We start from the raw sequence: 115,343 nt of genomic DNA on the forward strand, positions 1-115,343 counted from the left end.
CGCCGCGCGGATTCTCGCCCGCGCGCCCCGCGGGGGGGGGGGGGCCCCCCCCCGGGGGGGGGGGGGGGCCCCCCCCCCCCCCCACCCCCGGCTCCGACGCGCCTACGGGGAGGGTTGGCGCATCCAGTCCGACGACACCCGGGACCTGGCACCGGGTTCGCCGGACCCGGGACCGGCCCAGTCGGAGCGGCCGGCCCAGCTCGACCCGGCGGCCGGAACCGGGTCCGGCTCCGGTGTGCCGCCCGGCCGGCCGAGGCCGAGACCGTCCACGCCGACCGGCCGGCCGGTCTGCTTGCTGGCCGGGAGGATGTCGTCCGGGGTCAGCGCGGGGGGCTCTTCGGCGGCCGGTTGCGGCCAGCGCCGCCACCGGTGGACACTGCCGACCGCGACGATCATCAGCGAGCCCACCAACAGGCTCGTTCCCGTCCGCACCGGGGTCATCAGGTCGACCTGGTAGCCGCCCAGGGTCACGGTGTGGTCGAGCAGGGTCGTCACCACGTCGGGGCTGACCAGCAGAAGCAGGTAACTGGCCGAATAGGCCGAGCCGGCGAGCAGCGCGCCCAACGGGGAGAACCGCAGCGTGGCGATGAGCCCGAGCAGGATCCCGGCGGCCACCAGCACCAGCACAGGTCGGACGAGGTCGTTGGTGGCAGGTACGCCGCCGTCGGGCGCGTCCGCGAACTCCCGCACCGCCCGGTCCTGGCCGGCGGCGAACAGGACCCACGAGATCGGTCCCACGACGGCTGCGGCGAGCACAGTTCCCAGGTGTCGCATCCGGGCAACATACTGATCTTCCTGCTCAGCCAGCATGTTCGCTAAGGGAAACTTAAGGTCATGGTGCCCGTGGAGGAGACAGAGGTACGGCGCACCGTCGAGGCGGTGTGGCGGATGGAGGCCGGGCGGGTGGTCGCCGGCATCGCCGCGATCGTCCGTGACGTCGGCCAGGCCGAGGAGTTGGCGCAGGACGCGCTTGTCGCGGCGCTGGAGTCGTGGCCGCGGGACGGCGTGCCGGCCAATCCGGGGGCCTGGCTCACCACGGTCGGCAAGCGGCGGGCCGTCGACGCGGTGCGCCGCCGGCAGACCGGCGAGCGGGTCCTGGCCCAGCTCGGCCGGGACCTGGACGAGCGGGTCACTGTCGACTTCGACGCCGCCGTCGAGGAGCGGATCGAGGACGACCTGCTCCGGTTGATCTTCGTGGCCTGCCACCCGGTGCTCACGCCGATCGCCCGGGCCGCGCTCACGCTGCGGCTCGTCGGCGGCCTCACCACGGCCGAGATCGCCCGCGCGTTCCTCACCACCGAGTCCACCGTCGGCCAGCGGATCACCCGGGCCAAGGCGGCGCTCGCCGAGGCCCGGGTGCCGTTCGAGGTGCCCGGCGCGGCCGAGCGCGCCGAGCGCCTCGGCTCGGTGCTGGAGGTCGTCTACCTGATCTTCAACGAGGGGTACGCGGCCACCGCCGGCGACGACTGGATGCGGCCCACTCTCGTCCAGGAGGCGCTGCGCCTGGTGCGCCAGCTGCAGGGGCTGATGCCCGACGAGCCCGAGGTGCACGGCCTCGCCGCGCTGCTGGAGATCCAGGCGTCCCGCGTCCACGCCCGCACCGGCCCCGCTGGCGAGCCGATCCTCCTCAACGACCAGGACCGCACCCGCTGGGACCAGCTGCTCATCCGTCGCGGGCTGGCCGCCCTCGACCGGGCCCGCACCGACCACCCCGGCCCGTACGCGGTCCAGGCCGAGATCGCGGCGTGCCACGCGCGGGCGCGTACCCCGGAGGAGACGGACTGGGCGCGGATCGCCGCCCTCTACGCGGAGCTGGCCCGGCTCGTGCCCTCACCCGTGGTGGAGCTGAACCGGGCCGTCGCCGTCGCGCAGGCCGACGGACCCGCCGCGGGCCTGGAGGTGGCCCGGGCGCTTGCCGACGAGCCCGCGCTGGCGACGTACCACCTGCTGCCCAGCGTGCTCGGTGACCTGCTCGCCAGGCTCGGCCGGCACGACGAGGCCCGGCGCGAGTTCGAACGCGCCGCGGCGCTCGCCGGCAACGCCCGGGAACGGACGCTGCTGCTGTCCCGCGCCGCCGAGTGCGGCTCGAAAAAATCTTGAGCGGGGATGTCGGATCCGGCGCGGGCCGGTCGACGCGTCAGTGAAGGCCCGAGCCGGGCCGCCCTACCTGGAAGGATCCTGAGATGCGCTACATGCTGACGCACAAGCTGGACGAGAACGAGCCCCGCGCCTTCGACCCGAGCCCGGAGTTCATCGAGAAGATGGGCGCCTTCATGGAGGAGGCGACCAAGGCCGGCGTCTTCCTCGCCGGTGAGGGCCTGGAGAAGAGCAGCAAGGAGTCCGGCCGCATCACCGCCGACAAGGGCCGGGTGACGGTCACCGACGGGCCGTTCACCGAGACCAAGGAACTGATCGCGGGGTTCGCGATCCTGGAGGTGCGGGACAAGGACGAGGCGATGGAGTGGGGCCGGCGGTTCACCAACCTCTTCATCGAGGACGGCGTCTACGTCGAGGTGGACGTCCGCCGGGTCTTCGAGTTCCCGGGGGCCTGATCAGGTCGGGGGTGCGGGCGGCGGTCGCCCGCACCCCGGTCACGGGGACACGGCGGCGGACCGCGGAGGGGTCAGCCGGCCTCGGTCACGTCGCCTTCGTGGAGCCGGTGCCCGAGTAGGGCCGAGAGCCGCTCCAGGTACTCGTCGACCTGAGTGAGGGCATATCCGCGCAGCGCGATGGGCAGGGCGACCCGCTCGCGGTCCAGTTCCGCCTTGGCCTGCTCGATGCGCGGCACCTCGCCGGAGGCCAGCGCCTCGTCGCACCGCCTGATCAACCCGTCCACCCGCACCATGTCGTACCCCCGCAGGGACGCCGTGAAGATCGGCGGCTCGAACCGCTCGCGGCCCGCCGGGTCGACCTCGGTGGGTGTGGTTCCGCCGGGGCCCTGCCGGCTGACGCCGACGAACGCGACGCCCAGTACGAGCGCGAGGCAGCCGGCGACGACGATGGGGATGGAGTCGCCGGCCGTACCGACCAGCAGCCCGAGAACACCGGATCCGATGAGCACGATGCCGAGCGTCGGCCGGCTCCTGGACTGTTCCACGCTCGTACCTCGATCCGCTGAGGGGTGTCGGAGGGCAGCATGGCACGGCCGCACAAGCACCCGGAAGAATCTTGGGCGGGGATGTCGGATCCGGGTCGGCCCGATCGACGCGTCAGTGAGAGACCACCGACGAGGAGATCGAGATGACCAGTACGACGCTGACGCGCACCGGGACCGCTGTCCCGACGACCACTCTGCTCGCCGCCGGAATGGCCGCTGGCCCGGTCTTCCTGGGCCTGTCCTTCGCCCAGGTGTTCACCCGGGACGGCTTCGATCTCAGCCGGCAACCGCTCAGCCTGCTCGCTCTCGGTGAGCACGGCTGGATCCAGATCGCCAACTTCGTACTCTCCGGCCTGCTGACCCTCGCCGGAGCCGCCGGGCTGCGGCGGGCCCTGCGGGGTCGCCCGGCCGGGGCGTGGGGTCCGGCGCTCGTCGCCGTCGCCGGCGTCGGCCTGATCGTGGCCGGCGTGTTGACGGCCGACCCGAGCATGGGCTGGCCGGCCGGTGCCCCGGAAGGCTCGCCCGACACGATGAGTTGGCACTCCGTCGGCCACGGCGTCGGGGCGATGCTGTGCTTCGGGTCGTTGACCGTCGCGTGCCTGGTCCTCGGGTCCCGCCTCGGCCGCCGCTGGACGGTGTTCTCGCTGCTGGTGGCGCTGGCGACCGTGGTGGTGATGGCCTGGCCGGACCAGGGCAGCATCAGCATCCGGCTGGCCGTCGGCTCGGCCCTCGTCTTCGGCTGGCTCACCGCCGTGTCCGCCCACATCCGCGCACAGCGGTCCTCAACGCAATCCCGGCCCGAGCCTTCGACCTGAAGCTCGACGTGCGTTTCTGGCCTCCGGCTGACGCCGCCTGACCGGTGCCCCGTCGATGGGGGCAGCTCCACAGGCGCCCGCCACCGACATTCCGCTCGCGACGAGAGGGCCCGCCGTCGGCCTACGACCCCACAGTCACCCGCTCGACGGGCGCGGCGGCGAGCGGCCGGAACGTTCGGCGGGCCAGGGTGCCCGGCCACCAGGTACGGCGACCGAGATCCAGCGCCAGCGCCGGGACGAGCAGGCTGCGCACGAGGAACGTGTCGAGCAGCACCCCGACACTGATGATCACCGCAGTCTGCACCGACGGCACCAGCGGCAGCACGCTGAGCGCGCCGAACGTGGCGGCCAGCACCACGCCCGCGCTGGTGATCACCCCGCCGGTGACGGTCAGCGCGTGCAGCACGCCGGGCCGGTGCCCGATCCGCGCCGCCTCCTCGCGCGCCCGGGTGACGAGAAAGATCGTGTAGTCCACGCCGAGGGCGACCAGGAACAGGAACGTCTGCAGCGGGATCCCGACGAACAGCTTCGGGTGACCCGTCGCCTCGAGGATCAGCCCGGCCGCGCCCATCGCGGCCAGGTACGACAGGACCACGCTGGCCAGCAGGAGCAGCGGCGCGACAAGCGCCCGCAGCAGCAGCACCAGGATGACGAAGACGACCGCCAGGACCAGCGGCACCACCGTCCGGTTGTCGCGGTCGACGGTCCGCTCCTCGTCGATCAGGTACGCGGTGTCGCCGCCGACGAGGGCCTGCGCGTCCGGCACCGCGTGCACCGCGGCGCGGAGCCGCTCGACGGCGGCCAGCGCCGCGTCGCTGTCCGGCGTGTCGGCCAGGACCGCTGGCACCCGCACCCAGCGGCCGTCCGGCGACGCTTCCGGCGCGCCGACCTCGGCCACCCCCGGCACGGTACGCGCGACGGCCGCCACCTGGTCGGCGGTGCCGGCGGCGGCCAGGATCTCGGCCGGGGCGACCGTACCGTTGGCGTAGTGCGCCTCGATCATCCGCTGGCCGGTGATCGAGCCGACCTCGGTGGTGAAGGTCTCCTCCCCGGGCAGGCCGATGCTGAGGTTGCCGATGCCGAAGCTCAGGGCGACCAGGGCCGCCGCCGTACCGATCCACACCGGGCGGGGCCGCCGCCCGACGAATCCGGCGATCCGCCGCCACACCCCGTGCTCGGCCGCCACGTCGAGGTGGACGGCGTCCGGCGAGTATCGGGGCACGAACGGCCAGAACAGCCACCGCCCGAAGATGACCAGAACGGCCGGCAGCAGCGTGGTCATGGCGAGGAACGCGGCGGCGATGCCGACCGCGCCGACCGGGCCGAGACCGCGGGTGGACGGCAGGTCCGCGGCGAGCAGGCAGAGCAGGCCCAGCGCGACGGTGGCCGCGGAGGCGGCGATCGCACCGTACGACCGGCGCAGCGCGACCGCCATCGCCGCGTGCCGGTCCCGGTGCCGGCGCAGCTCCTCCCGGTACCGGGCGACGAGCAGCAGCGCGTAGTCCACGCCGACACCGAACACCAGCACGGTCAGGATGCTCTGGCTCTGGAAGTCCACGGCCAGGCCGGCGTGCTTCGCGAGCAGGTACACCACGGCGCCGGCGAGCTGGTTGGCCAGCGCGACCGTGATCAGCGGGATCAACCACAGCACCGGGCTGCGGTACGTGATGAGCAGCAGCAGCGCGACGGTGCCCGCGGTCGCCAGCAGCAGCGCGCCGTCCATCCCCTCGAACGCCTCGAAGACGTCGTCCTCGGCGCCGGCCGGCCCGGTCAGCGCCGTCCGCAGGCCGGCCGGCGGGTTCTCCAGCCGTTCCTTGATCGCCGCGACCGCGTCGGCGCGCTGGTCGGCGTCCCCGGCGACCGGGAAGGAGAGCAACAGCGCCTGCCCGTCCTCGCTGGGCACCGGCGGGGGCACCTGACCGCCGTCCGCGTACGCCTGGAAGGCCGCGCGGTCCGCCTCGACCCTGCCGCGGTCGGCGGCGGTGAGCCCGCTGTCACGGACGTAGACGGCGATGGCGAGCGGCTTCGCCGAGTCCGGGAACGCCTCCTCCGCCCGCTGCGCGGCGCGCTTGGCCTCGGCGGTCGCGGGCAGCGCGCCGAGCGCGTCGTTGTCCTGCACCTCGGTCAGCTTGACGGCGAGCGGCCCGGCCGCCGCCATCAGGACTAGCCAGAAGACGAGCAGCGCGTACTTGCTGCGGCGGCCCGGCGCCAGCACGGTTCTCTTGGTCGTGGTCATGCCTCCGATCCTTCGAGCGGGCCGGGCCGGAGACAGGAGTGCCAGGTCCCGTCCGGCGGTGGTGGTAGCACCACCGATTCCGGCGGCGGGCGTGGCGCAGAATGAGCGCCGTGGACAGCTCCGTACGTGCCGTGGTGTGGCGCCTGGTGCGGCCCGGCGTGGTCGCCGCCGGGCAGGGCCTGGCCGTGGCGCTGCTCTGCCTGGGCACCAACCTGGTGCTGTTCGCGCTGTCGGTGGTGTCGCTGGCGCTGATCCCCGTGTTCGGGATCGGGTTCGCGCTCTTCCCGGCGGTGACCGTGCTCGTGCGTTGGGCGCTGACGTTGCAACGCCGGCTCAGCCGGTCAAGTCGGGCGCCGATCGCGTCGCCGTACCAGCCGGCGCCGGCCGGCGCCCCGCTCGGCACCTGGCGGCGGTTCCGCTGGGTGGTCGGCGACCCGGCCACCTGGCGGGACTTCGCCTGGCTGGTCCCCGGCGCGGTCACCGGCGGGGCGTGCCTGCTGGCGTTCGCGCTGCCGGCGTACGGCCTCGAAGGTGTCCTGCTGGTGCCGGTGCTGCTCCACGTCATCACCGACTGGTACGGCTACGGCGTCTTCTGGCCGATGGACAACTTTGTGCAGGCGTGGCTGTCCATCCCGCAGGGCTGGCTGATCCTCGGCGGCGGGCTGGCCGTCGCGCCGTGGCTGGTGTGGCTGCACTTCCGCTTCGCCGGCTTCTTCCTCGCCCCGACGCGGGCGCAGGAGCTGGCGCTGCGGGTACGGCACCTGGCCGCCACCCGCGCCGACACCATCGACACGCAGGCCGCCGAGCTGCGCCGGATCGAACGCGACCTGCACGACGGCGCGCAGGCCCGGCTCGTGGCGCTGCGGATGAGCATCGGCCTGGCCGAGGAACTGCTGGCCCGGGACCCGGCGGCCGCGCAGCGGCTGCTGTCCGAGGCGCAGGAGAACAGCGGCCACGCCCTGGCCGAGCTGCGCAACCTCGTACGCGGGATCTACCCGCCGGTGCTCGCCGAGCGCGGCCTGGACGGCGCGGTGCAGGCCCTCGCCCTCACCGTCACCCCGCCGGTCGAGGTCGACGTGGACCTGCCCGGCAGCCCGCCGGCGGCGGTGGAGTCGGCGGCGTACTTCGCGGTCGCCGAGTTGCTGGCCAACGTGGCGAAGCACAGTGGAGCGTCGCGGGCCCGGGTGGGCCTGTCGCACCGGGACGGCGCGCTGCGCGTGGAGGTCGGTGACGACGGGCGCGGCGGCGCCTCGTTCGACGCCGGCAGCGGCCTGGTGGGTGTGCGCCGCCGGCTGGCCGCCTTCGATGGCACGATGACCGTCACGAGTCCGCCCGGCGGACCGACCGTCGTGACCATGGAGCTGCCGTGCGAGTTGTCATCGCGGAGGATCTCGCCCTCCTCCGGGACGGGCTGACCCGCATCCTCGACGCGTACGGGTACCAGGTCGTCGAGGCGGTCGCCGACGGCCCGTCGGTGCTGCCGGCGCTGACCCGGCACCGGCCCGACGTGGCCGTCCTCGACGTACGCCTGCCCCCCACCTTCACCGACGAGGGCCTGCAGGCGGCGCTCGCCGCCCGCCGGGAGCTGCCCGGCCTGCCGATCCTCGTGCTGTCGCAGCACGTCGAGCAGCTGTACGCGCGGGAACTGCTCGCCGATCGCGGCGGGGGAGTGGGTTACCTGCTCAAGGATCGGGTGTCGAACGTCGGGCAGTTCGTCGACGCGGTACGGCGGGTCGCCGACGGCGGGATGGTGATGGACCCGGACGTGGTGTCGCAGCTGCTGGCGCGGAACGCCGGCGCCGACCGGCTGGGGGAGCTGACCGCGCGGGAGCGCGAGGTGCTGGGGCTGATGGCCGAGGGGCGGTCGAACGCGGCGATCGCCGGGCGGCTGTACGTGACCGAGAAGGCGGTCAGCAAGCACATCAACAACATCTTCAGCAAGCTGGGGATGCCGCCGTCGGACGACGACAACCGGCGGGTGCTGGCCGTGCTCGCGTACCTGAACGGGTGAGCCGGTCTCTCACCGGCGCGGCGAGGCGAGGCAGGCCAGCGCGGCGTCCAGGTGCGCGGTTGCCTGTTGGCGCACCGGCTCGTACTCCTCGTCCGGGTAGCAGCGGGTCGCGTCCTCGGTGAGCAGGATCAGGTCCAGGTAGATCTGGTAGAGGCGCAGGCGGTCCCGTTCGGCGTCGGTCAGGTCGTCCCGGCCCAGGTAGCCGGGGAGCAGGCCGGGCACTTCCGTGGGGTCGACGAAGTTCGCAAGCGAGACCAGCTCGGCGATCGGATCGCCGTAGAAGGCGCGCTCGCCGTCGATGAACCCGTCGATGGCGAAGCCGTTCCCGTCCGGCCGGACGAAGATGTTGCCATCCCACAGGTCGAAGTGGACGAGCGCCGGGCGGGTCACCTCGTCGAGCAGGTCGGCGTGGCGGTGGATGAGCCGGCCGATCGTCTCCGCGGGCGCCGGCAGCCGGCGGTCGTACGCGACGGCGTCGGCGAGGATGTCGTCGATGATGGCCAGGAAGGAGGTCCGCCAGCTCGCCGAGCGGGTACGCCCGTCCCGGCGCGGGTAGCCGAACAGCTCCCCGGTCACCGCGTTCAGCCGGGCCGCCCAGCCGCCGATCTCGTGGCGTACCGCCACCAGCTGCGCCGGGCTCATCGCCTCCTTCGCGGTGTTCAACGACTCGCCGCGCAGCCGGTCCACGATGAGGTAGCCGGCGTCGACGTCCGCGGCGCGCAGCGCGGGCAGCGGCAACCCGGCCCCGGCGGCCCGCCGGTAGAACTCGACCTCGGTACGCATCAGCTCGACCTCGTACCGCAGCAGCGGCAGCTCCGGCGGGGGCGCCACCTTCACCACCAGCTCGCGCCCGTCGGCGAGGGTCACGCCGTACGTGGCGTTGAACCAGCCGTCGGTGTACTCGACGACGTCGCGCAGTTCGATCCCCGCGCCCAGGGCCTGCCGCAGCAGGCCGTCGAGGTCGTCCCGGGACAGGTCGCGCTTGGTGATGCTCCGCACGCCGGGGAGCATCGCACCCGTGGGAAGGCTTCCACAACATCCGTACGTGCGGCGGCGGGCAGGTCGGAGCTGCGAACGGCTTCAATGTCCTGGCGAGGTTGGGCATCACGTACGAGGGTGACCACGACTCCGACGGCGTGGTCGACGTGGTGGAGCTGCGCTTCGGCTCCAGCCCGCTGCTTGTCGACTCCGACGGCGACGGGCTGACCGACAAGTTCGAGATCACCGAACTGGTCGGCTGGACCCGGCCCAACACGCCCGACAGCGACCAGGGCTCGATCGCCGACGGCGCGGAGGACGTCGACAACGACGGTTTGACCAACCTCCAGGAACAGGACCTGGGGACCTCGCCCACCAACCCGGACACCGACGGCGACGGGCTCAACGACGGGGCCGAGCTGGCCCGGGGCACGAATCCGCTGGTCGCCGACCAGCTGCGCGCCCCGCCGCTGCCCGGCGAGGCCCCACCGATCGAGACCAACCCCACCCTCACCGACGTCGACGGCGACGGGTTGGCCGACATCTTCGAGGAGGAGCACGGCAGCGACCCCGCCAACCCGGACTCCGACGGTGACGGCCTCTCCGACGGCGCCGAGGTCGACCAGTACCTGATCAACCCGATCGCCGCGGACACCGACGGCGACGGTCTGCGGGACGACTACGAGCTCGCCCACATCGTGGACCAGGGCCTCGACCCGGCCATCCCCGACGAGCGGGTCAGCAAGTGGACGTACGTCAGTGACTTCCTGCTCGGCCTCTTCGCCGGCGATTTCGCACCCCGCGACTCGATGGCGTGGCTGTCCGGATACCTCTGCTCCGGCGGCCTGAGCCTCATCCCGGTGGTCGGCTGGGTCCTCGGTGGAATCGCCGACATCCGCGACACGATCGCCGGGGTCATCCACGGCGACTGGGTCGGTGCCGGGCTGAGCATCATCGGCCTCGTCCCGTACGTCGGCGACGCGGTCGCCATTCCGGGCAAGGCCGCCAAGTTCGTGCTCCGATACCTGCACCGACTCGACCCGGTGATCCGGTTCGTCGCCAGGTACGACAAGATCCCCGACTCGGTCAAGCGCGAGACCATCCGGCTGATCCTGCTCGGCAACTACGGCAAGCTGACCGACGCCGGCCTGAGCGAAGCGGCGATCATCCGCCTCGCGAAGGGGGCGCGGACGAGCCTTCCCCGGCTCGCGGACGCGCTCTCCGATCCGCTGCACCGAGCCGGTGCGGCCGCGCCCTGGCTGCCCGGTGCCACCGCCGGGGAGAACTGGTTCGCCTCGTTCCTCAGGTCGGAAGGGAAGTTCGGGGCCCGCCCGCCGGACACGGTGACCGAGACCCCGCTGGGCAAGCGCCACCCGGACTACATCGAGGAGCGGCCGGACGGTCTTGACGTCGCCCACGAGGTCAAGACCGGAATGCCGAACTACAGCAGGGAAGACACCTTGAAGCAGTGCCGCAAGGACGGCTACCTCAGGCGGTCCGGGCTGTTCGCGGACGTCGTCTGGCACTTCCTGCCGTACGGGCCCGGTGACTCGCTTGGGGTGCAGGACTACCTGCTGCAGTGTCTGCGGGAAGAGGGCATCCCGTTCACCATCCATACCCGCCGCGTGAGAGCACCGGCCGGGGAACCGCCACGGCGGTTCCCCGGCCGGCGTCGTCAGCCGGCCAACTCGGTGCGCAGCCGGCGGGCGAGCTGCCGGTGTGCGGCGGAGAGTGCGTCCACGGCCAGGGCGAGCATCTCGTCGGCCCGCAGGGCGCTGGCCAGAGTCACCTCGAACACCTCGCGATCCTGGTGCTGCGCCTCCGTCACCTCGGGGCGCCCGGCCAGTGCCGCCAGGACGAGATCGTCGTCGACCACGTCGGGGCCCGTGTCGACCACGGCCATCAGCTCCTCGGCCAGACTCACCGCCCAGGAGACCCCGTCGTTGGTGCCCACCGTGACGCCCGCCAGGAACTCCTCGCGGCTGAGCGCCAGGTCCGGGTCGCCCGGCGAGAAGACGAGGTCGACGAACTGCCGTGGCGCCCGGTCCAGCGCCGCGGCGACTGGCGGTCGGTCCGCCAGTCGAGAGCCGTTGTACTCGTCCCAGCCTTGGTGGGAGCTGCTCGGCGACACACCCGGCACGGAGTAGCGACGGCGGCGCAACCAGGACATCAGGTCACTGTCCGACAGCGGACCCGCGAGCGCAAGCGCCGGGCTGACCGACCGCCGGCTCGGTCGACCCTTGATCCATATTGGATGAACAATTGTCGGCTAGCCGACAGGTCTTCACTACGGTCTGGGGGTCCCGCCGGCGGGACCCGCCTCGATAGTGTGCGCGGAGCCGCGAGGGCCGCTCACCCTCGGCTAAGCGATTCGACTGGGGGTGGTGGCCATCCTGCTGTACGTGCAGATCGCGGGTTCCCTTGTTGCCGGCGTAGCCGCCCTCGGTGGTGCGCTGCTGGCGTTTCGTCGGATCAGCCGGGAGCTGCCGCCCAGAGGCCTGCGCGGGCTGGCGTTGTTCTGGCGGATCGGACAGAGCCTCCTCTTGCTGCTGTCGCTCGGCCTGTTCGGCACACTGACAGTGGCGGTGGTGCGCCACGAGCAGTGGTCGTGGCCGGATTCAGTCGGTGTCGTCGAGAGCATCATGTTTGCGCTGGCGAGCCTCGTGCTTGTCGTGGTCGACCTGACGCACTGGCTTCGCCGTTCGAGCGCACGGCCTGGTGACCGGCCGAAAATGGCGCCGTCACGCACCACGCTGGTGGGGGCGGTCATGGTTGCCACCGCTGGGGCGCTGGGCTACGCGGTGGTCGACGGAGTGGGTCGGTTGACGACGGCCGAGGGTGTCGAGGGAACAGCACAGGCCGTGACCCAGCTGCTCCTGCTCGCCGCCGCGTCCGGCCTGGTCGCGTTCGCGGGGGTCGAGTTCGCCAAGCGTCTGTCGCCGCTGCGTGCCAACTTCAACGAGACGGAGGTGACGCGGGTCTTCGGACGGGACCTGCACGAGACCCGCCACGTCCTGCTGCGGCACTACGCGGAGATCCTGGCTGGCCCCTGGGATCCTCCGTCTCGTCGTTGGACCGAGTCGGTGTCACTAGTACTGTCGGCGCGATGGTCGTACGACAGCACCATCCCGCAACTGACGGCGCAGATTGCTGCCGCGCATCGTGACCTGGTGTTGACCGTACGCCAGGATCCCGGTCTGCCGACCTGGATTATGGTGCGCGTGTTACGGACGGTCACCGGCGACGACCCCGTGGTGGGACGCTTCCCGGAGGAGCGTGACGACTCCGGTGCCGAATACGACGAAGGCTCGACCGCCATCGACGAGGCTGATTTGCAGGCCGACTGGAGGGAACGAGTCCAGGACGATCGGGACCGAACTCTCGACGAGCTGGTCGAGCGGCGGATGGACCTCTTTCAGGTCGAGGCGCTCGCCCGTTGGCGTTCCCGGCTGCGGCTGCTGTCGGCTACCTTCGCCGGTGCCGTCGCCGCCCTCGCCGCCGCTGTCACCACCTCGGCGGTGTCTGCCGTCCTGATGGCGGCGCTGCTCGGCATGGTTGTCGGCGGTCCAATCTCCTGGGTGGCTCGGGATCTGACCCGGGTGGTTGAACGGCGGGCGCAGTTCTGATGACAGATGCATCGTTCGTTTTGACCACCAGGTGGCAAGCGCGCGGCGGTAGGACCCGCTTAGCCGTCCAAGAGGAGGTGCGCCCGGACCATGCCAGGCCCTGGTTGATATTTATCCATGGGCACAATGTGGACCGTGCATACGCTCTAGAGCAGTGGAGAGTCCTGCGGCGCACTCTGCACGTGCCGGCTCAGCTACAGGTGGGGTTGTTCCTGTGGCCCAGCGACTTGTGGCGAAACCGGACGATGTCCAAACTGGCGTACCCGGCGGTGACCGAACGCGCCGCCAATGTGGGGCGAATCCTGGCCAGTTACCTCGGGCCGCGCAACGATCGGGTGATCCTTATAGGGCATTCGCTCGGCGCGCTCGTGGCGGTGAACGCTGCTCGGGAATTGCTGCCGGAGCGACAGCCCCTGCAGGCGTTCGTCCTGCTCGGGGCCGCGATCGCGGTGGATGACATGACGTGGCCCGGCGAGTTCCACCGGGTGCCGTTGGCTGGACGCGAGGCGGTGGGCTTCTGCCCTGAAGATCGCGTACTGCGGTCGGTCTTCCGACCCGGCCAGCGGTTTGCCCGGCTGTTCCGACGGGCCAGCGAGGCGGTAGGCCTGCACGGTGAGCCACGGGAAGCTCGGGACTGGCTGGCTCGGAGAACCCGGGTCAGCGACCACAGCTACTGGAGATCCGAGGAGTCCGCTGCTCTGGTGTCGGAGGTGTTAACCGCCCCGCCAACAGGCCGGGCACCCGACTCATGGACCCTTCGTGACTGGCCGGTACCCGGCTGGGACGTTCCTGGATGATACGGAGTTCGGAGCCATCCATGACGACAGACGACCTCGCCCCGCTCGAAGAGTCGATCCGGTCGTGCATCCAGCAGCACGACCCCCGGCTCGACTCGGTGTTGTTCAACGGTGGGACGGTGCTAGCCCTCGCGGCCACGATCTCAGCCACTGCCGTCACCTGGTCGGGCAGTCTGAGCTGGCTACCCCGTGCCCTCACCGGTTTCGCCGCCTTCCTGATCGGTCTCGAGCGTGCTCTCAACTTCGGCGAGCGGTGGCGCTACCACCGAAGGCGGCGAGACGCGTACCAGTCGCTGCTGGACAGGTTGAACCTCGCGCGGGCCGTGAAAGGTCCAAAACGGGAGGAACTCCTGGACCGCCTCGTCGACGACCTTGACCGGTTGCGTACGAGCGAGGGAGACATCCCGTTGGGCAACGGCGGATCGCCGTAGCGTCCGCCAAAGAGCGACCTGGCCCGCCAGTGTGATCAGCGGAAGGCCGGCGAACTGCTTGAACGGTGTCGCCCCGCCGCCCTGTTCGCCGAGGAGTCCGGCCAACAGGGTGTATAAGTATTATCCAAGGAGGCCGGGTAATGCTTATATCGACGACTGCTTGGCAGGCCCTGACCGAAGTCGGTGTCGCGCTCATCCCGCGCGGCGCCGATCGCGTGGAGCTGACGTACGGCGAAGCCCGGGACACGCTGACTGTCGTCGCCTCACCAACCCCGCTGAGGCCCCGTGACATCGCTGCTCTGATCAGCCGCCATTCAGAACCTTGTCTGGTCATCGTTCCGACGGCTACGCCCGGCGTCCAGAAGGCGGTCGAGGCGGCGGGCTGGTCCTGGTTGGCCGAGGACGGGCAGCGGATCACGGGTGTGCTGCGCATCGACAGCGAGCGAATCCCGCTTCACCCTCCGGTGGAAGCGGCTAAGCGCTCCGCCAGGACCGGTCCGGTTCCGTGGGGAACCTTCACCCTGATTCGTCGGATGATCCAGCGTCCGGACATCACCCAGCGGGAACTGGCGGCCCTGGTCGGCGTCTCCCAGCCCCGCGTGTCCCAGGCCCTGCGTGCGCTTGCCGATGAAGAAGTCGTGTGGCGTACGTCGAGCGGGTGGACGGTCCGGGACATCGATGCGGCGATCCGGTGGTGGCTGGCGACCTATCCGGGGCCGGGCGGAATCAGCACGTACTGGTACGGCTTGGCACCCGCCGTCGAGCAGGCCCGGACGGTCGTCGCGGCCGCCCCTCCCAGCGTCGTGGTTTCCGGCGACGTAGCGGCCGACGTCATCGCTCCCTGGCGTGCCCCGACCCGGGCCGTCCTCTACGCCCGCACCGGAGTGGACCTGGCGGCTGCCGGCTTCGTGCCCGCTGGTGAGGAGGAGGCGACGCTCGAATTCACCGTGCCGCGAGACCCCGGTCTGTGGCGGCCCGCCGGCATGGAGGTGACCGCGACGACCGGACTTCCCCTTGCCGACCCGCTTCAGGTCATCTGGGACGTGCGGCGTTCGCCGGGCTCCGACAGCGAGGAGGCGGCGCAGAGGGTGTGGGAGGTTCTGCGCCGCCGTCACCGGGACCGGGGACACGCCGCATGACCGAGCCGATACCGACGAGTCCGGTCCCGGCCGAGCCTCGACCTGTCTTCGTCACGTCCACCAGCCGGGCCGCCGACGCCGGTTTTCTGACGCTTGCGGACCTGTCGCAGATCACCACCTCCCTCGACCTGGACTACCGGATCGTCGGTGGGCACATGGTCACCCTGCTCGTGGCGCTGCACGGCGTCTCCGCGCAGGTGCCGCTGCGCGAGACCGCTGACGCCGACTTCGCCGCGTTGCCCACCGTCATCGCCGACCCTCGCCTCCCGGCCGCTCTCATCGAGCGCGGCTACCGGTCCCGGGAGGCAGCCAACCGATTCACCCGCGACGCGGATGATCCAGACGGTCGACTGAGTCTGGTGATCGACATCCTCGCGCCGTCGTATCAGGGTGCGTTGGTGCCCAACCAGCGCCACGGTGATCTGGTGGTCGACGAGGTGCCGGGCCTTGTGTTCGCCCTGCACCGGCCCGCCGAGTTGCTGGACGTCCATGTCCGACTCACCAGCGGTGAGGGCCTGCGCCTGCGCCTCGCGCTCCCCGACGTGACGTCCGCGCTCTGCCTGAAGGCGCTCGCCTACCGCGGACGATTCGCCGCGAAGGACGCGGTCGACCTGTGGCGGCTCATCCACGCGGCGTACGCCGCCGGGCTGCGAGCCGCTGACTGGCCGGTCAGCGTCACCGGTCGCCAGGCCGCAGACGTACTCCACCGCTTCTTCGGCACGCCCGCCGCGGCCGGCCTCAAGCAGATGTCCACCAACCCGGCGGACCGTACGCGGATGCAGGCCCTGGTCCGTCAGGTGGTCCCGGTCGGGTAGTCGCTGGCTCAGTCGAGTTCGACGAAGGGGCGGTTGAGGTGCGCGGTGGCGAGCACCGCGTGCTCGCGGCGGGCGGCATCGAGCAGGCCGCGGCGGGTCAGCCGGGCCAGGTCCTGGTCCGCCTCGTACCGGTAGGCGACGTCCGGGTCGGCGAGCTGAACGGCGTGGACGAGCACGTCGCCGGTCACCACCACCTGGTCGTTGCGGCCACCCTCCACCAGCACCGACTGGTGCCCCGGGGTGTGGCCGGGCGTGGGCACCACCCGGATCCGGTCCCCGCGGCGGCCCGCCGGGGTACGCCGGCCGGCCGGCCCGGTGTCGCCGGTGAGCACCACCGCGCCGTCCACCGGGTGCAGTTGCCCCGCCGCCTCCAGCGGCCGCACCACGTACCCCAGCATCTCGCTGCCGCCGGCCTCCAGCGCGTCGAGTTCGCGCTGCTGCACCACGTACCGCGCGTTGGGGAACATCGGCACGCCCTGCGCCGTGACCGCCCAGCCGGCGTGGTCCTCGTGCAGGTGCGTCAGCACCACCGTGTCCACCTGCCGCACGTCGATCCCGTTGCGATCCAGCAACTGCGGCAGCGCGCCGGGCACCGGCGCCCACGCCGACGCCGGGCTGCCCTCCGGCCCGACACCGGTGTCCACAAGCGTGTACCGGTCGCCGGGGCGGCGGATGGCGTAGCAGCGGAATTCCAGGTGCCACGTCCGGTCCGGCCCGAACGCGGCCGGGTCGATGCGCCGCGCCACCGCCCAGTCCCGCTCCGACGCCCCGGAGAAGGCGTCGTCGTAGCTGAGGAAGAACGGGCCGGCGGCGTCGCGCAGCGCGAGGACGTCGAAACAGCCGACCGAACGGACGGCCGGGCGGCGGGCCGGGGGCTCGGCGTGCGCGACCGTGGCCTGCGCCGGCCGGGCGGCGCCCCCGGCGGCGAGAGCGCCGCCGCCCACGGCCGCCGCGCCGAGCAGCAGCGTCCGCCGGCTGACCGATCCTTGCGGGTACGACACGGAGATCTCCTTCGTCGAGGTGTACGCCGGCCTGTCTGGGCCGGCGCGGTGCAACTTCGGGGAAGATGTCGCCTCGCCGCGGCGGGAGGGGACATCTTCCCCGAAGTTGTCAGGAGATCAGCGGTGAGTGCCAGGCATTCGAAAGGCTTCTAATGTTGGGGGTGTGCTGAGGCTGCACGTCGACGCGGACCGGCTCGTCCGGTCCCGGTTCGCGCTGTCGCGACTGACCGAGGTCACCAACGCCCTGGAGGTGCTCGCCCACCCCGAGCGCGCGCCGTACGCGCGCAGCTGGGTGACCCACAGCCGGCGCACCCTCGACCCGGGCTCGGTCGACGTGCTGTTCGAGCTGGTCAACGCCGCCGACGGGTACATCCCCGACTTCCTGTCCCCGCTGCCCGGCAGGTACGAGCCGACGCTCGACGAGGAACTCGCGGCCGTGGCGGAGACCACCGCCGAGGACGTCCACCGGCAGCTGCGGCTGGCGTACCGGATCGGCCCACCCCCGCCGGGCCTGCTGGAGCGCAGCCCGGCCGGACGCGACCCCCGGCCGCCGCTGCCGGCCACGGTCGCCCAGGTTCTCACCCGGCGAGGCGAGGCGGCGCTGCTCACCCGCGTCGTCGACCAGCTCGCCCGCTTCTGGCGGCATACGCAGGCCGACCTGTGGCCGACCCTGCACCGGGTGCTGGACGAGGACATCCGGCACCGCGCCACGGTGGCCACCCGGACCGGGCTCGCCGACATCGTCCGTACCCTCGACCCCCGGTTGGCCTGGGACGGCGAGCGGCTGACGCTCGACTCGGCGGCCGAGCTGTCCCTCGACGCGGCGCAGGGGCTCATCCTCGCCCCGTCGGCGTTCCTGCCCCGCCCAGCGGTGTACCTGGGCGCGCCCGGCCTGGTCATGGTCGGCTACCCGGCGCGCGGGCGGGGCCAAGTGTGGTCTCAGCCCTCGGCGGTCGGGGAGGAGACCGGCGTGCTCGGCGCACGCCGGGCGGCGCTGCTGACCGATCTGGGTACGCCGCTGACGACCACCGAACTGGCGGTGCGGCACGGGATCAGCCCGGCCACCGTGTCGTACCACCTGGGCCGGCTGCGGCGGGCCGGGCTCGTGGTGTCCCGGCGGGACCGGCATGAGGTGCGGTACGAGCGGACGCGGTCGGCGGCCGAGTTGTTGCGGGCACTGCGCGCCACCAGGGACCCGAACCAACCGGCGTGATCGGTGTCGCCGCCGACGTCCGAAAAGGATTGGCGATCGACGGTACGCTGCACAGCGGGTAGTGATCGCCGCCCAGCAGGGTGACGAGCGACCGCCCAGGGGGCCTCATCGGTTGGGGCGAACAGACGGGGGATTCCATGTTCGAGCGGCTGGGCAGATTCGTCGTGCGCAGGGCTTGGTGGGTGATCGGCGGCTGGCTGCTCGCGGCGCTCGCCATCATCTTCACCGCGCCGTCGCTGGGCGACATCACCTCCGCCGATCAGGAGAGCTTCCTGCCCAGCTCCTACGAGTCCGTGCAGGCCACCGAGCTCGGCCAGCAGGCGTTCCCGCAGGCGGCCACCGCGACGGCGATCATCGTGGTCAAACGCGCCGACGGGCAGCCGCTCACACCGGCGGACCAGGCGAAGGTGGGCCAGCTCGCCGAGTCGCTCAAGGCCGAGAACATCCCGCACACGTCCGGCTACCTGACCGGCCCGCAGGCCGTCGCGCCGGACCGGTCCGTGCAGGTGATCAACGTCGGGCTCGACGCCCCCGCCCCGGACGACCCGGCGCTGCTCGACGCCGTACGCGACATGCGGGCCGCCATCGGCCCGGAGCTTCAGGGCAGCGGTCTGACCGCGGGCGTGGCCGGCGACGTGGCGAGCTTCGTCGACAACGAGGACACCTTCAACGAGGCCTTCTCCGTGGTCGGCATCGCCACCATCATCCTGATCATCGGGCTGATCCTGATCATCTTCCGCAGCCCGATCGCCGCGCTGCTGCCCATCGTGGTGATCAGCGTGGTCATGAGCGTCACCACCGGGCTCGTCGCCGCCGCGGGCAAGGCCTTCGACCTGAACGTCAGCCAGGACCTGCAGACGATCCTGCTGATCGTGCTGTTCGGCATCGGCACCGACTACATCCTGTTCCTGCTCTTCCGCTACCGCGAGCGGCTGCGAGCCGGTGACGACAAGCGCACCGCGATGGTCGTCTCCGTCCAGCGGGTCGGCGAGGTCATCACGTCCGCCGCCGGAGTGGTCATCGTCGCGTTCCTCGTGCTACTCCTCGCCTCGCTGGGCTTCTTCGGCTCCCTCGGCCCGGCGCTCGCGATCGGCGTAGGCGTCATGCTGATCACCTCGCTCACGCTCATCCCGGCGCTCGTCTCGCTGCTCGGCCGCTTCGTCTTCTGGCCGTCCAAGGCGTGGCAGCGTCCCCCCAAGGCCACCGTGGCGCACCGGCTCGGGACCGCCATCGGACGCCGGCCGGCCCTGGTCGCGGCGGCCTCCGGCGCCCTGCTCGTCGCGCTCGCCGCCGGCGTGCTCGGCTACAAGGCCGACTACGACTTCAGCGCCGGCTTCCCGCAGGACACCGAGTCGGCGCGAGCCGCGGCGGACCTGCAGCGCGGGTTCGCCGCCGGGGCGCTGGCCCCCACCGAGGTCTACCTGACCACCGACAACGGGACACCGCTCACCGACCAGCAGGTCAACGAGTTCGCGGCGGCCGCGGCGAACGCGCCGGGCGTCGGCCAGGCACAGCCACCGGAGCGCGGCACCGACCCGAGCGTCGCCCGGGTCAGCCTGCTGCTCAACGAGAACCCGGTCTCCAACGAGGCGATCACACTCGTCCGCGAGGACCTGCGCGACGCCCTGCACGCGGCCGCCCCACCCGGCACCCGGGCCCTGGTCGGCGGGACCACCGCGATCTTCGCCGACATCAACTCGGCGAACAACCGGGACCTGTCGGTGATCCTGCCGGTGGCGGCCGGTCTGATCGCGCTCATTCTCGCGCTGCTGCTGCGCAGCCTGGTCGCGCCGATCTACCTGGTGATCGCGGTGCTGCTGAACTTCGCCGCGACTCTTGGTGCGACGGTCTACCTCTTCCAAGGGGTGCAGGATCAGCCCGGTGTGACCTTCCAGCTGCCGATCATCCTCTACCTCTTCGTGGTGGCGATCGGGACCGACTACAACATCCTGATGATCGCCCGACTACGCGAGGAGGCGCGGGAGGGGAATGAGCCGCGGGCTGCCGCCGCCATCGGCGTCGAACATGCCGGGCCCACTGTTGCGGCAGCGGGTTTGATCCTGGCTGGGACGTTCGCGGTGCTGATGCTCGCGCCGATCTCGTTCCTGCAGCAGATGGGGTTCGCGGTGGCGATCGGGATCGTGCTGTCGGCGTTCGTCATGTCGATGTTCTTCGTGCCGGCATTGACGGCGTTGATCGGGCACAAGGCGTGGTGGCCGGGGCACGGGGACGAGCGGCGGGCGCCGCGAACCCCGCCGGAGCCGGCGAGCGTGGCCCAGTCGTAGCGGGCGGGTGAGAGCTTCCCCCGCCATGGGGCGCCGCCGGTCGGCCTCCGAACGGCTCGACAACCGCTGAGCGCATCCCCGAGGTGAAGCACTCAGGAGGGCACTGTGCCGCCGGGGCCTTGCGGCTGCTGCTGCGGGTACGGCGGGTGGGCGTAGGGCAGTCGCCACTGTTGAGGCTCAAGAGCCGCGTTCTATATCGATCTGCTGGCAAGCCAAGGCGTGTTGCTCGGCGAGCCGTACACCAGGCAGCTCGATGGCAAGCTGCGAGAGCTGCGGTTCTACCTGGATCGTGACGCGGTGCGCCTGACCTACTGGATAGCCTCCGACCGAAGGAGCATCCTTCTGACGGTGTTCCGGAAGACCCGGATGCGGGAGGACCGAGAGGTCGAGCGGGCTCGCCGGGCGTTCGAGCGTTGCGTGGCGGAACGGCATACCGTGGTCGAGTGGGCAGAGTGATGGCTGATCGGGTTGACTGGAATGACCTGCGGGAACGCCGGATGGCCGAGCCCGGTGTGGCTGAGGCATACGAGGCGGCACGCCTCGCCTTCGAGCTCGGCCAGGAGGTGCGACACCTGCGGGAGCGCAATGGCTGGAGCCAGAGTCAGCTGGCACTGGCCTCGGGCATGACGCAGTCGGCGGTTGCCCGCTTCGAAGTCGGTGGCACTGTCCCGACCTTGGCTGTTCTCGAACGGCTCGCTCGTGCGCTGGACCGGAAGCTGGACGTGAAGTTTGCCCCGTAGGCCGATGCCGCCTGATCAGGCGCACATGTCGGCAGTAACGGAGGCCAGCTTACTTCCGACTGCGGTCTATCGAGCTGGCAGCACCGGGTAGGGAGGGCAGAGCAGTTGACGGCGAAGATCAGGTCTCAGTAGAGGCGCGCTCGAAGAGGCGTTGGCGTTCGGCGGCCACGACCTCTCGGACGAGTTCGGCCTCGGACAGGTCCACCGCCTCAGGAGTGGCACCGGCCAGGTCGCTGACGCGGGCAAAGTCGTCGAAGAGCTGCTTCTTTCCGGCGAGCAGTTCGACGATCCGCTGATCGACGCTGTCTTCGGACAGCAACCGGTGGACCTGAACCGACTGCACCTGCCCCATCCGGTGTGCGCGGCCGATGGCCTGGGCCTCCGTGGTGGGCTTGAGCTGCGGCTCGCAGATGACGACGACGGACGCGGACTGGATGTTCAGCCCGACGCCGCCGGCCACGATCTGCGCGACGAGAACGGCGCCGTGCTTAGCCGATGCGAACCGGTCCACGATTTGCTGACGGTGGCTCGCGGGCACCGACCCGGTCAGCGGCCCGAACATCGGCCCCGGAAGGGACCGGGCCACCAGGTCCAGCACCTCCCTGAAGTAGGAGAAGACGATGACCCGCCGCTCGTTCTCCTCCGCTTCACGGACGATTTCGATGAGCCGATGCAGTTTCGCGGACTGCGGCCCCTGGAGCATGGCCGCCTGGCGCATCTCCATGAAGTTGCCGCGCTCGACGGCCGCCCGGTAGCGGGAGGTGTCCGCCGCGGACATCGGAAGCCATTCCTCGACCTCGATGAGCTCCGGGAGCTCGGTTAGGACGTCTTCCTGGTTCCGCCGGAGATAGGCGGGCGCGACCTGCCGCCGGAACATCCTCGGCGAGAGGTCCGTGGCGTCGACGGTGAGGTTCGGGCGCACGTAGGACGCCAGATTTCGGAACTCGTCGACCTTGTTCTCCAGCGGCGTGCCGGTGAGCAGGATCGCCCGGTCGGCGCGCCCGATGAGTTCCTCCGTCCTCATGGATCGCTGCGCGTACGGGTTCTTGATGTAGTGGGCCTCGTCGACGACGACGCACGCCAGCTCGGGGACCTTCTGCAGGGCCGGCTCCCACCAGGCGAGGGTCTCGTAGGTGGTGATGGCGACCCCGCCGTCACGTACCCAGGTCCGGGCGGCGTGGTCGCGCCCCGGGCCGTGGACCCGGTGCGGGCGCAGCTTCGACTTGCTGGTCACCTCGCGGACCCAGTTGGTCACCACCGCCGCCGGGCACACCACCAGGAAATGGGTCTCGCCGCGGCTGCGCAGGTGGGCGAGGACGGCGAGGGCTTCGACCGTCTTGCCGAGGCCCATCTCGTCCCCGATGATGACCTTGCGCTGCACGAGGGCGAAGCGGGCCGCGAAACTCTGATAGCCGCGCAGCGACGCCGTGAGGTGTTCGCCGCTGAGGGTCTGGTCGCGCACCGCCTGGATGATCTCCTCCGGGAGATCCCCGTGCGACGCGTCGTCGTCTTCGGTGACGAACCCGAGCTCGGAGAGCATCGCGAAGTAGTCGGCGGGTCGGGCCAGGAAGTCGTCCCAAGGGTCGGCGCTGACGCTCCTCGAGCCGGACGCGGAGGACATGCCGAGCAACTCGGCCCGTCGTTTGACGATCTGGATGCTCTCGCGAACTGCTGCGGCGGGGAGCGCCCGAGTCGGGATCACGAGGAGGTGACTCGTCTTGCGGTTGATGGCCTTGCCCAGCGGTGCGAGCTCGGCTGCGCGTTCGAGGTCGGCAGCCGCACCTCGCGTCTGCCGGTACGCGTCCCATTCGGCGAGGCAACGCAGGAGATGGGTGGTCTCCGGGTGGCGGTTGCTGATGTCGATGCGGACCGGCATCTCGTCGTACGTGGTCTGCCAGATCGCTTGCGCTGCCCCGACCATGCGCCGTGCTGACGTCTCCCCGACACCTGGGAGCGCCTGAAGGGACGAGCCGACCTCCAGCACGTCCTGCACGGTGCTGACGCCCGCCTCGACGAGCGGCCCCAACCGGAGCCGATCGCGGGTAGCGGTCTTCAACGCATCCACCGGCATCTCCTGCAGGATCCGTTGGACCTCGGCGCGTCTGACCTTCTCACCCGCATCGCGCACAGCCGAGCGGTACGACGCCTCGCCGGCGACGACCTTGTCGATGGCGGCCAGCGCCTCCGGCAGGCCCTCGAAGACCGACCGGTCCAGGATTTCCGGCTCGGAGCCCGTCAACCCGGAGACGAGATCGAGGCGAAGGGCGGGGTCGAGCAGCGCGTCGATCCCGAGTCGTGCCGGGTCGACCGGCGCGGTGAAGACGGCGAGCTGCTCGAGACGGCTGGGGCCGCCGGCCCCGGTGATTGCCGCGTGGTGACGACGCAGGTACTCACCGGCGGCCTCCGCCGACTGCTTCCGCGCGGACCCGAGGAAGAAGCGACGTACGTTGAGCAGCGGGCTGACGTCGGCGATGGCGGCCGGCACATCCTTCGTGAGCAGCCGCAGCAAGGCCCGATCGTCGGCCGTCGTCTCCGGGAGGTTCGCGCGCTCCCGCAGGCGCCTCACGACGTCGGTGTCGCTGGCCCAGAGTGGCACCACGCGCCAGGTCGGCTGACCAGCCCGGTCGATTCCGACACTGCGTGAGCGCAGCTCCCGCTCGCCGCTGCTGGCGGCGTCCCGGACAGCCTGGTGCCAGGTCTGCACGTCCGCGGCTTCGAGACCCCACTGTTTGAGGTCCGCCACGAGGCGGCGAATCTGCTCTCGCTCTGTCTTGTCCATGCCTCGCCCAGAAGTCGGTGGGTCAGCGGAGCGTATGGTATGGCACCCATCCGACAGGACGGGACCTCCAGGGACCCAGGCCGTCGGTGCTGGTCAGTAAGCTCTGCAGGCTGTTGATCTGGGGTAGTCGGTGAGACTTGAGGATCTGGCATCCGGTGTCCGGGTGGTCGGGGTGCTGCCCGGCGAGACGGTCTCGGTGATCGCCGCGCAGTGGCACGGACCGGACGCTCTCGAACTGACCTTCAAGACGCTCAGCGGGGCCTGCGGCAGCAGGTGCTCTTCCGGGCCGACGAGGCCAAGCTCAGTGCCTCCGATGCGGGCAGCCGGCCGTTCGACGCCGATGCCGACGGGTTCCGGCTGGTCGCCGAGGCGCAGCGGATCTCCCTGGCCGGGCTGTTCGACCCGATGCTGGCGGTAGCCACCAGCGACGTGCAGCCGTTGCCCCACCAGATCCGGGCCGTGTACGGCGAGATGCTCGACCGCACACCGCTGCGGTTCCTGCTGGCCGATGACCCCGGCGCCGGAAAGACGATCATGGCTGGCCTCTACGTCAAGGAGCTCCTGCTCCGCGACGACGTGAAGCACTGCCTGATCGTTGCGCCTGGTGGGCTGGTCGACCAGTGGCAGGACGAGCTGTTCTTCAAGTTCGGCCTGCGGTTCGACATCCTCACCACGGCCATGGTCGACGCGGCGCTCGGGTCGAGCGTGTTCGAGCAGTACCCGTTGCTCATCGCGCGCATGGACCAGCTCGCGCGCAACGAGGACCTGGCGGCGCAGCTCGACGACGCCGAGTTCGACCTGGTCGTCGTAGACGAGGCCCACCGGATGGGTGCGCACTACTTCGGCGGCAAGTTGAACAAGACCCGGCGCTTCCAGCTCGGCGAGCGTCTACGCGACCGCACCCGTCACCTGCTGCTGATGACGGCCACCCCGCACGCCGGCAAGGAGGAGGACTTCCAGCTCTTCCTCACGCTGCTGGAGCGTGACGGCTTCGAGGGCAAGTTCAAGGCCGGCGTGCACAACCCCGACACCAGTGGGCTGATGCGGCGCATGGTCAAGGAGGACCTGCTCACCTTCGAGGGCAAACCGCTGTTCCCCGAGCGCATCGCCCAGACCGTGCCCTACGAGCTGACCGCTGACGAGCAGGACCTTTACGAACGGGTCACCGAGTACGTGCGCGAGGAGATGAACCGGGCCGCCCGACTGGACGACAAGCGCCGGAACACCGTTGGCTTTGCGCTCACGGTGCTTCAGAGGCGCTTGGCCTCCAGCCCGGAGGCGATCTACCGGTCCCTGATGCGACGTGCCGAGCGACTCAAGCGCCGCCGTGACGACCTGATCCACGGCCGTGGCGTGAGTGACGAGCCCGTCCCGGTCGACCCGCGCGACCTGGACGACGACGAGCACAGCGCCGAAGAGGTCGAGCAGCTCGAGGAGGAGCTGCTGGACTCGGCCACGGCGGCCCGCACCATCGAGGAGCTCAACGTCGAGCTGGCCGACCTCGACGAGCTGATCCACGTCGCCCGCTGGGTACGTAACCTCGACACCGACCGCAAGTGGGTCGAGCTGCGCAAGATCCTCAAGGACAACCGCCTCATCCACCCCGGTGCGAAGAAGCCCCGCAAGCTGATCATCTTCACCGAGCACCGTGACACCCTGGACTACCTCGCCCGCAAGATCCGCTCGCTCTTCGGCAGGCCGGACACCGTGCAGGCCATCCACGGTGGTGTCCGGCGCGCCGACCGGCGGGCCATCACCGAGGAGTTCACCAAGAGCCCGACCTGCCAAGTGCTCCTGGCCACCGACGCCGCCGGCGAGGGTCTCAACCTCCAGGCCGCCCACCTGATGGTCAACTACGACCTCCCGTGGAACCCGAACCGCATCGAACAGCGCTTCGGCCGCGTCCACCGCATCGGCCAGACGGAGGTGTGCCGCCTCTGGAACCTGGTGGCGGCCAACACCCGGGAGGGCGAGGTGTTCACGCGGCTGCTGCAGAAGGTCGAGGAGCAGCGCAAGGCCTACGGCGGCAAGGTCTTCGACGTCCTCGGGTCGGCCTTCGACGAGACGCCGCTACGAGAGCTGCTGGTCGAGGCCATCCGGTACGGCGACCTGCCTGAGACCCGCGCGAAGATGGAGCAGGTCATCGACGCCTCGGTCGCCCACGGTCTCAAGGAACTCCTTGAGGAGCGGGCCCTCACCCACGACGCCATGTCGGACGTCGACCTGACCCAGATACAGCAGCTCATGGACGAGGCCCGCGCTCGGCGGCTGCAGCCGCACTATGTGGAGTGGGCCTTCCGCCTCGCCTTTCAGCGCCTCGGCGGGCGGCTCACCAGGCGTGAGCGCGGCCGCTACGAGATTAGCCACGTGCCCGCGGCCATCCGTGCCGTCACCAAGCACGGACCCGTGGCCACCCGCTACGAACGAGTCACGTTCGACCTCGATCGCATCGACGCCGACGACAAGCCGCGCGCCGATCTGCTCGCCCCCGGCCATCCGCTCCACGACGCCGTCGCCGAGCTCACCATCAGTCAGCTCCGGCCCGCGCTCGAGCGCGGCACTGTCCTGATCTCACCGCAGATCGAGGAGCCGACGCTGCTGGTCGGTGTGGTGGAGGAGGTCGTCGACGGGACCGGAGAGTCGATCGCACGACGGTTCGGCTACGCCTACGTCGACGCCACCGGACGGGTCACGCCCGCCGGCCCGGCGCCATACCTCGACTGCGTGCCCGCCCCGCAGACCCCCGCCGTGGCCGCAGCCAAGAAGCTTGCGTGGCTCGGTGACGCCGAGGCCAAGGCACGGACCTGGATCATCGGTCACCAGCTCAGGGATTATCTCGCCGAGGTCTCACCTCGCCGGCTCGCGGAGATCGAACGGACCCGGACGCGCGTCGACCAGCGGCTGGCGCATGAGTCGAACCGGCTCATCGGCGAGGCCATCGCAGCCCAGGAAAAGGAGCAGGCCGGCATCAAGCCGAAGGAGAGCTCCGACAGCCTCCTGCGCAAGGCACAGGACCTCCAGGTCCGCCGGGACAGCCGTCTCGCGCTGCTGGACCGGCAGGCTCAGCTGGCCACGAAGCCGCCCCGCATCATGACCGCCGCGCTCGTGCTACCGCTATCCATGGTCAGGCGCGAGATCCCGGCGGACGCCCCCATCCACGCCACGGAGGCCAAGGCCGTCGAGCAGCGCGGTATCGATCTTGTCCTCGCCGCCGAGCGTTCTCTCGGCCGGGAGCCGCAGGAGCAGACCTTCCACAACCCCGGCTACGACGTACTGTCCAGCCCCGCCGACGGCGGCCCCTCCATCCGCATCAAGGTCAAGGCACGGCTCGCGGGAGCCGAGGACTTCCACGTCACCCACAACGAGATCGTCACCGGCAAGAACGCCGCCCCCCACTACCGGCTCGCTCTGGTCACCGTCAGCAGGGCCGGCCCCGAGTACGACCAGGTGCGGTACGTCGCCGACCCGTTCCCCGGCGTCGACGTCGGTGATCTGGACGCGACCGGCCTTCGGGCCGCGTGGTCGAAGACGTGGAACGCCGGCATGGCGCCCTTCTGACTGAGGAGCTAGCTCGACTGGCGGCTGTCGGCTGCCTCGGCACGAGCGAGGTCGCTGATCACCGTCGCCACTGTGTCCCGCAGGCGTCGTAGCTCACCGGCGGTGAGCCCGAGTTCGTAGCAGTGGTGATGCCCTGCCCGGGACAGCGCCGCCCAGGCGTAGCCCGCCCGGGCGGCGACCTGCCGGCCGGCGTAGCGGTCGAGGATCAGGAACTGCGGCGACCGGGCGCGCATCGAGGCGACTTCCGGGCGGAACCGCCGCCAGTAGTCGTCCATCGCGGCCTCGAGGGCGAGCCGGAGCAGCCAGGCGCAGGCCCGCGGCCACGCACCGCGGGTGCCGCGTACGACGCTGGTGAGCAGCTTGTCGGCGGCGGCGAGGCAGTCCTGCGGGGAGGCGACGGTCGTCATCGCAGCTCCTCGGCGAGTCGGCGGCAGTCCCGGACGAGGACCTCGAGGTCGAAACTGCCCGGCCCGTGAACGCCTTCCTTGCAGGCCCGGAACGCATCGCCGGCCCAGCGGCCGTACTGGTTGAGGCGGTTGAACACCTTGCCGCCCTGGTGCAGGTCCCCGAACAGCGCCAGCGCGGTCACCTGGTTGAGCGTCAGCGCCTTCTCGATGAGCTCTTCGACGTCGCCGTGCCGCTCACCTCGCGCGATGCGCTCCCGCCGGATTCGTTCATGGCAGGCCGCTTCGAGCGCCGATCGGCAGAAACCGGACACCAGCGGATATCGCGCGTTGTCGGCCAGCTCCTCGGCCCTGAGGATCGCGGTGGCGTCGGCGAGGTACCGGTCGACCGGGTCGCTGTTCTTCCGGATCTCGACCTCCGACCCGTCCCGGCGGGTGACCGCCCAGATGGTGGACTCGATGCGCAGCCTGCGTACCGCCTCGGGCAGCCGGTTGTCGTGCGTGAAAACCACGACCTGCCGGATCTCCGCGAGCCCGGCGAGCACCTGCGCCAGGCCGTCGACCTTCGACGGGTCCATGCTCTGCACCGGGTCGTCGATGATGACGAACCGGAACGGGCTGTCGTCAGCGCAGGCGCGGGGGATGAACACCGACAGGCCGAGCGCCTGCAGCTCGCCCTGGCTCATGACGGCCATCGCCGAGGTGCCGGTGCCGTCGACCTTCGCCGGGAAGGAGATCTTCCGGCGGGTGTTGGTGCCATCGAGCCGCATCCCGCTCAGCTCGACGTTGCTCTCCTGTCGCAGCTCCTCCCAGATCTGCTGCGAGCGCTGAGCGAACGGCTCGAACCGCTGGTCGCGCAGCGCGGCCAGCGCGGTCTTCAACCAGTCCCGGGCGGCGTTGACCAGCTTGAGCTTCGCCTCGTCCTCGGCGCCGGCCCGCGCCTGACTGAGCCAGCGCTGTAGCGCGACGGCGTGCTCGCGCCAGGCGTCGTGGCGCTGCCGCAGCCACGCACCCGTCAGTTCCTGGAGCTCGGTGAACGCCTCGACGAGCGGCGGGTACGCGGTCCGCAGGCGCGCCGAAAGCTGATCGGGAGGAAGCGAGGCCGCGTCGGCACAGAGGTCGTCGACCCTGGCCCGGTAGCGCTTCACCGCCTCCGGCTGGTCGAGTGCACCGGCCATCGCGTCCAGGTCGTGGATGCTGATCCGCCGGTCCAGGTCGAGCAGCCGTACGGCCCGGGCCCGCGCCTCCCGCAGCCGCCGGTGCGCCTCCTCGACCGCGACCGTGTCGCGCCGCAACTGGGCCAGGGTCTCGTCGGCGCGAGCCCGCCAGGCGGCGTCGAGCGTCCCGGCGCCGCACACCGGGCAGTTGCCGTCGCCGTGGTCGTTGTGGAAGGCGACCGCCATCCGCAGCAACTGTGCGGCCTGCTCGGCGACGCCGGCACGGGTGGTGGCGAGGCCGGCGACCTGCGCCGTGGCGGCGGTGAGTTCGTCCGCCATCTCGGTGGCGTACCCCGTGTCGGGCAGGGCGACGGCGACCAGGCGCCGGGCCGCGACCGCCACCGGGTCGGTGGTGTCGCTGCCGGCGTCGGCGAGTAACTGGTCGAGAGCGTCGAGGTCGACAGTCCGTTTCGCCAGGAGCGTGGCCGCGGCCTGGGTCCGCTGGTCGTCGACGACACTCAGCGCGTCACACAGGGCGGCGCGGGCCGCCTTGACCGCGCTGATCTGGTCGTTCAGCGTCCGGCGGACACGCATCAGCCGCCCGTCGGCCTCGACGAGGGGGTCCATGCCGAGGATCGGCGCCAGCGCGTCGAAGAGACCGCTGGGCTTGGAGGTGATGAGCCGGCCGAGGTCGCTCGCGGTGAGGAACGGCCGGTACGCGTCGAGCGGCTTGCGCCACCCCAACTCCGCCGTGTCGGTGTAGCGCTGCCCGTCGTCGGCCAGGACACTGCCGGTGCCCTGGGCGGCGTCGGTGTGCTCGTCGCGCCAGCTTCGGCGTACCCGAATGGGTTTGCTGGCTCCCTCGGCGCGGAGCTGGACCTCGATCTCGCAGGGCGACCCGTGGTGGAGGTTGCGCCAGCCGTCCTTGAAGACGCTGTTGCGGTCGGCCCAGCGGGCGCTGTCGCCGGTGAGGGCAAGCTCCACGGCTTCGGCGAAGCTGGACTTGCCGGAGCCGTTGCGGCCGACGACGAGGGTGAGGCCGGCGTGTGGCTGCAACCGGAGGCTCTGCTGTGGACCGACGCCGCGGAAGCCGGCGACGGTGATGGACTCCAGGTAGAGCGGCTGCGGGCGGGGCCGCTGGGTCGGGTCCCGTTCCGGCAGGTCGACGGGCTCGCCGGCGAGGACGCCGCTGAGCGCCGCGTCGCCCACGTAGGCCGCGAGCACGAGGTCGATCACCTCATCGGGCACGTTGTCGTCGGCCAACCGGTCGAAAACCTGGTCGAGTAGCGACTGGTCCCAGCCCATCCGGGTCTCCCTTCCAGGCGTCACCGTAAGTAGTGTTCCGCTTATCAACAATCCTGGTTATGGGGGATTGCTGGAAAACACTGGAACTTGTAGCATGCTCGTCGTGGCGGAGTCCATAGAAGACCTCGAAGGTCGGATAGACGACCTACGGTCGGCGGTCCGACGAGCGGTGGTGGCGCGCGACGCGGCCCGCGTCAAGGCGCTGCGCGCCGAACTGCGCGCCGCCGAACGCGAGTGGGAGCAGGCCATCACCGAGCTCGCCGACGGCGCGGAGGCCGACGACCAGCCCACACGTGCCGAGGCGCCCCTGGTGTCGATGCGCGACCAGGTCCACCACGCCCTCACCCTGCTCGCCGCCCCGGCCGCCCCGAAGCTCATCGCCGAGGTGCACAACGCCTTCTTCGGCGCCGCCGGTCCCGGCCTCGTCGCCGGCAAGCTGACCCACCTGCGCCGCGACGAGGAGCGCTCGTTCCGCACCGCGCCGCACTCCCGGCCGTACTATCTCTGCTCCGCCCTGACCGCCGAGCACCTCGCGCCGGCCCGCGGCCTGCTCGCCGTCTCCACCTGGCCGCTGGAGCGCCGCATCATCGGGCCGCTCAGCCCTCGTGTCGACTTTCTGACAGCCACCATCAAGGTCGCGGAACAGGCTGGGCGCATGCCGGAGCAGACCCTCACGGTGGCCCGCCTGCTCCGCCGGTTCGCCACCAGCATCCCCGGAGCCGTCGACGGCTACGAGGCGGTCGACCCGGCGATTGTCATCAAAGCCGCCCAAGCCGAGCTGGCCGTGCACGCCGACGCCGACCGAGCCGACCGCGCCGCGGCGGCCGACCGCGCCCGCCGGCTGGACGAGGCGGAGCAGCTCTACGGCAGCCGCCTGCGCGTCATCCGGGGGCTGGCATGACCGACCTCGCCCAGCGCCTGGCCACCATCCGCGGCGGCGTCGCCCCGGCCCGCCACAACGCCCGCACCATCGCGGCCCTCACCAGCAACCCGGGCTGCGCCCGCCGGGCGGTGCTGGACTGCGCCGGCGTCGACAAGCAGCGCCTCGCCGCGTACATCGACTACCCGGCCCGGTTCGGCCAGTCCCGGTTCGCCATCACCCGGGGCAACGTGTTCGAGGCGCAGGTCAAGGCCAACGGCTGCGCCGAGCTGCTGCGGCTGCTGCGCGAGCTGCTCGACCTGGAGATCCAGGAGGTCGCCTACGACGACCTGGAGTCGGTGGCCGGCCGGGAAGGCAACGACGTCCGGTACGCACGCGCCCGGACCCTGCTCACCCGTGCCGCCGCCGAACGCGAGCGGGCCGGCACGCTCTTCGACCACCCGCTGCTGCGGCTCGACGTCGCCGGCCAGCAGGCGTATCTCGAGCCGGATCTGATCGCGTTCCAGCACGCCGGCCGGTTCCACGTCGTCGAGATCAAAAGCTTCGCCGTCATCGACGGCCAGGCCGACCCCGGCAAGGTGGCCGCCGCCGCGATCCAGTCCGCCGTGTATGTGCTGGCGATGCGCAAGCTGCTCGAAGAGGCCGGTCACGACCCGGAGATCGTCTCGCACGACGTTGTGCTGGTCTGCCCCCGCGACTTCTCCAACCAGCCGATGGCGGTCCTGGTCGACGTCCGCAAGCAGCTCGCCGTGCTGCGTCGGCAGCTGTCCCGGATGACCCGGATCGACGCGCTGCTGGCGGAACTGCCGGCCACGCTGAGCTTCGACCTGGCGGCCGACGACACGGGCGTACCCACCCGCTCCCCGCAGTCGCTGATCGACGCCCTGCAGGAGGTCGAGGCGCGGTACTCGCCGGAGTGCCTGGCCGCCTGCGAGCTGGCGTACTTCTGCCGGCACGAAGCCCGCGGCTGCACCGCCGCCCTCGGCAAGTCCGTGCGCGAGGAACTCGGCGGCATCGAACGGGTCGGGACCGCGCTGGCCATCGCCCGCGACGAGCGGGCGCCCGCCGAGGACCAGCAGGAGGCCGCGGAGCTGTTGCGCGCCGCCGCCCGGCTGCGGGCCGAGCTGCTCAGCGGGGTGGCCGGATGAGTACGCTCGCCAGCCTCGCCCGCGCCGAAGCCGTCGTCGCGGAACGCGCGCAGCGGATCACCCTGGTCCGGCACCTGCACGTCGCCGACCGACCGCTGGTCTTCATCCCGCTCACCATGGCCGGCGAGGCCAACGCCCCGCTCGCCGCGATGGTCGGCGACGACCCGGACAACCCGACGCTGCTGATCGTGCCGCAGCCGCGGAACCGGGATCAGCGCTTCGCCTTCGCCGCCGAGCTGGCCGCCGTGGTCCTGCCCTACGTCGAAAGCTTCCGCGGTGACGTGGAGGCGGTGTCGGCGAACCGGGGCAAGGAGATCCGCGTCCGGTACACGAACGCGCCGCAGCTGCTCGTACCGAACCCCGGCGGGGTCGCCTTCATTCGGCTCTTCGGCCGCTCCACCCGGTTCCGGCGCACCGACGGCGACTACCCGGTGCACCCGACGGTGCCGATGCTCGGCCGTTGGCTCACCTGGTTCGCCGACCGGGCCGAGTACCCGGGATCCTCGGCCCTGCTGGCGATGACCGAGGCGCTCAGCCTGCACTGGGCCACCGGCCAGAGCCCCATGGAGGACGCCCAGCTCGCCGCGCTCATGGCGTGGATCGCTCCGCCGGACGGGATGACCGGCGCGCAGGCGGCCGCTCTTGCGGAGGATCCGGTCGCCTCGCCGCCGGCCGGCCCGACCACCGACCCGAGCTTCGACAACGAGATCGCCGCGCCGGCGATGGCCGCGTACGACCGGGCGGTCGCCGCCGACTCGCTGGTCGACCGGCGGCGCGCCGAGCTGGAGGACATCCTCCGTGGGCAGCTCGAGCCGACCTGGCGGCTGATGTGGCAGGCCATCGCGCTGCTGCACGACCTGCCGGCCGGATCGCGGGTCGCCGGCCGCTGGGCCGAGGACCGGGACGCCTACACCAACTTCTGCTCGTACCTCGACGAGGGCGGCCTTCCGCAGCCCCGCCGGGACGGGGCGGTGGCCGCCGCGCAGCGGCTGCACCGGCTGGAACGGGCGCAAGCCTCGTACGACGTGCAGCGCGCCTACGACGACCCGATGGTGATGGCCGACTACCGGCTCACCGGGGAGGCGTTCGTCGGCGAGGTAACGGCCGCCGACCCGACGCGGGTGGATAGCAGCGGGAAGCGCCGTGTCCTGCGCCCCTGGATAACGGTGACCGCGGCCGACCCGGTGCTGGTCCCTCCCGGCACGACGCTGTACTCGCCCGACCGGCCCAGCAACCAGAAGGCCAAGGTCGTTTCGGTCGCCCGCAACGACGACGGGACCACCGAGGTGTTGCTGGAGCTGACCGGTGGGATGGGGTCGTCGCTGACTCCGCCGCCGGGCAGCGTGCCGGAGGTGGGGGAGCGGCTCTGCTACACCACGCTGACCGACTCCTTCTTCCCGGCGGGCGCCTTCCCGACGCGGGAGGAGACGCCGTGGACGCACGGCGGCCCGCCGGCACCCTTCGACGACGGCGCCCCGACCGCCGAGGACGCCCGCGAAGAGTGGTCCTGACCCAACCTGATCCACCGCAGCACAACAAAACGGCCAGACGTTCAGATCCGTGGGGGAGCTGACATGAGCAAGTTGGGCACGATCCTCGACCAGATCGACTCGGGCACCGTGCTGCTGCCCGAGTTCCAGCGCGGCTACGTGTGGAACCGGGACCAGGTCCGCGGCCTGATGGGCTCGCTCTATCTCGGCTACCCGGTGGGTGCGCTGCTGGTCTGGGAGACCGAAGCTGACCACGGATCGGTGCGCGGCAGCAGCAAGGCTCGCGCGGGGATCAAGCAGCTGCTCCTTGACGGTCAGCAGCGGATCACCTCCCTCTACGGTGTGGTGCGCGGCAAGCCGCCGGCCTTCTTCGAGGGCGACCCGGCGGCGTTCACCGGACTGCGGTTCAACGTCGAAGAGGAGACCTTCGAGTTCTACGCGCCGGCCAAGATGAAGGACGACCCGACCTGGGTCGACGTCACCGAGCTTTTCGTCGACGGCATCGAACCGCACATCGGCAAGCTCTCGGCGGACCCGGCCACTATGCCGCACTTCGCCACCTACATGGGTCGGCTGATCCGGCTGCGCAACATCCTTGAGCGCGAGTTCCACCAGGAGAAGATCACCGGCGCGGACAAGGGCGTCGAGGTCGTCGTCGACATCTTCAACCGCGTCAACTCGGGCGGCACGAAGCTCTCCAAGGGTGATCTGGCGCTGGCGAAGATCTGCGCGGACTGGCCCGAGGCCCGCTCCACGATGCGCAAGCACCTGAGCACCTGGTCGACGGCGGGGTTCCAGTTCAACCTCGACTGGCTGCTGCGCAACGTCAACGCCGTGGCGACCGGCCGCGCCCAGTTCGAGGCTCTGGAGGGTGTAAGCTCGTCGGACTTTGCCCAGGCGCTGACCTCCAGCGAGCACTACATCAGCGGATTCCTCGATGTGATCTCCGGGCGGCTCGGTCTCGACCACGACCGAGTGCTGATGGGCCGCTACGCCTTCCCGGTGATCTCCCGCTTCCTGCACCTCAACGGTGGTTCGTTCACCGACGCCACCCAGCGCGACCGGCTGCTCTTCTGGTACGTGCACGCGGCGCTGTGGGGACGCTTCGCCGGCTCGACCGAGACGATCCTGACCCAGGACTACGAGACCGTTGCCCGCAGCGGGATCGACGGCCTGATCACCAGCCTCAGTCGCTGGCGCGGTGGCAACCTCGTCATCGATGGTCAGGACTTCGAGGGATTCGGCCGCGGCTCGCGCTTCTACCCGCTGCTCTACCTGCTCACCCGCGTGCTCGGCGCCCGCGACTTCGGCTCCGGGCTCGAGCTCAGAGCCGAGATGCTCGGCTACCTCACCTCGCTGCAGGTGCACCACATCTTCCCGAAGGCGCTGCTCTACAAGCACGGCTACGGTCGCTCCGAGGTCAACGCCGTTGCGAACTTCTCTTTCCTGACCCAGCAGACCAACCTGGCGATCGGTAAGCGGGCACCGGAGGACTACTTCGCCGAGACCCAGCAAAAGCACCCGGGTGCGCTCGAGTCGCAGTGGATCCCCACCGACCCGCAGCTCTGGCGCCTCAACCGCTACCGCGAGTTCCTGGCCGCCCGCCGAGAGCTCTTGGCCGAGGCCGCCAATGGATTCCTCGCCAGTCTGCGTGACGGGACCAAGCCAGCGGCCGAACCGCTGCGGCCGGTGGTCGTGGTGGCCGAGGAGGACGATGACGTCCGCGCCCGCCAGATCAAGGCGCTGGTCGACGAGCTGACCGCGGCCGGCTGTGCCGAACCCGCGCTGGACAGCGAAATCGCCGATCCGACGACGGGACGTGTCCTCGGGGTGGCGGAGGCGTTCTGGCCGGACGGCCTCCAGCCGGGTCTCGGTAACCCGGTGGTCTTGGAACTCGACGCCAACCCCGACCTGCCGCGGATGGAGGAACTCGGCTACGAGGTGTTCACCTCGGTGGACGCGCTCCTCGGCTACGTGGCCCGGCGCAACGAACAGGCGGCCGGACTGTCGGAGGACGACGACCATGTCGGTCCGGAGGGTTCGACCGTCGAGGATTCGGTGGCGGCCGATGACCCAGCGTCGGCGACCGTGCCGGCGCAGGCCGCGAATGACGGCACCGGCGCCGACTTCGACCGGGCAATGCGGCACCTGTATGTGGCGGCGCGTGACGAGGCTAGCTACAACGCCACGCTCTTCCTCAGCATGCTCGCCGAGCACGGAAGCATCTCCACCGCCAAGAAGCTGCTCGCCAGCCCGGTGGTGTCGGACGGGTTCGTCGCGCTGTGGGAGCGCGACAGGCTCGACCTGACGGTGGAAGCCCTGGTGACCAGGCCGGAGTTCGAGTGGCTGTTTACCCCCGCCGAGGTGGAGGTCGTTCGCACCCGTTTGCGTCAGTTCGAGTACGAGGCCCGGTGAGACCGTGACCGTAACCAACCTGCTGCTGCCGAGACAGCCAGCGGCCTCGCCGTCGGCTCAAGCCGAGCACGTGGTCACGGAGGTGCTCGCCGACCTGCGTTCGGGCAAGCACCGTGGCGTTGTGGTCGACTCGCCGCCCGGCGCCGGCAAGTCGACCCTGGTGGTACGCGCCGCCATCGAACTGGCCCGCGCCGGCGAGCCGCTGATCGTCATCGCGCAGACCAACGAGCAGGTCGACGACCTGATCGACCGGCTCGCCCAGCAGGCGCCGGACCTGCACATCGGCCGCCTCTCGGCGAACGACTACAGCGCCACCGAGCGGATCAAGCGGTACGCGACCGTCCGGGTTGCCGCCAAGGTCCCCGACCTCGGTGGTCCGTCCGTCATCATCGGTACGGCCGCGAAGTGGTCGATGGTGTCGGAGGGCTCCTGGCCCTGGGCGATCGTCGACGAGGCGTACCAGATGCGGTCGGACGGGCTGCTACGCGTGGCCGGCCGGTTCGAGCGGGCACTTTTCGTCGGCGACCCCGGCCAGCTCGACCCGTTCTCCACCGTCGAGACCGAACGCTGGGTCGGCCTTACCTGGGACCCGATGCAGTCCGCGGTCGCGGCGCTGCTGCGGCACAACCCCCACCTGCCGGTGCACCGGCTGCCCGTGTCGTGGCGGCTGCCACCGTCCGCCGCGCCGGTGGTCGCCGAGGCGTTCTACCCGTTCACCGGGTTCCAGGCCGGCACGGCGCCCGGCGAACGGTCGCTGTCGTTCAGCACGGCCGGATTCGGGGGCGGTCCGGTCGACGCCGCGCTGGAGACGGCGGCGGCGAGCGGGTGGTCGCTCTACGAGCTGCCCGCTCGGCACACGTTGCGCACCGACGCCGAGGCCGCTGCCGCGTGTGCTGCCCTGGCCCGCCGGTTGCTGGAACGCGGAGCGGTCGCCCTCTCCGAGCGCGAGACGGGCGGAGCGCCTGTCACCCCCGACCGGATCGCCATCGGCGCCGCCCACCGGGACCAGGTCGCCGCCATCCGCGCCCACCTCGGCGAGGCGGAAGCCAGCGTCACGGTCGACACCGCCAACCGGCTCCAAGGCCGAGAGTACGACGTGACGATCGTGCTGCATCCGCTCTCTGGTCGGCGGGACGCGACCGCGTTCCACCTGGAGTCGGGGCGGCTCTGCGTGCTGACATCCCGGCATCGACAGGCTTGCGTCGTGGTGGCCCGGGCAGGGATCGCCGAGTTACTGGACGGCCACCCCTCCGCCGAGCCGGTGCACCTCAACGTCCCAGTCAAGTTCCCCGACGGCTGGGAAGCGAACCAGGCTGTGCTGGCCCACCTGTCCACTCACCGACTCTCTGCATAGGCGGAAAGATGAGCTTCTCAGACTCTTCTCTCGCAACCGTCCGCTCGCCTCGGCAGAGCGACAGGCCGACCGCCGACAGGAATGGGAACACCGAAACGGACCTTTCTGCTAAGTCGGTCAGTGAGGTCGTCGAGGAGCAGTCGCAACGCGTCCTGGAGACGTATCGGATCGATCCGGGCCTGATCCAGGAGCACGCCAACGGTGAGCGGCGCATTAATCAGGGCGGCTACGGCGAACGTCAGGTCTACGAGCTGGTCCAGAACGGCGCCGACGAGATGCGTGACCTCGGGAATGGCGAAATCCGGGTCATTCTCACCGATCAGTTCCTCTACTGCGCTAACACCGGCAATCCGATCACCCCTGAGGGCGCGGACACGATCCTTCGCATGAGCGTCTCTCGCAAGCGGGGCGGTCAAATCGGGCGGTTCGGCGTCGGTGTCAAGTCAGTCCTTAGTGTCAGCGATGCCCCTCAGTTCTTCAGTACGACCGGCTCCTTCGGCTTCGACCGGGAGTGGGCTGAGCGGACCATCCGCGCAATCGTGCCGAACGCGATCGATATCCCTGTTCTGAGAATGGCCCGCCCCATCGATGCCGAGCAGGCGGCGGTGCAGGATCCACTGCTTGCCGAGCTGTTGACGCGGGCGGCCACAGTGGTGCGGCTGCCTCTGTTGCCCGGCAGCGCACAGCGGTTGAGTCAGGATCTTAGGAATTTTCCCTCGGAGTTCCAGCTGTTCTCACCGCATGTCGCCTCGCTGTACCTAGAAGACCGGTCCGGCGAGCAACCGGTGATCCGGGAACTTTATGTCAGGCGCACCGCGACGGTTCACACACTCCAGGCATTGAGCCCGGAGGGTAAGCGCACGACGACTGAGTGGCATGTCTTTCGTCGTACACACTCCCCCTCGGACGCGGCGTTGGCCAGCGCTGGAGAGCTGCATGACCGCCCCGAGATTGACATCGCTTGGGCGGTACCGAGCCGAGGCTTCGGCGATCGAGGCACGTTCTGGGCGTACTTCCCCACAAACTACGCCACCACGTTGCGTGGCCTACTCAACGCGCCGTGGAAGACCAGCGAGGACCGTCAGAACCTCTTCGATCACAACGCCTTCAACGACGAACTGATCGAGCAGGCCGCTCGACTCGTCGTGGAGTCCCTACCCGAGCTCGTCGATCCGACTGACCCGGGTTCCTACCTGATGCTGCTTCCCGGTCGTGGGCGGGAAGCCCCGCAGTGGGCTGACGAGCGGCTGACCAACGCGGTATGGAGGGCTGCGGCATCGCTTCCCTCGCTGCCCGACCAGGACGGCAAGCTTCGTCGACCCGCCGAGTTGCAGATGCCGCCGGAGAACATGTCCGACGCGTGGCTCAAGCTGTGGGCGGACTACCCCGGCAGGCCGGTTGACTGGACGCACAAGTCGATCGAAAACAGGGAACGCCGTGCGAAGGCGCGCCTCATCTTTGACCGAGCGAAACGCGGAGAGGCGACCGCCCGGGAGTGGCTGGAAGCGCTCGTGTCTGACGGCAGCGCGGAGGCCTCCGCCCGTGCCATCCAAATCGCTGCTGGGATGGTAAGTGGAAACCACGAACAGGCGAGAAGCGCACGGAGCGCACTGATTGTGCTCACCGAGTTGAGCGGCATGGTGTCCGTCGACGGCGCCGACGTGTTCCAACGTAGTGGACAGGACGAGCTGGCCGATGACCTCGTCTACGTCGATCCGCGGGTTACCGATGTGATCGGGGTGCGTAGCGCGCTGGACACTTTGGGCGTACACGAGGCTAGCCCCATCGGGCGGCTCACCGCCGTCCTCGAAAAGGGTTTCGCCCACTACCGGGTCTTTGAGTGGGAGGGCTTCTGGAAGCTGTGCCGACGGATGACACCACGCGATGCGGCCGCAGCCATTGCCCAGTTATGCCCTGACTGGTGGCGCATCCTGCGCCTACGCACCTGCGATGGCACTTATCGCCGCCCGATCGACTGCCTGCTTCCAGGTCGAGTCGTGCCTGCCGACGGCAGCCGTGACCAAAGTGTCGCCGTTGACCTGCGAGTTCACTCCGCAGACCGACCGGTGCTCGAGGCGCTCGGCATGTCGGACGTGCCGGTGGCAAGCGGCGACCCGCGCCGCGAGGCGTGGTTCGAGGAGTATCGGGCCAGTGCCTTCAATCTGATGTGTGCAAAGCTCCCGGCTGGCGTCGCCCATCCTAGAATGAGCAGCTTCGTCGTCGATGGCGCCAACCCGCCAGGGCCGCTCGGCATGCTGAAGGTTCTCAGTGACGAGGCCAAGTATCTTTTCATCAAGAACCTTCCGGCTAGCCAGCTGGTACACGACTGGAGCGTGCGCACCGACCGGCACACCGGGCGAGTCGTCTCTCCCCTGGTGTGGATGGTTCGCCGGTACGGGGTGCTGCAGAGCAGTCAGGGTCTTATCCCTGCAAAACTCGCGGTCGGCCCCTCCCTGAGCGAGTACCGCGCGGCGCTGCCGGTCGCGCTGATCGACCGCGGCGTCGCCGACCTGCTCGGGCTGCCCGCCACTGTCGACCAGATCCCCGCCCGCCTCTGGCGACATCTCGTGAATGCTGTTGCCACCACCGAGGAAGACGCCGTGCCCGGCACGGTTTACGCGCTGGTGCTGAGATCGGAGGCCGACTGGCCCGGTGGTGAGACCCGCTGCCGGATCGGTGTCACCTGGGGTACGCGGCCCGACGACCAGATCTGCGTCACGTCGAGTCGGGAAGAATACGACTCACTGGTGTTGGAGAGCGTCCCCGCGCTGCTGGCGCCGACCCCGGCCGACGTCGAGGCAATGGTGGAGACGTGGGGCATGCGGCGGTATGCCACGACGATCAGCACCGAGCTGCGCAAGGTGGAGGAAACTGAACCCGTCGCGGTCGTCGCGGAGTACCCCCACCTCCGAATCCTGCGCGGTTCGAGAGCCAACGGGTGGTCCTTCGTGCAGTGCAGCGAGCTCGAGGAGGTGAAACGCACTCCCCACGGCATGCGTACTAGTCCGTTAGAGGTCGCGGCACGCGAGGCAGTGGTCTACGTGCGCCATTCGACAGACAAGCGTTGGATCCTTCAGGCCATCTCGCGGGAAATCGACCTACGCCTCTCGCTGCAGGAGGTCGAGATCGTCCTCGCCCGGAGCGAAGAGGCCAAGAACCAGGAGGTGCTCAAGCAGGTCCGCGCCACGAAGAACACCGTGGAGAAAATCCTTCTGTTGATCGGCGCCGAGCGATTGCGTCGAGGGCTTCCGGAAGGTCTGCTCGCCTGGGAGGAGGCATGCACCGGCGCTCCCGTCGGCGATCGTCGCATCGCCGAATTGGCGCTGCATGCCCATGGGGACGGCATCCTACGGCACCACCGGGAGGATCTCGGGAAGGCCCACGAAGCACTCGCGGTCGGTTTCACCGGCGACCGGAAGTCTCAGAGCATCGTCACCGACCTGGGACTACCTAACACCTTCGCGGGCGTGCGGGAGGAGCAGCCGCTGGAGACCGAGCACGTCTTCGGTCCTACGCCCCACTTCCCACTTCACGACTACCAGGAGAAGCTGGCCGGACGAATGCATCGACTGCTGATGCAGGAGAGACCGGAGCGGGCGATGCTTAGTCTGCCCACCGGTGCCGGCAAGACCCGTATCGCTGTCGAGGCGGTCATCCGGTACCTCAAAGAATACGGTTCAGAGGGTCCCGGCGGACCCATCCTGTGGATCGCCCAATCCGAGGAACTGTGCGAGCAGGCGGTACAGAGCTGGCGTTACGTCTGGGAAAAGGTCGGCGTGGGAGGAACGCGGCTGACTGTCAGCAGATTCTGGAGCACCCGCGACGCGAGCCCGGTCACAGACAACCCCCATCTCGTCATCGCTACGGACGACAAGCTCACCTACAACCTCGAAAAGCCGACGTACGCCTGGCTGCGCCAGCCGGCGCTGGTGATCGTCGACGAGGCGCACGGGTCAACCACAAAGAGCTACACCCGGTTGTTGGAGCAACTCGGGCTGACCCAGTACCGCACCACTCGGCCCCTCATCGGGCTGACCGCGACGCCGTTCCGGGGAAAGAACAGCGCGGAGACCAGCCGCCTCGTCAGCCGGTACGGCAACAGACGGCTGGACAAGGACGTGTTCGGCGACGACGCGTACCGGACGCTGCAGAACAAGGGGGTGCTCGCCCGCGTCGATCACAGCGTCCTCGAAGGAGGCCAGCTCACGCTCACCGACTCCGAGGTGTCTCGGATGTCGCAACTGCGCGGCGGCACGCTCCCACCGGAGGCGGAACGGCGGCTTGCCGATGACCAGGTCCGGAATGATGCCCTGATCAAGGCGTTGCTCGGCCTGGATCGGGACTGGCCCATCCTGGTCTTCGCGACCTCGGTCAACCACGCACGATTCCTTGCCGCTGTCCTCAACGACCAGGGCATCACCGCCGCCGCCGTCGACTCGCAGACGCCGACAGCACGCCGGCGGCGCATTGTCGAGCAGTTCGGCCGCGGACGGATTCGCGTTCTCACCAACTATGGAGTGCTCCACCAGGGCTTCGACGCGCCTGCCACACGTGCCGTCGTGGTCGCCCGACCGACGTACAGCCCCAACGTCTATCAGCAAATGATCGGCCGTGGCTTGCGCGGACCCGCCAACGGTGGAACCGATCGATGCCTGATCCTCAATGTGCGCGACAACATCGTCAACTACGGCGAGGAGCTCGCCTTTACCGAGTTCGAGAAGATGTGGACTGAGCCGTGAGTGCGCATGTCACCGTCGACGACCGGCCGACCCCGGAGCAGGTCCTTGCCGCGACCCGTCCCGCCGACTCGCGCACCCTCGTCATCGCCCCCGCAGGCACGGGGAAGACGTACACCCTGGTACGTCGCCTCGACTACCTGCTCGACGACGAGATGTCCGCCAACGAGGTACTGATGCTCTCGTTCTCGCGGGCGGCGGTGCGCGAACTCACGACGAGGACCGCAGCCTCCACCGGGCGCAGCCGGTTCGTGGCCGCCCGTACGTTCGACGCCTGGGCCCTGGATCTGCTGAACCAGACGTACGCGGACCAGGATTGGCGCCAACTGCCCTTCGAAGAGCGGATCCGCGAGGCGACCGGTGCCATCCTCGATGGGCACGCCGTTGCGTACATCGGCTCGCTCCGGCACGTGCTTCTCGATGAGGTGCAGGACCTCGTCGGGGATCGCCGGGAGTTGGTACAGGCGCTGCTAGCGTCGGTGGACTGCGGCTTCACCATGGTCGGCGACCCGGCTCAGGCAATCTACGGATTCCAGGTCCGCGGCCGGAGTGGTGAGCCGGACATCTTCTCCTGGGTGCGCGACGACAGGTATGCAGGCGATCTTGTGGAACTGACGCTGACCCGGGACTTCAGGGCGCGTACGCCACGCCCGCCTAGCCTCCTCGCGTGCGGAGAGGCGCTGCGCGCGCCGGCCGCAACGTCCGGGCTTGACATTCCGCGACGCATACGGGATGAGTTCCTCGACCTGCCAACCGCTGGACGCTTGGACGACATCGTCGGCGGCCTCACCTACCTGGATGGCAGCTGCGCGATCCTGTGCCGGGACAACGGTCAGGCCTTGGAGGTTTCGGCCGTCCTGCACCACGCGGGTGTCCAGCATCGCCTGCAGCGGCGCGCCGGTGACGACCTCAACCCGCGGTGGCTGGCCACCCTGTTCCGCAGACATGACGGCCTCACCGCCGATCATGCCGCTTTTGCGGAGCACACCGGACTGACTGAAGAGGCACTGGCCACGGCCTGGGAGGCGCTGCTACTTATAAGCCGGACCGGCACGGACCGCATTGATCTCGGCCGCCTCCGTTCGGCGCTCGCGAGCGGGCGTCTGGCCAGGCTCGCGATTGCATCGCCGTCGGATCCGGTCACGGTTTCCTCAATGCATCGGGCTAAGGGCCTCGAATACGACCGCGTCTTCGTGCTCGACGGCCGGCGCCGGGACGACGAGGACCCGATGGAGGAGGCGCGCCTGCTATACATGGCGATGACCCGATGCCGGGACGATCTGTTCCGTCTCGAACCGCTCCCCCAGTCCGGCGCCGTATACACCACGCGTCCGAAGAATTCAGGCCGCTGGGGCCGCTATAACTTCCGGAATCGAGGGTGGCGGCACGGGATGGCGGTGGAGGGCGGCGACGTCAGCACGGATTTTCCCGCCGGCACGGATGTCTTCACCGCAGCTCCGGCTGAGCTGCAGGACTATCTGGCGACGAGGGTGCAGCCGGGCGATCCCGTGACGCTTACACTGACGGCGGAAAGCGCAGGCGACGACTTGGCCGTGCCGCTTTACACCATTGAGCACGATGGTAGATCTGTCGGGGTTGTCTCACGGCGGTTCCGAGAAGCCCTCGCGCAATACATGTACGGCCGGAAGACGATCGACGCGGGCTTGAGCTGGCCGGCGTCGATCACCGACTGCTGGATCGACGACATCGAGACGGTCGCCGGCAGTGCCGCCACGGGAAGGCGTGCCGGTCTGGGAGAGCACGGAGTCTGGCTGGCACCCCGGCTGAGCGGGCTAAGCCGGTTCCGATACGCGGATGCGGAGTCTGACCATGAGTAATTTCGACGAGCACTTCCGGTTCAGAAACAAGCTGGCCGAGCAGCTGATGCTCGATGTATTCGGCCCGGCGAGCGGAGCCGACGAGGTCCTGACCGACCAACCGGTGAACACCTACCTGACAGGTGTGCTCTTTCCACAGCGCGAGTCCGAGGACGCCGCCGAGGACGCGGCGGAACCCGACGTCGACCTCGCGAGTGCCCGGCTCGACAAGGACGAGCAGCCCGACATCGGGGTGTCGATGGCCAACGTTCAGAGCCCGTCCACGATGGGTTTGACCTTCGCCGTCGACACGCGCTGCGGCAGCCTCACCATCTCTGTCAGCGCCGCGGCTTATGAACCGATCGACGCGGCAGGCAATCCGGTGGAGGCGGAGGTGGAGACCGCCCGCTCCACCGACGAGTCACCGATCAGGTGGCGACGACGCCCGGTCCATGCCGTGCCGGTCGCCATCGACGTCACACGTCCCAAGCCACACACGCAAGCCGTCGTCCCCGGGCTGGAGATCCGTGCGCTGGTCCGAGAGCCGGACCAGGAACGCGGAACCGTGACCGTCACCGTGACGCTGGTCAATGTGTACACCGTTCACGGCGCCCTTCTGCGGGACTCCTGGTGCTTCTTCCAGTGCAACCTCAGCGTCACTTGTGATTCCGGCAAGCCGGCGATCGTCGAACAGCTCGCCCAGTCCTTCGACGATGACGAGGAGACCCTGGTCTCGGCGATGCTCTATCGCCACGCACCGACGTTCGTCACGGGTCACGGGTGTGCCGCAGAATGGAGCGAACCCACGATCGGCGGAGCGCCCGACGCCCGGCGCGCGGTCGCCGAGGTCCGCTCCTCCTTCACGCCGAGCTTCGATGTGCCGCTCTCGGAATCAAACAGCGAGATTGACGTCTCGGGTCTGAGGATGATCGATCTCGCTAAAGGCGAACCCGAACAGGTGGTGCAGACGCTTCGCAGACTGACGGACGGGTACCGCCGATGGGTGAACGACCGGGAGGCGGAGGCCGCAGGCATGACGGGCTCGCCGTACGCGAAGGTCGCCATGGATCAGGTAGGTGAGTGCCGCACGGCATGCGATCGGATGACCGCCGGCATCGATCTTCTCACCCGCGATCCCGAAGCGATGCGCGCCTTCCGGCTGGCGAACAGGGCGATGGCGATCCAGCGGGCTCGTACTGTCATGATGCGCGACAAGACCTCCGACGCCGAACTGGGCGTTGGCCGCTGGTACCCGTTCCAACTCGGATTCATCCTGCTCTGCCTCGAAGGTGTCGCCAACCCCGACCACGAGGACCGGCAGGTCGCCGACCTGCTGTGGTTCCCCACCGGTGGTGGCAAGACGGAGGCGTACCTCGGGCTCATCGCCTTCACGGTGTTCCTACGTAGGATCCGTCGAAAGGAGCTCGGCGGCGGGGTGACCGTCCTGATGCGCTACACCCTGCGCCTGTTGACGCTGCAGCAATTCGAACGCGCCGCCACGCTGATCTGCGCAATGGAACGCGTCCGGCGCGACCAGCCGGATCCCTTGGGCGAGGAAATCTCGATCGGCATGTGGGTGGGCTCCAGCGCGACCCCGAACACTTTGCCCGAAGCTGAGACGGCGCTCAAGAAACTTCGCGCCGGGGAGACGCTGCGCGAGAACAATCCTGTGCAGTTGCGTCGTTGCCCCTGGTGCGGGGCAGACATCGATGTCTTCAACTATCGAGTGGACCTCGGTGCGCAGCGGCTCATAGCGGCATGCGGTCAATCTGATTGCGACTTCCGGGATGGCCTCCCGGTCCATCTCGTGGACCAATCCGTGTACCACCACCAACCCACGTTGATCATTGCCACGGTCGATAAATTCGCCCAGATGACTTGGAAGGCCGAACCGGCCGCGCTGTTCAACCGGCGCAACGCGCCAGAGGGCGTCCCCCCACCCGAACTCTTCATCCAGGACGAGCTGCACCTCATCTCCGGTCCGCTCGGCACGCTCGTCGGCCTTTACGAGGCGGCTCTCGACATAGCTTCGGACAGGCCCAAGGTGGTCGCCTCCACCGCCACGATCCGCCGCGCCCGGGAGCAGGGCAAGGCGCTGTTCGACCGGGATGTCCACCAGTTCCCTCCGTCGGGGCTCGATGCTCGTGATTCCTGGTTCGCGGTGGAAGCCAGCCCCGAACGCAAGCCCTCGCGACGGTACGTCGGCCTCTTCGCCCCTGGTACGAGCCAGGCCACCCTGCTGGTGCGGGCGTACGGCGCCTTGCTGCATCAGGCCGCCGCCGTCAGCGGCGAGGACGATGTCCGGGATGCCTACTGGACGCTCATCGGCTACTTCAACAGCTTACGGCTCCTGGCCGCGGCCGAACTCCAGGTCAACGACGACGTCGCTGGACGGCTGAAGCTGCTTTCTGGGGACGGCACCCCCCGCGAGGTGGAGACCACCGAGCTGACCAGCCGCGTCTCCGCGAGCGACATCCCTTATCGGCTCCGGCAACTCGACGTGCGCCACCCCGACCCCAACGCGCTCGACGTCGTGTTGGCGACCAACATGATCTCCGTTGGCGTGGACGTCGATCGCCTGGGGCTCATGGCGGTGACCGGTCAGCCGCAGACGACCGCCGAGTACATTCAGGCGACCAGTCGGGTCGGTCGTCGCTACCCCGGCCTGGTCGTCATGCTGTACAACGCCGCGCGATCGCGTGACCGCTCGCACTACGAGAACTTCCGCGCCTACCACTCGGCCCTGTACCGCCAGGTGGAGTCCACCAGCGTGACACCGTTCTCCGCCCGAGCCCGAGACCGGGCGCTGCACGCCGCTCTCATCGGGGCTGCTCGGTTGACGATTCCGGACGCCGGCGAAAACGAGGGCGCCGGTCGTCTTGACAACTTCGAGCCGCAGCTGCGTGATCTCGTGAGACGCATCCTGGACCGGGTGAAGCGAGTCGCACCCGACGAGCTGCAGTCGACCGAAGAACATCTCGAAGAGATTGTCGGTAGGTGGGCGGAGCTGGTCGACTGGAACGACGATCTCGTATACCAGAAGCCGAAGTGGTCAGGCGACAAGAAGCGCCGACCGGACTCCGCCGCCCTTTTGCGCACCTTCGAGGACGACGACCTGCCGTACTCGTTCCCGACCATGAATAGCCTCCGAGACGTCGATGTAGAGACCAACCTGCTAAACCGGGAGGGACGATGACCAGGTCAGGAGGAATTCGGGGTCAGCGGCCGACGCGGCGGCCCATCGCGCCCACCCCTGTGCCAACGGGCAAGGTCCGTCGGGCCCAGATGATCACCACCTACGGCGTGGGCTCGATGATCGCCATCGACGAGGCCTCCTACATCGTGGCCGGGCTGGAGGAATGGAAGGTGAACCGAGCCCAGCAGACCCACGAGCCCCGCCTCCAACGCGCCCTGGGCGTCTCCGAGCTGTACCTGCCGCCAGCGGAGAGCCCATACTACGGAGCGGCGTTGCGTCGATTCCCCAACTATTACTCGTGCCAGCGCTGCACCTTGTTGCAGCCGTATGGCCGGTTCGGCGGCAGGGATTCGACCTGCGCCTGTGGCGGGTCGTTGATCCCCTCCCGATTCGTGCTGGCCTGCGAGGATGGCCATCTCGACGACTTCCCATACTGGGCGTGGGTGCACCGCGGCACGCAGGAAGCCAGCCCTTGCAAGCAGGATCTCCGGATGGTCACGACAGGTCGGACTGCCTCCCTCCGGTCAATCGAGATCGTTTGCGACTGCGGCCGAAAGGCTTCAATGCAGGGCGCGTTCCGGCGCAGTGAGCTTCGCAAGCTGAACATCGGGTGTACCGGCGCTCGTCCCTGGCTGGGCGGCGACCATCGGGTTGCCCGCTGCACGAAGGCGCCGCGGACCATGCAGCGAGGTTCGTCGGCCGCCTGGTTCGGTCTTGTGCGGTCGTCATTGGCCATTCCGCCTTGGTCCACGAAGTTGCAGCAGCTGATCGATCCCCACTTCGCCATGTGGCGGGGCGAGGATGACGCCGTCATCGCACGCCAGGCCGAACGGGCCGGTTTGATCAGCGGCAGCATCAGCGTCGAGCACATCATTCACGCGGTGCGACGGCGGGAACAGCTCGAGGCTCGTGGACCGTCCGAGGAGGCCAACCTCGACGTGGACCTCAAGGCAGAAGAGTACGAGCAGTTGTGCGCCCCAACGAGTGACCACGGCGACGAGAGCGACGACTTCGAGTGCCGGCCCGCCGACGGTGACCCGCCCCTTTCTGAGATTGGCGAGGTCATGTTGGTGACACGGCTGCGCGAGGTACGAGTACTGCAATCCTTCACCCGCGTCGAGCCGCCGGTCGCCGCCGACCCGGCTGCCCGCCGGGCATCACTGTCAGCAAGTGAACTGGACTGGCTGCCTGCCATGGAGGTGGCGGGTGAGGGTGTATTCCTCCGGCTGTCGGACGAGCGGCTGCGCGCCTGGGAGGCTCAGCCGGAAGTGTGGGCACGCGCGAAGCAGATCATCGACAACCACGAGAAACTGTTGGCCCGGCGTGCCGCGACATCGGGGCGGCCGGCGCCTCCGTCTCGGGTGACCGCCCGCTCGATCATGATTCACACACTCGCCCACGCACTCATCAATGAATGGAGCCTCGACTCCGGCTATTCCGCCTCCGCCATGCGCGAACGCCTCTATACCGAGGAAGGCATGGCTGGTCTGCTCATCTACACGGCGACCAGCGACTCCGCGGGAAGCCTGGGTGGCATCGTCCGCCAAGGCGAGCCCGAGCGGCTCCGCCGGACGCTGACCTCGGCGCTGAAGAGGGCGACATGGTGCTCGGCAGATCCATTGTGCATGGAGTCAGGGGCTGGCGGGTCAGACGGCCTCAACCTCGCTGCATGCCACGTTTGCAGCCTCCTGCCTGAAACGAGCTGCGAATGCAACAACACACTTCTAGACCGCGGACTTCTCATCGGCTGGCCGGAGCAGCGCGGAATGGGGTTCTTCAAAGCATGAATGTTGGCTGCAGAACGTCAGTGAACGTCATCGTCTGGCGAGTGTCGACGTGCGGCTGACGGCATCGGGCGGCGGCGGAGCAACCGACGTCCGCATGCCCTTCACCACGTCGATAAGGCGGCCTGCGGCGTTTTCTGCTGGCTCGTGCTCCCAGATCCGGATCACTCTCCAGCCCGCGTCCTCGAGTTGGCGGGTGGTCTCGCGGTCCCGCGCACGATTCTTCAGAATTTTCGCCTCCCACCACGCGGAGTTGGCCTTGGGCCACGTTCCGTGCTCTGAGCAGCCGTGCCAAAAGCATCCGTCGACGAACACGGCGAGCTTGATGCGGGTGAAGGCGATGTCGATCGTCCGCCGAGGCAAGCCGGTGACCGGGAAGCCGATCCGGTACCGCAGCCCTGCTCGGTGCAGGGCGCGACGGAGCGTCAGCTCGGGCGCAGTGTCCTTCCGGCGTTGGCGTCGCATGCGACCGCTGACGCTGGCTGAACTCGGCACGGGACCTTCGGGCACAGTCCCACGGTAGTGGTGCGATCGGCGCCGTCGTCGCAGAGGTGTCGTGTGAGCTTTTCCTCCGCTAGGTTCCTGCGCAGAACACTGAAAAGGGTGGTGATCTTGAGCCTGTACACCGTATTCGCGGACTGGGCCAGGCGAAACGGCGTCGAGGCTGCCGTGCTCAGCTTTTCGGAGTCGTTGCCGGAAGCTCTTGTCGAGAAGTTTCGACGTCAGTTCGAGGCCGACAAGGCAAAGGTGCAGGCGGGTGGCCCGCCGATCATCACGGCCGGATCGGATGACTGGTACAGCGGGCCCGGAGACGCCGACCGCTATTGGCTCGCGTTGAAGGCCCGCTTCGAGGCCGAAGGCTGGCCGGCTGAACGGATTGAATCGGTGGACCATTCTTCCAGTACCGTCGTGGCTCATACCCCACGGCCGGACCGGCCCAAGTGGGACTCGAAGGGTCTCGTGGTCGGCTACGTGCAGAGCGGTAAGACCACCAACTTCACCGCCGTCGTGGCGAAATTGGCCGACGTGCAGTACCGCCTGGTCATCGTTCTGTCCGGCATCCACAACGGGCTTCGCCGTCAGACGCAGGTGCGCCTGGATCAGTACCTGAAGGATCTCAACCCGGACCGTTGGGTGACGCTGACGGAGGAGTCACGAGACTTCGTTAGACCGTCACACGATGCGTCGGCCGCCCTTAGCCCGGAGAAGACCGTCCTGGCTGTCGTCAAAAAGAATGCCGCAGTCCTCGGCAAGCTCATCAAGTGGCTCGACACGACCAACGGAAGGAAGGCTCTCGAGTCCGCGCCGGTACTGATCATCGACGACGAAGCCGATCAGGCGTCGGTGGCCACGGGACGCATCAACCCACTCATCCGTAGGCTGTTGAGCCTCATGCCGCGATGCACCTACGTCGGGTACACCGCGACGCCCTTCGCCAATGTCTTCGTGGATCCCGCCCAGGACGATCTGTATCCGAAGTCGTTCATCCTTAATTTGCCGCGTCCGGACGGCTATTTCGGGCCTGAAAAGATCTTCGGCCGAGATGTCGTTGAATGGGAAACCGCCGACGACCAGGGCCCGCCGGACGGCTACGACATGGTCCGTCTCGTGGCCGAGGAGGACGTCCCCCTGTTGCGCCCAGGCAGCAAGGAGCCTGCGGACGGCTTCACCCCCACGATGATCGATGAGCTGATGACGGCAGTTCACTGGTTCTGGCTCGCCACGGCCGCTCGCCGGGCCCGAGGCGACAACGGTCACAGCACGATGCTCATCCACACCTCCGTCAAGATCGCGGTCCACGAGAGCTATCGGGCGCCCCTCGAGGCCCTTCAACGGAAGGCCAGGGCCGGACTGGCCTCCGGTCGACCTGAGGTACATGACGATTGGCGAAACCTGTGGGAAAAGGAGTCGTCACGAGTACCGGCCGACGACTTCGACCGAAAGCAGAACTCGTTCGGTGAGGTGTTGCCGCACCTGGCCGACGTCGTCGCGTCGACACGAGTAGTTCTCGACAATTACCGGAGCCAGGATCGGCTCGACTACTCCGAACCCTCGGTGGTAGCAATCGCCGTGGGCGGTAACACCCTCTCCCGGGGGCTGACTCTGGAGGGGCTCGTCGTCAGCTTTTTCGTCCGGGGAGCGACGGCGTACGACACCCTGCTCCAGATGGGCCGGTGGTTCGGGTACCGCACAGGGTTCGAGGACCTGCCCCGAATCTGGATGACGCCGAATCTCGCAGCGGCGTTCCGGCACCTGGCGACTGTTGAACACGAGATGCGCGACGACATCGACCGCTATCAGCGCGAGAACCTGACGCCAACTCAGGTCGCGGTCAGGATCCGCACGCACCCGGCTCTGCGCATCACAGCCAAGATGGGTGCCGCCCAGCCAGCCTTTATCTCGTACGCCGGGCGTCGACTGCAGACGCGGTACTTCCGGCACCGGGACGTCGACTGGCTCGACAGCAACCTGCAGGCCGCAGAGAGCTTTGTCCAGGAGGCGGTCCGGCACGGTCGGCTCGACGAGGACGTGCCTGGCGCTCAGCTGATTCGAGACGTCCCGGTGTCGCTCGTGAAGGCTTTCCTCTCCCGTTATCAGGTGCACGAGGACTCGCCGGATCTGGACCGGGCGCTCATGGTCAAGTACATCGACCAACAGCTCACGAGCGACCCGCCAAGTCTGGCCATCTGGTCGGTCGCCGTCGTCATCGGTGAGGGGCCGGAGACGACGCTCGGCGGCCTCGACATCAAGTACTCGATCCGGTCTCGGCTGAACGACGGTCAGGGCGAGCGCGCCGACATCAAGACGCTGATGAGCAAGCAGGACCGAGCGCTCGATCTCAACCTGACGCCTGCTGAGGCGCGGGCGAAGGGCGAGAGCGAACTGGTTGATCTGCGCAACAACGACCCGGTGGGTCGCGATCGGGGCCTGATCGTTCTCTATCTGATCGAGCCGACGAGCAAGCCCGCAAACCCAAAGCAGAGTGCCGACGGGACGCGGCCGTTGCGTATCGCGCTGGACGCGGAGGAACCGGTGGTTGGTATGGGCATCACCTTCCCAGGAGATGTGCAGACGAAAAGCATTCAGGCCACCCATGTCGCCGTCGACCTCACCGACGTCGAGAGCGAGAACGTGGACGAGGCACTCGACGTAGACACCGAGGAGATGGCGTGATGGATATCGAACCGACCATGCTCGAGCGGGCGTGGGCGGTTCTGGTGCCGCCGCGGGCGAAGGAACTGGTTTCCTTCCCACTCGAGGTCGTGTGCGGTGCGGAGCCGTGCCGCGTGGCGCTCGACGGCGTGGGCGCCCGCCACCTTCTCATTCCAGCGGGCGACGAGGCCATGTCCGTCGACCCCAAGCCGGCGGTTCTCGGGATGGCGATTCGCAAGCTCAGCTTCGGGGGCCCAGCCGTGACCTACGTCGACGTTTCGTGCGCCGAGTCCGACCTCTTTTCCGAGTTCGACGAGGTCGTGACCGACGTGCTAGAGGCGGTGTCGGGAGCACAGCGGCCGGCATCGGCTGCGATCGGGGCGGTGACACGCTGGCGGAGACTCTTCCGGAGCCGTCTAGTCCGTGGTCTGTCGCGTCAGGCCAAGCTAGGGCTGTTCGCGGAGCTCACCGTGCTTTCTTCCCTTGTCGAAGCGGATCCCGGATTCCCAGTGAGAGCGTGGCGCGGGCCGCTCAACGAGCCGCACGACTTCGAGGCCGTTACCCGGTGCCTTGAGGTGAAAGGGCTGGGTGCGGCGACCGACAGCATCGTCGTCCATGGGCTGGAGCAGTTGAACACTCATGACGGCCGTCCGTTGGACCTCGTCCTACTGAGAGTGGCGGAAGACCCTGACGGGCAGAGTGTGACTGACTTGGTCGACCAGCTCCGCGGCGCCGTGGCGTCGCGGGCGGACCTTCGTACCCGCCTGTCGGCGGCGGGCTGGTCCGAACAGCCAGATCGGCCCGACCTCGACACATTCGCGATCGAGGAAGTGCTCAGGCTCGTGGTAGGTGTTGGCGTACCTCGCCTCGCCCCCTCGTCCCTTGTCGCCGGCGCTCTTCCGCACGGCGTCGGAGACCTCAGCTACCAGGTCGATCTCGCCGCGTTGCTTCCGCTGAGTTCCGGCGCATCGCTGGCGGAGATTGCCGAGGAGGCGGTTCGTTGAGCGGCCGCTGGTGGTCACAGCCGTTCGCGCCGGAAGGTTCGGCCGCTGCGGAAGGCATCGTCAAACAGTTGGGCCGCCCTGCGCTCGACCCGCTCACCGTTCTGGTGAGAGAGGCGGCGCAGAACAGCTGGGACGCCCGTCTGCCGGACGGCGTGGTGGAGTTTGGCGTCGACGTTCGCGTGCTGGGCGAAGACGTCGACGCCTGGCGCGAAGTTCTGCTGCCCGGACCAACGAGCGACTCAAGTGTTCACCTCGACAAGGTTCTGCGGCCCGAGGCCGTCGTGCTGGTCGTTTCCGACCGAAACACCGTCGGTCTGGGCGGTCCGCTCCGTGCCGGTGAGCGGGCGCGTGACGATGAGACACCGGACTTTGTGCAGTTCCTCAGGAATGTCGGGGAACCGAGCGATCATGAGTTCGGTGGTGGCACATACGGCTTCGGGAAGGGCATCTTTTACCGACTCAGTCGGATCGGTGCCATCCTGGTCGATACGAATACGGCCGCGGGCGGCCCCGCTTGTCGACGGCTGATGGGCGCGGCGCTCGGACACAGCTGGTACCTGGGCGATCGGCGGTTCACCGGTCGGCACTGGTGGGGGCGTGTGGCGGCGGACAACGTACCGGATCCGATCCTGGCCGAGCAGGCGGACTCTGTGGCGAAGTACCTGGGCCTACCGGGATTCGCAGACGGTCGCACCGGCACCGATGTGGTGGTTCTCGCCGCCGACCTTGGCTCCACCGGGTCGGAGTCGTATCCACGGGAGCGTACGCCGGCGGAGGCCGCTATCTTCATCGCCTCATCTATCCTATGGAACCTGTGGCCGAAGATGATTCCGGACGAGCGCGGGCGCTACATGCGCTTCGTCGTGGGCGTCGACGGCTCACGAGTTACTGTCCCCGAACCTGACAGCTTCGATGAGCTGGCGCCCTTCGTCGAGGCGATGCATGACGTCCGGGCGGGTAAGGGAGTCTCGTACGCCCGTACGGTCCCGCCGCGGAACGCAGGGTCCTTTGCGTTGGCGTTGGGAGCCGCCGACAGCGGAAACACCCGTCTCATGATCGGGGCGGCGAAGCCCTTCGATGGACCGTCCCATCACGTAGCTCGGATGCGTGTCGCTGAGCTCGTCGTGGATTACCTGCCTGGTCCGCTTCACCCTGACACACGGCTGTCCTACGGAGGTGTGTTCAAGGCGTCCGAGGACGCCGACGCGCTATTCGCCTCCGCCGAACCACCCACGCACGATGACTGGATTGCGAAGGGACTGAGCGGTTCAGCGCGAGGCGTTGTGCTTGGGGTCCGTACCTTTATACAGAAGCAGTTGGACGAGAAGCTTGGCTTCGGCGCCCAGGCCGGTGGCTCAGGCGGTCAGGGTCTGGGGGAACTGTCAGCTCTTCTCGCTGGAGTTGTGCCCGGGCCTGTCGCCCTCGGCCATGACATCGATGGGTCCAGCGGGCCGAGTAGCTTTTCAGGTGGTAGAGGGGCAGGGCCGATGACGGGTGGCGGCTCGAGCGGTGGTTCGTCGCCACGGCGAGGGGGAAAACCTCGCTTGACTGGCGCGCCGTCTCTGCAGATCCATCAGGGACATCCGTACCTCGTCGCTCTCGTGACGGTGCCTGCGGATTCACGCGCAAGGATCGTGGCTGCGGACGTCGAGGTCGTCGTGGAAGGTGGTGGCCGGGAAAGTGAGCCTCCGTTGGGTGCCGCAGTGCCGCAAGTAATGCAATGGCAATCCGTTGCCGGGAACGTCGTCGTGCAGGGCAGGAGCATCCGGGTACCCGCGGGTGAGGAATCGGACTGGTACGTGTACGCGACGCACGTGCCGGACGCCGTCGTGCGGTTCCGAGTGAGCCAGGTGACGTCCGATGCCGGCTGACGTACATCCCTATCTCGTACCGAAGCCCGGCACTGTCGTGTGGCAACCATGGATGTTGCTCGACGCCCAGGAGTGGTTCCCTATACCCGCCGCAGTCGACGGCTGGGATCCGGGTACGGACCTGCGTGTCGGCCGGCGAGTGCAAGTCGACCCGACAAGGTTCTTTCAGGAGACGGGACTGGAGCTCGAGGATGTCGCCTTGACCGTTTCGTGGACCAGTTCCACGACCGACATGACGGAGGCCTCGTCTCCGGTGCCGTTCGAATCGAATGGCGCGGCCGTCGCCGACACGCTCCTTGTCGGGAAGCGCTTGTCCGGGACCCTTACCCTCCGCTCTACCGTCAGCCTGATTCGCCAGCCGGCCCGGCGAGCGGTCGGGGTGGCCGCCGTTCCTGGCTCCGTACTTGCCGAACATGTTCAGCGTGTCGTGCTGGAGAACGTGTCCTCCATGTTCCCCGTGCATGAGATCGACTTCTCGCACACGCGCCTCTCGCCGACTGCCAGCTGGCATCTTGAGACCACCACGGAACTCATCGCACCGTTCTACGGGACGTTCCGTGTGCTTATCAACAAGCGTGACCGGGAGCTGTGTACGGCCGTCGCCCGTGGCACCAAGGACAGAAGGCAGCAAGCTCTGCTCGATCAACTGCAGGCGGATGTCGCCGCGCTGCTGCTGGAGCTTGCGCTGCACCTTCGTGACGAACTTGCCGAACGCGAGGAATGGCCACCGGACAGCGTCGGTGACGTCCTCTCGAGAACCGTAGCGGCTTCGCCGTTGGCGCTTGCTGCTCCACCGTCGCCCGCCGACCTGGCCGACTTCAGGACCCAGATCTCAGGCGCGATCAGGCAATTCGGGAGGGGGCGGATCTTCCAGTGAGCGAACTGTGGCCGCATCTTCCGGCCGTCGTAGGCGTAGCGATGTATGAACGAATCGATGAAGGGAAGGCTCCTTCGCCGTCTGAGACACATCCGGAGCAGACCTGGGCTCCTGTCGGTGGTCGCGTGTCTGTGAGGCGAATACGGGGCCTGATAGATGCCGTGTCAGCGCTCGCCGAAAAGCACGGCTGTCCCAAGGCAGTCGGTCCGGATGCCCGAGTCGCATTCGACCGGGACGCCGCCAGGCTGATCCGAAGCCACATGGACCTGTCCTGGGCCGAGGCGGGCAACCGGGATGTCTGGTCTTTCATCTCGCTCGTCGCCCTACCGCACGTGACCATGTGGCGCTTCGGTGGGGAGAACAGGGAACGGTGGGTGGCTACCGACCTGACCAGGCACACCTGGGCACGGCTGTGGTGGCAGGCAGTGGTCTTCGCCGGTCATGAACAGATCCTTGCCGCCCTCAGTGAGAGCGACCTCAACCAGCTCCTTGAGCGCCGCAGCATCGGCGGCGATTCACGCCTCGTACGTGAGACTGCTCGTGTGGTCACAGAGCTTTCCGGGGACGTTCCCCGGAGAAGGGTCATTCGCGACGTTACACTCCGGCTACTGCGCTATCTGGCATTCCTCGACATCCGAGCTCTCAGCGATGAACAGGTCCGAGATCTGTGCTCCGTGCTCGTGACCGAGACGATCATGCGTCTGTCGAAAGACACGCCTCATCGTTAGTGCTGGTCCAGTGTGGCGGCTATGTGCTTCGCCAGACCTGCCGCAAGCTCGACCGGCACGGCGTTGCCGATCTGCCGGGCGATCTGGATCTTGGTCCCACACCACTTGAAGTCGTCCTTGAAGCCCTGCAGCAGTGCCGCCTCGTGGTGGCTCAATGCGCGGTGTTCCTCGGGGTGCAGGTAACGACCCTTTTCAGGCTTGAAGAACTCTGTCCTGATGGTGACTGACGGTCGATCCCAGCGCAGGCGCGCGAACACGTCCATGCCGTCCGTCCGTCCCACCCAGCATGGGGGAAGGAGATGTGGTGGGATGCTGCGCCGATCACCCTCCGGCGGGATGCTTCTCATCCGCTCAATCGAAATCTCGGCGTACTTTCGTGCGAAGTCCAGGGCGGACGCCTTAAAAGCTCCCGCTACCTCCTGCCCGAAGAACCGGTCCGTGTCGTCCGGAAGCTCGGTATTCTCAGGAATGACGGAGTCGCGGAGCTCCCAGATGGCGTCGCGGACGGTTCGCCACTCTTCTCGGGGTACATCCCCACCCGGCACGTGTATCCGAGGGTAATCCTTGCGGGTCCCGATAACGATGAATCTCCGGCGCATCTGCGCCGCTCCAAAATTCGCAGCGAGAACCGTCTGGAAGCTCAACGAATAGTTGCTGAGCACTCCGCCAGGTTGCGTCTCCTCCCAAAGACTATGAAATTGTCCGGAGCGCTGGAACTGCGGCACGTTCTCGAGCAAAAACGCCGCAGGTTTGATCTTCACCAGGGCCTCGACGTACTGGCGCCACATAGAGTTGCGCGGATCACCGATGTCGCGTTTGCCGAGGCTGGAGAAGCCCTGGCAGGGCGGTCCGCCTATGACCACGTCAGCGGTCGGCAGATCTCCCTTCACCCATTCCGCTATATCGCCCCAATAGACGTTTTCTTCCCCGAAATTGGCTGCGTAGGTCGCTGCAGCGGCGAGGTCGAATTCCACAGCCCCCACGGTCCGGTACCGGCCGGTGCTGTGGAAGCCGGACGTCAGACCACCGCAACCGGCGAACAGGTCGACGACTCGAAGCGTGTCCGACCCACCCTGCGATGTGTCCGTCACCCTTCCCTCCTGCCGGTAGCCGCCGCTACGCACAAGTTGCTAGGGGCAATGGAGCAATGGTAATGATCAAGTTCGCCGCTGCCGCGGAGGCGCGCCAGCCGCCCGGTGGCGGGAGGGGAGGGCTGTTCCAACGGCCTCTTCCTTCATTGAACAAGGGATCCGGACACGTTGCGCAGACCGTACAAGCCACCTACGACATCGGTCGCCTGCCGTTCCGTGCAATGCTCACCAGCCGGCCGAGGCTGACCAGGCCTGCGGTCCAGCAGCGTAGCCGAAGACCTCTCGGGTCTCGCGGATGGGGAGGACACCGACGAGCTGGGCCTCCAAAGTCCCGCAGAGCTCGTTGAGATGGGGCCGGAGACGGGGAGCTCGCCTTGCCAAAGCCCAACCACGACGGCAGTGGCCATCAGGAGTTTCTTCCAGGTGCGGGAACGCCGGAGCGTCGCACTCTCGGAAGTGCTTGGTGCCCTTCCCGGACCCAGCGACTCCAAGAGAGCGGTGCGTATCGGTTGGCCTGGAGGCTGTCCAGTTTTGCAGTGCGACGGTCGTCGATCCAGCGCATGTCTATCGCGTCGCCGCGGTCGGAGATGTCTACCACTGCGACATCCAGAGCAAGGTTCGGAAAGCTACGACCCTTGGTCTCGTCCTTCTGCACAACGTGCTCGAGCCGTTGGATAATGCCGACCCCGCAGAACCTCACGTGCCCTTTGACCAGGCTTTGCCCGTCTCGCTCCACGGTCTCCGAGCGGAACAACAGGAGGGGCGGGGCGAGCAGTCGGTCGTGGATGCCGCTAGAAGCGTAGAGGGGCCAGGCCTCGAGCAGGGCTTTGTTGCCTGCAGTGGAGCCGAGTGGACCTCGAGTGTCTGGCTTGTGGTCCCCGTAGTAGCGAACGTGGCCGCGGTTCAGGTCGAACTCGTCATACCAAGGATTAGTTGCGTGCCCAGCCTTCCAAGGGCTGGATCGAAGGGCAACGACAGGCCGCCGTTTCCCGTCCGACGCGTGGACGTTCGCTGGCGCATTGATTCCTCTCTCCAGCTGGATGCGCGGCAGGCTGCTGTCCGGCGACGACGTCACGAAGTAGTAGTTGAGGTAGCCGTCCAGCGTCTCGTCAAGCGGGCTGGCATCGCGCGCGTAGCGAAGGATGTCGTTCGTCCGGACGATGCGAGGCGTCATGATCGCATCGTGCCGCGTTCGACCGTGCGTCAACAGCCCCGTTCGGACAAGACGTAGACCGTCGCGACGTCGATCGGGGGCGGCGGTACTTCCAGGCAGTTGAACCCACTGGTTCCGCTCATCTTCGGCGGCTTAGGCGTCTCGTTCGGCCACGAAGACGCCGAGTCCCTGGTGGCCGTATAGCTCGCCCGTCTCGATGAGGATCGTGATGGCTTGGCGGACTGTCGTCTGGCTGCGAACCTCGTAGATCTCGGCGAGCGCCTTCGTCGACGGCAGCTTGTGTCCGGGCGGCCACTCGCCCGAAGCGATGCGCCCTCTGACGTCGGCGATGATCCGTCGGTAATGCGGCTCGAACTTCCGTGGTGCGGGCATGCGAAGTACTCCCAGCTAGGCCCACACATCTGATCACGGCGGTGACTCCTCGGTCGGAGCAGCGTCCCTGATCAGCCAAATGACCCGAGCCAGCGCTGGCCAGCGCGCTGCTCCGACGCCCACGAACGATGAACGCGCGCTGCGCTCAGCCTTTTCCGAGGCAGCGTCGCGAGACGTAGGCGGGCCCGGGGCGGGTGCTGGGCTCCGGTCGGTACGGGCGCGCGGCCGTACCGACGGTCCCCGCCCGCCTCGGTGCCACATCACGCAAACCACGGGAGGGTCATGCCGTCCATCGGCAAGGAGCGGACGCAGCGATGATCTACGTGACCGGGGAACGCCTGCACCCGCACCACGTCCGCGCCGCTGCCTTCGACACCCGCTGGCGCGGCCTCGACCCGAACCAGGTCAACGACTACCTCGCCAGGTTGGCCGACGAACTCGACCGCCTGCACCGGGAACTGGCCACCGCGAACACCGAGTCCGAACGCATCCGCCAGGCCCTACGCCAGTGGCAGTCCCGCCACACCGGCTGCCGCCACTCCCCGCCCGGTTCACCGAACAGCAGGTGGCCGCGGTGAGCGCGCCCCGCTGGGTCATCCACCTGCCGACCACGTTGACCAGCCTCGACGGCGCCCTCATCCTCGCTACCGCGCTGCGCGACTCGCTCGGCCACGTCACCGCCATCGACTTCGGCGAGACCACCCTCAGCGAGGAGGACCGCCAGTTCCTGCGTACCCGAATCTGGTGTGACGCCCGGCTCGACGGCGCCGGCCGCTGCCGACGCCGCAACGACCACGACGGCCCGTGCGGGGTCACGGGGGAGTAGCCTCCGGGCATGCCCGACCCCTTGATCGACGACCTGCTGGCCGGCTTCACGGATCCCCGGCCGTACACGATGGAGGCTGTCGCCGACGCTTCCCGCGCGCCCGGCGTGCACGTGGTCCTCGACGGCGGCACGGTCATTTACGTCGGCCGGACCGGGAATCTGCGCAACCGCCTCCGGCAGCACCTGACCGGCAATCGCGGGTCGTCGGTGCTGCACGAGCAGGTCGGCCAGCTCCTCGACAAGCAGGGCCCCGTGGCGCCAGCGCAGGACATCGCCGGCTGGCTGAGCCAGCGCGAGGTCCGCTGGCAGGAGACCGACAATCCGGAGGGTACGAAGGAAACTCTGGTCCTGGCCCTCAAGCCCCGCTTCAACCGTCAGGTGCCCAGGCCGCGCTGATGAAGCAGCACGCGCCGGTCGATCGTCATCGCCGTCGATACCGGACGGTTTGGACGCCGTTTACTGTCCAGGGCGCCTGACCACCGGTGTTCAGCGGCTCGCCTGCGCCACCAGCGGGATGCCCTCGCGGTAGGTCGGCACCGCCGGAGCCCATCCCAACTCGCGCTTGGCCTTGGCGTTGGAGACGCGCATCGACGTGGTCATCATCGCGTGGACGTACGGGATGGGCCGCAGCATCCAGTTCGGGACCCGCCACGGCCGGCGTGCCCCGAGCTGGGCCGCGAACGTGTCCAGGTAGTCCCCCCAGCGCACGGGCTCGTCGTCGACGATGTTGTACGCCTGTCCGGCGCGCCCCTTCTCCAGGGCGGCCACGGTCGCCGCGGCGGCGTCCTCCAGGTAGATGAAGTTGGCGAAGCCGCCGGACGAGGGCACCGGTAGCCGGCGCTTGCGCAGCAGGTTGACGATCATGCTGGTCATGCTGTCCCGCCCGTAGAAGAATCCGTAGCGGAGCGCGATGCCCTCCATCTCGTCGGCCGAGAACACCTGCTCCTCGGTGGAGCGGATGGCCGCGACGGCCTCGCCGAGCTTGCCGCTCGCGGGTTCGCCGAACGGGTCGTCCTCGGTGATCACGTGTGGGCCGTGGTCGTGGTAGCCGTACCCGAGCACGATCGACTGGGTGACGAAGCGGTGGGCGCCGACGGCCCGGGCGGCCGCGAGGAGGTTGGCGGTTCCGGTGGTACGCAGGCTGTTCGTGCTTTGAAGCGCCGCCCGCATGTTCGTGGTGCCCAACGCGGTCAACTCGTGCAGGACCGCGTCGGCCCGCACGCCCCGTACGGCTGCGAGCAGGTTCTCGCGGTCCAGCACGTCGGCGACCACGGCCTCGGTGCCGGCGTTGCGCAGCCGCTCGGCGTTGGACTGGCTGCGGGTGATGCCGACGACCTGGTGGCCGGCGGCGAGGAGTCGGCGGGTGAGGGGCGTACCGATGGCGCCGGATGCGCCGGCGAGCAGGACTCTCATGGCTTCGGTCCCTTCCAGTAGGTGTCGCCCCTGTTGACGAAGTACCGAGCGGACGTGTGATGACCTGGCGGTGTGTCGCCTCGCACAACCGGAGCGCAGCCCAATAAGCGCTTCATCTCGTTCAGCGGCCCTACCTACGATCGGCTCATGGGTCGGCCCTTCCACATCATCGCCCCGCCGCGCTCCTGAGCGGGGCGCCTCAGCTCGACGTGTCCAGCCTGTGCCGGCTGGACACGCAGTTCACCCTGCGCTGAGTTCGGCACGCCCCGCTTCCGCGACCCCGATTCCTTCGTCGCAGGAGCGATTTCTTCATGCTTGTCTCCGAACACCCGGTGGCCGCCACCCGGCGCTCCGCCACCGGCATGTGGTCTCTTGTCCTCGCCGCCGTGCTGTGGGGCACCGGTGGCCCTACCGGCAGTCTCCTCGCCCAAGAAACCGGGCTGTCACCGCTGGCGGTGGCCGCCTACCGGCTCGCCACCGGCGGCGTGCTCGTCCTCACCTGGCTCTGCCTGACCCGCCAACCGCTGCCACGCCGCCGGCGCGCCTGGATCCGGATCGTCGTGAACGGACTGCTCGCCGCGGTCTTCCAGGCCTGCTTCTTCGCCGCGGTGTCACTGACCAACGTCAGTTTTGCCACCCTGCTCACCATCGGCACATCACCAGCCCTGGTCCTGTCAGCCGAATGGATCCTCCGGCGGCGGCGGATCAGCACGTCGGCGCTGGCCACGGTGGCGCTGGCCGTCAGCGGCCTGGCCCTGCTCGTCGGTCGGCCGGCCGGCGGCATCACCACCACGAACGCGCTCGCCGGAGCCGGGCTCGCGTTGCTGTCGGCAGCCGGCTTCGCCACCATGACCCTCATCGGAACGCGGCCCGTCGCCGGTCTCGACGACCTCGCCGCGACCGGCATGAGCTTCACGATCGGCGCGGCCATGCTCGTCCCTCCGGCCGCCGTGACAGCCGGCATGGACTTCGTCCCGACTCCGGCGTCCGTGGGGTTGCTGCTCCTGCTGGGCACCGTACCCACCGCGGTGGCGTACGCGCTGTACTTCCGAGGGCTGCGCACCAGCGTGGCCAGTACGGCAGCCCTGGTCGCGCTGCTGGAGCCACTGGTCGCCACGCTCCTGGCCACGCTGTTCCTCGGTGATCGCCTCAGCTCGATGGGGGTGGCCGGTGCCGGACTGATCGCCACCGCCATCGTGCTGAACACCCGCAGCAGCTGAATCGCGGCGTTCGGCCGTCGCTGTCCGCAGCGGCGGCCGCACGGGCGCAGGGTCGACGCTGTGGGCGGGCGTCGATATCGGTACGTCGGCCCGGCGGACGTTCCCCTGGGGCGAACCCCCGAATATTTGGTGGCCGTCGACGGATGACCTGAGCAACTTTCACCACTAGCGTCGGTCGGACCTGGACAGTCACCACTCGGGGAGGACCTCCCATGAAGAGCACCGCCCGATGAAACCCCGTCCACTCGCCGCCGCGGTCACCACCATCGCGCTCGTCGCCGCCGGCCTCACCGTCAACACCGGCACCGCCGTCGCCCACGGCAAGGGCTACTCCGCCCTGATCCAGCGCGCCTCCTACGGCGTACCGCACATCACCGCCCGCGACTTCGCCAGCCTCGGCTACGGCGTCGGCTACGCCCAGGCCGAGGACAACGTCTGCCTGATCGCCGAGCAAATGGTCACCGTGAACGCCCAGCGGTCCCGCTGGTTCGGCGCGGACACCCGCAACGTCAGCAGCGACCTGTTCCACCAGAAGGCCATCGACACCCAAGCCGCCGAGCGCTGGCTGGTCGGCCCGCGCGACGGCGTCCGGTCACCCTCCAACGAGGTACGCGACCAGATCCGCGGCTTCGTCGCCGGCTACAACGCGTACCTGAAGACTGAGAAGACCACCGACCCGGCCTGCAAGGGCAAGGACTGGGTCCGCCAAATCACCGAGATGGACATGTGGCGGGCGAACTGGGCGCGCATGGTCCGGGCCAGCTCCGGCGCCCTCGCCGACGGCATCGTCGCCGCCGCCCCGCCCGGCGGGACCGCCACGAAGGCGAGCGCCCCGCAGGCCGAAGTTGTCGTGAAAGCCGCCGACGGCGCGCCGGCCGGGGTGGGCAGCAACGCGTACGGTCTGGGTCGCGACGCCACCGCCAGCGGCGCCGGCATGCTGCTCGCGAACCCGCACTTCCCGTGGGACGGCGGCGAGCGCTTCTACCGGATGCACCTCAAGGTGCCCGGCCGGTACGACGTCGAGGGCGCGGCCCTGGTCGGCGACCCGATTGTGGAGATCGGCCACAACGGCCGGGTCGCCTGGTCGCACACCGTCTCCACCGCCCGCCGCTTCGTCTGGCACCGGCTGGCTCTGGTGCCCGGCGACCCGACCAGCTACCTGTACGACGGCCAGCCCCGGAAGATGACCTCCCGCACGGTCACCGTGCAGACGCCGGCCGGGCCGGTCAGCCGTACCTTTTACGACACCCACTTCGGCCCGGTCGTCGTGGTGCCGGGCAGCTTCGACTGGACCGCGCAGGCCGCGTACGCGATCACCGACGTCAACGCCGCGAACAACCGCGCGCTCGACGGCTGGCTGGCGATGGGCCGCGCGAAGTCGGTGGGTGAGCTGCGGTCGGTGTTGGACCGGCGGCAGTTCCTGCCCTGGGTGAACGTCATCGCCGCCGACCGCGACGGCCGCGCGCTCTACGCGGACCACTCCGTCGTGCCCCGGGTCACCGACGCCCTCGCGGCCGCCTGCATCCCGGCGCCCTTCCAGCCCTTGTACGCCAGCAGCGGCCAGGCCGTCCTCGACGGCTCCCGCTCGTCGTGTGAGCTGGGCCGGGACCGGGACGCCGCGGTGCCCGGCATCCTCGGGCCGGCGAACCTGCCCCTGCTGATCCGCAAGGACTACGTGACCAACTCCAACGACAGCTACTGGCTGGCCAACCCGGCCCGCCCGCTGGAGGGCTACCCGCGCATCATCGGCAACGAGCGGACCGAGCGCAGCCTGCGGACCCGGCTCGGCCTGCACCAGGTGCGGCAGCGGCTCGCCGGCACCGACGGGCTGCCCGGCAAGCGGTTCACCACCGGTCGGCTGTGGGATGTGACGTTCGGCAACCGGGCGTACGGCGGCGAGCTGGTCCGCGACGACCTGGTGAAGCTCTGCGAGGCGCAGCCGAGCGCCACCGCCTCCGACGGCACCACCGTCGACCTGACCGCCGCCTGCGCCGCGCTGCGCGGGTGGGACCTGAAGGTCGACCTGGGCAGCCGGGGCGCGCACCTGTTCACCGAGTTCGTCCTGGCCGGCGGGCTTCGGTTCGCCGACCAGTTCGACCCGGCCGCGCCGCTCACCACGCCGAACCGGCTCGCCGTCGACGACCCGAGGGTACGCACGGCCCTCGCCGACGCCGTCCGCAAGCTGGCCGGCATCCCGCTCGACGCCCGCCTCGGCGACGTCCAGACCGAGCCGCGCGGCGCCGAGCGCGTCCCGATTCACGGCGGGCGCCACGAGGCCGGCGTGTTCAACATGATCATCGGGGTGTTCGAGCCCGGTGTCGGTTACCCGAAGATCCGGCATGGCTCGTCGTTCGTGATGGCCGTCGAACTGGGCCGCCACGGGCCGTCGGGGCGGCAGATCCTGACCTACTCGCAGTCGGCGAACCCGAACTCGCCCTGGTACGCCGACCAGACCCGGCTGTACTCCGGCAAGGGTTGGGACACCATCAAGTTCACCCAGAAGCAGCTGCGGGCCGACCCGAACCTGGTCACGTACCGGGTGGGGGAGCGCCGCCGCTGACGGTGCGGCTCCGGCCCGCCCCCCGTCCCGGCGGGCCGGAGCCGCGTCACCGGCCCGGCGGCTGGTACGTCACCGGCATCTGGGTGGCTGCGTCGATCTCCTCGGGCGCGATCAGCGGGACGACGCTCGCCTCGACCCCGCCCGCCGCCCGGACGGCGATGCCCAGGGCGGCGGCGGTCACGTAATCCGGCAGCTCGCCGATCACGTAGAGGTCGTACTCGCCGAACGCGTAGTACAGCGTCTCCACCCGCCCGCCGGAGTTCTCGACGAGAGCGCGGACGATCTCGGCGCGCGCCGTCCCGCCCTCCCTGCCCAGCCCTGCCATCCCCTGGCTGGTGTAGGTCGCCTTGAACAGGAACTTCGCCACGTAGCCACCGCCTTCCGCGCTCCCCGGGCCCGGCCGCGCGTACCCACTTCGGAGCCGGCTACGCCTCCCGGGTCAGCTCTCCTGGTCGAGGAAGGCGAGGGTGACCGCGGCGAAGAGCGGCGAGGCGAAGAGGTCGTAGTGCGTCAGCCCGGGCAGGATGGCCAGGGCGTGGCCGCCCGCCGGCCGGCCCTCGCCGGCCCAGCCGCCGTCGCGCAGCCCGCCGTCGAGCAGCGTGAACACCTCGACGTAGTGGCTGGGCGGCGCCATGTCGGCGTCGGCGGCGACTACAAGCGTCGGCACCCGCAGGCCGCGTACCTGCTCCGTGTAGTCGAAGTCCCTGGCCATCGCCTCGCCGATCTTGTCGAGCAGCCGGGGGAAGTCCTCCGGGCGCGGCGCCACCCGCTGGTACAGCTCGTACATCGGGGTTTCCTTCATGAACTCGGCGGCTGCGCCGCTGACCTGGCCCTGCTGGGCGAGCATCTCCGGGTAGATGGCGTCGCGGCGGACGTTTGCCGAGGCCATCACCAGGCGGCCCACCTTCTCCGGATGGCGCACGGCGACCTGGAACGCGACCCCGCCACCGAGGGAGTAGCCGACGACGTCGGGCTTCGCCAGGCCGAGGTGGTCGATCAGGGCGGCGACGTCGTCGGCCATCAGCGTGACGTCCAGCGGCCGGTCGACATCGGCGGTGCGGCCGTGCCCCTGCAGGTCGACGAGGATGACCTGGTGCTTCTCGGCGAGCGTGGGCAGGATCGGCGCGAACATCTCGCCCGAGCCGAGGCCGCCGTGCAGCAGGATCATCGGGTGCCCGGCGCCGTGCGTCTCGTAGTACAGCTCGACGCCGTTGACGTCGGCGTACCGGCCGGTGGTGGTGTCGGTGGTCGTGGTCATCGCCGTCTCCTCAGGTTGCTTCGTCGCGATGCCCTGTTGACCGGGCGGCCGCCGCGGACTCATCGCCGCCGCCGGCACGAAATTTCCGGCGTCCGGAAGTGTCGGGGGTGAGGGCTAGATTGGCGGCGTGAGTGACGTGGCGACCAGCACATCGATCGAGGCGCTCCTGGAGCCGTACCGGGCGGAGCTGACCGGCTACTGCTACCGGATGCTCGGCTCGGCGTTCGAGGCCGAGGACGCCGTGCAGGACACGTTCGTGCGGGCGTGGCGCGGCTACGAGCGGTTCGAGGGCCGGTCGGCGCTGCGCACCTGGCTCTACCGGATCGCGACGAACGTCTGCCTGAACATGCTCGCCAGCGCGCAGCGCCGGGTCCGGCCGATGGACCTGGGCCCCGCCGGGTCGGGCGAGGCCACCCACCCGGGCGAGCCGCGCCCCGAGGAGATCTGGGTGGGCCCGGCGCCGGATGCCCGGGTCCTGCCCGAGGGCAGCGACCCGGCCGAGGTGATCGCCGGCCGGGAGTCGGTCCGGCTGGCGTTCGTCGCCGCCCTGCAGCACCTGCCGCCGCGGCAGCGGGCCGTGCTCATCCTGCGCGAGGTGCTGGCCTGGTCGGCCCAGGAGGTCGCCGAGCTGCTCGGCACGACGGTCGCGAGCGTCAACAGCGCCCTGCAGCGGGCGCGGGCCACGCTCGCCGCCACCGACACCGCCGCCGAGGTCCACCAACCGCTCGACGAGGAGCAGCAGGCGCTGCTCGCGCGCTACGTGCGCGCCTTCGAGGCGTACGACCTGAGGGCGCTGACCACGCTGCTGCACGAGGACGGGACGCTGTCGATGCCGCCGCTGCCGCTGTGGCTGCGCGGCCACCACGACATCACCGCCTGGATGGCCGGCACCGGAAGCGGCTGCCGGGGCTCCCGCCTGGTCCCGGTGGTGGCCAACGGCCTGCCCGCGTTCGGGCAGTACCGTCCGAGCCTGACCGGCTCCGGGCACGACCCGTGGGCGCTTATCGTGCTGGAGATCTCAGCCGGCCGGATCTCGGCGGTCAACAACTTCCTCGACACCGCCCGGCTCTTCCCGCTGTTCGGCCTGCCCGACCGGCTGGAATAGCACGCCCGCCAGGCCGAGCAGGTCGGCGAGTTCCAGCAGGCCCGCGTCGGCGCCGCTGACCACCAGCCGCCAGCCGTGCCGGCGCGCGGTCAGGCACAGCCGGGCCAGCGCCTCGACGGTGACCACGTCCGCGCCGAGCACCCCGGCAACGTCGCAGACCACCACGCCCCGGCCCGCACCGCGCAGCTCGTCGGCCAGTTCGGCGCAGAGGGCGGGGATCTCCGCGCGGGTCAGCGTCCCGGCCACGGCGAAGATGACCGCGTAGGTGCTCACCCCGGTAGGACCGGCCACCGGCGCGGAATTCATCGCCGTCACGCCGATGAGTCCCGCCGCCCCCCACGGTCTGACCGGCATGACGATTCGACTCGCACTCCAGACGGCCGGCCCGCTCCTGCTGCCCGGCGACGCCGGCTACGACGAGCACCGCCGCCCGCTCAACCCCGCGCTGGACCCGCGCCCGGCCGCGGTCGTCCGGGCCGCCCACACCGAGGACGTACGCCGGGCGGTGCTGGCCGCCCGCCACCACGAACTGCCGTTCGCCGTGCAGGCCACCGGCCACGGGACCCACGTCGCGCACGACGGCGCGCTGCTGCTGCGTACCGATGCGATGTCGGCGGTCCTGATCGACCCGGACCGGCGGGTCGCCCGGGTGGGGCCCGGCACCCGCTGGGGTGACGTGCTGGCCGCGGCGGCGCCGTTCGGGCTCGCGCCGCTCTCCGGCTCCTCGCCGGACGTGGGCGTGGTCGGCTACACGCTCGGCGGCGGCCTGGGCTGGCTGGCCCGGGCGCACGGCCTGGCCGCCGACAGCGTGCTGCGCGCCCGGGTGGTCACCGCCGACGGCACGGTGCGGATCGCCGACGCGGACCGCAACCCGGACCTGTTCTGGGCGCTGCGCGGCGGCGGTGGCTCGTTCGGGGTGGTCACCGAGCTGGAGTTCCGCCTCTACCCGATCACCCGGGTGTACGCCGGCGCGGTCACCTTCGGCCGGGAGCGGGCCGCCGAGACGCTGCTCCACTACCGGGACTGGATCGAGCGGGTGCCCGACGCGCTCAGCACCGCGCTGCTGCTCACCCGCGACGGGTCGCTCGTGGTGAAGGCGATGTACGCCGGCGACCCCGACCGGGGCCGGGCGCTACTGGAGCCGCTGCTCGCCGCCGCCGGGCCGGTCGTCCACGACGGCCTACGGGTCGTCGACTACCCGCGGGCGGCGATGGGCGGCACCTTCGCCCGTACCTTCGACCAGGTGCGCGTCCTCGACGACGACCTGGTGGCCGCGCTGGCGGCCGAGCCCGACGCCACCGTGGAGATCCGGCACTGGGGTGGCCGAATCGCCCGGGACTCCGGCGCCGCCGCGCACCGCGACGCGCCGCTGTCGGTCGTGCTGGACACCGTCCCGACGCCGGGTACGGCGGCTGCGCTGCGCCGCGCCGGCCTGGGCAGCAGCTTCCTCAACTTCCTGCCGGACCCGGCACGGACGGCGACCGCGTTCACCGCGCGGAACTGGGCCGCGCTGCGGCGGATCAAGGCCGCCCACGACCCGGACAACGTCTTCGCCGCCGGCCTCGCCGTCCCGCCGCACGCCGCGGATCTGGTCTGCGCCGCCGGACGGTGAGGGGCGGCCGCCCGTTCGGCCGGCTTCGCCGACGCCGACGCCGATCCGGCGGTCGTCCACGTCGGCCCGGTGACCGGCCGGGCTCAGCTCATCCGATTAGCAGGTTCACCAGTCTTGGCGGGCGCACGATCGTCCGGGTCACCGGGCGGTCCGCGAGCAGCGCGGAAACCGCGCTGTCCGCCAGCACCCGCCGCGTCAGCTCCTCCTCGGAGATGTCCACCGGCACGTCCAGCCGGTGCCGCACCTTGCCGTTGAGCTGCACGACGCAGACGGTGGTCGACTCGGCCGCCAGGGCGGGATCGACCGCCGGCCAACCGGCACGGGCGACGCTCGGCCGGTGGCCCAGGCGCGACCACATCTCCTCGGCGGTGTACGGGGTGAACAGGGACAGCACCACCGCGACCGCCTCGACCGCCTCCCGGACGGCCGGGTCGCCGCCCTGGCCGCTGTCGATCGCCTTGCGGGCGGCGTTGACCAGCTCCATCGTGCGCGCGACGGCCACGTTGAAGCGGTGGCCCTCGATCAGCGTGGTCACCGCGTCAACCAGCCGGTGCGTGACGCGGCGCATGGCCACGTCACCGGTCGCCGGGTCGGTTCCCGGCGCCGATGTGACGTCAGCGGCCAGGCGCAGCGCCCGGGCCAGGAAGCGGACCGAACCCGACGGCGACACGTCGGCCCAGTCGATGTCGTCCTCGGGCGGGCCGGCGAAGACCATCGTGAGACGAACCGCGTCGACCCCGTACGTGTCGATCTGCTCGCCGAGGTTGACCATGTTGCCCTTGGACTTCGACATGGCCGCGCCGTTCAGGATCACCTGGCCCTGGTTGAGCAGCGCCGTGAACGGCTCGTTGAAGTCGATCATGCCCATGTCCTGCAGGACCTTGGTGAAGAACCGCGCGTAGAGCAGGTGCAGGATGGCGTGCTCGACGCCGCCGACGTACTGCGCCACCGGCAGCCAGCGGCGCACCGCCTCCGGGTCGAACGGACCGTCGGTGTAGTTCGGCGAGCAGTAGCGCAGGAAGTACCACGACGAGTCGACGAAGGTGTCCATGGTGTCGGTGTCCCGCTCGGCCGGGCCGCCGCAGCGCGGGCAGGGCACCTCGGCCCACTCCCGGGCGGTCGCCAGCGGTGACACGCCGGCCGGGGCGAGGGCGGCGCCGCGCAGGTCCGGCAGGCGTACGGGAAGCTCGTCGTCGGGGACGGGAACCTCGCCGCAGGACGGGCAGTGGACGATCGGGATCGGGCAGCCCCAGAAGCGCTGGCGGGAGATCAGCCAGTCCCGCAGCCGGTAGTTGATGCCCGCCCGGCCGCAGGCCCGCGCCTCGACCTCCGCCACCACGCGGTCGGTGGCGGCCTCCCGGTCGAGCCCGTCGAGGAGATCGGAGTGGATCCGGGGGCCCTCCGCCGCGGTGGCGACGCCGGTCCGGGCCGGGTCCGCCTCGGCCGTGATGGCGACGACGGGCAGGTCGAACCCGCGGGCGAAGTCGAGGTCGCGCTGGTCGTGAGCCGGTACCGCCATGATGGCGCCGGTGCCGTAGCCGGCGAGCACGTAGTCGCTCGCCCACACCGGGATCTTCGCGCCGGTGAACGGATGCGCCGCGTACCGGCCGAGGAACACACCGGTCTTCGTGCGGTCCGCCGCCATTCGGTCGATGTCGCTCTCCCGGCGGGTCGCCTCCACGTACTCGTCGAACGCCGCCCGGCACTCCGGGGCGCACAGCTCCTCGGCGAGCGCGGAGTCGGCCGCCACGACCAGGAAGGTGGCGCCGAAGATCGTGTCGGGGCGGGTGGTGAAGACGGACACCGGCTCCGGGTACCCGTCGACGTGGAAGTCCAGGTACGCGCCGACCGAGCGGCCGATCCAGTTGCGCTGCATGGCGAGCACCCGGTCCGGCCAGGCGCCCTCGAGCTGCTTCATGTCGTCGAGCAGCCGGTCGGCGTACCGCGTGATCCGGAAGAACCACTGGGTCAGCTCGCGCTTGGTGACCTCGGCGCCGCACCGCTCGCACTGCCCGCCGATGACCTGCTCGTTGGCGAGGACGGTCTGGTCGACCGGACACCAGTTGACCGCCGACCGCTGCCGGTACGCGAGGCCACGGTCGTAGAACCGCAGGAACAGCCACTGCGTCCAGCGGTAGTACTCGGGGTCGCTGGTGTGCAGGCGGGTCCGCCAGTCGAACGCGACCCCGTACCGGCGGAACGACTCCGCCTGGGTGTCGATGTTGGCGTACGTCCAGTCGGCGGGGTGCTCACCGCGCCTGATCGCCGCGTTCTCCGCGGGCAGGCCGAACGAGTCCCAGCCGACCGGATGCAGCACGTCGAAGCCGCGCTGGACCCAGTAGCGGGCGAGGGCGTCACCGAAGGCGTACGCCTCCGCGTGGCCCATGTGCAGGTCCCCGGACGGGTACGCGAACATGTCGAGCAGGTAGCGACGCTCCCGGCTGCCGTCGTCCGCCGCCTCGAAGAGCGGGGTTCCGTCCCAGACCGGACGCCAGCGGTCCTGGATGGAGGCGAAGTCGTAGGTCCCGGCACCGTCACTCACGTCTGCGCACCAGTTTCGTCCCTCGGATAAAAAGCCCCGTCAGCTTAGCGAATCCGGCCTGCCGCCCCGGTTGCGCAGATCGACGGCGAGCAGGGTGAGCCAGAGCAGGCCGGTGCCCACGGTGAGGCGCTGGTAGAGACCGGCGAGGTCGACCAGAGCGGCGGCCTGGGCGAAGCCGAGGCTGGCGACGACGAACCCGGTCAGGAAGACCAGCCCGATGAGCGCCGACCAGGCCGCCCAGCCGCGCCGGCGCTGCCCGGCGAACCGGCGGGTGAGGACGAAGGTGGCGGCGACCAGCGCCGGGAACCCGATCAGCGCCGCCGCGTCGTGCAGTGCGCCGGACGTGCTGTAGCCGGCCGGCAGGTCGGGGGTGCCGGGTGGGTAGCCGCTGACCGGGTCGGTGGTGAACGCGCCGGCGGCGATCAGGCTGATCGCCCACACCCCGATGAGCAGGGGCCCCCAGGTCGCCGCCCGGCCCGGCCGGAGGACGCGGCGCGCCCCGACCGCGAAGGCGAGGGTGAGCGCGCCGTACACCAGGAAGTTGACCGTCTGGGTCCAGCCGCGCTCGCCGAGGGAGAGCGAGCTGATCGGGTGTCGCAGCGGGTCGTAGTCGTCGCGGAGGGCGCCGTCGACCAGGAACGCGAGGACGAACAGCGGGCCGGCGACGATGCCGCAGAGCAGGAGCGCCCTCGTCAGGCGGCCCGGTCGGGGAGCGGGCGGTGTGGCCGCGGGGATCAGGGTGGTCGTGGTCATCGCCGGATTCCTCCTTGCGGGAGAGGAGCGTTCTGTCAACGTACGTTGACGACGCAAACGCTGTCAACCGGAGTTGACGCGCCCGTCACGTCCGCACCGTTCGTACCGTCACCGGCGTGCCGGCCACCGGCGCGGCCGTGGTGGTCCTCACAACCGACTCTGCCTGCCGCTAAAGCGGCGGCGAGGTGTCGGTGGCGAGGGCTACTCTGCCCTGCGGGCTTCGCTCCTACCTCGTGCCGTTCCCGCCAACCGGCAGGCGCCGGGGTGCCACCACCCCTCATCCGTTCGGTCGATCCGACTTCAGGAGACTTCGTGACACAGCAATCCGTCGCGGCATCGCAGCCTGTTCCGACATCGGACAAGCTCGACGCCGCGGTGCTCAAGGTGGCCGGCGTCGTCGTGCTCGGCGCGATCATGTCGATCCTCGACGTGACGGTGGTCAGCGTCGCGCTGCCGACCTTCCAGAGCGAGTTCGACGCCACCTACGCCCGGGTGGCGTGGACGATGACCGGCTACACGCTTGCCCTGGCCACGGTCATCCCGCTCAGCGGGTGGGCCGCCGACCGGTTCGGCACCAAACGGCTCTACATGATCGCGCTGGCGCTGTTCACGATCGGGTCCGGCCTGTGCGCCACCGCCGACACCATCGGTGAGCTGATCGCGTACCGGGTGCTCCAGGGCCTCGGCGGCGGCATGCTCATGCCGATCGGCATGGCGATCATGACCCGGGCGGCCGGCCCGCACCGCATCGGCCGGCTGATGGCCGTCCTCGGCATCCCGATGCTGCTCGGCCCGATCAGCGGCCCGATCCTGGGCGGCTGGCTGATCGACACGGCGAGCTGGCACTGGATCTTCCTGATCAACCTGCCGATCGGCGTCGTCGCGCTGGTGTACGCGCAGCTGGCCCTCCCGAAGGACAACCCGGAACCGTCGGAGTCGTTCGACTTCCTCGGCATGCTGATGCTCTCGCCCGGCCTCGCTCTCTTCCTGTACGGCGTCTCGACGCTGCCCGAGACCGGCACGTTCGCCGACCCGAAGGTCTGGGTGCCCATGCTGGTCGGCGCCGCGCTCGTGGTGGCGTTCGTCCTCTACTCCTTCAAGCCGAAGCACCCGCTGCTCGACCTGCGGCTGTTCCGCAACCGCAGGCTGACGGTCGCCGCGGTGACCCTGTTCGTCTTCATCATCGCGTTCATGGGCGCCGGCCTGCTGTTCCCGAGCTACTTCCTCCAGGTGCGCGGCGAGTCCACCCTGCACGCCGGCCTGCTGATGGCGCCGCAGGGCCTCGGGGCGATGGTCACCATGCCGATCGCCGGCACGCTCGCCGACAAGGTGCCGGTCGGCCGCACCGTGCCGTTCGCGCTGCTGCTGATCGTCGCCGGCCTGTTCACCTTCACCCAGCTCGACGCGGACACGTCGTACGTGCTGCTGTGCGGTTCGCTGTTCGTCATGGGCCTGGGCATGGGCGGCACGATGATGCCGATCATGACGTCGGCGCTGCGGACCCTGACCGGTCACGAGGTGGCCCGCGGCTCCACGCTCGTGAACATCCTCCAGCAGATCGGCGGCTCGGTCGGTGCCGCCGTGATGTCGGTGATCCTCACCAACGAGCTGAACGGCTCCCGGGTCATCCCCGGCGTGACCGACCCGGACGGCAACCCGGTCACCGAGGCCGGGCTGGCCATCGCCGCCCAGCAGCGGCCGGAGCTGGCCCAGCAGGTTCCGGACCCGTCGCTGATCGAGCGGGGGCTGGACTTCGCCGCCGGCTCCTTCGCCTCGACGTTCTGGGTGGCGTTCGCCCTGGTCGTGCTGACGTTCATCCCGGCCGCGCTGCTGCCGAGGCGGCGTGAGCGGTCGCACCTGCTGGACGACCAGCCGGGCGGGCCGGGGGAACAGCCGAAGACGCCGGTGGTCGTTCACTGATTCCGAGCCAGCGAGGCCGCCGGTATCTCCCGGCGGCCTCGCGGCGTCCGGAGCGTTGGCACCCCCGGTGGGGGTCAGATGCCGGGCGGCGTGTACGAGATCCGCTGTCCCACCGCATCGTCGACCTCGTCCGGCGTCAGCACCGGCGTGACCCGCGTGTCCAGGCCGCCCGCCGCCCGGATGTCGATCGCCAACCCGGCGGCGGTCTTGTGGTCCGGCAGGTCACACAGCACGTACGTGTCGTCGCCGCCGAAGCCGAAGTGGAACGACTCCAGCGTCCCGCCGGCGTTCTCGACCATCTTGCGTACGACGTCGGCCCGCTTGCTGCCGCCGTCCTTGCTGAGCCCCTTCATGCCGTCGACCGTGTAGGTCGACTTCAGCAGGAACTTCGCCATCTCGACCCTCCCCAGACGCTGTCGCGGCCGCTCAACGCGTTCCCTGCCGCTGGACGCGGGCAGCACCCTCGACCTTGGCGCGACCGTGGTCGCGCTCGGTGCCCGAGGTGCCGGTCGCGGTCCGTCGGCGCCGCTGGTCCGGCCCGTGCTCGACGGGCGAGCCCTGCCGGCCCGGCGCGCCGCTGCCTGGATGCCGCCGTCCGCGCGCCGACTCGCCGCCAGGATCATGCTTGTTCGGCTTGTGGCTACCCATGGGCCGCGCGTACCCGGTACGGCAGCCGGTACGCATCCGCCGCCGTCCCCGGACGACCCGGTCCAGCCGACTGATACCGCGATATCCCGTTCCGGGACGGCGCGGCGAGCGGATGCGTCGATAACGTCCGGATCAGCCGGATCGGGTGCGGGTAGGGCCCTGGTCCGCCGCTGGCGACGAGGAGGCCCTGATGAGCGTGACCATGCCCGACGCGCTGCCCGGCGAGCTGGCCGGCATCACCGTCCACATCGACCGGTGGCGTCCCGCGCTACCTCCGGACGCCTGGCCCGGCGGCTTCCCGCAGGCCGGAGTGGTGTGGCGGCAGGACGTGTTCGCCGTGGCTGACGCATGGCGGCAGGGCGACGCGACACCGCGCCAACTGCTGAGCGCGGTGCTGATGTGGGGGTACGGCCCGATCGGCTACGGCCCCTGGCGCACCGCGCGCTCCCTCGACGGCGACCCGGACGGCACCCGGCTGGCACACGCCCTCGACCCGCTGCGGGCACCGGTCCTCGACGAGGAGGTGCTTCGTACCGCCTACCGGCGCCTGCGGGATCCGAGGGAGTCGCGGCTGCCCCGGCTCGGCCCGGCCTTCTTCACCAAGCTGCTCTACTTCGCCGGCTACCGGCGCGGCACCGGTGGGCTCCAACCGCTCATCCTCGACAGCGTCGTGGCCCGGCGGCTGCCGCCGGCGGCCGGGGTGAGCCGTCCGTCCGCGTGGCTCTCCGAGGAGTGGCTCGCCTACCTGCGCTGGGCCGGCGAGCAGGCCCAGCGGCAGGGCATCGAGCCGGAGGAGGTGGAGCTGGCGCTCTTCCACGACCGCTGGCCGCCCCACCTGGGTTCGCCGTAGGGGAGGGTCACGCCGCGCTGCGCAGGCGTTCGTCCAAGGCGTCGAGGTCGGGCAGGAACCAGATGTGCCCGCCCTTGTTCGACTCGTGTACCAGCGCCCGCAGCGCCGACGACTCCGCCAGGTGTGCCGAGATGTCGCCGATGATTGCCAATCGCAGCCGGTAGTTCACGAACTTCTGCATGACCTCCCCGGCGAACCGATTGCCGAGCGTGAAGAAGCGCGCGTCGAGCCGGCTCGCCGGCACGGCCACCACCTGCGCGCCGAGGAACGCCGCCCCGATCAGGTCGAGCGCGTCCTGCTCGGTGGCGATCACCGGCCCCGCCGGGTCGAGCACCAGCACCCCCACGCCGGCCAGCTCCTGGATGTCGTCGCTCACCGGTCCACTACTCCCGTCCGTCGCGGCGTCACCCATGGCCCCGCACCCCGTCCAGCACGGAGTCGACCAGCCGCAGCAGGTCGGCCGTGGCGGTCGGGCCGCCGAGGATCACCAGGGTCAGCCGGTTCCGTTCGTCGTCGTACATGGTCTGCAGGCTCAACGGCGGTCCGGGGTCGTGCCGGGTCGCCGCCCCGGCCTGCACGAGCGTGCCCAGCCGGTCGGCGGCGGCCCGGTCGACACCGTCGATCCGCACGATGCTCGACACCTCGACCGGCCCGGCGGGTGCGGTCGGCTCGCCGGCACCGGTCAGCGCCGCCAGGTCGCGCTCCGCGATCCGGTACTGCTTGCCGATCCGCACCGCCCGCAGCCGTCCCGACCGGATGTAACCCCGGACGGTCCGCACGTGCAGGCCGAGCCGCTCCGCGACCTGCTCAACCGAGTACATGTCACTCCCCATCGTTCCCTAACTGTAGCTCACAGGGAAGGTTAGGTAACAATGAGGTCGGGGCGCTCCGCGTTGCCGCTCCCGGACGCGACGATGCCGCCGCCATCGCGGTATCCGCTGGTCCCGGACACCGCGATGCCGGCGGCATCACGGGTACTGCCCGTTTCACTCCTGGGCCGGGGCCTCCTCGCCCTCCAGCAGCCGGGCCAGGCCGGTCGCGCCGGGGCCGATCCGCTTGACCTGATCGTTGAAGATCATGTGGATCGTGCCGTCCACGTCCATCGCCAGGCTGGCGTGCCCGTCGTACTCCTCGCCCAACGGATACAGCTGGCCGGCCGTCGGCGCGTCCAAGCTGTCGAACCACTTCTTCTGGCCGATGCACAGCGCCGGATCGAGCCGTACGCCGATGCGCGCGTGGTCCCGGCCCGGACCGCTCACCGGCACGGCCAGCCCGCCGAACTCGGTGAGGAACGCGCGGGCGGGGGCGTGCATCGCGAACCCCTCGGGAGCGAGGGCGGACTCCCACTCGCTGACATCCACCCGCCGGCGCGGGTTCCAGCCGGCCGCCTTGAGCGCCTGGGTCACCCGCGGCGGCAGGTCCCGGTCGTCGGGCCTCACAGCGCCTCCCTGAGGTCGAATGCGTTCCGCAACGAGATACAACTGTTGCAGCACGGATTGTGGCTGCCGTGGGCGGGGTTGCCGGGGGCCCGGATCCGGGCCGACCCGATCGCACCGCCGCGTGGGTCGATGCCCTGGTCGAGCAGCCGCGACAACGACTGCGGCAACGCGCAGTTGCCGTGCCAGGGCGCGCGGAGGTTCGGCGGCACGCTGTCGAGGACCCGGGACACCTCGCGGTGCGGCGGGTAGATGTTGTTCGGGTGCTCGCTCACCGACACCTCGGTGTGCCGACCGTCGGCGGTGGTCACCGCCTCGGCGGTGCCGTTGGTACGGCCGTTGGCCTGCTGCCGGTCGGCCTCCCGGCGGGCGCGCCAGGACGCCTGCCGGGCGGGGGACGCGTTGCGGGTGGGCCGGGCGTCCGGGTCACCCCGCCGCCGGCGCTTGACCTTCTTGACCGGGCGGACCCACTCGCGGGCGAACTTCGCGGCGAGCTTTCCGCCCCGGTTCCTACCCACTGATCAACCGCCAGACGCACTCCTGGATCAGGTTGCCGACGATGGTGCGGGAGATCGCCTGGAACACCGGTATCTCCAGCAGCGACGCGCCGAACGTCGGAGCCGCGGTGGCGATCGCCTGCGCGATCTGGATCGCCAGGATGGTCAGCTGCACGATCACGGCGATCTTCAAAGCCAGCACGATCGCGGCGCAGATGATCAGCCCCGCACCGCCGATCACCGACCCGTCGACGTTGCTGAGCAGGCTGGCGAGCGGGCTCTCCGCGCCGGACCACCAGTCCCGGAACGCGTCGATGTCCTTGCCCTCGTTGCCACCCAGCACGGCGGCGGCCGAGGCGCCGGCCGCGTCCACGAAACCGGCGATGTCGCTGCTGAAGTCGACCCAGGCCTGGCCCAGCTCGAAGAGCTTCTCCTCGTCCGAGGCCGGCCACGTGTAGCCGAGGATGTCCAGCAGTGTGATCAGCTCGCCCGGTAACTGCATCCCCACGCCGTCACCCCCCGAGTCGTCCCAGGATCCCGTTGAACAGGTCGGTGTTGTCGGCCTCGTTCACCTCGTGGGCCTGCGCCATCGCGGACAGATCCTCGCCGGCGAAGCCGATCTCCTCGAGCGCCTCGGCGAGCACCTCGAAGACGAAGCTCGACGCCTCCTCGTACGCGACGCCGAGGATCGAGCCCGTCTCGTCGTCGCCGAACACCGGACCGATCGCGGCGACCCGGGCCTGGAAGGCGTTGAGCCGGTCGGCGAAGCTGGTGGCCGCGGACCCCATCCCCTCGGCGGCGGACGCGAGACCCTCCGTGTCGATCTGCACCGCCGTCACCCGCCCCGGCGGCCGAGCCGGTCCTGCGCGGCGGCCAGGCCGCTGACGAACGTGCTGAACTGCCGCGCGGCGTCCTGCTGGAGCGTCGTCAGCTGCCGGCCCAGCTCACCGAGGTCGACCGGGCCGGCGGCGGCCGGCGCCGAACGCTGGAGATCCTCCAGCGCGGCGTTGACCGCGGCGACGATGTGCTCGGTCAGCGTCGCCAGGTCGAGCCGCAGCAGGCGTGGATCGACCTCGAGCGCGGCCACCCGGCCGGGCAGTTCGGTGCGGGCCCGGACCAGGCCGTCGGCCGCCTCGCCGTGCCCCTCGACCGGCGACCCGTCCCCGTCCTGCACGGCGGACTGGTAGGCGTTCAACGCGCGCAGCGTGTCCGACAGTGTCTTGTCCATTCCGGACGGATCGGTCGACGTCACCCTCAGCCCCCGGTATTCACGCGACTACGTCGCAGTGATCCTAGGCCACGCCCGCCAGGATCATCGATGCCCGTCTCGCCGTCGCCGGCCGGTCGCCGGTGCGGTCGCGGAAAGTCCGGCGCGTCGTGTCGTACGGTTCGACTACCGTGCGGAGGGTCATGCAGCCGCGGAGCGTCGAGGCCATCATCGGGCGGGAACACCCCGCCGGTCTGCTGCGCGCCGACCTCGACCGGGCGCTGGCCAGCCACGGCGGTCTCGTCCTGGTGACGGGGGAGCCGGGCATCGGCAAGACGACGCTGGTCACCGCGCTGGCCGAGGAGGCCCGGCAGCGGGGTGCCCTGGTGCTCGGCGCCGCCTGCTGGGATTCCGACAGCGCCCCGGGCTACTGGCCCTGGGTCCAGGTCGTGCGTGGGCTGCGCCGCGCACCGGAGGCCTGGGCGCAGGCGTCGACCGCCGCCGCGCCCGGTCTCGCCGCCCTGCTCGGCGAGGCACCGCTACGCGCCGACGGCGCCCGGCCGGGCCTGAGCACCGACAGCCCGGGCCTGAGCACCGACAGCCCGGGCCTCGACGGCGACAGTCCGGGCCTCGACGGCGACAGTCCGGGCCTCGACGGCGGCGATGAGGAGGCGTTCGCCCTCTACGACGCGGTCACCACCGCGCTCGTCGCGGTCTCCCAGCGCCGCCCGGTCGTGGTCGTCCTCGACGACCTGCACTGGGCCGATCCGGCCTCGATGCGGCTGCTGGGGTTCGTCGCCCAGCACACCTGGTTCGAACGGCTGCTGCTCGTCGGCACCTACCGGGACGCCGAGGTGGAGGCGGCCGACCATCCGCTCCGCCCGCTGCTGATGCCGTTGACGGCGAAGGCCAGCACGGTCACCCTCACCGGCCTGGGCCGGGACGAGGTGGGCGCGTTGATGGAGCGGATCGCCGGGCACGAGCCGGACCGGGCCCTGGTCGACGAGGTGCACCGGCGCACCGGCGGCAACCCGTTCTTCGTCGAGCAGACCGCCCGGCTGTGGCGGGTCGACGGCAGCGTCGACCTGGTCGCCCCCGGCGTACGGGAAGCGGTGCGCCGCCGGCTCGCCCAGCTTCCCGACGCGGTCGTCGAGGCGCTCACCGTCGCCGCGGTGCTGGGCCGGGAGTTCCACCGGTCCGTCCTCGCCGCCTGCGCGGGCACGCCCGCCGCGCAGGTCGACCGGCTCCTCGACCGGGCCGTCACCGCCCGCCTCGTGGTCGCCCGCGGCGGTGGGCGGTTCGCGTTCGCCCACGATCTGGTCCGCGAGACCCTCTACGACGGGCTGGACGACGCCGAGCGCCGGACCCGGCACGCGGCGGTGGTGCGGGCCGCCGACCGCGAGCCGGCCCTCGCCGAGCGGCTCATTCCGGCCGACCTGGCTCGCCACGCCTGGCTCGGCGCCGGGGAGCTGGACCCGTCCCGCGTGTCCGACCTGCTGGTGACCGCCGCTCGGACCGCGGGCGGGCGGCTCGCCATGGACGAGTCGGCGGTCCACTTCCGGCGGGCGCTGGAGGTCACCGAGGACCCGACGCAACGGGTCAAGATCATGGTGGAGCTGGCCGGGCAGTGCTTCCACACCGGCGGGCAGGAGGAGGCGCGAAAACTCCTCGCCGAGGCCGCCGACCTGGCCCGGTCAGTGGACGATCCGGCGGTGCTGGCCCGGGTCGCCCTCACCCTGCACCGCCAGCACTGGACGCCCGTCGGGCACCTGGCGAGCGCGGGCGAGCTGCTCCGGGAGGCGTACCGGCGGTTGATCGGCGAGCCCGAGGACGAGGCGCCCACGGGGACGCTGGTGGCCGACCTGATCACCGCCACCGAGACGCTCGCGCGGCGCGGGCGGGACGACGAGGCGTTGACCTTCAGCCTGTGGGCCCGCCACGACACCACGTGGGGGCCGGGCACCGCCGCCGACCGGGCCCAGCTCTGCGCCGAGATCCGTCAGGTGGCCCGCCGGGTCGGTGACCGGGAGACCGAGCTGTGGGCCACGTCGCTGCGCTGGGTGGCCCTCCTGGAGCTGGGCGACCCGCACTACCTGCACGAGCACGCGACCTTCGTCGCGGCAGGCCAGGACAGCGACATCGCCCGGCACCAGTTGGCCGTCGCCGCCGACGGCGGCATCATCGCCGCCTTCCGCGGTGACTTCGCCGCTGCCGACGCGTACTTCGGGAAGCTGGACTTCACCGACTGGGGCGACTCGGACCACGTCTACATCGGCCACCACCTGCGTTGGGCTCGGCTGCTCCTGCAGGGTCGCTCCGGCGAGCTCGAAGCGCTGCTGCACGGCCTGGACCGCACCGATCACAACTACGTCGAGCTCATCCGCGGGCTCAACGCCGCCGAGCGCGGTGACCGGGACGCGGCCGTGCGCCTGGTCGAAGGTATCGAGGCGGCCGGGACGTCGTACCCGGCGCCGGTGTCGCCGCTCTGGCTGCGGCTGCGGGCGCAGGTCGCCGCCCTGACCGGCGACGAGGAGCGCTGCGCCCAGGCCCGCGAGGCGTTGACGCCGTACCGGGGGCAGTGGCTGGCAGCGCTGTTCGGCTGCGACATCGCCGGGCCGGTGGACCATTGGCTGGCCGGCGTCGACGCCGCCCAGCAGCGGTGGGACGAGGCGGTCGCCGGCTTCACCGCGGCCTGCGAGGCCGCCGACCGGATGGGCTCCCGGCCCTGGTCACTGCTCGCCCGCACCGGCCTGGTGGCGGCGCTTACCGGTCGCGACCGCCCCGGCGACGCGGCGGCCGCAGCCACTGTCCGGGCCGACACGGTACGCGAGGCCGCCGCGCTCGGCATGGCCCAGGTGTTGCACCGCCTCGGCGCGGCCCAGCCGTCCTCGCCCGGGACGGGCGTGACCGTTCCCGGCGGGCCGGACGGCGTGACCGTCGCCGGTGAACCGGGTGCGGCGGCCGTTCCCGGCGGCGCGTTGGCACCCTCCGTAGGCGGGCACCCGGTGGCGAACGAGTTCCGCCGCGACGGTGACGTGTGGCGGCTGGTCTACGGCGGCGTGACCGCGCACCTGCCGGACGCCAAGGGTTTGCACGACCTGCGCCTGCTGCTGAGCCGGCCGGGCGTCGACATCCCCGCCGTCGAGCTGCTCGACCCGGCCGCCGGGCCGGAACTGGTTGCCGCGCACCGGCTCGGCGCCGATCCGGTGCTCGACGACGAGGCAAAGGCCCGATACCGGCGCCACCTGGAGCGGCTGGACGATGAGATCGACCGGGCCGCCGCCCGGGGCGACGACCGCCGTGCGGCCGGCCTCGACGCGGAACGGGCCGCCCTCCTCGACGAGCTACGCACGGCGGCCGGCCTGGCGGGCCGCAGCCGGCGCCTCGGCGACCAGGCCGAACGGGCCCGCAAGGCGGTCACCGCCCGTATCCGGGACACGCTGCGCCGCCTCGACGAGCGGCACCCGGCCCTCGCCGCCCACCTGCGCGACACCGTCTCGACCGGCAACAACTGCCGCTACCAACCACCCACCCCAGTCCCCTGGCACCTCTAACCCACCCACCCCCACCCCCGCGGTCCACCCACTCAGACACGGGTTGATCATGAAGTTGTCGGGGCGACACGCCGGCGCGCAGCCCGATAACTTCATGATCAACATGGTGGGTGCGGCGGCCCGGCACGGCGCGGGCGCCGCCACGAGAACGTGGCGGCGCCCGGAAGCTAGTCGGGTCAGCGGCGGTTGTAGCGGCGCATGGTCAGCGTGCCGAAGACGACGACGAAGCCGGCGCTCCACAGCAGCAGCCACATCGTGTTCGTCGGGTCCGACGAGCCGGACATCACCGAGCGGACCGCGGCCACCAGGTGCGTGATCGGGTTGACCTTCACGAACGCCTGCAGCCAGCCGGGCATCGTGGCCGGCTCGACGAAGACGTTGCTGAGGAAGGTCAGCGGGAACAGCACCATCATGCTGACCCCCATCACCGACTTCTCGCTGCGCAGGGTCAGGCCGAAGAACGTCCAGACCCAGGAGAACGCGAACGAGAACACCACCAGCAGGCCGATCCCGGCGACCACGCCGAGCACGCCACCGTCCGGACGGAAGCCCAGCACCAGCCCGACGCCGAGGATGACCACGGCGGCGAGGATGTAGCGCAGCACGTCGCCGAAGATCATCCCGACCAGGGCCGCCGGCCGCCACACCGGCAGGGTGCGGATCCGGTCGAAGACGCCCTTCTCGATGTCGTTGTTGAGCCCGAGCCCCGTGTACATGGTGATCATCACGACGCTGGTGACCATGATGCCGGGCAGGAAGAACTGCAGGTAGTCACGCGGGCTGTCGGCGAGGGCGCCGCCGAACAGGTACGTGAACATCAGCACCATGATGATCGGGAACGCCGTCACGTCGAACAGCTGCTCGGGGACGTGCTTGATCTTCAGCAGCGCCCGCCAGCCGAAGGTCAGCGACGCCGACAGCGCGCTGGGCCTCGGCGGTCGTGCTCCGGGCGCGAGGACGGTCGCCAGCGCCTCGGTCGACGGGACGTAGACGGACGGGGCCCGCTCGGTGGTGGCGGTGGTGGTGTCGCTCATCGGGCTGCCTCCAGCTGCTCGTCCCGCTCGTCGGCCGGGGTGGCGGGGTGGTCGGTCAGGGCCAGGAAGACCTCGTCCAGGCTCGGCTGGCCGAGGGAGAAGTCGTCGACGACGATGCCGGCGCGGGCCAGGTCGGCCAGGGCGCGGGCGGCCTGCTCGCTGGCGGCGAGGTCGGAGCCCTCGCCGCCGACCCGTGCGGTCAGCGCGACCGGGTCCGGCTCCAGCTGCACCGGCACGCCGAGAGCCGCGACGAGCACCTTCTCGGCCTCCGGCCGCCGGCCGGCGTCGCGCAGGCGCAGGTGGACGGTGCCGGAGCCGACCGACGACTTCAGCTCGCCCGGGGTGCCCTCCGCGATCACCCGGCCGTGGTCGACGACCGCGATGCGGCCGGCCAACTGGTCGGCCTCGTCCAGGTACTGCGTGGTCAGCAGCACCGTGGTGCCGTGCGCCACGACCGCCCGGACGATCTCCCACACCTGGTTGCGACTGCGCGGGTCCAGCCCGGTCGTCGGCTCGTCCAGGAACAGCAGGTCCGGCGTGTTGAGGATGCTCGCCGCGATGTCGAGGCGCCGCCGCATGCCGCCGGAGTACTTCTTGACCTGCCGCCCGGCCGCCTCGGTCAGCCCGAAAGCGGCGAGCAGGCTATCCGCCCGCTCCCGCGCGGCCGGCTTGCGCAGGCCGAGCAGCCGGCCCAGGAGCACCAGGTTCTCCATCCCGGTCAGGTCCTCGTCGACCGAGGCGTACTGGCCGGTCAGGCTCACCCGGGACCGGACCGCGTCGGCGTCGGCGACCACGTCGTGGCCGAACACGCGGGCCCGCCCGCCGTCCGGGCGCAGCAGCGTCGCCAGCACCTTCACGGCGGTGGTCTTGCCCGCGCCGTTGGGGCCGAGCACGCCGTAGACGGTGCCCGCCGGGACCTGCAGGTCGAGGCCGTCGAGCGCCCGGGTCTCCCCGAACGCCTTGCGCAGGCCTTCGGCCTCCACGGCCAGGCCGGTGGTGCGCGTACTCATGATCTCTACCTTTCTTCGATCTTCAGGAGACGTACGGGCGGGCCGCTCGGGCCTCCCGCAGCGCCAGGCCCCACCAGGCGAGCTGGTCGAGCAGGACGGCGGCGTCCCGGCCGAGCCGGTCCTCCGCCGGCGGGGCGGGCCGGCCACAGAGCAGGTCGACGCCGACGACGTCCCGGACGGTCATGGCGTGCAGCGCGGTGAAGACCGTGCGGAGCTGGTCCACCGCGTGCAGACCCAGGGAACCGCATCCGTACGACACGAAACCGACCGGCTTCGCCTGCCACTCGTCGTACGCGTAGTCGATCGCCTGTTTCAACGACGCCGGGAAGCTGTGGTTGTACTCGGGGGTGACCACGACGAAAGCCTCCGCCTGACCCACCGCCGCCGTGAAGGACCGCATGGCCGGGGTCGCCTCCGCCGGCCAGCTGGCCGGGAAATCGTAGTCGACCAGGTCAAGGACGGTCACCGCGAGCCCGGACCGCTGCCGCGCCCGGGCGACGAACCAGCGGGCGACCTCCTTGCCGGCCCGCCCCTCCCGGGTGCTGCCGACGATCACGGCGACGTGCAGCGGCGTCATGGCGTCCTCCTCTCACCTCGGAGGCGCCAGACGACCCGCCAGATCCGATCTGGCGGGCCGGACTGTCGGAGGCAGGTGCTCCACTGGGTGGATGGTGGAGGGGATGCGCATCGTGCCGTGGCAGGTCGACGACCTCGACCTGCTGCGGCAACTCAACGCGCCGGAAATCCGGCGGCACACCGGCGGGCCGGAGACCGACGAGCAGGTGGTCGCCCGCAACGACCGGTACGCGCGGCTCGCCGACACCGGTGGCGGCGGCATGTACGTGATCGTGCTGCCGGACGGTGCGAAGGCCGGCAGCGTGGGCTACTGGGAACGGGAGTGGCACGGCGAGCCGGTCTACGAGACGGGGTGGGCGGTGCTGTCCGCGTACCAGGGGAGGGGGGTGGCGACCGGCGCGGTGCGCGCGCTGCTCGACGTGGCCCGCGCCCGGCGGACCCGGCGCTACGCGCACGCCTACCCGTCGGTCGACAACCCGGCCTCCAACGCGGTCTGCCGGCGGGCCGGGTTCCTGCTGCTCGGGCCGACGGAGTTCGAGTACCCGCCGGGCAGCACGATGCGGGTCAACGACTGGCGGGCAGACCTCGGCTAGTGGGTCGACGAAGGCGGCTCAGGCCGGGATGTAGTCGAAGGTGTCAGGGTTCGGGCCCTGCCGCCCGGCCTCCCCCTTGTCCAGGGTCGTGATCCGCTCCATCGCCGTGTCGTCCAGCTCGAAGTCGAAGATCTGGAAGTTCTCCTCGATCCGCTTCGGGGTGACGGACTTCGGGAAGACGATGTCGCCGCGCTGCACGTGCCAGCGCAACACCACCTGCGCCACCGTCCGTCCCAGCTCCTCGGCGAGGTCGACCAGGGTCGGGTCGTCGAGCACCCGGCCCTGCGCGATCGGCGCCCACGCCTCGGTCAGGATGTTGTGCGCCCGGTCGTACGCGCGGACCTCCTCGTTGCCGAAGTACGGGTGCACTTCGATCTGGTTCACCGCCGGCACCGTCTCCGTCTCGGCCGCCAGCCGTTCCAGGTGCGCCACCTGGAAGTTCGACACCCCGATCGAGCGGGCCCGGCCGTCGCGCCGGAACTCCTCCAGGGTCCGCCAGGTCGAGACGAAGTCGCCGTCGTACCGGGTGGGCAGGGGCCAGTGGATGAGGAACAGGTCGACGTGGTCCGTCCTCAGCTCGGCCAGCGTGGACTCGAACGCCCGGCGCGCGTCGTCGGGCCGGTGGAAGGGGTTGTTGAGCTTGCTGGTGATGAAGACCTCCCCGCGGTCCAGCCCCGATTCGCGGACCGCCTGACCCACCTCGGCCTCGTTGCCGTACATCTGGGCGGTGTCGATGTGCCGGTAGCCCACGTCCAGGGCGGTCCGCACCGCCCGCACCGTCTCGGCGGGCGGGATCTGGAACACGCCGAACCCGAGCTGCGGGATGGTGTTGCCGTCGTTCAGGGAGATGTCGGGGATGGTGCTGGCCACTGCGGGCTCCTCACGCCGTCTTCGGGGGGTCACGCGTGGTGCTCCGGCGCGTGACGCGGTCAGCAGAGGCCCTACCCGGTCGGGCGCGGTCTCTCACCCATGATTCCCCGCCGGTCAGCCCGCCAGGTCCGCGGGCACCAGGTGCCGGACGAGGTCCTCGTCCGGCCGGTACCCGTCGGCGCTGTGGATCCACGCGCTCGGGATGCCGGGCCGGTAGAAGCGCACCCAGTCGACGTCCGCCTTCAGGTCCGGGGCGGGGGTGTCGGAGGTCCAGCTGGTGTAGGCGTTGATCCCCCACTGCAACCGCTCGGGCAGGTCGGCGCGGTCGTAGCGGGCGCCCACCCGCCAGGTCTGGCCGGGCAACCGGTAGAGGCTCACCACCGCGCCGCCGACCCGGGCGAGCGCCAGTTCGACCCAGCCGGCCGCGCCGGGCAGCAGCCGTAGCCGCGACTGGCCGTTGCGGGTGGTCTTGACCTCGAGCTGCGGCCGGCCGCCAACGCCGGTGCCGGTGGTGATGAAGACCCAGTCGGCCCGGTCCGCGCCGGGCACCCGCAGCATCAGGCCCGCCAGCGAGTACGGCTTGCCCGGCACGTCGCTGTTGCGGCCGGCCGCGCGGACCCGGGCCACCATGAGTACGTCCCCGACGCGCTCCTGGAACAGGTACGGCGCCTGGAGCCGCTCGAACCAGGCGCTGACCTTCGGCTCGACGTGCAGCGCGCCGGCCTGGGCCCGGTCGACGTCGTGCCGCAGCAGGTCGTTCCGGCCGCCCTCGGCCTCGTGCAGCCAGCGTCACCCGGTCAGGGCCGGCCCGTCGAACTCGGAGCCGTCCACCTTGACCGGTGCGCTGGCCGGCGGTTCCGGCTCGGCCGGTGGGGCGGCGGTGGTGCCCGTCGCGCAGGCGCTCAGCAGCAGCGCCAGGCAGGCGATGCCCACGGTGGGTCGTGGCGACACGGAGGCTCCCTTCGTCGGTCGAGAGGGAAACCTCCTGGGCCGTCACGGCGGTTGGCGGCCGGCCGGCACCCGTGGCCGAACCGTTACGCCGCCAGGTCGGCGAGCGCGCGTACCGAGCGCCAGTTGCGGGTGGTCGCCACGACGCCGAGGCGCTTCTCCAGATAGTTGTTCGTGAACTTCGACCGGCCGTAGCCGCCGTCCGGGTAATGGAGGAACACCTCCCGGCCGGTGACGGTGAACGCGACGTTCTCGCCGCCGGGCACGGTGAGCCCGGCGACCGCCGGCACCGCCGGCGCGGTGGCGAGGAAGGTCACGTGCAGCTTCGTCGGGTCGTCCTCGCCGGCCGCGTACGGGTTGCCGCCGGCCAGCGCCGCCATCTCGCGACCGCTGCGGACCAGCACGGGGACGGCGGCCCCCAGCTCGGCGAGGGCGGTCTCGATGCCCCGGGCGAGGGCGTCGGCGTCGCGGGTCCCGCTGCCGAACACCACGTTGCCGCTCTGCAGGTAGGTCTTCACGTCCTCGTGCCCGAGGCCGGCGACGACCCGGCGCAGGTCGGCCATGCCGACCCGGACACCCCCGACGTTGACCCCGCGCAGCAGCGCCACCCAGCGCGTCATGGCCCGCCTCCTCTCACCTGCCGGGAGCGTAGCGGCGACCGCCGACAAACGGGGTTGCACGGTAATACGTAACTTCGTACTATCGACGTATGGCGGATGTCGAAGAACGGTTGGCGGCCCTGGAGGCGCAGGTGGCCGCCCTGGCCGAGCAGGTCGCGGTCCCACCGGCGGCCCCGGCAACGGGCGACGGGGTCTTCTGGGCCCTCGAAGGGCTCAAGCAGCGCCTGCCGGCCGAGAGCGACGGCGCCGTCCTCTACACCGGGGCGGTCCGCCTCGAGGGACAGCACTACGACTGGCAGTACGCGCTGTTCGTCGACGACGTGCTCGCCGCCGACTGGACGGAGCTGGCGGCCACCCTGTCCGCCCTGGGCCACCCGGTGCGGCTGCGCCTGCTCCGCGAGGTGCTGGGCGGCCGGCACACCACGGCCGACCTGGCCGGGATCGACGGACTCGGCACCACCGGGCAGCTTCACCATCACCTGCGCCAGCTCACCGCCGCCGGCTGGCTGCGCAGTGCCGGCCGGGGCCGGCACACCGTGCCCGCCGAACGGGTCGTACCGCTGCTGGCCATCCTCACCGCGGCCCGGCGGTGAGGGGCCGCCACCGCGGCGCCCGCCCACCACCGCACCCCGCGCCACCCCTACAAGAAGGAGCATCATGCGCAAGCCGACCGTCCTCGCCCTGGTCGTCGGTCTCGTCGCCGCCGTCGCCGCCGTCGGGTTGATGCCCCGCCCGCCGCGGCTGACCGCCCAGCAGACCGGCGACCCCGATCTGGCCGGTGCCGTGCGCGCGGCGGTGGGAGACCCGCAGGGCCACCGCGGTCTGGCCGTCGCGCTCGTCCAGGACGGGCGGGTACGCACCGCCGGGCTGGGCGACCGCGACCCGGACGGCGCGGCCGTCGAGCCGGGCACACCCTTCGAGATCGGCTCGGTCACCAAGGCGCTCACCGGCATGCTGCTCGCCGAGCGGGCCGCCGCCGGCGCGGTACGCCCCGACGACCCGATCGGTCCGGCCCTGCCCGAGCTGGCCGGCGCCACCGCCGAGGTCACCTACGCGGAGCTGGCCAGCCACCGTTCCGGGCTGCCCCGGCTCGCCCTGTCCGCGCCCGAGCTGGTGCGGATCGGGTGGGCGAACCTGACCGCCGGCAATCCGTACGGGCGCTGGGACGCCGACCGGATCGTGGCCGCCGCCGGCGACCGGGAGCCCGGCGACGGGCGCGGCGAGGTGTCGTACTCCAACTTCGGGGCGGCCCTGCTCGGGCAGGCGCTCGCCGCGCAGGCCGGCACCGACTACCCCGACCTGCTGGAGCGGCGGGTGCTGCGACCGCTCGGCATGGCCGACACGGTGGTGGCCGGGAGGGACCTGCCGGCGGACCGGGCGGTCGGGTCGACCGCCGGTGGCCGGGTCGCCGACCCGTGGGTCGGCAGCGGGTACGCCCCCGCAGGGGTGGGTGTCTGGTCCACCGCCGAGGACCTTGCCCGCCTGGTCGGGGCGATGCTCGCCGGCACCGCCCCGGGCGCCGACGCCGCCACGCCCCGGTTCGACGAGGACGACCGCAACCGGGTCGGGTACGGCTGGTTCACCACATCGCGCCGTCGACGACCTCGGGCTGCGACTGCTCGGTGTGCCCGAGGAGCGCACCGGCCCGGACGTCGGGGCCGGGTTGCCCGGCTGGATCCGGGTCGGGATGGCGTTGGTGTTCCCCCTGCTCGGCGCAATCAGTCTGCTGTCGACCCTGCGCGGCGTCCCGGACCGGCTGACCCTCGCGCCGGCCGCCGCGTGGGCGGTGCTCTACCCGGGCCTCGGTCACCGGCTCGGGGACTGGTCGGCCGTTCCCGGCTGGTTCTGGTTGCTCGGCGTCGCCGCGTCCGGAGCGGCGCTGGTCGCGGCCGCGTACCGGTGGCGGGACCTGCCGGCCACCGCGGGGATGGCTCCGTGGCGCCGGCTCACCGGTCTGGCCGGGAACGTCCTCGCCGTCGCGGTCGGGGTGGCCGTGGTCGTGGCGTGACCGGTGCCCGCGAACCACCCCCGCCGCCGACGCGGGCCGGCCGGCGGCGGGGTGGATCAGGCGGGGCCGCGCGGCTGGTCGCGGCCGGCGAGCTTCGAGCGGCGGTAGCCGTAGAAGGCGTAGACCAGGGCGCCGAGCACGAACCACACCGCGAACCGCAGCCACGTCTCCGGCGCCAGGAACGTGATCAGCCAGACCGAGAAGATCGCGCCCAGCGCGGGCACCACCGGCATTCCCGGCAGGCGGAAGGAACGCGGGGCGTCCGGGCGGCGGTAGCGCAGCACGATCACCGCGATACAGACCACCACGAACGCGAGCAGGATGCCGATGTTGGTCAACTCGGCGGCCTCCCGGATCGGCAGGAAGCCGGCGATGAGCGCGGAACCGACGCCCACGATCCAGGTGACCCGGTTCGGCACCCGGCGCACCGGGTGCAGCTTGCCGAACCACGCCGGCAGCAGGCCGTCGCGGCTCATCGAGAACCACACCCGGGTGACGCCGAGCATGAAGGTGAACATCACCGTGAGGATGCCGATGATCGCCCCGACCGCGATGACGCTGGCCAGGCCGGAGAGGCCGACCGAGGCGAACGCCGAGGAGAAGCCGCTCTCCGAGTCGATCTCGGTGTAGTTCTGCATGCCGGTCAGCACGAGGGTCGCCAGCACGTACAGGACCATCGAGATGACCAGGGAGTAGATGATCGCCTTCGGCATGTGCCGGCGGGCGTCCCGGGACTCCTCCGCGGCGGTGCTCATCGCGTCGTACCCGAAGACGGCGAAGAAGACGGTGGCCGCGCCGGTGATCGCGCCGCCGACGCCGAACGGGAAGAACGGCGAGTAGTTGTCGGTGTTGACGTAGAAGAAGCCGACGACGATGACCAGCAGCACCACCGCGACCTTCAGGCCGACGACGAACGTCTCGAACCGGGCCGCCGACTTGATGCCTCGGTTCAGCAGGAACGCGATCAGCAGGCACAGCACCACCGCGAACAGGTCGACCACGTGCCCCTCCCCGGTGCCCGGCGCGCCGAGCATCCAGGCGGGCAGTTCGACGCCCAGCTCGCCGACGAGGAAGGCGAAGTAGCCGGAGATGCCGATCGCCACCACGGCGACGATCGCGGTGTACTCCAGCAGCAGGTCCCAGCCGATGAACCAGCCGACGCCCTCGCCGAGCACCGCGTAGCCGTAGGTGTAGGCCGAGCCGGCCTTCGGGATCATGCCGGTGAACTCGGCGTACGAGAGGGCGGCCGCGGCGCTCGCCAGACCGGCGATCAGGAACGAGACAAGCACCGCCGGCCCGGCCGTCTCGTTCGCCACCGCCCCGGCGAGGGCGAAGATGCCGGCGCCGATGATGCCGCCCACCCCGATGGCGGTGAGCTGCCACAGCCCGAGCGACCGGGACAGCCCCTCCTCGGTCTCCTCGGCGATCTCCTCCACGGGCTTGCGACGGAAGATGCCGCTGCCGGTGACGCGTTCCGCGGAGGTCATCGTCGTCTCCCTTCCCCCGTTCCTGCCGTTGCGCGCGGGCGGTGCCTTACCCCGGCCCGGTCCACCCGAATCGATCTGCGTCGACGTTCACCCCACGACCGGCAGCACCACCTCGTTGCGGCGCAGGAACCACGGCCGCCACGGCGGGTCGTACCGCGCGTACCGGACCGCACCGACCGGGTGCAGGCGGGCCGCGGTGACCGCCCGGCCCAGCGCCGTGGCCCGCCGGTCGAACGCCGCCGCCGTGCCCCGCCCGGCGAACCGGACGGCGGCGGCGAGCTGCTCGGGGATCTCCCGGGTGCGGACCCGCGGGTCGGCCGGCGCGGGCACGATGGCGGGCGTGAAGCCGCTCGGCAGCACGAACCGCACCAGCCAGCAGCCCGGCCGGTCGCTCTCCTCCTGTACCACCGGCGCGGTCATCGGGACGGTCTCCGGCTCGGCCGCCTGGACCATCCCCGTCCGTGGCCGCCGTCGGGACCGGTTCGCCCCGGCCAGGTACGCCGACAGCGGCCCGAACGCGTCCCGGGCGACCTGGTCGAACTTTCCCTCGACGAGCACCTCGGCCACCAGGTGGGCGGGGTAGCGGCGCAGCTCGAAATCGGGGTGGCGGGCCACCACCCGGTACGGCTGCTGCTCGGTCATCGCGCACTCCCCGGTGGCGTGTAACCGCAACGCTACCGTCCGTTACTGTGCCCCTTCAGGAGAAGTCGCCTCCTCGCTCCGGCGCTGACCGGGTGAGTCGCCAGTACTGCCTGCGGCCGGTGTCGCGGATCACCACCCCGCAGCGGGCCAGCTCGGCCCGCAGTTCCTTCGCCTCGCCGGCGCGGTCCTTGTCGAGTGCGCGCTGCCGCGCGGTCAGCAGCGCGTCCGCGCCGGCCGGCAGCCCCGGCAGGCCCGGCACCCAGCGCCGGTACGCGTCCCGGTGCGGGTCCTCGTCGGTCCACGGCCAGCCCTGCGACCGGAACGCCTCCCTGAGACGTCCGGCCGGCAGATCCGACTTCTCGGCGGCCAGCTCGCTGTCGTCCGCGCCGAGCAGCACCAGCCGCTCACCGTCGGCGAACACGGCCCGCACGTCCCGCCGGGCCACCTCGCGCTCGGGTCCGTGCGGCCGGCGCAGCCGCACCCGCTCCCGGTCCACGGACACGATCAGCCGTTCAGCGTTGGCAATGCCCGCGAGCACCAGGCCGGCGATCGTGCCGAGCGCCACAACGCCCCCCGCCGCGTACGGGTCGGGCAGCCGGGCGGCGAGCACGAACAGCCACCGGAACGGCACCCACTCCTGCCCGACGAGCCAACCGGAGGCGGCCGCGAGCGCCCAGCCGGCTGCGGCACCGACCGCCGGGAAGCCGCCCCAGAACAGCACCAGCTCCGCCCGTCCGCCGTCCACGACGGTCCGGGCCCCGGGGCCGTCCACGGTCACGCCGCCTCACGCCGCATCGTCCGGACCAGACCGGCCACCAGCGGCAGGACCATCCAGACGAGCAGTGACACGCCGAGCCGGGCCCACTGTTCACCTGTCACGTCGGGGGTGAACAGCGGCTCCATCGTCCGGCCGGTGTCCAGCCAGCCGGCCGGGCCGCGCAGCGGGCGGATCATCTCGCCGAGCACCGACCAGAGGGTCGGCAGGAGGAGGTAGCTCACGATCGCCAGCGGGGTGTTCAGCAGCAGCAGGCCGAAGCCGGCCCCCATCAGCACGTTTGTCACCTGGAGCACGGTGGCGTGCAGGATCAGCGCCCCCTCGATCCGCCAGGTGCCGGCCCCACCGGTCGCACCCGCGATGGCGGTGCCGGCCGCCGCCGTGGCCAGGCTGGTCAGCGTCGAGGCGGCGGCCGCCAGGACGAGGGCGGCGAGCTTGGCGACGATCACCCGTTCCCGGCGGGGGACCAGCGCGAACGTGGTCAGCGCGGTGCGTTGCGACCACTCGGCCGTGATCGACAGGATGCCGAGCACCGGCAGCAGCAGCCCCACCGGCAGCAGCGACGCGGTGAAGAACGAGCCGAAGGTCTGCTCGGCGTCGGGCGCCCAGATCAGTTGGACGGCGGCCAGGACGGCGGTGCCGAGCGCAATGGTGACGAGCAGCCAGAACCCGGCCCGGGTGTCGGCGAGCTTGCGCAGCTCCACGCCGGTCAGCCGGAGCAGGGACGGCCCGGCGAACGCCCGTGCCGGACGGGGGCCGGCGTCCGGACCGGCCGGCGTCGGGTTGCCGGGTGCACTGGCGGTGGTGCTGGTCATCGGGCGGCCTCCTGCGGGATCGAGTTGGTGGTCAGGGAGAGGAAGAGCTGCTCCAGGCCGCCGCCCTCGGCGGGGCGCAGCTCGCTGAGCGGCACACCCGCGTCGGCCGCCGCCTGGCCGACCGTCTCCGCGGTGGCCGGCACCAGCAACGACCCGTCGGTGCCGTCGGACGCCGCCAGGCCGGCCGCCGCCAGCGCGCGGCGTAGCGCCGCGGCGTCCCGGGCCCGGACCAGCGTCCGGTCGCCGGCGAGCAGCTCGTCCTTGCCGCCCTGGGCCACGATCCGGCCGCCCCCGATGACCACCAGCCGGTCCGCGACCGCCTCCACCTCGCGCAGCAGGTGGGAGGAGAGCAGCACGGTCCCGCCCCGGTCGGCGAAGTCGCGGAGCAGGCCGCGCATCCAGAAGATCCCCTCCGGGTCCAGGCCGTTGGCCGGCTCGTCGAGGATCAGCACCCGGGGGTCGCCCAGCAGCGCGTGCGCCAGGCCGAGCCGCTGCCGCATCCCGAGCGAGTACGCCCGGACCCGGCGCTTCGCGGCCGTTCCGGTCAGCCCCACCTGCTCGAGCTTGACCGCCACCTCCCGCCGGCCCACGCCCATCGTGGCGGCGGCCACCGTCAGCGCCTCCCGGCCGGTCCGCCCCGCGTGCTGCGCCGAGGCGTCGAGCAGCACGCCGACCTCGCGGCCCGGGTTGGGCAGCTGCCGGTACGGCCGGCCGAGCACCGTGGCGGCGCCGACACTGGGCGGCGTGAGCCCACAGATCATCCGCATGGTGGTGGACTTGCCGGCGCCGTTCGGGCCCAGGAACCCGGTCACGGTGCCGGGCTCGCAGTGGAACGACACGTCGTCGACGGCGGTGTGCCGCCCGTACCGTTTGGTCAGGTGTTCGACGCTGATCATGTGCTCCAGGCTGCCCGCGCCACCCGGCGGCCGGCAGCGGCCGGCGGTCGCCGCCCGGTCGACCAAGGTCGCCGCCGCCCGTCGACTTTGGTAGCTGGGCTGGTGCTCCGCCGCCTGCCTAGGGTGGTGGGGTGACGAGCGCCGCCGCACCCGAACACCCGTGGCTGCTGCCGGGGTCGCTGGCCGCCGGGGAGCGGGCCGACCGCCGCCCGCGCCGCACCACCCGGGACTGGGTGGTGGACGTGCTCGCGTTCCTGGTCTCCGTGGGCTGGGTGCTCTGGGCCACCGCGGACGCCCTCTCGGCCGACCCGCAGGCGGCCGCGCCGCTGGAGCCGCGCTGGCTGGTGGGCGTCGACGCGGTCCTGGGACTGCTCTGCTGCGGGCTGCTCTGGGTCCGCCGCCGGTGGCCGCTCGGGCTGGCGATCGCCACCCTGCCGTTTACCGCGTTCTCGGTGGCGGCGGCGATCCCGTTGCTGATCATCTATTTCACGGTGATCGTGCACCGCCGCACGGCCGTGGCGCTGGCGGTCACCGCCGCGGGCCTCGTCACCAACTTCGTCTTCTCCTACCTCCGCCCGGACCCCGACCTGTCGTACTGGGCGAGCACGGTGTGGGGCGTGGTCATCGCGGTCACCGTGCTGGCGTGGGGGATGTTCGTCCGGGCCCGCCGGCAGCTCGTCGTCTCGCTGCGCGAGCGGGCCGAGCGGGCCGAGTCCGAGCAGCAGCTGCGGGTGGCGCAGGCCCGCCAGATGGAGCGGACCCGCATCGCCCGGGAGATGCACGACGTGCTCGCGCACCGGATCTCGCTGCTCAGCCTGCACGCCGGGGCGCTGGAGTTCCGCCCGGACGCCCCGCCGGAGGAGGTGGCGCGCGCCGCCGGGGTGATCCGCGCCAGCGCGCACGCGGCGCTCGACGACCTGCGCGAGGTGATCGGCGTGTTGCGCGCGGAGACCGTCCCGGCCGGCGCTCCGGAGCGCCCACAGCCGACCCTGGCGGACGTGCCGGCGCTGGTCGAGGAGTCCCGGACGGCGGGCGTACGGGTGGACACCGTCGACCGGGTGACCGAGCCGGACCGGGTGCCGGCGGCCGTCGGGCGCAGCGCGTACCGGATCGTGCAGGAGGGGCTGACCAACGCCCGCAAGCACGCGGCCGGCGCGGCGGTCGCCGTCGAGCTGGCCGGCGCGCCGGGGGAGGGCCTGGCGGTGCAGGTACGCAACCGCTGGCCGGTGGGCGGCGTCGAGGCGCCGGACCTGCCGGGCACCGGCACCGGCCTGGTCGGCATCGCCGAGCGGGTCAGCCTGGCCGGCGGCCGGTTGGAGTACGGGCGGGACGACTCCGGCGACTTCCGCCTCGCCGCGTGGCTGCCGTGGCCGGCGTGACGCCGCCGCCGGACCGGGTGGACGCGCCGGCTCCGGTCCGGGTGCTGATCGTCGACGACGACCCGCTGGTCCGGGCGGCGTTGTCGATGATCCTCGGCGGTGCCCCCGACCTGGTCGTGGTGGGGGAGGCCGCCGACGGCGCCGAGGTCCGCGAGGCCGTCGCGGCGTGCCTGCCGGACGTGGTGCTGATGGACATCCGGATGCCCCGGGTGGACGGTCTGGCCGCCACCGAGGGGCTGCGGGCCGCGCCCAACCCTCCGGAGGTACTCGTGCTGACCACGTTCGACGCGGACGAGCAGGTGCTGCGGGCGCTGCGCGCGGGAGCGGCCGGCTTCCTGCTCAAGGACACCCCGCCCGCCGAACTCGTCCGGGCGGTCCGCCGGGTGGCGGCGGGGGAGGCCACCCTGTCCCCGACGGTGACGCGGCAGCTCATCGCGCACGTCACCGGCCCCGGCGGCGTGGACCCGCGCCGGGAGCGCGCCCGCCGCCAGCTGGCCACGCTCAGCGAGCGGGAACGGGACGTCGCCGTCGCGCTCGGCCAGGGCCGCAGCAACGCCGAGATCGCCGCCGAGCTGTTCATGAGCGTGGCCACGGTCAAGGCGTACGTGTCCCGGCTGCTGGTGAAGCTCGAGCTGAACAACCGGGTCCAGGTGGCGCTGCTGGTCCACGACGCCGGCCTGGTCTGACCCAAAGGGTGTCAATCCTGATACTATCGGTGATGAGAGTATCGGAGGTGAGACCTTGGACGGCTTCGTCGGTCGGACGCGGGAGCTCGCCGTGCTCGACCGGATGCTGCAGCGGGTGGCGCGGGGAGGGCGTGCCGGCAGGCCGGGGCGCGCGCTGCTGATGCGTGGCCGTCGGCGAGTGGGCAAGTCCCGCCTCGTCGAGGAGTTCGTCGACCGGGCCGGCGTCCCGCACCTGTTCTTCACCGCGTCGGCCCAGCCGACCGTCGCCGCCGATCTCGCGCTCTTCGCCGCCGCGGGCGGGGCGTCCTCCCTGCCCGGTGCGGCGCTCTTCACCGGACAGCGGCCGGGCACCTGGGACGCCGCGCTCACGCTGCTCGCCGCTGCGCTGCCCGCCGACCGGCCGAGCGTGGTGGTCCTGGACGAGATGCCCTACCTCATCGCCACCGATCCGGGGTTCGAGGGGACCCTCCAGAAGATCTTCGACAGGGAACTTTCCCGACGCCCGGTCCTGCTGGTCTGTGTCGGCTCCGACCTCGCGATGATGGAGGCGCTCAACGACTACGGCCGCCCCTTCCACCAGCGGGCGACCGAGATGGTGGTTCCGCCGCTCAGCCCGGCCGACGTCAGCGAGATGCTCGGGCTGCCGGCCGCGGAGGCGATCGACGCGTACCTGGTGACCGGCGGCCTGCCGCTGATCCTCGACGAGTGGCCCGTCGGCGCCTCGTTGCCGGAGTACCTCGCCGGGGCGGTCACCGATCCGACCTCCGCGCTCCTGGTCAGCGGGGAGCGGGCGCTTGCCGCGGAGTTTCCGCCGCAGTCCCAACCGAGCCTGGTGCTCCGCGCGATCGGCTCCGGCGAACGCACGTTCTCGTTGATCGCCCGCGCTACCGGTGGGATGCCGCAGGCGTCGCTGGCGCGGGCGGTCCGCCTCCTCGCGGACAAGCGGATCGTCGACGTCACCGTGCCCCTGTCCACCCGACCCAGCCGGGAGACCCGGTACGCGGTGGCGGACCCGTACCTGCGGTTCTGGTTGTCGTTCCTCGGCCCGTACCTGTCGGAGATCGAACGGGGGCGAGGCGACCTGACCCTGGCCCGGATCACGTCGTCCTGGACGTCCTGGCGCGGGCGGGCCGTCGAGCCGGTGGTGCGCGAGGCGCTGCGCCGGTTGCCCGCCGGGCACCTGCCCGAGGGCACCGACGTGGTGGGCGGCTACTGGACCCGGAGCAACGATCCGGAGATCGATCTGGTGGGAGCCGACCGGGAGCCGGTTGCCCGGCGCGTCACCTTCGTCGGCTCCGTGAAGTGGCAGGAGAAGCGCCCCTTCGACACGCACGATCTCCGGCGTCTCCTGGTGCACCGGTCCCGCCTGCCGGGTGCGGACGACGACGTGCCGCTGGTCGCTGTTTCCCGCAGCGGGGTGGCCGCCGACGGGGTCCGGGCGGTGTCGCCGGAGGACCTGCTGGGCGCGTACCGGGATTGAACCTTCCGGCGGCGGGCGACGTACTCCCGGCCGAGGATGTGGTGCGGCGCGTCAGCCGCCTCGCTACCTGAGCTGCGGGAGGCCTACCGTGCGAGTTGGTGAGCAGTCGACGGATCCCATCGACCAGGTACTGGGTGAGGTGCCGGTTCCGGTGCCGCTGACCCCCGAGGACGTCCGGCTCGCGGTCCGGGCGGTCGTCGTGCACGCGGCCGAGGAGTGGCCCTCGGGGCCGCTGTGCCGCAACGACGGTGCGACCTACCCGTGCCGCCTGCACCGCTGGGGCCGGCGGGTGTTGGAGACGCACGGCCTCAACGAGCGCCAGATCGACGCTCTGATCCGGCACGGCAACCCGTTCGTGCACGTGCCGTTCCCGTTCACGATCAACGGGCCCGCGCCGGCGCGTCCCGCGGCGCCGGCTCCCGCGCCGGCCCGCACGCCTGTCCGACCCGGGTACCCGGTCCGGGGCCAGGTGGCCTCCCGGGCGGGCGCGCCCGGCGCGCGGCCCGCGGTACGGCCGGGCGCTCCGGCCCGGACGGCTCCGGCGGCCACCCCGCGCTGGCCCCGGGCGAGCTGAGCGGAGGTACGCCGCGCGGCTCGACCGAAGGACGCCGGCCCGGTCCGGGGGATTTCCCCACCCCGTACCGGGCCGGCGCCACCGTGGCCGGTGGGTCAGTCCATGCGGACGCTCGTGCGATTGCCGACGCCGCAGTCCGGCGCCGACCAGACCGTCGTGTTGGCCGTGTCGTCGCTGTTGTTCTCCCGGCGCGAGTCCAGGTGGACGTGGTCGTCGTGGCCGGGAGCGCCGGGCCCGAGGATTCCGCTGAAGCCACGGTTACGGGCGTCGCGGGCCACGTCGCACAGCGACCGGGTGCGCGACACCACGTCGGCGGCGTTGCCGTAGAGGTGCTGGCTGTCCCGCGCCCCGCCGACCCGGTCGTTGCAGGTGCGGCTGCGGAAGCCGCTTGTCACGTAGAGCGGACGGTCGCCGAGGCTGCGCCGCATCGCCTCCAGCTTCCACATGGTCCGCAGGGCGTTCTGCCGTGTCGCGCTCGCCGACAGCGGGCCGCCGGTCCAGCCGCCCCGGCCGCAGCCGTCGTCCATCTCGCTCCAGCTGAAGTGCCGCGGCGTGCAGTCGTTGTCCTGCAACTCGTAGATCTTGCCAAACGTCTGGGGCCCGGCGATGCCGTCGACCCGCAACCCGTACGCCGACTGGAAGCGCCGGACCGCGGCGGCGGTCTTCGGCCCGTACCGGCCGTCGAGCTCGACGATGTCGCGGTTGCCGGCCCACCCGGCTACGCGGAGCTGCAGTTGGCGCACATCGGCGCCGGACCGCCCCTGGTAGAGGTTGCGCGTCCAGGTGTAGCAGGCGTCGGCGTGGGCGGCCGGTGCGGCGACCACGGAGGCGATCGCGGCCCCGGGCAGTGCCAGGACGAATGCGACAGCGGCGCGCTTCAGGGTCTTCATGCGCACAGAAGTCCTCCCATAGGAAAGAGATTGGAGTGGGACATCGCCCGGGACGTCCCGCGATTTCCACCCTCGCACTGATCCGCCGCTTAGGAGGGGATTAACGAGAATTGTCCTCAGGTTCTGTGCTCGGCGGCTTGAACCGGCAAATGCGGCGATTTGAAAACCGGCCATTCGCCCCGGAAATCGCACCGGCGCGGAAACGGAACGGATTGTTGCTTCCGATCACACCGTGGGTGATGTTCCCGCCGTACCGTCAGCCGGTAACGTCAGCGCCGCCGGTGAGGGGAGGTGGGCACGGTGGCGCGTGGCGGTGTCTTCTGCGTCGAGGGCCAGTGGCACCGCGACCTCAACGAACGGGGTTCCGTCCTGCCCACCCTCGAGCTGTTGGAACGCCTGGGAAAGATCCGGTTCATCCACAAGGACGCGGCGACCCGGGACGAGCTCTTCTACTTCCTCGACCGCTGGCTGCTGAAGCAGTACGCCGACTACCGGGTGGGGTTCTTCGCGATGCACGGGGAGCCGAGCCGGCTCTGCCTGACCGACTGGGAGTCCGTACCCCTGGCCGACGTGGCGGAGCGGATGGCCGGCCGCTGCGAGGGGCGGCGGCTCTATTTCGGCAGCTGTTCGGTGCTGCGCGCCTCCGACGCTGTTCTGCGCGACTTCCTGGAGACCACCGGAGCGGCACTGATCTGCGGTTTCACCCGCGAAGTCGACTGGGTCGAATCGGCGGCCTTCGAAACCGTCCTGCTCGACGTACTCGCCAACGGGCAGCGCCACAATGCCGCCGAACTACGGATGGGCTCGACGCACTGGGCGCCACTCGCCTCGTATCTCGGGTTCCGGGTGATCTACGCGAACGGCCGTGCCTGGCGCCCGTCCGTCCGGCCCCGGGTCCCCGCCCAACCCCGCGGCCGGGCTGCGGTGGAGCCGGAGCACTGACAGAATCGTGCGGTGGCACGCAGCATCGCGACGAACACCCGGGTCGACCGGGCCGAGCTGATCGAGTTCCTCCGGCCCCGGCACCGGGTCATCCTCATCACCACCCGCGCCGACGGGCGACCGCAGTCGTCCCCGGTCTCCGCCGGGGTGGATGCCGAGGGCCGGCTGGTGGTCTCCACCTACCCGGAGCGTGCGAAGGCCACCAACATCCGCCGTGACCCGCGGGTCTCCGCGTGCGTGCTCTCCGACGACTGGAACGGCCCGTGGGTCCAGGTCGACGGCACCGCCGAGGTGCTCGACCTGCCGGCGGCGCTGGAGCCGCTCGTCGACTACTACCGCAGTATCTCCGGCGAGCACCCGGACTGGGCCGAGTACCGCGCGGCCATGCTCCGGCAGGGCAAGTCGCTGATCCGGGTCACGATCGACGCGTGGGGCCCGGTCGCCACCGGCGGCTTCCCGGCCCGGCTCGCCGACTGACAGCGAGGCCGAGCCCTCCGGTCAGTACGCCACGGCGAACCGGGCGTTCTCGTGGCGCGGGTTCTCGATCTCGTCGACCACCGCCACCGCCAGGTCCTCGTAGGTGAGCACCGAGCGGCCCTCGTGATCGGTGACGGGCTGGTCGCCGCCGGTCCGGTAGTGGCCGGTGCGCTCGCCCGGGTGGAACTCCAGCGGCGGCGGCGACACGTACGTCCAGCGCACCCCGTCGGCCGACGAGCGGTAGTGGTCCAGGGCGTCGGCCTGCCCGAGCGCGGCGTCCCGGTACTCGTGCGGGAAGTCCGGCTCGTCCAGGTAGCGGGTGCCCTTCGGGGTGAGCAGCGTCGCGCCGCCGCCGAGGTGGATGACCCGGGGTGCGTCCGGCACGTCGCGGAGCGCCCCGACGATCGCCCGGGCCGCGTCGAGCCACAGCTCGCGCTCGCCGCCGCCGATCGCCACCACCAGCGCGTCCGCCTCCGGTGCCAGCTCGCGGACGCTCCGCTCGCTTGTCGCGTCCCCGGTTACCACCCGCACGCCCGCCGGGAGGTACGACGTGGCCTCCGGCCGGCGTACCGCGGCGGTGACCCGGTGCCCGCGGTTGAACGCCTCGGTGACCACCCGGGAGCCGGCGGTCCCGCCCGCCCCGAACACGACGATGTTGCTCACGCCCCCAGGCTATGGACGGCGCGGCTCCGCCGCCGGGGAACGGCCTAGTCCACCAGGGCCGAGTAGACCAGCTGGCGCAGCTGCGACCGGATCGGCCAAGTGCTCGACGGCAGCAGCTGGGTGAGGAACAGCGCGGTGATCTCCTCGGCCGGGTCGACCCAGAAGGCCGTGCTCGCCACCCCGCCCCAGTAGTACTCGCCGACGCTGCTCGGCACCCGGGACGGGACCGGGTCGTCGACGACCGCGAAGCCGAGCCCGAAGCCGATGCCCTCCAGCGTGGTCTCGGCGAAGCCGCCGGTGGAGAGCGTGTCCAGGTCCTGGCCGCCGGGCAGATGGTTGCGGGTCATGAAGCGCACCGTGCGGGGACCGAGCAGGCGTACGCCGTCCAGCTCGCCGCCGCGCAGCAGCATCTGGGTGAAGCGGTGGTAGTCCGTCGCGCTGGAGACCAGTCCACCGCCCCCGGAGAGCAGGTTCGGCTTCTCGTACGCCAGCGCGCCCAGCTTGTCGTACCGGAACGCCCGCCCGGTGCGCGGGTCGGGCGCGTAGAGGGCGGCGAGCCGGTCGGCGGCGTCGCCCTGCACCCACCAGTGGGTGTCGGTCATGCCGAGCGGGCGGAAGACGCGGTCGGCGAAGAACACGTCCAGGCTCTGCCCGGAGACGACCTCGACCAGCCGGCCGAGCACGTCGGTGGCGACCGAGTAACCCCAGGCGGTGCCCGGCTGGAAGAGCAGTGGCAGCTCGCCGAAGGCGGCGCAGGCGGTGGCCAGGTCGACGTCGGTCGGCGGGTACAGGTCGTACCCGGCCGCCCGGTAGAGGCCGTCGACCACCGAGGTCTGCATGAAGCCGTACGTCAGGCCGGCGGTGTGGGTGAGCAGGTGCCAGACCCGGATGGGCTCGACCGCGGGCACCGTGTACGGCTTCAGGGTCGACCCCTTCGCGTACACCTTGACGTCGGCGAACTCCGGCAGCCAGCGGCTGATCGGGTCGGTCAGCTCGAACCGGCCCTCCTCCCAGAGCATCATCGCCGCGACGGAGGTGATCGGCTTGGTCATCGAGTAGATGCGCCAGAGGGTGTCGGCCGCCACCGGCGCCCCGGCCTCGACGTCCCGCAGCCCGTACGTCGAGGAGTGCGCCACCTCGCCGCGGCGGGTGACCACCACCTGGAAGCCGGCGAGCCGGCCGTCGTCGACGTACCTGCCGAAGTGCTCGTCGATCCGCGCCAGGCGCGACGGGTCGAAACCGATCCGGTCCGGGTCGATGCTGCGCTCCACGCTCACACCGGCGAACGTACCCGCCGGTACGGTTCCGTCGGAAGGGCGGTCCGCCACACATGTCGGTGCCGGTCAGTAGCCTGGCCCGATGCCGGAGCTGACCGAGGAGACCACGTTCCGCGACGAGGACTGGTACGGCGAGGAGATCACCGAGCGGCACTTCGTCGGCTGCCACTTCGAGCGGGTCGACCTGACCGAGGCGCTGCTCCGGGGTGCCGCCTTCACCGGGTGCACGTTCGGCAACGTCCGCTTCAACGCCGCGCGCCACGCCGACTCGGCCTTCACCCGGTGCGTGTTCCGGCGCTGCAACTTCTTCGAGGCCGAGTTCACCGGCTGCAAGCTGGTCGGCAGCACGTTCGATCAGTGCGAGCTGCGGCCGCTGACGGTGGCCGGCGGGGACTGGTCGTTCGTCGCGCTTCCCGGCGCCGACCTGCGTGGGGTGCGCTTCACCGACGTCCGGATGCGTGAGGTCGACCTGACCGGGGCCGACCTGAGCGGCGCCACGGTCAGCGGCGTCGACCTCTCCGGGGCCCAGTTGCACCACGCCAAGCTCTCCCGCGCCGACCTGCGCGGTAGCGACCTGACCGCCCTCGATCCGACCGAGGTCGAGCGGGCCGGCGCGGTCATCGACGCGGAGCAGGCGGTGGTGATCGCGCAGGCGCTCGGCTTCCAGATCGGTTGACGTGACTACCCGCTGCTCAGCGGACCGGTGCGGAGCCGGAAACGCTACCACCGGGTAACGAAGTGGACACACCGGACGGGGCCGGGGTGGCGGAACGTCCGTTCTGCTGCAAACGTGAGACCACTCACGGCGGTGTAACGTTCCTGCCGGCTTGGGCGCTGCGGGCGATGGGGAGTGGAGGGTCCGTGCCGGAGGAAGACCTCACGCGGGCGGACGCCCGTGGGCCACGCCACGGCCGGCACTCGTCCGACCGCCTCACCGCCCGAAGGATCCGGTCGACGATCCCGGCGCGGACCCGCGGCGCACTGCGCCGGCTGGCCCGGTCCCGGCGGCGCCGGCGCTGGGCGCTGGAGGGGGTCGCGGCCCTCGCCTGCCTGGTCGCCCTCGCCACGTACGTGCAGGCCAACGACGGGCCGACGCCGGGCGTGCCGGACCCGGGTGGCGTTCCGGCCGGGGTCGGGCGGCCGAGCAACCTCCCCGGCGCCGACGGCCGCGACCCCGCCTCCGGGCAGGCCTCGCCCGGGCTGCGGCCCCGGCAGCGACCGCCGAGCCCGTCGCCCACGCCGTCCACGCCGCCGCCCTCGCCGGTGCTCACCCTCGCGCTCCGGGAGGTGCCGGCGGAGGTGGACCTGACCGCCGTGGGCAGCCGCGACTGGGTCCACTGGGGACTCCGCGGCGACGGCACGTCGGTCCGCAAGCGCGGCGGTTCCGGCGAGATCCACGACGCCGGCGGCCGTGGTCGCCGTGGCTCCTGGGACGGCAACCAGGAAACCTTCCGGTGGCGCGACGGCAACCCGGTACGGTCCGTCGACGGCAGTCCGCACGGGAGCTTCACCTGCGGCACCGGCAGCGGCTTCACCCTCGCCGTCGCCGGCAGCGGCGACCCCCGGTCGGTGCACGTGTACGCCGGGACATGGCGGGCGAAGGGCCGGCTCGACGTCCGGCTGTCCAGCGGCGGGCCGGTCCGCACGCTCCGCCTGGAGGACCCGCACACCAGCCGGTCCGCCGAGTTCGCGATCCGCTTCCAGGCACCGGTGGGCGAACGGTTGGTGGTCACCTGGACCACCGAGCACGCCTTCACCGACGACTGCGCCGGCGTCACCCTCCAGGCGGTGGCGCTGCGCTGACCCGGAATCCGGGCGCCGGCCGGGGTAGCGTGGGGTCGGCAGGTCGACTGAGGACGGGAGTAGCGATGGCGACGGGGGAACAGGTCCTGGACAGCCCTCAGGGCTGGGTGGCCGAGCACGTCCGGCGGTACGTGGCCACCGACGGGGCCGACGGTCACGAGTGGCGGCCCGGGGTGTTCACGCTGCTGCTGACCACCCGGGGACGGCGCAGCGGCACGTTGCGGCGCACCGCGCTCATCTACGGCCGCGACGGCGAGGCGTACCTGGTGGTCGCCTCGCAGGGCGGCGCGCCGGAGCACCCCGCCTGGTACCTGAACCTGCGTGCGGATCCGCGGGTCGAGGTGCAGGTCGGCGCGGAGCGGTTCGTCGCCCGGGCGCGCACCGCGGCGCCGGAGGAGAAGCCGCGGATGTGGTCCACGATGGCCGCTATCTGGCCGGCGTACGACGACTACCAGGCCAGGACCGATCGGGAGATCCCGGTGGTGGTGCTGGAACGCGCCTGACCACCGGCCAGACCAGGGGAGGACAACATGTCCGCGTTCGCCGTCGCGCACCTGCGTACGCCCAACTTCGACCACGAGGACATCCACCGCTACCTGGAGCGCATCCAGGCCACTCTGGACCCGTTCGGCGGGCGGTTCCGGGTGCACGGCCCGCAGGTCGACGTGATCGAGGGGGAGTGGGCGGGCACCATCGTCGTCATCGAGTTCCCCGACCGGGACGCGGCCCGGGCCTGGTACGACTCCCCGGCGTACCAGGAGATCCTGCCGTTGCGGACCCGGCACATCGAGGGCTCGGCGATCATCGTCGACGGGGTGCCGGCCGACTACGATGCGGGCCGTACCGCCGCGTACCTGCGCGCCCGGGCCGCCGGCTGATCGACCGGTCGCTGCCGGCCGGCTGTTAAGAAGGGCCCCTTGTACAACGCGAGGCGTTAACAAGGGGCCCTTCCTTGCACGCTCAGCAGGCGATGGGCTTCACCCAGGAGCACTCGCGGTCCTCGGGGCCCGGCGGGTTTGGCAGCGTCCGCGGTGCGACCCGGGCGGCCGCCCCGTCCTTCTCGGTGTACGACGCCAGCGCCACGGCGATCTGGTCCTCGAGCGCCTTGACGGACGAGGCCAGGTAGTTGTTCAGCAGGATCGAGAAGGCCAGCACCCGGCCGTCGGCGTCGGTGACGTAGCCGGACAGGCCGGACACGCCGGTCAGGCTGCCCGTCTTGGCGTGCACGTTGCCGGCGGCCGGCGTGCCGCGCATCCGGCTGCGCAACGTGCCACCGACGAAGCGCTCCGCCTCCCCGGCGATCGGCAGGGCGGCGTACCAGGCGGGGAACCAGGGCTCCGAGCGGACGGCGGTGAGCAGGTCGACGAACTCGGTCGCCGGTACCAGGTTGCGCCGGGAGAGCCCGGAGCCGTCCCGCTGGCGGAAGGTGGCCGGGTCCATGCCGGCACCGGACACGTACCCGTTGATCGCGGCGATTCCCGCCGACCAGGTGCCGGAACCGGCGAGCATCCGGCCGATCTCCTTGGTGAGCACCTCGGCGTGCCCGTTGTTGGACAGCTTGAGGAACGGCACCATCAACTCCGCCAGGGTCATCGAGTCGTGCCGCGCCACCTCGGTCGCACCGGCGGGCGTGGGCGTGCCGAGGACCGTGCGGCCCAGCACCCGTACGCCGTGCCTGCGCAACGCGGAGCGGAAGACGTCGGCCGCGTACCCGGTGGGCTCCCAGACCGTGACCCAGTCGCTCTCCGGCGCCTCGCCGACGGCGATCTGGCCGGTGACCACCACGGTGTTGCCGCCGTGCGCGCGCTCGAAGGAGATCGTGGTGTCGCCCTGCGCGACGGTCGTCGCGCGGTTGTCGAACCGCAGGTACCGGGTCGCCGGGCTGGTGCTGATCACCGGCCTGGCGCCGGCCGTCGCGCCCGGCGCGGCGCTGACGATCACCGTGCCGGCGTCGTAGTCGGTGTCCGGCGCGACGGTGAGCGCGGAGACCTGCGCCGCGTAGTAGTAGGGCTCGTCGTCCCAGGTCCAGTCCGGACCGAGCCGGGTGTCGTCGTAGCGGGTGTCGTCGGCGACCAGGTTCCCGGTCACCACGCGTACGCCGGAGGCGGCGACTCGGGCGGCCAGCGCGTCGTAGTCGGCGGCCAGCATCGTCGGGTCGCCCCCGCCGCGGAGATAGAGGTTCCCCGTGAGGATGCCGGCCCGGCGGGGGCCACCGGCGTGCACGCCGGTGCGGAAGCGGTGGTCCGGCCCGAGCAGTTCCAGGGCGGCGGCCGAGGTCAGCAGCTTGGTGTTGGAGGCGGGGACGAGTCGCCGTTCGCCGTTGCGGTGGTAGACCGTCTCGCCGGTCGCGGCGTTCTTGACCACGACGGAGGCCTGCGCGCCGGCGAGGCGCGAGTCGGCCAGGATCGCGTCGATTGTGGCGTCGAGCCGGGTCGCCGCAGGGGCCGGCGACTCGGCGGTGGCGGTTGGCGCCCCGGCGGTGGCCGCTGCGGTGACGAGCGCCACCAGCGCGAGCGTCCGGGGAAAGAGGCGACGATCCATGCGGTGATGCTGTCACGGAGATATCTGCCAGGAAAGACCACAGGGCGAAGAAAATCTTCGAACCGCTAGCACGACACCGCTGGCGGGTGTGGCGGTTCGCCGGATTTCATCCGATCGGGTACGGGCCGGCGACCTGATTTGACGGGGGCCGGGGCAGGGGGCACCGTAGGCGTGAGGGGCCCGGTCGCGCGCCCCGAGCCACGACGGCGCTACCGGCCGTCCCGGCTTCCCCGGCCCCGTCGGCGCCGGGCGCGAATCCCAGGAGGAGTTCCGCCATGCTCACCATGACCGACAACGCCGTGCTGGTGATCCGAGACCTCGCCAACCAGCAGGACGTCGCGGAGGACGGCGGGGTCCGGATCGCCGCCGACCCGGAGGCGGGGTCGCTCACCGTCGAACTGGTCGAGCGGCCCGTCGAGGGCGATCAGGTGGTCGACAACCAGGGCGCCCGGATCTTCCTCGACTCGGACGCCGCGGAACTGCTCGGGGAGGCCTCCGTGGACGCCAGCGTCGACGACGAGGGCATCGTGCAGTTCGGTTTCACCGAGAAGTAGTGACCACGGCTCAGCCGGCGCGCCGGGCCGCTCCACCCCGGTTCGACCGGGCGGTCCGGCCGGCCTCCGGCTGACCGGCCCGCCACGGCCCCGGCCCGGCCTCCCGCGCTGGAGCGAGCAGCGTGGTCAGCACGTGGGCGAGATGGTGCGAGGTGCACCAGGCCGCCCAGCTGCTGGTCGAGCCCGCCCCGCCGGACCGGCGGGCCCGCCGCACGATCTCGTGGTCGCCCCACGAGTAGGCGGCACCCGCCACCGGCCAGTGCGGGGCCGCGACCAGGGTGCGGCACAGGTCGGCGAACCGGTCGTCACCCCGGCCGCCCCGTCGCGACCAGCGGTAGATCCACCAGGCCCCGTCGGCCGTGTAGCGCATCGTGGGCAACCGGTCGCCCGTCTGGTCGGCGTCCCGCGCCGCCGGGTGGACGCCGTAGTCGCCGTAACCGACGCCGAGGTCCGCAAGTCCCTGCCAGAGCAGCCAGTCCCAGCGGTCGAGGCGCACCGGCTCGTCGGTGGGCAGACGGGACAGGGCGGGCGGCATACCACCCGCAGCCACGCTGACCGAGCGCCAGGCGTGCCGGCGGGCCCAGTCCAGCAACCGGCGGACCCGGGGCTCCACGAGCCGCAGATCGGCCCGGCAGCACACGTCCGCGGCGTCCACCAGCAGGTCGCACTGCTCCGGCACGAGTCGAGTCCACCGCCAGATCCGTTCCACCGCCGCCGTCGCCGCGTCCGACCCCGCCCGGTCCGTGCCGAGGCGCAGCCGGACGAGCGCGCGCTGGGCGTGGGCCCGGGCCGCGGCGCCGTGGGCGGCGAGCCGCCGCTCACTCTCCGCGAGCCCGATCACCGGCACCAGGGGTACGCCCCAGCGCGCCAGCTCCGTCCCCGGTGCGTCGTCCGGCAGTGCCGAGACGTCGACCGCCGGAAGCAGCCCGGCGGGCAGCCGGTGCAGCGCGTCCACCGTGCCGGCGTCCCCGGGGGACACGTCGATGACCGGGGCGAGCAGTAGGGCCAGGGTCGGGTCGAGGTGGCTGAGGGCGTCCAGCTCACCGCGCCGGCTGGCGAGAATGGGGCGGTAGACCGGTTCCGCCTCCCGGCCCCCGTGGGCGGGCACCATAGTTCAGCGTAGCCACGGCATCGGCGCCGGCCCCTGCGTTCCGGTGCGCTGGACCGCCTTTGCGCAGGTCAGGCGCGGCGGAGGGCGTGCGGCTGTCATGAATCGGACACTTCGGTCGGGTGCCGGCCGGTGGCCCGCTGCCGCCGGTGAGTGGGGCGGCACCGGGCCGGCGGGATCGTCAGTCGTCGTCGCGGCCGCCGGTCGGACCATGATCAGTTGATGCTCAGCCGGCCGCGGAGCCCCGTCCGGGCCCAGCGGGGCATCATCCGTATACGACGCGCGGCCGGCCCGGACCGTGGTCCCGACGACGACGTGGAGATCGAGTTCACCGGGCCGGGCGGCAACGTCGAGCTGACGTTGCGCTGTGCCGGCGGGCAACCGGTGGCGGATCCCGACGACGACTGACCGGCGGTGGTCCGACCGGTGGCAACGAGCGCACGGCGCCGCCCGACTCGTGGTCGGAACGTCGCCGCGCTCTGGCCGTCTCCCACCATCGCAGCCGTACGGCGGTACGCCAGCGGGGACCTGGCTCGACCGGACCGTGGTCCCGTCGAGGTGTCGATCCCCGTTCCGGGCCGGCGCAAACCCCGGAACCGTGGGAAATTCCACGATCTGCGAGTCCCGGCGTGGCGTCGGGCCGCAGCGGGTATGGAGCGCGGCATGGAGCATTTCACGATCGCGACCGTCGCCGAGAAGAGCCCGGACTTCCGGCGGGTGCTGTGGACGGGCCGGAACACGCAGCTGGTCATCATGACCATCCCACCCGGTGGTGAGATCGGTGAGGAGGTCCACGAGGACATCGACCAGATCCTCACCTTCGTCAGCGGCACCGGGGAGGCCCGCGTGGCCGGCGAGAAGCGCGAGATCGCCCAGGGCGACCTCGTGGTGGTGCCCGCCGGCACCAAGCACAACTTCGTCAACACCGGCCCCAATCCGCTTGTGCTCTACACGGTGTACGGCCCGCCGGAGCACGCCGACCAGGTGGTGCACCGGACCAAGGAGGAGGCGGACGCGGCCGAAGCCGCCGGCGAGGACGAGCCGCCCACCTCCTGACCGGGGAGGCCACCGTCGCCGGCCTGACTCCGGTGGTTCGGGGTACCCGTCGAGGGTGGACCACCTGGCGATCTCCGACTACGGGTTTCTCGCCGACTGCCGCTCGGGCGCCCTGGTCGGTCGCGACGGTTCCGTCGACTGGTGGTGCCCGGAGCGGGTCGACGGTGCGGCGGTGTTCGGACGGCTGCTCGACCCCGGGGCCGGCCACTGGCGGCTGGCGCCGGTCGGGTCGGGTCGCCCCGGGCACCGCGTGGAGCGCGCGTACCGGCCCGACACGCTCGTGCTGCGTACCGTGCACCACACGCCGGACGGCAGCGTCGCGGTCACCGACGCGCTCGCCGCCGAACCCGGCGCCCGGGCGCACCAACTCGGCGTGAACTCGCCGGCGGTGCTGCTGCGCCGCGTCGAGGGTCTCTCCGGGCGGGTGCGCATGGTGTCGGACTTCGCGCCCCGCCCCGACCACGGGCTGCTCACTCCGTACCTGCACGACCAGCCCGGCGGGAGCGTGCTGGCGGTGGCCGGCGCGACGAAGCTGGAGCTGCGTTCGGACGCGCTCACCCTGCGGGGCGGGCAGGACCGCGCGCACACCGAGTTCGAGGTCTGCGCCGGCGACGCCGTGGGCTTCACCGCCGCGTACGCGCCGACGTACGGCCCGCCGCCGGCCCGCCTGGATCCGGCGTCGACGCTTGCCGACACGGTCGCGGCGTGGGAGTCGTACCGCGAGACTCACCTGTACGAGGGCCGCTACCGCGACCTGGTGCGGCACAGCGCGGTCGTGCTCACCGGCCTCACGTACGCCCGCAGCGGCGCGATCGCCGCCGCGCTCACCACGTCCCTGCCGGAGGAGCTCGGTGGCGACCGCAACTACGACTACCGGTACGCCTGGCTGCGGGACTTCTCGATGACCCTGCGCGCCCTGTGGGTGGCCGCCTGCCCGACGGAGGCGTCCCGGCTCTTCACCTGGGCGGCCCGCTCGATCGGCCGGGTCGGTCCGGCGCCGGTGCCGGTGCTCTTCGGGCTGGAGGGCGAGCGGGACATCTCCGAACACGAGTCGGCGTACCTGCGCGGGTACGCCGACAGCCGCCCGGTGCGGTTCGGCAACGACGCCTGGCGGCAGCGGCAGCTCGACGTGCCCGGCGAGATGCTGGCGGCGGTGTGGCGCCTGCTCCACCTGCTCGGGGACCCGCTGGACGACGAGCTCGTGGAGATGGTGCTCGGCCTGACCGAGGAGGTCGCCAGGGACTGGCACCTGCCGGACCGGGGGATGTGGGAGACCCGGGACGCCGACCGGCACTACGTGTCGTCGAAGGTGCTCTGCTGGGTGGCGATGGACAAGGCGGTCGCGCTGGCCCCCCGGCTCGGGGAGCGCGCGGATCCCCGCCGGTGGTCGGCCATCCGGGACGAGATCCGGGCCACGGTGCTCCGGGAGGGGTGGAACGAGCGGGTCGGCGCGTTCACCGGCGCGTTCGGCTCCAGCCAACTGGACGCCTCGGCGCTGTACCTGCCGGTGGTGGGTTTCCTCCCGGCCAGCGACCCGCGGATGCGCGCCACCATCGAGGTGGTGGAGCGGGAGCTGGGTACCGGCGGCGGGCTGGTCCGGCGCTGGGAGTCCGACCCCGCCGGTTTCCTGCTCTGCTCGTTCTGGCTTGTGGAGTGCCTGGTACTGGTCGGGGAGCGGGAGCGGGCCGAGCGGCTCTTCGTGAAGGCGGCCGGGTACGCCAACGACGTCGGCCTGTTCAGTGAGCAGGTCGACCTGCACACCGGTGCCCAGCTCGGCAACACGCCGCAGGCCCTCTCGCACGTCGGCCTGATCAACGCCGCGTGGCGGCTCACCGACCCGACCACCGACTAGGGAAGGTGCCGGCCGCACCCGTCAGGCCGGCAGGACCGGCACACCGTCCACGTCCACCGTGGCCGGGTACTTGAGGCCGGCGCCGGTGTTCAACACCACCACCCGCTCGCCGGCCCGGATCCAGCCGCCGGCCCGCAGTTGCCGGGCGGCGGTCAGGCAGGCCGCGCCCTCGGGGCACAGCAGCAGCCCCTCCCGCTCGGCGAAGCGGCGCAGGTCGGCGAGGAGGTCGGGGTCCGACACCGCTACGGCGGTGCCTCCGCTCTCCCGCAGAGCGGCCAGGATCAGCTCGTCGCCGAGCGGGGCCGGCACGGTGATGCCGAACGCCACGGTGTGCGCGTCGGCCCAGGGTTCGGCCCGTTCCGCCCCGGCGGCGAACGCCCGCACCACCGGGGCGCAGCCGGTGGCCTGCACCGCGACCAGGCGGGGCAGCCGGTCCTCGATCCAGCCCAACGTGCGCAGCTCGTGCAGCGCCTTGTGGATGCCGATCAGGCCGACACCGCCGCCGGTCGGGTAGATGATCACGTCGGGCACCTGCCAGCCGAGCTGCTCGGCGATCTCGTACCCCATTGTCTTCTTGCCCTCGAGCCGGTACGGCTCGCGGAGCGTGCCGGCGTCGAAGATCGCGCCCCGCGCCTCGGCGACCAGCCGGGCGACCTGCCGGCCGGCGTCGCCGATCAGGCCGTCGACCAGCCGCAGGTCCGCCCCGGCCGCCACGCACTCGCGGCGGCAGATGGCGGGCGCGTCGACCGGCATGACGATTGTCGCGCCCAGCCCGGCCCGGGTGGCGTACGTGGCCCAGGCGGCGCCCGCGTTGCCGTTTGTCGGCATCGCGATCCGCTCGACGCCCAGCTCGCGGGCGCGGCTGACGCCCACGGCCGCCCCGCGCGCCTTGAACGACCCGGTCGGCGTCAACCCCTCGTCCTTGACCAGCAGCTCCGGGATGCCGATCTCCGCGCCGTACGCCGGAGCGCGCCACAGCGGCGTCCAGCCCTCGCCCAACGTGGTGACGTGCCCGGGGTCGGCCACCGGGAGCAGCTCCCGGTACCGCCAGAGGTCCGCCGGCCGCAGCCCGAACCGCTCCGGGGTGACCACTTCGGCCACCGCCGCCAGGTCGTAGCGGGCCAGCAGCGGCGAGCCGCAGCCGCACATGTTCTGCGGCTCGCCGGCGTCGTGCTCCTGTCCGCAGCGCGGGCACTCCAGGTGGGTCAGGTACACGGTCTTCCTCGCGTCCCTCGGCGGCCGGTCAGCTCGTGTCGATGCTTCGCCACTGCCGGCTGCGCCGGCCCGGTTCGTACGCCGAGTCGAGGCGCTTGGCCACCACGCCCGGCAACCCCTGCTCGCGTGCCGTGCGCAGGGCCTCGGCGCCGGTGCCGGGGAACCAGGGCGGAGTCTGCCAGTGCGGGCCGGCGAGGGCCAGCCCGTCGAGCAGTTCGCGGCGCTGCGCGTACGGCAGGTCGACGCTTGTCGCACCCTCCAGCCAGAGCAGGTCGAACAGCAGGAACTGGGCGTCGGCGGTGGCCCGCCCGCCGCGGGCCGGGCGGACCCGGCCGGCCCGGTCGATGCGGACCAGCACGCCGTCGAGCACCGCCTCCGTCGGCGCCAGCGTCTCGGCCAGGTCGCGCAGCCACGGGTACGTCCCGGTGATCTCCTCGTCCGTCCCGGACAGCAGCCGCAGCCGGCCGCCGGAGACGTACGCGACCGCGCGTACGCCGTCCCAGCGCAGCTCGTACCCCCATTCGTGCTCGTCGCGTGGCACCTGGCGCGCGGGGGTGGGCAGCATCGGCCGGACCAGGTCGGGCATGCTCGTCCAACCCTCGGGCGGCGGGTCGGTGCGCCGCACCATCCAGTCCCGCCCGTCGCGGCCGCCGGTGGCGAAGAGGACGTACCGGCCGCTGGTCCGCTCTCCGTGCAGGACCACGATGACCTCGTCGTCGCGCCATTTCTCGCAGCGGTAGGTGCCCCGGTCGTGGATGGTCATCCGGCCGCCGCCGTACTCTCCGGCCGGGATGTCGCCGGAGAAGTCGAGGTACTCCATCGGGTGGTCCTCGGTGTGCACGGCGAGGTGGTTGCGGGCGTTGTCGCGGGGCAGCCCGCGGGGCACGGCCCAGGAGGCGAGGACGCCGTCGTGCTCCAACCGCAGGTCCCAGTGCAGGCTGCGGGCGTGGTGCTGCTGGATGACGAAGCGCGCGCCGTCCGCACCGCCGGGCTCCGGGGTGCGGCCCGGCACCGGTTCGGGGGTACGCGCGGCGTCCCGCTTGCGCCGGTACTCCTCAAGCCGGTCAGCCACACGAGCATTCTCCGGCACCGTGCCGGATCCCGCCCGGGGTCGGCCGGTCGAGGGGTGTCGCCGGGGTTGGCCGGTGTGCGGGGGCCGATCAGGGGTAGAACCGTCGGTATGGACCTCGATCAGCCCACCGTCCCGCTCCCCGGCGAGGTGCGGATGCCCCTGCTCGGCTTCGGCACGTGGCAGATCGCCGGCCCGGCCGCGGCCGACGCGGTGCTGGCCGCCCTCGACGCGGGTTACCGGCACATCGACACCGCCACCATGTACGGGAACGAGGCGGAGGTCGGCCGGGCGGTCGCCGAGAGCGGGCTGCGCCGGGAGGACGTCTTCATCACCACGAAACTGCCGCCGGAGCGGGTCGGCCGGGAGCGGGAGACGATCGAGGCGAGCCTGCGGGCGCTCGGCGTCGACTGTGTGGACCTGTGGTTGGTGCACTGGCCGCCGTCGAACCCGGCCGACAGCATCCCGGTCTGGCGGGAGATGCTCGCCGCCCGCGACGAGGGTCTGGCCCGCGCTGTCGGGGTGAGCAACTACAGCACCGCGCAGATCGACGAGCTGATCCAGTCCACCGAGGAGAACCCGGCGGTGAACCAGATCCGGTGGAGTCCCTTCCTGTACGACCGCA

103 protein-coding genes and 1 pseudogene (1 of these 104 running past the window's edge) are annotated in these 115,343 nt (G+C 71.0%); 59 read left to right on the forward strand and 45 right to left on the reverse strand.

All coding sequences use genetic code 11. The annotated features are described in order from the left end of the window. Positions 1–102 precede the first annotated feature (102 nt). A complete protein-coding gene (locus ABTW87_RS10630; protein WP_350650562.1) occupies positions 103–774 on the reverse strand; it encodes a hypothetical protein in 672 nt (223 codons plus the stop codon). A 69-nt stretch (positions 775–843) separates the two neighbouring features. Here ABTW87_RS10630 and ABTW87_RS10635 point away from each other — a divergent pair, with 69 nt between their 5' ends. After that, positions 844–2,100 carry an RNA polymerase sigma factor gene (locus ABTW87_RS10635; RefSeq protein WP_350650563.1) on the forward strand — a complete coding sequence of 419 codons (1,257 nt, stop codon included), beginning with the start codon at positions 844–846 and terminating at the stop codon, positions 2,098–2,100. An 83-nt stretch (positions 2,101–2,183) separates the two neighbouring features. Next, entirely contained in the window at positions 2,184–2,552 is a 369-nt protein-coding gene (locus tag ABTW87_RS10640) for a YciI family protein (protein ID WP_350650564.1), read from the forward strand. Positions 2,553–2,623: 71 nt separating this feature from the next. Here ABTW87_RS10640 and ABTW87_RS10645 read toward each other — a convergent pair whose 3' ends face one another. Next, positions 2,624–3,097, reverse strand: a complete 474-nt coding sequence (locus tag ABTW87_RS10645) for a hypothetical protein (RefSeq protein WP_350650565.1) — start codon at positions 3,095–3,097, stop codon at positions 2,624–2,626. Positions 3,098–3,240: 143 nt separating this feature from the next. Between ABTW87_RS10645 and ABTW87_RS10650 the strand changes: the two genes are divergently transcribed. Then, positions 3,241–3,912 carry a DUF998 domain-containing protein gene (locus tag ABTW87_RS10650; protein ID WP_350650566.1) on the forward strand — a complete coding sequence of 224 codons (672 nt, stop codon included), beginning with the start codon at positions 3,241–3,243 and terminating at the stop codon, positions 3,910–3,912. A gap of 121 nt (positions 3,913–4,033) precedes the next feature. Here the strand turns inward: ABTW87_RS10650 and ABTW87_RS10655 are convergent, their stop codons facing one another. After that, on the reverse strand, positions 4,034–6,148 hold the full coding sequence (locus ABTW87_RS10655) for an MMPL family transporter (protein WP_350650567.1): 2,115 nt from the start codon (positions 6,146–6,148) through the stop codon (positions 4,034–4,036). Between the two features lie 101 nt (positions 6,149–6,249). On the opposite strand from ABTW87_RS10655, the gene ABTW87_RS10660 reads away from it, so the two are divergent. Both ABTW87_RS10660 and ABTW87_RS10665 read left to right on the forward strand, forming a co-directional pair. Continuing rightward, the gene (locus ABTW87_RS10660; protein ID WP_502891564.1) at positions 6,250–7,563 is read left to right on the forward strand and encodes a sensor histidine kinase; all 1,314 of its coding nucleotides are present in this window, start codon (positions 6,250–6,252) and stop codon (positions 7,561–7,563) included. Then, the gene (locus ABTW87_RS10665) at positions 7,515–8,159 is read left to right on the forward strand and encodes a response regulator (protein ID WP_350650569.1); all 645 of its coding nucleotides are present in this window, start codon (positions 7,515–7,517) and stop codon (positions 8,157–8,159) included. The genes ABTW87_RS10660 and ABTW87_RS10665 overlap by 49 nt, the downstream gene beginning before the upstream one ends. Before the next feature lie 9 nt (positions 8,160–8,168). Here ABTW87_RS10665 and ABTW87_RS10670 read toward each other — a convergent pair whose 3' ends face one another. After that, on the reverse strand, positions 8,169–9,158 hold the full coding sequence (locus ABTW87_RS10670; protein WP_350650570.1) for a phosphotransferase family protein: 990 nt from the start codon (positions 9,156–9,158) through the stop codon (positions 8,169–8,171). Positions 9,159–9,256: 98 nt separating this feature from the next. On the opposite strand from ABTW87_RS10670, the gene ABTW87_RS10675 reads away from it, so the two are divergent. From ABTW87_RS10675 to ABTW87_RS10700, 6 genes are all read left to right on the forward strand, one after another. Then, positions 9,257–11,284, forward strand: coding sequence for a hypothetical protein (locus tag ABTW87_RS10675; RefSeq protein ID WP_350650571.1), 2,028 nt, complete (start codon positions 9,257–9,259; stop codon positions 11,282–11,284). 237 nt (positions 11,285–11,521) lie between these two features. Continuing rightward, positions 11,522–12,763: a hypothetical protein gene (locus ABTW87_RS10680; protein ID WP_350650572.1), complete on the forward strand. Its 1,242-nt coding sequence runs from the start codon at positions 11,522–11,524 to the stop codon at positions 12,761–12,763. Then, on the forward strand, positions 12,763–13,560 hold the full coding sequence (locus tag ABTW87_RS10685; RefSeq protein ID WP_350650573.1) for a DUF726 domain-containing protein: 798 nt from the start codon (positions 12,763–12,765) through the stop codon (positions 13,558–13,560). The genes ABTW87_RS10680 and ABTW87_RS10685 overlap by 1 nt, the downstream gene beginning before the upstream one ends. 20 nt (positions 13,561–13,580) lie before the next feature. After that, a complete protein-coding gene (locus ABTW87_RS10690; RefSeq protein WP_350650574.1) occupies positions 13,581–13,991 on the forward strand; it encodes a hypothetical protein in 411 nt (136 codons plus the stop codon). A gap of 140 nt (positions 13,992–14,131) precedes the next feature. Beyond that, the gene (locus tag ABTW87_RS10695) at positions 14,132–15,130 is read left to right on the forward strand and encodes a winged helix-turn-helix transcriptional regulator (protein WP_350650575.1); all 999 of its coding nucleotides are present in this window, start codon (positions 14,132–14,134) and stop codon (positions 15,128–15,130) included. After that, a complete protein-coding gene (locus ABTW87_RS10700; protein ID WP_350650576.1) occupies positions 15,127–15,945 on the forward strand; it encodes a hypothetical protein in 819 nt (272 codons plus the stop codon). Before ABTW87_RS10695 ends, ABTW87_RS10700 begins: the two co-directional genes overlap by 4 nt. Before the next feature lie 8 nt (positions 15,946–15,953). Here ABTW87_RS10700 and ABTW87_RS10705 read toward each other — a convergent pair whose 3' ends face one another. Next, positions 15,954–16,946, reverse strand: a complete 993-nt coding sequence (locus ABTW87_RS10705; RefSeq protein ID WP_350650577.1) for an MBL fold metallo-hydrolase — start codon at positions 16,944–16,946, stop codon at positions 15,954–15,956. Positions 16,947–17,109: 163 nt separating this feature from the next. On the opposite strand from ABTW87_RS10705, the gene ABTW87_RS10710 reads away from it, so the two are divergent. The 4 genes from ABTW87_RS10710 (at position 17,110) to ABTW87_RS10725 (ending at position 21,184) form a co-directional block, all read left to right on the forward strand. After that, complete coding sequence (locus tag ABTW87_RS10710) at positions 17,110–18,159, forward strand: ArsR/SmtB family transcription factor (RefSeq protein WP_350650578.1); 1,050 nt, start codon at positions 17,110–17,112, stop codon at positions 18,157–18,159. Positions 18,160–18,296: 137 nt separating this feature from the next. Further along, positions 18,297–20,444 carry an MMPL family transporter gene (locus ABTW87_RS10715; protein ID WP_350650579.1) on the forward strand — a complete coding sequence of 716 codons (2,148 nt, stop codon included), beginning with the start codon at positions 18,297–18,299 and terminating at the stop codon, positions 20,442–20,444. A gap of 195 nt (positions 20,445–20,639) precedes the next feature. Beyond that, entirely contained in the window at positions 20,640–20,900 is a 261-nt protein-coding gene (locus ABTW87_RS10720; RefSeq protein ID WP_350650733.1) for a type II toxin-antitoxin system RelE/ParE family toxin, read from the forward strand. Continuing rightward, the gene (locus ABTW87_RS10725) at positions 20,888–21,184 is read left to right on the forward strand and encodes a helix-turn-helix domain-containing protein (RefSeq protein WP_350650580.1); all 297 of its coding nucleotides are present in this window, start codon (positions 20,888–20,890) and stop codon (positions 21,182–21,184) included. Before ABTW87_RS10720 ends, ABTW87_RS10725 begins: the two co-directional genes overlap by 13 nt. A gap of 118 nt (positions 21,185–21,302) precedes the next feature. Here ABTW87_RS10725 and ABTW87_RS10730 read toward each other — a convergent pair whose 3' ends face one another. After that, positions 21,303–23,927 carry a DEAD/DEAH box helicase gene (locus ABTW87_RS10730; protein WP_350650581.1) on the reverse strand — a complete coding sequence of 875 codons (2,625 nt, stop codon included), beginning with the start codon at positions 23,925–23,927 and terminating at the stop codon, positions 21,303–21,305. A 309-nt stretch (positions 23,928–24,236) separates the two neighbouring features. Between ABTW87_RS10730 and ABTW87_RS10735 the strand changes: the two genes are divergently transcribed. Beyond that, a complete protein-coding gene (locus ABTW87_RS10735) occupies positions 24,237–27,521 on the forward strand; it encodes a helicase-related protein (protein WP_350650582.1) in 3,285 nt (1,094 codons plus the stop codon). 8 nt (positions 27,522–27,529) lie between these two features. Here ABTW87_RS10735 and ABTW87_RS10740 read toward each other — a convergent pair whose 3' ends face one another. Both ABTW87_RS10740 and ABTW87_RS10745 read right to left on the reverse strand, forming a co-directional pair. After that, positions 27,530–27,928 carry a hypothetical protein gene (locus ABTW87_RS10740; protein ID WP_350650583.1) on the reverse strand — a complete coding sequence of 133 codons (399 nt, stop codon included), beginning with the start codon at positions 27,926–27,928 and terminating at the stop codon, positions 27,530–27,532. Then, a complete protein-coding gene (locus tag ABTW87_RS10745) occupies positions 27,925–30,411 on the reverse strand; it encodes an AAA family ATPase (RefSeq protein WP_350650584.1) in 2,487 nt (828 codons plus the stop codon). Before ABTW87_RS10745 ends, ABTW87_RS10740 begins: the two co-directional genes overlap by 4 nt. Before the next feature lie 148 nt (positions 30,412–30,559). Here ABTW87_RS10745 and ABTW87_RS10750 point away from each other — a divergent pair, with 148 nt between their 5' ends. The 9 genes from ABTW87_RS10750 to drmB all read left to right on the forward strand — a co-directional run bounded on the left by ABTW87_RS10750 (position 30,560) and on the right by drmB (position 49,210). Next, positions 30,560–31,288, forward strand: a complete 729-nt coding sequence (locus tag ABTW87_RS10750) for a hypothetical protein (RefSeq protein WP_350650585.1) — start codon at positions 30,560–30,562, stop codon at positions 31,286–31,288. Beyond that, positions 31,285–32,415 carry a hypothetical protein gene (locus ABTW87_RS10755; protein ID WP_350650586.1) on the forward strand — a complete coding sequence of 377 codons (1,131 nt, stop codon included), beginning with the start codon at positions 31,285–31,287 and terminating at the stop codon, positions 32,413–32,415. Before ABTW87_RS10750 ends, ABTW87_RS10755 begins: the two co-directional genes overlap by 4 nt. Continuing rightward, on the forward strand, positions 32,412–33,926 hold the full coding sequence (locus ABTW87_RS10760) for a hypothetical protein (RefSeq protein WP_350650587.1): 1,515 nt from the start codon (positions 32,412–32,414) through the stop codon (positions 33,924–33,926). The genes ABTW87_RS10755 and ABTW87_RS10760 overlap by 4 nt, the downstream gene beginning before the upstream one ends. Before the next feature lie 63 nt (positions 33,927–33,989). Beyond that, complete coding sequence (locus ABTW87_RS10765) at positions 33,990–36,320, forward strand: GmrSD restriction endonuclease domain-containing protein (RefSeq protein ID WP_350650588.1); 2,331 nt, start codon at positions 33,990–33,992, stop codon at positions 36,318–36,320. Positions 36,321–36,324: 4 nt separating this feature from the next. Then, complete coding sequence (locus ABTW87_RS10770; protein ID WP_350650589.1) at positions 36,325–37,674, forward strand: AAA domain-containing protein; 1,350 nt, start codon at positions 36,325–36,327, stop codon at positions 37,672–37,674. Positions 37,675–37,682: 8 nt separating this feature from the next. Beyond that, positions 37,683–42,413, forward strand: coding sequence for a DEAD/DEAH box helicase family protein (locus ABTW87_RS10775; RefSeq protein ID WP_350650590.1), 4,731 nt, complete (start codon positions 37,683–37,685; stop codon positions 42,411–42,413). Continuing rightward, positions 42,410–44,248, forward strand: coding sequence for a UvrD-helicase domain-containing protein (locus ABTW87_RS10780; RefSeq protein WP_350650591.1), 1,839 nt, complete (start codon positions 42,410–42,412; stop codon positions 44,246–44,248). Before ABTW87_RS10775 ends, ABTW87_RS10780 begins: the two co-directional genes overlap by 4 nt. Further along, entirely contained in the window at positions 44,241–47,423 is a 3,183-nt protein-coding gene (locus ABTW87_RS10785) for a helicase-related protein (protein WP_350650592.1), read from the forward strand. The genes ABTW87_RS10780 and ABTW87_RS10785 overlap by 8 nt, the downstream gene beginning before the upstream one ends. After that, a complete protein-coding gene (gene drmB, locus ABTW87_RS10790) occupies positions 47,420–49,210 on the forward strand; it encodes a DrmB family protein (RefSeq protein ID WP_350650593.1) in 1,791 nt (596 codons plus the stop codon). The genes ABTW87_RS10785 and drmB overlap by 4 nt, the downstream gene beginning before the upstream one ends. Before the next feature lie 27 nt (positions 49,211–49,237). Here drmB and ABTW87_RS10795 read toward each other — a convergent pair whose 3' ends face one another. Next, complete coding sequence (locus ABTW87_RS10795; RefSeq protein WP_350650594.1) at positions 49,238–49,717, reverse strand: very short patch repair endonuclease; 480 nt, start codon at positions 49,715–49,717, stop codon at positions 49,238–49,240. A gap of 102 nt (positions 49,718–49,819) precedes the next feature. Between ABTW87_RS10795 and ABTW87_RS10800 the strand changes: the two genes are divergently transcribed. The 5 genes from ABTW87_RS10800 to ABTW87_RS10820 are packed head-to-tail and all read left to right on the forward strand — an operon-like array spanning position 49,820 to position 56,840. After that, positions 49,820–52,381, forward strand: a complete 2,562-nt coding sequence (locus ABTW87_RS10800) for a Z1 domain-containing protein (protein ID WP_350650595.1) — start codon at positions 49,820–49,822, stop codon at positions 52,379–52,381. After that, complete coding sequence (locus ABTW87_RS10805) at positions 52,381–53,364, forward strand: PD-(D/E)XK motif protein (RefSeq protein WP_350650734.1); 984 nt, start codon at positions 52,381–52,383, stop codon at positions 53,362–53,364. The genes ABTW87_RS10800 and ABTW87_RS10805 overlap by 1 nt, the downstream gene beginning before the upstream one ends. Further along, positions 53,361–55,235: a hypothetical protein gene (locus ABTW87_RS10810; protein WP_350650596.1), complete on the forward strand. Its 1,875-nt coding sequence runs from the start codon at positions 53,361–53,363 to the stop codon at positions 55,233–55,235. The genes ABTW87_RS10805 and ABTW87_RS10810 overlap by 4 nt, the downstream gene beginning before the upstream one ends. Next, positions 55,225–56,112 carry a hypothetical protein gene (locus ABTW87_RS10815; RefSeq protein WP_350650597.1) on the forward strand — a complete coding sequence of 296 codons (888 nt, stop codon included), beginning with the start codon at positions 55,225–55,227 and terminating at the stop codon, positions 56,110–56,112. Before ABTW87_RS10810 ends, ABTW87_RS10815 begins: the two co-directional genes overlap by 11 nt. A gap of 41 nt (positions 56,113–56,153) precedes the next feature. Further along, positions 56,154–56,840, forward strand: coding sequence for a DUF6339 family protein (locus ABTW87_RS10820; RefSeq protein WP_502891569.1), 687 nt, complete (start codon positions 56,154–56,156; stop codon positions 56,838–56,840). Here the strand turns inward: ABTW87_RS10820 and ABTW87_RS10825 are convergent. From ABTW87_RS10825 to ABTW87_RS10835, 3 genes are all read right to left on the reverse strand, one after another. After that, the gene (locus ABTW87_RS10825; protein WP_350650599.1) at positions 56,837–57,964 is read right to left on the reverse strand and encodes a DNA cytosine methyltransferase; all 1,128 of its coding nucleotides are present in this window, start codon (positions 57,962–57,964) and stop codon (positions 56,837–56,839) included. The genes ABTW87_RS10820 and ABTW87_RS10825 overlap by 4 nt on opposite strands. A gap of 373 nt (positions 57,965–58,337) precedes the next feature. Then, positions 58,338–59,105, reverse strand: coding sequence for a hypothetical protein (locus tag ABTW87_RS10830; protein ID WP_350650600.1), 768 nt, complete (start codon positions 59,103–59,105; stop codon positions 58,338–58,340). A 132-nt stretch (positions 59,106–59,237) separates the two neighbouring features. Beyond that, positions 59,238–59,477, reverse strand: a complete 240-nt coding sequence (locus ABTW87_RS10835) for a GntR family transcriptional regulator (protein WP_350650601.1) — start codon at positions 59,475–59,477, stop codon at positions 59,238–59,240. Positions 59,478–59,791: 314 nt separating this feature from the next. Between ABTW87_RS10835 and ABTW87_RS10840 the strand changes: the two genes are divergently transcribed. The 3 genes from ABTW87_RS10840 to ABTW87_RS10850 are packed head-to-tail and all read left to right on the forward strand — an operon-like array spanning position 59,792 to position 60,699. Next, complete coding sequence (locus ABTW87_RS10840) at positions 59,792–60,055, forward strand: DivIVA domain-containing protein (protein ID WP_350650602.1); 264 nt, start codon at positions 59,792–59,794, stop codon at positions 60,053–60,055. After that, the gene (locus tag ABTW87_RS10845) at positions 60,043–60,303 is read left to right on the forward strand and encodes a hypothetical protein (protein ID WP_350650603.1); all 261 of its coding nucleotides are present in this window, start codon (positions 60,043–60,045) and stop codon (positions 60,301–60,303) included. The genes ABTW87_RS10840 and ABTW87_RS10845 overlap by 13 nt, the downstream gene beginning before the upstream one ends. Positions 60,304–60,312: 9 nt before the next feature. After that, complete coding sequence (locus tag ABTW87_RS10850) at positions 60,313–60,699, forward strand: GIY-YIG nuclease family protein (RefSeq protein WP_350650604.1); 387 nt, start codon at positions 60,313–60,315, stop codon at positions 60,697–60,699. Positions 60,700–60,789: 90 nt separating this feature from the next. Here ABTW87_RS10850 and ABTW87_RS10855 read toward each other — a convergent pair whose 3' ends face one another. Next, a complete protein-coding gene (locus tag ABTW87_RS10855) occupies positions 60,790–61,716 on the reverse strand; it encodes an NAD-dependent epimerase/dehydratase family protein (RefSeq protein ID WP_350650605.1) in 927 nt (308 codons plus the stop codon). Positions 61,717–62,027: 311 nt separating this feature from the next. On the opposite strand from ABTW87_RS10855, the gene ABTW87_RS10860 reads away from it, so the two are divergent. Both ABTW87_RS10860 and ABTW87_RS10865 read left to right on the forward strand, forming a co-directional pair. Then, positions 62,028–62,936, forward strand: a complete 909-nt coding sequence (locus tag ABTW87_RS10860; protein WP_350650606.1) for a DMT family transporter — start codon at positions 62,028–62,030, stop codon at positions 62,934–62,936. 229 nt (positions 62,937–63,165) lie between these two features. Beyond that, positions 63,166–65,496 (forward strand): acylase, encoded by a 2,331-nt coding sequence (locus tag ABTW87_RS10865; protein WP_350650607.1) that lies wholly within the window; start codon positions 63,166–63,168, stop codon positions 65,494–65,496. 46 nt (positions 65,497–65,542) lie between these two features. Here ABTW87_RS10865 and ABTW87_RS10870 read toward each other — a convergent pair whose 3' ends face one another. Next, a complete protein-coding gene (locus ABTW87_RS10870) occupies positions 65,543–65,821 on the reverse strand; it encodes a GYD domain-containing protein (RefSeq protein WP_350650735.1) in 279 nt (92 codons plus the stop codon). A gap of 114 nt (positions 65,822–65,935) precedes the next feature. Further along, positions 65,936–66,754, reverse strand: a complete 819-nt coding sequence (locus ABTW87_RS10875; protein ID WP_350650608.1) for an alpha/beta fold hydrolase — start codon at positions 66,752–66,754, stop codon at positions 65,936–65,938. A gap of 127 nt (positions 66,755–66,881) precedes the next feature. Between ABTW87_RS10875 and ABTW87_RS10880 the strand changes: the two genes are divergently transcribed. Beyond that, positions 66,882–67,859: a sigma-70 family RNA polymerase sigma factor gene (locus ABTW87_RS10880; protein WP_350650609.1), complete on the forward strand. Its 978-nt coding sequence runs from the start codon at positions 66,882–66,884 to the stop codon at positions 67,857–67,859. On the opposite strand, the gene ABTW87_RS10885 is transcribed toward ABTW87_RS10880, so the two are convergent. Beyond that, positions 67,773–68,213, reverse strand: coding sequence for an STAS domain-containing protein (locus ABTW87_RS10885; RefSeq protein WP_350650610.1), 441 nt, complete (start codon positions 68,211–68,213; stop codon positions 67,773–67,775). The genes ABTW87_RS10880 and ABTW87_RS10885 overlap by 87 nt on opposite strands. On the opposite strand from ABTW87_RS10885, the gene ABTW87_RS10890 reads away from it, so the two are divergent. Beyond that, positions 68,212–69,471: an FAD-binding oxidoreductase gene (locus ABTW87_RS10890; RefSeq protein WP_350650611.1), complete on the forward strand. Its 1,260-nt coding sequence runs from the start codon at positions 68,212–68,214 to the stop codon at positions 69,469–69,471. The two genes, ABTW87_RS10885 and ABTW87_RS10890, sit on opposite strands and share 2 nt — an antisense overlap. 88 nt (positions 69,472–69,559) lie before the next feature. On the opposite strand, the gene leuS is transcribed toward ABTW87_RS10890, so the two are convergent. Both leuS and ABTW87_RS10900 read right to left on the reverse strand, forming a co-directional pair. Further along, positions 69,560–72,013: a leucine--tRNA ligase gene (gene leuS / locus ABTW87_RS10895; protein WP_350650612.1), complete on the reverse strand. Its 2,454-nt coding sequence runs from the start codon at positions 72,011–72,013 to the stop codon at positions 69,560–69,562. A gap of 39 nt (positions 72,014–72,052) precedes the next feature. Beyond that, positions 72,053–72,766, reverse strand: coding sequence for a DUF998 domain-containing protein (locus ABTW87_RS10900; protein WP_350650613.1), 714 nt, complete (start codon positions 72,764–72,766; stop codon positions 72,053–72,055). A gap of 312 nt (positions 72,767–73,078) precedes the next feature. Here ABTW87_RS10900 and ABTW87_RS10905 point away from each other — a divergent pair, with 312 nt between their 5' ends. Beyond that, positions 73,079–74,686 carry a DHA2 family efflux MFS transporter permease subunit gene (locus ABTW87_RS10905; RefSeq protein WP_350650614.1) on the forward strand — a complete coding sequence of 536 codons (1,608 nt, stop codon included), beginning with the start codon at positions 73,079–73,081 and terminating at the stop codon, positions 74,684–74,686. 74 nt (positions 74,687–74,760) lie between these two features. Here ABTW87_RS10905 and ABTW87_RS10910 read toward each other — a convergent pair whose 3' ends face one another. Continuing rightward, entirely contained in the window at positions 74,761–75,081 is a 321-nt protein-coding gene (locus ABTW87_RS10910; RefSeq protein WP_350650615.1) for a GYD domain-containing protein, read from the reverse strand. A 443-nt stretch (positions 75,082–75,524) separates the two neighbouring features. Here ABTW87_RS10910 and ABTW87_RS10915 point away from each other — a divergent pair, with 443 nt between their 5' ends. Beyond that, positions 75,525–76,184, forward strand: a complete 660-nt coding sequence (locus ABTW87_RS10915; protein WP_350650616.1) for an 8-oxoguanine DNA glycosylase OGG fold protein — start codon at positions 75,525–75,527, stop codon at positions 76,182–76,184. Between the two features lie 7 nt (positions 76,185–76,191). On the opposite strand, the gene ABTW87_RS10920 is transcribed toward ABTW87_RS10915, so the two are convergent. From ABTW87_RS10920 to ABTW87_RS10950, 7 genes are all read right to left on the reverse strand, one after another. Beyond that, positions 76,192–76,560, reverse strand: coding sequence for a DUF4180 domain-containing protein (locus ABTW87_RS10920; RefSeq protein ID WP_350650617.1), 369 nt, complete (start codon positions 76,558–76,560; stop codon positions 76,192–76,194). A gap of 28 nt (positions 76,561–76,588) precedes the next feature. Then, entirely contained in the window at positions 76,589–77,017 is a 429-nt protein-coding gene (locus ABTW87_RS10925; RefSeq protein WP_350650618.1) for a helix-turn-helix domain-containing protein, read from the reverse strand. Positions 77,018–77,170: 153 nt separating this feature from the next. Then, the gene (locus ABTW87_RS10930) at positions 77,171–77,623 is read right to left on the reverse strand and encodes an SUKH-3 domain-containing protein (RefSeq protein ID WP_350650619.1); all 453 of its coding nucleotides are present in this window, start codon (positions 77,621–77,623) and stop codon (positions 77,171–77,173) included. Further along, a complete protein-coding gene (locus tag ABTW87_RS10935) occupies positions 77,620–78,138 on the reverse strand; it encodes a hypothetical protein (RefSeq protein ID WP_350650620.1) in 519 nt (172 codons plus the stop codon). Before ABTW87_RS10935 ends, ABTW87_RS10930 begins: the two co-directional genes overlap by 4 nt. Continuing rightward, positions 78,131–78,619, reverse strand: a complete 489-nt coding sequence (locus ABTW87_RS10940) for a WXG100-like domain-containing protein (protein WP_350650736.1) — start codon at positions 78,617–78,619, stop codon at positions 78,131–78,133. Before ABTW87_RS10940 ends, ABTW87_RS10935 begins: the two co-directional genes overlap by 8 nt. A 10-nt stretch (positions 78,620–78,629) precedes the next feature. Beyond that, the gene (locus tag ABTW87_RS10945) at positions 78,630–78,947 is read right to left on the reverse strand and encodes a hypothetical protein (protein ID WP_350650621.1); all 318 of its coding nucleotides are present in this window, start codon (positions 78,945–78,947) and stop codon (positions 78,630–78,632) included. 5 nt (positions 78,948–78,952) lie between these two features. Then, a complete protein-coding gene (locus tag ABTW87_RS10950) occupies positions 78,953–79,345 on the reverse strand; it encodes a YbaB/EbfC family nucleoid-associated protein (protein WP_350650622.1) in 393 nt (130 codons plus the stop codon). Between the two features lie 182 nt (positions 79,346–79,527). On the opposite strand from ABTW87_RS10950, the gene ABTW87_RS10955 reads away from it, so the two are divergent. Next, positions 79,528–82,878: an ATP-binding protein gene (locus ABTW87_RS10955; RefSeq protein ID WP_350650623.1), complete on the forward strand. Its 3,351-nt coding sequence runs from the start codon at positions 79,528–79,530 to the stop codon at positions 82,876–82,878. A gap of 176 nt (positions 82,879–83,054) precedes the next feature. Here ABTW87_RS10955 and ABTW87_RS10960 read toward each other — a convergent pair whose 3' ends face one another. From ABTW87_RS10960 to ABTW87_RS10970, 3 genes are read right to left on the reverse strand one after another with little or no spacing between them, the layout of a single operon-like run. After that, complete coding sequence (locus tag ABTW87_RS10960) at positions 83,055–83,912, reverse strand: ABC transporter permease (RefSeq protein WP_350650624.1); 858 nt, start codon at positions 83,910–83,912, stop codon at positions 83,055–83,057. After that, positions 83,909–84,922: an ATP-binding cassette domain-containing protein gene (locus ABTW87_RS10965; protein ID WP_350650625.1), complete on the reverse strand. Its 1,014-nt coding sequence runs from the start codon at positions 84,920–84,922 to the stop codon at positions 83,909–83,911. Before ABTW87_RS10965 ends, ABTW87_RS10960 begins: the two co-directional genes overlap by 4 nt. A 22-nt stretch (positions 84,923–84,944) precedes the next feature. Further along, positions 84,945–85,499 carry an NADPH-dependent FMN reductase gene (locus tag ABTW87_RS10970; RefSeq protein ID WP_350650626.1) on the reverse strand — a complete coding sequence of 185 codons (555 nt, stop codon included), beginning with the start codon at positions 85,497–85,499 and terminating at the stop codon, positions 84,945–84,947. A gap of 91 nt (positions 85,500–85,590) precedes the next feature. Here ABTW87_RS10970 and ABTW87_RS10975 point away from each other — a divergent pair, with 91 nt between their 5' ends. After that, positions 85,591–86,091, forward strand: a complete 501-nt coding sequence (locus tag ABTW87_RS10975; RefSeq protein WP_350650627.1) for a GNAT family N-acetyltransferase — start codon at positions 85,591–85,593, stop codon at positions 86,089–86,091. A gap of 18 nt (positions 86,092–86,109) precedes the next feature. Here ABTW87_RS10975 and ABTW87_RS10980 read toward each other — a convergent pair whose 3' ends face one another. From ABTW87_RS10980 to ABTW87_RS10995, 4 genes are all read right to left on the reverse strand, one after another. Next, positions 86,110–86,961: an aldo/keto reductase gene (locus ABTW87_RS10980; protein WP_350650628.1), complete on the reverse strand. Its 852-nt coding sequence runs from the start codon at positions 86,959–86,961 to the stop codon at positions 86,110–86,112. Between the two features lie 114 nt (positions 86,962–87,075). Next, positions 87,076–87,591 carry a hypothetical protein gene (locus ABTW87_RS10985; RefSeq protein ID WP_350650629.1) on the reverse strand — a complete coding sequence of 172 codons (516 nt, stop codon included), beginning with the start codon at positions 87,589–87,591 and terminating at the stop codon, positions 87,076–87,078. Positions 87,592–87,750: 159 nt separating this feature from the next. Continuing rightward, positions 87,751–87,912, reverse strand: a complete 162-nt coding sequence (locus tag ABTW87_RS10990; RefSeq protein ID WP_350650630.1) for a hypothetical protein — start codon at positions 87,910–87,912, stop codon at positions 87,751–87,753. 83 nt (positions 87,913–87,995) lie between these two features. Beyond that, a complete protein-coding gene (locus ABTW87_RS10995; RefSeq protein ID WP_350650631.1) occupies positions 87,996–88,529 on the reverse strand; it encodes a DUF1697 domain-containing protein in 534 nt (177 codons plus the stop codon). An 89-nt stretch (positions 88,530–88,618) separates the two neighbouring features. On the opposite strand from ABTW87_RS10995, the gene ABTW87_RS11000 reads away from it, so the two are divergent. From ABTW87_RS11000 to ABTW87_RS11010, 3 genes and pseudogenes are all read left to right on the forward strand, one after another. After that, on the forward strand, positions 88,619–89,122 hold the full coding sequence (locus tag ABTW87_RS11000) for an ArsR/SmtB family transcription factor (protein WP_350650632.1): 504 nt from the start codon (positions 88,619–88,621) through the stop codon (positions 89,120–89,122). A gap of 130 nt (positions 89,123–89,252) precedes the next feature. Next, positions 89,253–90,098 (forward strand): annotated as a pseudogene (locus tag ABTW87_RS11005) (serine hydrolase domain-containing protein); the annotation flags it as partial. A gap of 55 nt (positions 90,099–90,153) precedes the next feature. After that, positions 90,154–90,537, forward strand: coding sequence for a hypothetical protein (locus ABTW87_RS11010; protein ID WP_350650633.1), 384 nt, complete (start codon positions 90,154–90,156; stop codon positions 90,535–90,537). A 56-nt stretch (positions 90,538–90,593) separates the two neighbouring features. Here the strand turns inward: ABTW87_RS11010 and ABTW87_RS11015 are convergent, their stop codons facing one another. The 5 genes from ABTW87_RS11015 to ABTW87_RS11035 form a co-directional block, all read right to left on the reverse strand. Further along, complete coding sequence (locus ABTW87_RS11015) at positions 90,594–92,024, reverse strand: amino acid permease (protein ID WP_350650634.1); 1,431 nt, start codon at positions 92,022–92,024, stop codon at positions 90,594–90,596. Between the two features lie 87 nt (positions 92,025–92,111). Continuing rightward, positions 92,112–92,666 (reverse strand): SOUL family heme-binding protein, encoded by a 555-nt coding sequence (locus ABTW87_RS11020; RefSeq protein ID WP_350650635.1) that lies wholly within the window; start codon positions 92,664–92,666, stop codon positions 92,112–92,114. 55 nt (positions 92,667–92,721) lie between these two features. Then, positions 92,722–93,444 carry a YqeB family protein gene (locus ABTW87_RS11025; RefSeq protein WP_350650636.1) on the reverse strand — a complete coding sequence of 241 codons (723 nt, stop codon included), beginning with the start codon at positions 93,442–93,444 and terminating at the stop codon, positions 92,722–92,724. Beyond that, complete coding sequence (locus ABTW87_RS11030) at positions 93,441–94,256, reverse strand: ABC transporter permease (RefSeq protein WP_350650637.1); 816 nt, start codon at positions 94,254–94,256, stop codon at positions 93,441–93,443. The genes ABTW87_RS11025 and ABTW87_RS11030 overlap by 4 nt, the downstream gene beginning before the upstream one ends. Further along, positions 94,253–95,152: an ABC transporter ATP-binding protein gene (locus tag ABTW87_RS11035; protein ID WP_350650638.1), complete on the reverse strand. Its 900-nt coding sequence runs from the start codon at positions 95,150–95,152 to the stop codon at positions 94,253–94,255. The genes ABTW87_RS11030 and ABTW87_RS11035 overlap by 4 nt, the downstream gene beginning before the upstream one ends. A gap of 131 nt (positions 95,153–95,283) precedes the next feature. On the opposite strand from ABTW87_RS11035, the gene ABTW87_RS11040 reads away from it, so the two are divergent. The 4 genes from ABTW87_RS11040 (at position 95,284) to ABTW87_RS11055 (ending at position 99,271) form a co-directional block, all read left to right on the forward strand. Continuing rightward, positions 95,284–96,531, forward strand: coding sequence for a sensor histidine kinase (locus ABTW87_RS11040; protein WP_350650639.1), 1,248 nt, complete (start codon positions 95,284–95,286; stop codon positions 96,529–96,531). Further along, positions 96,510–97,217, forward strand: coding sequence for a response regulator (locus ABTW87_RS11045; RefSeq protein ID WP_502891565.1), 708 nt, complete (start codon positions 96,510–96,512; stop codon positions 97,215–97,217). The genes ABTW87_RS11040 and ABTW87_RS11045 overlap by 22 nt, the downstream gene beginning before the upstream one ends. 55 nt (positions 97,218–97,272) lie before the next feature. Further along, positions 97,273–98,697 (forward strand): ATP-binding protein, encoded by a 1,425-nt coding sequence (locus ABTW87_RS11050; RefSeq protein WP_350650640.1) that lies wholly within the window; start codon positions 97,273–97,275, stop codon positions 98,695–98,697. A gap of 88 nt (positions 98,698–98,785) precedes the next feature. Further along, positions 98,786–99,271, forward strand: coding sequence for a hypothetical protein (locus tag ABTW87_RS11055; protein WP_350650641.1), 486 nt, complete (start codon positions 98,786–98,788; stop codon positions 99,269–99,271). 95 nt (positions 99,272–99,366) lie between these two features. Here ABTW87_RS11055 and ABTW87_RS11060 read toward each other — a convergent pair whose 3' ends face one another. Beyond that, positions 99,367–100,167, reverse strand: coding sequence for a D-Ala-D-Ala carboxypeptidase family metallohydrolase (locus ABTW87_RS11060; RefSeq protein ID WP_502891566.1), 801 nt, complete (start codon positions 100,165–100,167; stop codon positions 99,367–99,369). Positions 100,168–100,461: 294 nt separating this feature from the next. Between ABTW87_RS11060 and ABTW87_RS11065 the strand changes: the two genes are divergently transcribed. Both ABTW87_RS11065 and ABTW87_RS11070 read left to right on the forward strand, forming a co-directional pair. Beyond that, complete coding sequence (locus ABTW87_RS11065) at positions 100,462–101,103, forward strand: DUF6642 family protein (protein WP_350650643.1); 642 nt, start codon at positions 100,462–100,464, stop codon at positions 101,101–101,103. 12 nt (positions 101,104–101,115) lie between these two features. After that, positions 101,116–101,580 (forward strand): PPOX class F420-dependent oxidoreductase, encoded by a 465-nt coding sequence (locus ABTW87_RS11070; protein WP_350650644.1) that lies wholly within the window; start codon positions 101,116–101,118, stop codon positions 101,578–101,580. A gap of 21 nt (positions 101,581–101,601) precedes the next feature. Here ABTW87_RS11070 and ABTW87_RS11075 read toward each other — a convergent pair whose 3' ends face one another. Next, positions 101,602–102,243: an NAD(P)-dependent oxidoreductase gene (locus ABTW87_RS11075; protein ID WP_350650645.1), complete on the reverse strand. Its 642-nt coding sequence runs from the start codon at positions 102,241–102,243 to the stop codon at positions 101,602–101,604. Between the two features lie 44 nt (positions 102,244–102,287). Beyond that, positions 102,288–103,520, reverse strand: coding sequence for a serine hydrolase domain-containing protein (locus tag ABTW87_RS11080; RefSeq protein WP_350650646.1), 1,233 nt, complete (start codon positions 103,518–103,520; stop codon positions 102,288–102,290). Between the two features lie 82 nt (positions 103,521–103,602). Here ABTW87_RS11080 and ABTW87_RS11085 point away from each other — a divergent pair, with 82 nt between their 5' ends. From ABTW87_RS11085 to ABTW87_RS11100, 4 genes are all read left to right on the forward strand, one after another. Further along, on the forward strand, positions 103,603–104,196 hold the full coding sequence (locus tag ABTW87_RS11085) for a pentapeptide repeat-containing protein (protein ID WP_350650647.1): 594 nt from the start codon (positions 103,603–103,605) through the stop codon (positions 104,194–104,196). Between the two features lie 185 nt (positions 104,197–104,381). Then, complete coding sequence (locus ABTW87_RS11090; protein ID WP_350650648.1) at positions 104,382–105,323, forward strand: hypothetical protein; 942 nt, start codon at positions 104,382–104,384, stop codon at positions 105,321–105,323. A gap of 65 nt (positions 105,324–105,388) precedes the next feature. After that, positions 105,389–105,826: a nitroreductase family deazaflavin-dependent oxidoreductase gene (locus tag ABTW87_RS11095; RefSeq protein ID WP_350650649.1), complete on the forward strand. Its 438-nt coding sequence runs from the start codon at positions 105,389–105,391 to the stop codon at positions 105,824–105,826. A gap of 27 nt (positions 105,827–105,853) precedes the next feature. Further along, on the forward strand, positions 105,854–106,201 hold the full coding sequence (locus ABTW87_RS11100) for a DUF1330 domain-containing protein (protein ID WP_350650650.1): 348 nt from the start codon (positions 105,854–105,856) through the stop codon (positions 106,199–106,201). An 82-nt stretch (positions 106,202–106,283) separates the two neighbouring features. Here ABTW87_RS11100 and dacB read toward each other — a convergent pair whose 3' ends face one another. Then, positions 106,284–107,864 (reverse strand): D-alanyl-D-alanine carboxypeptidase/D-alanyl-D-alanine endopeptidase, encoded by a 1,581-nt coding sequence (gene dacB, locus ABTW87_RS11105; RefSeq protein ID WP_350650651.1) that lies wholly within the window; start codon positions 107,862–107,864, stop codon positions 106,284–106,286. Between the two features lie 275 nt (positions 107,865–108,139). Here dacB and ABTW87_RS11110 point away from each other — a divergent pair, with 275 nt between their 5' ends. After that, positions 108,140–108,418, forward strand: coding sequence for an adhesin (locus ABTW87_RS11110; protein WP_350650652.1), 279 nt, complete (start codon positions 108,140–108,142; stop codon positions 108,416–108,418). Positions 108,419–108,428: 10 nt separating this feature from the next. On the opposite strand, the gene ABTW87_RS11115 is transcribed toward ABTW87_RS11110, so the two are convergent. Beyond that, positions 108,429–109,529: a beta family protein gene (locus ABTW87_RS11115; protein ID WP_350650653.1), complete on the reverse strand. Its 1,101-nt coding sequence runs from the start codon at positions 109,527–109,529 to the stop codon at positions 108,429–108,431. A 219-nt stretch (positions 109,530–109,748) separates the two neighbouring features. On the opposite strand from ABTW87_RS11115, the gene ABTW87_RS11120 reads away from it, so the two are divergent. The 3 genes from ABTW87_RS11120 (at position 109,749) to ABTW87_RS11130 (ending at position 112,434) form a co-directional block, all read left to right on the forward strand. Further along, on the forward strand, positions 109,749–109,934 hold the full coding sequence (locus ABTW87_RS11120; RefSeq protein WP_350650654.1) for a hypothetical protein: 186 nt from the start codon (positions 109,749–109,751) through the stop codon (positions 109,932–109,934). A 243-nt stretch (positions 109,935–110,177) separates the two neighbouring features. Next, positions 110,178–110,582 (forward strand): cupin domain-containing protein, encoded by a 405-nt coding sequence (locus tag ABTW87_RS11125; RefSeq protein ID WP_350650655.1) that lies wholly within the window; start codon positions 110,178–110,180, stop codon positions 110,580–110,582. Positions 110,583–110,637: 55 nt separating this feature from the next. Beyond that, the gene (locus tag ABTW87_RS11130; protein WP_350650656.1) at positions 110,638–112,434 is read left to right on the forward strand and encodes a glycoside hydrolase family 15 protein; all 1,797 of its coding nucleotides are present in this window, start codon (positions 110,638–110,640) and stop codon (positions 112,432–112,434) included. A 21-nt stretch (positions 112,435–112,455) separates the two neighbouring features. Here the strand turns inward: ABTW87_RS11130 and ABTW87_RS11135 are convergent, their stop codons facing one another. Next, positions 112,456–113,649: a threonine synthase gene (locus tag ABTW87_RS11135; RefSeq protein ID WP_350650657.1), complete on the reverse strand. Its 1,194-nt coding sequence runs from the start codon at positions 113,647–113,649 to the stop codon at positions 112,456–112,458. Positions 113,650–113,677: 28 nt separating this feature from the next. Then, positions 113,678–114,721: a DNA polymerase ligase N-terminal domain-containing protein gene (locus ABTW87_RS11140; RefSeq protein ID WP_350650658.1), complete on the reverse strand. Its 1,044-nt coding sequence runs from the start codon at positions 114,719–114,721 to the stop codon at positions 113,678–113,680. A 108-nt stretch (positions 114,722–114,829) separates the two neighbouring features. On the opposite strand from ABTW87_RS11140, the gene ABTW87_RS11145 reads away from it, so the two are divergent. Further along, positions 114,830–115,343, forward strand: the 5' portion of a protein-coding gene (locus ABTW87_RS11145) for an aldo/keto reductase (RefSeq protein ID WP_350650659.1). It continues 272 nt past the right edge of the window; 514 of the gene's 786 nt are visible here — the first part of the coding sequence; it begins with the start codon at positions 114,830–114,832; its stop codon lies beyond the right edge, outside the window.

Origin of the sequence: Micromonospora sp. NPDC126480, from assembly GCF_040302465.1 — a bacterium.
Lineage (GTDB): Bacteria > Actinomycetota > Actinomycetes > Mycobacteriales > Micromonosporaceae > Micromonospora.

Bases quoted from the DNA above. Each gene is read 5' to 3' on its own strand.
- ABTW87_RS10630 (WP_350650562.1), bottom strand. From the start codon at position 774: ATGCGACACCTGGGAACTGTGCTCGCCGCAGCCGTCGTGGGACCGATC.
- ABTW87_RS10640 (WP_350650564.1), top strand. From the start codon at position 2,184: ATGCGCTACATGCTGACGCACAAGCTGGACGAGAACGAGCCCCGCGCC.
- ABTW87_RS10650 (WP_350650566.1), top strand. From the start codon at position 3,241: ATGACCAGTACGACGCTGACGCGCACCGGGACCGCTGTCCCGACGACC.
- ABTW87_RS10655 (WP_350650567.1), bottom strand. From the start codon at position 6,148: ATGACCACGACCAAGAGAACCGTGCTGGCGCCGGGCCGCCGCAGCAAG.
- ABTW87_RS10660 (WP_502891564.1), top strand. From the start codon at position 6,250: ATGAGCGCCGTGGACAGCTCCGTACGTGCCGTGGTGTGGCGCCTGGTG.
- ABTW87_RS10685 (WP_350650573.1), top strand. From the start codon at position 12,763: ATGACAGATGCATCGTTCGTTTTGACCACCAGGTGGCAAGCGCGCGGC.
- ABTW87_RS10690 (WP_350650574.1), top strand. From the start codon at position 13,581: ATGACGACAGACGACCTCGCCCCGCTCGAAGAGTCGATCCGGTCGTGC.
- ABTW87_RS10695 (WP_350650575.1), top strand. From the start codon at position 14,132: ATGCTTATATCGACGACTGCTTGGCAGGCCCTGACCGAAGTCGGTGTC.
- ABTW87_RS10700 (WP_350650576.1), top strand. From the start codon at position 15,127: ATGACCGAGCCGATACCGACGAGTCCGGTCCCGGCCGAGCCTCGACCT.
- ABTW87_RS10715 (WP_350650579.1), top strand. From the start codon at position 18,297: ATGTTCGAGCGGCTGGGCAGATTCGTCGTGCGCAGGGCTTGGTGGGTG.
- ABTW87_RS10740 (WP_350650583.1), bottom strand. From the start codon at position 27,928: ATGACGACCGTCGCCTCCCCGCAGGACTGCCTCGCCGCCGCCGACAAG.
- ABTW87_RS10755 (WP_350650586.1), top strand. From the start codon at position 31,285: ATGACCGACCTCGCCCAGCGCCTGGCCACCATCCGCGGCGGCGTCGCC.
- ABTW87_RS10760 (WP_350650587.1), top strand. From the start codon at position 32,412: ATGAGTACGCTCGCCAGCCTCGCCCGCGCCGAAGCCGTCGTCGCGGAA.
- ABTW87_RS10765 (WP_350650588.1), top strand. From the start codon at position 33,990: ATGAGCAAGTTGGGCACGATCCTCGACCAGATCGACTCGGGCACCGTG.
- ABTW87_RS10775 (WP_350650590.1), top strand. From the start codon at position 37,683: ATGAGCTTCTCAGACTCTTCTCTCGCAACCGTCCGCTCGCCTCGGCAG.
- ABTW87_RS10785 (WP_350650592.1), top strand. From the start codon at position 44,241: ATGAGTAATTTCGACGAGCACTTCCGGTTCAGAAACAAGCTGGCCGAG.
- drmB (WP_350650593.1), top strand. From the start codon at position 47,420: ATGACCAGGTCAGGAGGAATTCGGGGTCAGCGGCCGACGCGGCGGCCC.
- ABTW87_RS10805 (WP_350650734.1), top strand. From the start codon at position 52,381: ATGGATATCGAACCGACCATGCTCGAGCGGGCGTGGGCGGTTCTGGTG.
- ABTW87_RS10815 (WP_350650597.1), top strand. From the start codon at position 55,225: ATGCCGGCTGACGTACATCCCTATCTCGTACCGAAGCCCGGCACTGTC.
- ABTW87_RS10820 (WP_502891569.1), top strand. From the start codon at position 56,154: ATGTATGAACGAATCGATGAAGGGAAGGCTCCTTCGCCGTCTGAGACA.
- ABTW87_RS10830 (WP_350650600.1), bottom strand. From the start codon at position 59,105: ATGACGCCTCGCATCGTCCGGACGAACGACATCCTTCGCTACGCGCGC.
- ABTW87_RS10835 (WP_350650601.1), bottom strand. From the start codon at position 59,477: ATGCCCGCACCACGGAAGTTCGAGCCGCATTACCGACGGATCATCGCC.
- ABTW87_RS10840 (WP_350650602.1), top strand. From the start codon at position 59,792: ATGATCTACGTGACCGGGGAACGCCTGCACCCGCACCACGTCCGCGCC.
- ABTW87_RS10850 (WP_350650604.1), top strand. From the start codon at position 60,313: ATGCCCGACCCCTTGATCGACGACCTGCTGGCCGGCTTCACGGATCCC.
- ABTW87_RS10855 (WP_350650605.1), bottom strand. From the start codon at position 61,716: ATGAGAGTCCTGCTCGCCGGCGCATCCGGCGCCATCGGTACGCCCCTC.
- ABTW87_RS10860 (WP_350650606.1), top strand. From the start codon at position 62,028: ATGCTTGTCTCCGAACACCCGGTGGCCGCCACCCGGCGCTCCGCCACC.
- ABTW87_RS10865 (WP_350650607.1), top strand. From the start codon at position 63,166: ATGAAACCCCGTCCACTCGCCGCCGCGGTCACCACCATCGCGCTCGTC.
- ABTW87_RS10870 (WP_350650735.1), bottom strand. From the start codon at position 65,821: ATGGCAGGGCTGGGCAGGGAGGGCGGGACGGCGCGCGCCGAGATCGTC.
- ABTW87_RS10875 (WP_350650608.1), bottom strand. From the start codon at position 66,754: ATGACCACGACCACCGACACCACCACCGGCCGGTACGCCGACGTCAAC.
- ABTW87_RS10890 (WP_350650611.1), top strand. From the start codon at position 68,212: ATGACGATTCGACTCGCACTCCAGACGGCCGGCCCGCTCCTGCTGCCC.
- ABTW87_RS10885 (WP_350650610.1), bottom strand. From the start codon at position 68,213: ATGCCGGTCAGACCGTGGGGGGCGGCGGGACTCATCGGCGTGACGGCG.
- ABTW87_RS10900 (WP_350650613.1), bottom strand. From the start codon at position 72,766: ATGACCACGACCACCCTGATCCCCGCGGCCACACCGCCCGCTCCCCGA.
- ABTW87_RS10910 (WP_350650615.1), bottom strand. From the start codon at position 75,081: ATGGCGAAGTTCCTGCTGAAGTCGACCTACACGGTCGACGGCATGAAG.
- ABTW87_RS10915 (WP_350650616.1), top strand. From the start codon at position 75,525: ATGAGCGTGACCATGCCCGACGCGCTGCCCGGCGAGCTGGCCGGCATC.
- ABTW87_RS10925 (WP_350650618.1), bottom strand. From the start codon at position 77,017: ATGGGGAGTGACATGTACTCGGTTGAGCAGGTCGCGGAGCGGCTCGGC.
- ABTW87_RS10940 (WP_350650736.1), bottom strand. From the start codon at position 78,619: ATGCAGTTACCGGGCGAGCTGATCACACTGCTGGACATCCTCGGCTAC.
- ABTW87_RS10950 (WP_350650622.1), bottom strand. From the start codon at position 79,345: ATGGACAAGACACTGTCGGACACGCTGCGCGCGTTGAACGCCTACCAG.
- ABTW87_RS10955 (WP_350650623.1), top strand. From the start codon at position 79,528: ATGCAGCCGCGGAGCGTCGAGGCCATCATCGGGCGGGAACACCCCGCC.
- ABTW87_RS10960 (WP_350650624.1), bottom strand. From the start codon at position 83,912: ATGAGCGACACCACCACCGCCACCACCGAGCGGGCCCCGTCCGTCTAC.
- ABTW87_RS10965 (WP_350650625.1), bottom strand. From the start codon at position 84,922: ATGAGTACGCGCACCACCGGCCTGGCCGTGGAGGCCGAAGGCCTGCGC.
- ABTW87_RS10970 (WP_350650626.1), bottom strand. From the start codon at position 85,499: ATGACGCCGCTGCACGTCGCCGTGATCGTCGGCAGCACCCGGGAGGGG.
- ABTW87_RS10975 (WP_350650627.1), top strand. From the start codon at position 85,591: ATGGTGGAGGGGATGCGCATCGTGCCGTGGCAGGTCGACGACCTCGAC.
- ABTW87_RS10985 (WP_350650629.1), bottom strand. From the start codon at position 87,591: ATGGTGGCCCGGGTCCGCGCGGCCGGCCGCAACAGCGACGTGCCGGGC.
- ABTW87_RS10995 (WP_350650631.1), bottom strand. From the start codon at position 88,529: ATGACGCGCTGGGTGGCGCTGCTGCGCGGGGTCAACGTCGGGGGTGTC.
- ABTW87_RS11000 (WP_350650632.1), top strand. From the start codon at position 88,619: ATGGCGGATGTCGAAGAACGGTTGGCGGCCCTGGAGGCGCAGGTGGCC.
- ABTW87_RS11015 (WP_350650634.1), bottom strand. From the start codon at position 92,024: ATGACCTCCGCGGAACGCGTCACCGGCAGCGGCATCTTCCGTCGCAAG.
- ABTW87_RS11020 (WP_350650635.1), bottom strand. From the start codon at position 92,666: ATGACCGAGCAGCAGCCGTACCGGGTGGTGGCCCGCCACCCCGATTTC.
- ABTW87_RS11030 (WP_350650637.1), bottom strand. From the start codon at position 94,256: ATGACCAGCACCACCGCCAGTGCACCCGGCAACCCGACGCCGGCCGGT.
- ABTW87_RS11035 (WP_350650638.1), bottom strand. From the start codon at position 95,152: ATGATCAGCGTCGAACACCTGACCAAACGGTACGGGCGGCACACCGCC.
- ABTW87_RS11085 (WP_350650647.1), top strand. From the start codon at position 103,603: ATGCCGGAGCTGACCGAGGAGACCACGTTCCGCGACGAGGACTGGTAC.
- ABTW87_RS11095 (WP_350650649.1), top strand. From the start codon at position 105,389: ATGGCGACGGGGGAACAGGTCCTGGACAGCCCTCAGGGCTGGGTGGCC.
- ABTW87_RS11100 (WP_350650650.1), top strand. From the start codon at position 105,854: ATGTCCGCGTTCGCCGTCGCGCACCTGCGTACGCCCAACTTCGACCAC.
- dacB (WP_350650651.1), bottom strand. From the start codon at position 107,864: ATGGATCGTCGCCTCTTTCCCCGGACGCTCGCGCTGGTGGCGCTCGTC.
- ABTW87_RS11110 (WP_350650652.1), top strand. From the start codon at position 108,140: ATGCTCACCATGACCGACAACGCCGTGCTGGTGATCCGAGACCTCGCC.
- ABTW87_RS11115 (WP_350650653.1), bottom strand. From the start codon at position 109,529: ATGGTGCCCGCCCACGGGGGCCGGGAGGCGGAACCGGTCTACCGCCCC.
- ABTW87_RS11120 (WP_350650654.1), top strand. From the start codon at position 109,749: ATGCTCAGCCGGCCGCGGAGCCCCGTCCGGGCCCAGCGGGGCATCATC.
- ABTW87_RS11125 (WP_350650655.1), top strand. From the start codon at position 110,178: ATGGAGCGCGGCATGGAGCATTTCACGATCGCGACCGTCGCCGAGAAG.